We start from the raw sequence: 115,343 nt of genomic DNA, 5'->3' as shown, positions 1-115,343 counted from the left end.
CTGCAGCTTGGTGGCCGACATGCTCAGCCGAATTTGCGTCATCTTGCTGCTCAACCAAAAACATATTGCACTTAGGGCAGCGGCCAGGCTCATGGCTGATCACTTCGGGGTGCATAGGGCAAGTATAGGTTTTGACTTGCTTTAATGGGTTGTTCTTAGATTCATTGGCTGGGCTAGTCGCTGCGGTTTCGGCCTGTGTATTTGCCAGTTGGGCATGACTCAGCCAAGGTGTTCCCATCAGTAAACTGCTCAAAAGCAGCACTGCCTTAGGGGCCTGCTTTTTTACTCGGTTAAATTGGTTCATATGCCTCATCTCCAGCCTAGCTTAGTGGTGCTCGTGCACCTTGTGCGTTGTTCCTTCAGCCGTTTTTGCTTCCGTGGCTTTAGGTTCTAAGTTCATTCCACATTTAGGACAAGTATCGCCTTGAGTGCCTGTGACTTCGGGGTGCATAGGGCAAATGTAGGTTTGAGCTTGCTGCTGTGGGTTGGCGTTGTTGTGGTGATGCTCATGGGGTGTTGCCGTAGCAAACACGCTGGTGCTGGTCATTAAAAATGCCACTAAGGCAAGATTAGTTAAGGTTTTCATATTGTTCACTCCATCGGATTGGTGGCCGAATATGAGTGCATCAACGCTGCTGAGCGTATCCCTCGGTATTCAAAACGAAAGGACAATCGATGCAAAGTGCATACGGGCTCAGTAGTCGGTTTTTGCTTAACTCTGGGTGCTTAAGATGTAGGCGCACCACAATAAACGGCGAAATAAATAATTAGCTTTGTTAGCCCTGAAAGGGCACGGCGAGGCTAGGCTATCGGAGGCTTGAGGGCCGAAGATAACGAGATAGAGTGGAAATGAGGCATAGGAGTGGCCATTGCGGTATCGCTCATGCTCACACTTGGCCAAAGGTGTGGGCTAAATAGAGTGCCAGCCACCGAGATCGTCAGACAATGACCACAATCATTTGAACATGATGTGGCGCCATCACAGCAATGCTGCTTCGCGCCGGGAAGCTTTTTATCGTTACAGCAATCCGTGTCGGCCATTGAATGGGAGTCAGCAGGGGTCTCTGTGTTCATCTGCATCATTGCCGCATGATCCATCCCTTGGGTGGAATCATGATGCGCCATCGCGCTCATATCCTGCGGCATTGCACTCATATCCATAGTGTGCGGCACCATGGCGTGACCATTAGACACGACACTTTGCCCGACGAGTGCGAGTAAAGTGAAGATGACTAAAAAGTAACGACCGAGTGTTTGATGCATAAGTATTCCAAATAATGAACGGCTCGATTCTAGCATAGAGTCATTATGCTGCAATGAGTTAACTCACATTTCAGTGAGTGGCATTCATTTCCCCTTGGCGCCAATCTCGTTATATAGATCAAATAATGAAATAAAACGCCGCTGCAGTCACATTTCTGTATTCTAAAAATGATTTTATTACGGCGGATTCTTAATGGGGCTCTTAATCGTGAAAATCGATAACTTGCGATTATGTGATGATTGCATTAGCTTTAGTTGAAGTGCTTTATGGCTTCTATGTCGTTGGTTTTAGCTAATTGTCGTCTTTATAGTTAGAGCTAGGTCTCATTTTGCGCTTTTAAGTTTAATTTAATCGGTAGATTTAGGCTTAAAATCAAATTTCTAATAAATGAAAGAACATAAACTAGTCTTATAAAAACTAATTTTGGCAATTTTTGGAGATAGAGTAATGAACTGGCGTGCACTATTTAAACCTAGCGCAAAATATTCAATCCTGGCGCTACTGGTCGTCGGTATTGTTATCGGTGTTGTGGGCTACTTTGCAACCCAAACAACCTTACATGCAACGAGCACAGACGCATTCTGTATGAGCTGCCACAGCCAGCACTCATTGAAAGATGAAGTTATGGCCTCAGCCCATGGTAATAACCGTGCTGGTATCGTAGTTCAGTGTCAGCAATGCCATATTGCGCAGGAACCATTCCAATACCTGAAGAAAAAGATCATCGTTTCTAAGGACGTGATTGGCTTCTTAACGATCGATGGCTTTAACACTCAAGCTTGGTTAGATGAAAACCGTAAAGAACAAGCTGAATTAGCTCGTGATTATTTACGTGCTATCGATTCTTCAACCTGCCAAAACTGCCATAACCGTATTTACGAAAACCAATCAGAAAATATGAGCAAAATGGCCGTGAGAATGCACAGCAATAACTTCAAGAAAGCCCCAGAAGACAGAAAAACCTGTATTGACTGTCATAAAGGTATCGCTCACCCATATCCAAAGGGATAAGGTTTAGCGATTAACTCTGGTTATTGTTAGCCAATCGATTAAGAAAGTATAAAGCCCTCGACAGAGGGCTTTTTGTTGTCTCGAAAACCGAAAGTTTACCACTCTGTGCTGTTGATGAGTGTCACTCGGCGGGAGAGCGCACTCAGGGCAATGAGGTGCACCATTTGACTTGGGGCCGCACAGGCATCAGCTATAACACTGACTGCATAAGCCTCTGCCGATTTAGAGATAGCGGTATGGGTGACGCAATTTTGCGTCATGATCCCACATAGCAGCACGTCAGTAATGTGTCGCTCCCGTAGGATATCGGCCAGTGGAGTGTTATCAAAACTATCGGCAAAATGTTTAGTGATGATAGGTGCATCAGGCGCCGCCTTGAGCAGCGCCGGATGGATTTCAACGCCTAAGGTGCCAGGGTTAAAAAACGGGGCGTCACCTTGGCTATTGTCGGCCAAGTGTTGCACTAAGATCACTGGGATAGACTGCAACTTAGCCTTTTCAACACAAAGCAATGTTTGTGCTAACGCCTCATCTATCTGCCATTGGGGATAGGCTCCATTCGCGAAATAGTCATTCTGCACATCGATGACAATTAAAGCCGTTTGCCTCGTAGACTTGTTGGTCGTCATGGGTTCTCTCCTATAAACAATGTCGGTGAAATAAATTCGTAATGGCGGTAGTTTGCGTTAGATTAAGCAACATTAAGAGTGGCAGAAATGACATCTTTGGTGCCTAAAATGACAAATCCAATCACCTTCTCTGCATTAAAAGTGGCCATCCTTGCGCTACCCGGTTGTTTAACTTCTGCAGTATTTGGTTTAGATGAGATGCTGCAATTGGCGAATAAGTTTATGCAAGACAAGGTAAAAGAGTCGCAGAACTTGCAGCGCTTTGATGTGGAACAGTTGGCCATTACTGAGATTGGGGCCGATCAAAACTATGGGCTGGTGATAATACCGCCGAGTATCGATACGCAGTTTTACCTCAGTGACAACCCAGAGCTACAGGCGTGGCTGAAACGTCAGCATGGCCAAGGTGCCATTATTTGTTCTGCTTGTGCGGGGGCATTTATTTTGGCGGCGGCGGGTTTGCTTGACCATAGACGGGCGACGACACACTGGGGATTAGTGGATGAGTTTAAACATCAACACCCCAGAGTAAAACTCGATATCGATAAAATCATGGTTAACGATGGCGACATTATTACCGCAGCGGGCATGATGTCGTGGGTGGACTTAGGGCTAGAGTTAGTTGCACAGTTTTGCCATGTCAGCATAATGCGCCAATTAGGAAAGCATTTGGTTATCGATACTGGTAGCCGTGAACAGCGCTATTATCAGCAGTTTTTACCGAAACGAGACCATGGCGATCAGCCGATCCTTAATATTCAGAACCGATTACAGACCGATTATGGCCAGCCGATCAGCGTGGTAGGGCTAGCGCAGGAGGCTTGTATGGGAGAGCGGACACTACTGCGGCGGTTTGTGAAAGCGACAGGGCTCAAGCCAAATGAATACCTACAAAAACTTCGCATTCAAAAGGCATGTGATCTGCTCGAAAGTACATCCCTTAGCTTTGATGCTATCGCCCATAGTGTGGGTTATGAAGATGTCAGCGCCTGTCGTAAGGCGTTTACTCGGATAACGGGACTTAGCCCAAGCGCCTTCAAAAAAAGGTTTATTTAGCTTGTTTGACCCTCGTTTTGCCGCTCGTTGGCCCCCATCACCCGTTGCCGATAAGCTAAAAGGCTAAAAATGCCGAAGATAAACACTTGCAGATAATCCTGCTTAGTTAATGGCAGCAAGGTTTTAAACAGCATGTGAAAGATAGCGACTTGAAAGCAATGCATCATGCAGGTAATGGCAAACAGAATATTCAAAATAATCGCCACCTTGCCTTCAAATGGTATCGCCAAATTGTAGGCCATCATCAGCCAAGCGATCAGGGTAATGGCTTTGCCTAAGTTAATCAGCAAGGGCATGGTTTTCATCTTCGATAGGCTCGGCGGTGTTTTCGGGTTGATATTGATATAGACGATAGCTCACTTGGCCAGCGGTCTTCTCTTTTAAGGCTTTCCAGCTAGAGGGAATAGTCAGCGTGGTTAATTCAGACTCTATTTCGACATAGATCAGCGCGCCATCATTGAGCCAAGCTTGGCTATCTAGCAGTTGAATTGTCTTTTCTGCCAATCCCTTACGAAATGGCGGGTCGATAAACACTACATCGAAACCTTGATCGCAGCCCCTTTGCAGCACCACTAAGGTATCGGTATTGAGCACTTCAGCCTTATCGCATTTAAGGGTGTTTAGATTGTCTTTCAATTGCAGGGCGGCGGAGCGTTGCAATTCGATAATCTTGGCATAGGCGGCGTATCGAGACAGGGCCTCGAGGGCTAGGGCGCCGCTACCAGCGAAACAGTCGAGCACCCGGGCATTGACTATATCGTTGGCGAGCCAGTTAAACAGGGTTTCACGTACTCTGTCTGTCGTCGGGCGCAAACCATCAAGATCATGAATAGGTAAACGACGCGAACGCCATTGCCCAGCGATAATCCGCACTTGGCCAGTCCCCATTTTGGTTTTAGCCGCTGGATTTTTGCTCGCCGGTTGCTTGGCTGCACTCTGATTGCTCGCTCGGTTCTTAATCAAAGCTCCCCCGTGATTTTGCCTGAAGAAAGAAAGTGGTAGACTATGCCACCTTAATAAAGGCCACTATTTTATATCAAAGTCCCACTAAAAGGTGAGATGGCTTAACAAGCTTAGTTAATTGCCGACTTTTTGGACGTAATTGCTAAGGCAATCTGGTATAACGTCAGGGTCTTATTTTACATTCAACACTGAAGTAGAGCGCTGGGATCACACATGGCAAAGAAAGGTTTTTTCTCTTGGTTTCGTAAAGATAAATCGCAGGATGAGGTCGGTGCTGAAACTCCAGTTGTTACTCCAACACAAGACACTGCGCCTCTAGCGGCAGAACAATTAGCAACCGAGCAGGCTCAAGCTAAGGCGCAGGCCGAACGCTTCGCCCAAGAACAAGCACAAATCGAAGCCCAGCGTTTAGCCGAGCAACAGGCCGAAGCGGCACGTCTTACGGCAGAACAATTAGCTGCCGAGCAAGCCCAAGCTAAGGCAGAGGCTGAACGCTTCGCCCAAGAACAAGCACAAATCGAAGCCCAGCGTTTAGCCGAGCAACAGGCCGAAGCGGCACGTCTTACGGCAGAACAATTAGCAGCCGAGCAAGCTCAAGCTAAGGCAGAAGCCGAACGCTTCGCCCAAGAACAAGCACAAATCGAAGCCCAGCGTTTAGCCGAGCAACAGGCCGAAGCGGCACGTCTTACGGCAGAACAATTAGCAGCCGAGCAAGCTCAAGCTAAGGCTGAGGCCGAACGCTTCGCCCAGGAACAAGCACAAATTGAAGCCCAGCGTTTAGCCGAGCAACAGGCCGAAGCGGCACGTCTTGCGGCAGAACAATTAGCAGCCGAGCAAGCTCAAGCTAAGGCAGAGCAAGATGTTCCCACCGCAGAGGTTCAGCCGGAACCACAGGCAAGGCCAGTGAAAGAAGGCTTATTTGCGCGCCTTAAACGTGGTTTGATGCGTACCAGCGAAAATATCGGCAGTGGTTTTATTGGCCTATTTCGCGGTAAAAAAATCGATGACGATCTATTTGAAGAACTCGAAGAACAGTTGTTAATCGCCGATGTCGGCGTCGAAACGACAACGCGTTTGATTAAAAACCTGACCGAGCATGCGTCACGTAAACAGCTTAAAGATGCCGAGGCACTATACGAATTACTGCGGGATGAATTGCAAAAAACACTCGATCCCGTGGCTATTCCCCTAGTGCCTGAAAATGCGAATGGCCCCTTTGTGATCCTGATGGTAGGTGTCAATGGAGTGGGGAAAACCACCACTATCGGTAAGTTGGCCAAACAGTATCAAGCCCAGGGCAAGTCGGTGATGTTGGCAGCGGGCGATACCTTCCGCGCTGCCGCCGTAGAGCAATTACAGGTTTGGGGCCAACGTAATAATATTCCCGTGGTGGCCCAGCATACGGGGGCCGACAGCGCCTCGGTACTCTTCGATGCGCTGCAAGCGGCAAAGGCCCGTAAGATAGACGTATTGATTGCCGATACCGCGGGTCGCCTGCAAAACAAATCTCATTTGATGGAAGAGTTAAAGAAAGTCGTGCGGGTGATGAAGAAACTCGACCCAGAGGCACCCCATGAGGTGATGTTGACTCTAGATGCCAGCACAGGTCAAAACGCCATTAGCCAAGCGCAATTATTCCAAGAAGCCGTTGGTGTCACAGGGTTGACTGTTAGTAAGTTAGATGGCACCGCTAAGGGCGGCGTAGTGTTTGCGATTGCGGACAAATTTAAAATACCGATCCGCTATATTGGTGTCGGCGAGCAAATTGATGATCTACGTACCTTTAATTCGAAAGAATTTATCGATGCCCTCTTCACACAAGAAAAAGCGGATAGCTAAGTTATGATTGATTTTCAGCAGGTGAGTAAGATTTATCCTGGCGGCCAAATGGCGCTGGAAGATGTGAATTTTCACCTGCAGCAAGGTGAAATGGCATTTTTAACCGGTCATTCGGGTGCGGGTAAGAGTACGCTGTTGAAATTGATCACTGTTATCGAACGGGCGACGACGGGGCGGGTTGCCATTAACGGCCACGATATTGCTAAAATCAGTGCTAAGCACGTGCCCTATTTAAGACGCAATATTGGCATGATCTTCCAAAGCCACCATTTATTGATGGACCGCAGTGTATTCGATAATGTCGCCTTGCCATTAGTGATTGAAGGTTTTTCCCACGGTGAGATCCGCAAGCGGGTTGCGGGTGCGCTCGATATGGTGGGTTTATATGGTAAAGAACGCCATAACCCCATTATGTTATCTGGAGGGGAACAGCAGCGTGTGGGCATCGCCCGTGCGATTGTGAACAAACCGCCCTTGCTGCTCGCCGACGAACCCACGGGTAACTTAGATCCTAAATTGTCGATGGATATTTTGCGCCTGTTTGAAACTTTCAACGATGCAGGCACCAGCGTGCTGATTGCGACCCACGATTTGGGGTTGATTGCGCGAATGAAATATCGCACTTTTACCTTAAAACAAGGCCGCATGATAGGTTCCCAAGAACTACATCAAGGCGTGCACACTAGGCCCGCAGCGCCGAGGGAGGGTCTATGAGTGACAATGCTAAGCTAACCCGCAGTAAATTACCCATTTCGGGCCGAATCGTGATGTTCTTTATTCGCCATGTGCAGCAGGCGATGGCGAGTATGGGTGAGTTATGGCGTAACCCCGTTTCATCCGTGATGACCATGGCCGTATTGGGGGTCAGTTTAAGTTTGCCGGCTGCATTGCAGGTCTTAGTCAAAAATGCCGAGACTATTACCAGTTCGTGGAATAGCGCCGCTGAGATTTCATTATTTATCGATGAAAACCGCAGCGACCAGACTATCCAGAGCCTGCTGACACGCATTCGCACCTATGCCGAAGTGGATAAAGTGCAGTATATCGACCGTAACCAGGCCCTAGAGGAGTTTCAGCGTTTATCGGGATTTGGTGAAGCCTTGGCTTACCTCGATAAAAATCCATTACCTGCGGTGATCACTGTGACACCGACACCAAGATACTCCACGCCCGTAGGTGCCCGCGAATTATTGACTAAGTTAGAGCGCGAGCCCGAGATTAGCTTTGGCCGCTTGGATATTGAATGGCTTGAGCGTTTGCAGGCCGTGGTGCGCTTATTGGAACGTACTGTAATGGCCATTGCCGCATTATTGGTCTTGGCTGTGGTATTGGTGATAGGTAATACGATTCGCCTCGCGATTATGAACCGTCGCACCGAGATCGAAGTGATGAAATTAGTGGGGGCAACCGAATCCTTTATCCAGCGCCCCTTTCTATATACAGGGATTTGGTATGGAGTAATAGGCGGCATATTGGCTTGGGTTATCATCAACTTACTTGTTTGGTATCTCGACTCCGCCCTTGCCGAGCTATTGGGGCTATACGGTAGTCAGCTTGAAATGAAGTCACTCACCTTTATTGAGCTGCTACAATTAGTCGGCCTAGCCTCTTTTTTGGGGTGGCTGGGTTCTTATCTATCCGTAAGACAACATCTCAGGGCGATAGAGCCCTCTTAGATATCATGCGGTTAAGCTAAAAATAATGGGATAAAATCCTCAGCCGATGAACTTTTGTTCACTTGCAATGTCTATTCAATCGGGCTAAAAGTAATGCCTTAAATGAGTAAAAGTAACCCCCTAGACGAGTGAAGGTTGACATACTCTGTCAATTAGCCGATAGTTCGTCAGCTCATTCTAGAGGTGGTTTAGTATCATTCTGGAATGCAATCGACTTATATTTGATAAGTAATTAGTAAGAAAGTAGGAGCGCGAATGACCTTTCAAACGCAATCAATGGCACTGACAGTCCCACAGGGCAGTAGTAGTCTAGAAGCTTATATCCATTCAGTGACTAGCATTAGCATGCTGGACGCTGAGGCTGAGTATGAGTTAGCCAAGCGTTTGCAGGAAACGGGTGATCTGCAAGCAGCAAAGCAACTGATTATGTCGCACTTACGCTTTGTCGTGCATGTTGCTAAGGGCTACTCAGGTTACGGTCTGCCGCAGGCGGATTTGATCCAAGAAGGCAACATTGGTCTGATGAAAGCGGTAAAACGCTTCGATCCCGATGTTGGCGTACGTCTAGTATCCTTTGCGGTGCATTGGATTAAAGCCGAAATACATGAATATGTGCTGAAAAATTGGCGCATTGTTAAAGTCGCCACCACTAAAGCACAGCGCAAACTGTTCTTTAACATCCGTAAAGCGAAAACACGCTTAGGTTGGTTTAGCGATGAAGAAGTCACTATGGTGGCTCAAAATCTAGGGGTCTCTAAGGCTGACGTGACCGAAATGGAATCACGTATGGCGGCTCAAGATCCCGCATTTGACTTGACCAATGATAACGATGATGAACAGGACTTCGCACCTGTGCATTATCTCGAAGATCATTCGTCGGACTTAGCCGAAAACATCGAAAACGATAACTGGGAATCCAATGCCCAAGGTCGTTTATTATCGGCCATCAAAACCTTAGACGAACGTAGCCAGCACATCCTGCGCGCCCGTTGGTTAGATGACGATAAAACCACACTGCAGGAATTGGCAGAGACTTACCAAGTGTCGGCTGAGCGTATTCGCCAACTTGAAAAAAATGCCATGAACAAACTTAAGGCTTGCATGGAAGCCTAATTAGCATCTCGCTTTAATCTAAAGTGAGTTAGCCATAAAAAAACCTGCAGCGGCAGGTTTTTTTATGGGTCAAATAACTATTTCGCACCAACTCTTAAAATGCATTTTGCTATTAGCGGCCAATCATCTCCAAACGTACGATACTATGGCTGATTTCACTATATCACATCAGATTTATCCTACATTTGTGACTGCGATTAATATGTATCATTACACTAACTTTTGAGCCTCAATTCGAAAGTTATTTTCGATACTGAGTATCGATCCCTGTTGTTCCTCCGCATCGTGAGTATGGACTTAAGTAATATTGATAAGGATATTGAGCAAGGAAGGTTTGGTGGATTGCAAAGGCTTGCATTGATATGGATAGCAATTTGTACTAAAGGATTTTACCAGCTTACGAGAGTTGCTCACTTTGCGGCTTTTTATAACTTAAAAGGCGAATAGTTATGTCATCAATGATCACTAGGTTAGCGCTCTCGTCTGAGCCTGGGTGGGGGACGGCATTTCGAATAAACGGTGCAGTTCAAGTGTATCAACAGAGCTTATTTTGGTTGTTGTGTAAGGGGATGCCCTATAAAAAGGCAGATTTGGAGTTGGACTACTTCATTGGCTCAGATGTCATATCTTGTCAATTTTCAACCTTAGCTCTGACTAGATTATTAGATTTGATGCAAGTTAATTACTTTGTGGATGATGCTCAAATCAGGTGGTTACTTCCCCATAATGTTTCTATTATTTTTTATGCCCAGTGGAAAAATCGTGTTGTCTCTGAGATTACTCCTGAATTGAGTCATACGAGTGGAGAATTCTGTTTTTCATAACTTATAACTAAGATTCCATTTTTATATTTTACTCTGTTTTTATTGCTTTCTATAGAGGATTTATTTGTTTAAAATGAAATATTCAGTGATCTAAAAGGCAATAGCATAAGGTATGATGTTGCGAGCATAAATTATGCCGTTTTCTTCAATGAAATAAACTTAAGTTCATCTATTTCTGGTCGATAATTAGGACGTGTCCTACAAACCAGAACGGGTGATAATATGCTAAAGGTAACATCAAGTGTTGTGTCTGCTATCGGTGCTATTTTGAGTGTGAGTTTAAGTTTCGGTTCAGCAGCTAAGAGTGAATTTAATACTCTCACTTTTCAAGGCGAGATTGCTGAACCCGGTTGTTACTCAAACTTTTCTAGTATTTCCTGTTATGATCAAAACCTCCATCAATTTACCACACTAGCCATACAGACCAGATTGTTAACTACGACCATGAGTGTCGGTGATAGATCTGCAATACTGACAGACTTTGAGCAAATTAATTATTCAACTCTTGATAAAGTCGAAGAAGGTCAAGTATTACTCTCACTTAATTATAATTAATAGGCACAATAGAAGAGCGGCTTATGTATATTTATAGTTGCTGCTCTTTACCCTATCAAACTCCAACTACCCAACTGATTGTCCAGTCACAAGCGATACAATCCTCTGATTATCAAAAATGGCTTTCTCTAGCCATATAAACTTCTGATGTAATACATCGTGTGATTAAGATAAAGGCACAAATAGTTGAAGGATTATTTGTTCAGATGATTAACTTATCGGAAATATCCTACACGCCAACAGGTTTAACCCTATACAACGCCAAGAGTGGCAGTTGTAGTATGAGGCCAGCTTATCTGATGAGCCACAACCTGATGTTTAACAAGCGAAGTAGGAAATCTAATGAGAAAATTAACACTATCTATTCTAGTTTCAGGCGCATTATTTGGTGCTAATGCTCAAGCTAATAACACCATCACTTTTATCGGTGAAGTATCTGACCAAACCTGTGACGTGACAATTAATGGTAATGCTTCAAATCCAACAGTATTGCTACCAACAGTGTCTACAGCTGATCTCGCTAGCGCAGGAGCAACAGCAGGCGAAACCGCTTTTACTATCGCAGTGAGTGGTTGTACTGCCGCCGCTCAAGCGTTACCTATTAACACTGTTTTCGTTGGTAACAGCGTGACTGGGGCAGGTAATTTAGGCAACACCGGGACAGCTACAAACGTTGCTTTACAACTTTTGGATGGTGTAGGTGGTACTGGTATTAACCTAACTGGTGGTGCAACTGTCGCTGGTTTAAATCTGGATGCTGCTGCGACTTCTGCTTCTTATGATTTTGCTGTGCAGTATATCACTGAAACTGGTACTGCCACTTCAGGTAGCGTGACGGGCTCTGTTCAATACGCTGTTTCTTACCAGTAATTTTTTGATGTTTGGCTCACTTATGTTATGAGTGAGCCCCTAGTTACTGCTACTTTACGGAATAATAATGTCTCTATTTTCTACATACCTGCGTTCATTGCTGTTTCTTTCTCTACTGGTATATGGATGTTCCGTAGATGCTAGTGTAGTTATGACTAATACCCGCGTGATTTATCCGAGTGATGCTAAAGAGCGTACTGTCCAGCTAACAAATAATGACACATTCCCTAATGTTGTTCAGATTTGGACGGATATTAATAATCCTGAGTCAACGCCAGATAATGCCGATGGACCATTCGTCACCTTGCCGGCAATCTTTAAAATGGAACCCAAGCGAGGACAGCTAGTTCGATTAATTTACAGTGGTGATGAATTACCAAATGATCGAGAGAGTATTTTTTATCTAAATTTTCTGCAAATACCCCCAGTATCTAAGGATAATTTGGGCGAAAACCAAATGCTTGTAATGTTAAAGCATAGAGTTAAAGTTTTTTATCGACCAACAGAATTGACTACTCATTCAGCCGATATACATAAACATATGCATTTCGATGTTGAATATGCTGACAATGGCATCTTTGTTGACATTGATAATCGTTCGGCATTTTTTGCCTCGTTTGTGGATATGAAAATCACGGCGGGTAATCAAGAGTTAAAAATACCTATAAATATGGTTGATCCTAAATCAAAGCAGACAGTGAAAGTTAAGAATCAACAGTTTGTTTTGAAATACCCTATTAAAGTAGAGTTCACTCTTGTGAATGATTATGGGGGGGCGGTTAAAAATGAATATATGATCGAGGCGAAACCTAGACGGTAGTAGTAAAACCTATGAATAATTCTAAGTCAGCAAAAAATAAATTTTTTTGTGTATTCGTGTTTCTCTCTAATATAATACTGTGTTTTTCATCGAGTTTGTTAGCAAATGAATTGCTTGATGATAATCAAACTCTCCAAGAGTTTATTTTTGATGACAAATTTTTATTTGGTGGTTATGGGGGTGATTATATATCACGTTTTAATAACACTTCAAGTGTGTTACCTGGTAAGTATCAGATAGATATATATGTAAATGGTAGTTTTTTAAACCGGAAAACTATAGATTTTAAATTGAGCGATGCTGAAAAAATATTCCCATGTCTGGATTTAAATTTCTGGAAGGAATCAAATGTTATTTCAGAATATATTAATGAAGTTGAATTGATCAATTCTGAATGTGCATTGCCGAGTGCGGTCGTCGCAGGGGTGACTACCCAGTTTGACTCTGAAAAATTAAGACTAGAAATTACTGTACCACAAGCTTATTTACAGCGGACACCAAGGGGATTTGTTGATTCTTCATCATGGGATGCGGGTGAAACTGCAGGGTTTGTAAACTATAACAGTAATTTTTATCAAACGAATAGTCGTGATACTGGCAGTGATATGCGCGCGTTTTACACTGGACTAAATTCGGGCGTGAATCTTGGTTTATGGCGTCTGAGAAACCAGTCGAGTTACCATTATAGTGAGGCGGATCAAAGTTCACAGGAGAGCTTTAATTCGATTCGGACCTATGCCATACGTGCCCTATCTGATACGCAGAGTGAGTTGTTGCTCGGTGACGCTTATACCCGTGGCAGTACTTTCAGTAGCTTGGGTTTTACGGGGGTGCAATTACAGACTGATAACCGTATGTTGCCAGATTCACAGCGTGGCTATGCACCTGTTGTACGAGGGCTTGCAAATTCAACAGCTAAGGTAGTGATCAAACAGAATGGTATCAGTATTTACCAAACAACGGTTGCAGCGGGACCATTTATTATTAATGACCTATACCCAACCAGTTATGAGGGAGATCTTCTTGTCGAAGTGACAGAAGCTGATGGCAAACTATCAAACTTTACTGTGCCATTTAGTGCAGTACCAGGTTCCTTACGTGAAGGCCATTCCCAATATGCACTTTCGGTGGGTGAAGTTGATTATATAGGCTCAGGTGATTATTTTGCTGACTTGGTCTATGAATATGGTCTGAGCAATACGTTAACCTTTAACAGTGGTGGACGTATAGCGGATGACTATTTAGCTTTGAGTCTTGGTACCGTCCTTGGTACTGAATGGGGAGCTTTTGGCTTAACGACAGTGCATTCAAGTTCTCGGATTTCTAATGAGTTTGGTCTCGATGACTGGAAAAATGGCTGGCGTCTAGGCCTCAATTATAGTCATTCATTTGGTTCAGGAACATCAGTCTCACTTGCTGGTTACCATTATTCTACGGAGTCATATCGGGAACTGAGCGATATTTTAGGGATTAGAAAGGCACTCGAGAATGACAATTTTTTTGAATCAGAAACCTATAAACAACGAACAGAAATGACCTTGAGCTTAAATCAGAGCTTAGATGAGTTTGGTTTTATTTATGTGAGTGGTTCTAAACGCCAATACCGTGACGGTCGTGACGATGATGATCAATTGCAACTGGGATATTCTGTTGGTTTAGGTTCTTGGAACTTAGGCTTAACGTTTTCACGCCAATATATGAGCCAATTACCAATACAAAGTGGGTTTGTGAATTACCCATTTGATGACACAAATGGTGGTGATGTTGGTAGAACAAAAGAGGACTTAGTGAGTTTAACTTTATCTATTCCACTAGGGAGTCGTCAGTCAAATATGCTTAACACTGGGTATAGTCACTCATCCCAGGGGGGGCATAATTATAATATTGGGTCATCTGGAATAGTTTCAAATGATAAGACTTGGACATATGGTCTAAACGCTGCTTTTCAGCGAGAAGATGATTCCAGTAAAAGCATTAGTGTCAATACCCAGAAGCGTCTTAGCCAAGCCACTTTATCGGGGAGTTATTCTATTGCTGACTCATACCAACAAGCTAGCGCAGGGATTAGTGGAGCCGTTGTTATACACTCTGGAGGTGCGACCTTGAGCCAGAATTTAACGGACACCTTTGCGATAGTTGAAGCAGATGGGGCACAAGGAGCAAGTATTACTAATCATTGGGGCACTGAAATTGATGGTAAGGGCTATGCTATTGTTCCTTCACTTACACCATATAGGTCAAATCGGATCACACTCGATAATGGTTCAATGTTGAGTAGTACAGAACTCCTTGATACACAGCAACTTATTGCGCCCTATGCCGGGGCTATCGTTAAAATGAAATTCGAGACTCGACACGGGATAGCCGTCGTCTTTATGACTCAGCAAGTCAATGGCGATGTTATCCCTATTGGTGCCGAAGTCGTGGACGAAGATGGCCTAGTATTGGGCATGGTTGGACAGGCTGGTATGGCTTATATCAGAGCGTCTAAACCGAGTGGTCAGTTGACTGTAAATTGGGGAAATAAGCCCGATCAACAATGTCACTTTGATTATGTCCTCGATAGCAGTCGTGATAGCACTTTATTAAGAATGCCAGCGCTATGTGAGCGGATTAATTGAGATAAAAACTATGATTAAGTTCAATCTAGGTCGGCTATTAGCTGTGGGATCTATTGTGTTTGCCACTTTTATTAGCGATCACGCTATGGCAACGTGCTACCGTATATCGACGACCACAACAAATCCGGCAGATTTTTATTATGTCGCCCCTGAGTATGGTAAAACAGCATTATGGCATGGAGCGTTTGATGCCAATCGAGGAATGCTGAATTTACCAGTGATTAATATTACAGATGAAAGCTTCCAGCCCAATGGCACTTTATTGGGTGCGAGTATTGTCCCTTTTACCACTTATGGGCAAGAAGGTGGATATAATCCTGAACAAGTGCTCTTTCGGTGTGATTCTGCGGATGAATATAGTCTTTATGAAATCTATTCAGTCAATGCGGATGACGCTTTTAGCGGAATGTATGAAGATGGTGCTGCTTATGGAATTGAGAGGGGTTATGGTACCTATGTGAAAAACCTTGTCACTAGGGTTAAAAATAACTCAACGGGTCAGTATTTTTCTCGACGATGGCAGTATAACCCGCTACGGGGACTAGATCGTGATGCCCAAGGCCGAATACTCGTAAAGGCAAAAAATTTTAGTGATATAACGGTAGAGCTATTTCGAATAGGCGATGTGAGGGGATATACCCAAACCACGGCTTATAGTTATAACCAACCCGCGGCCTATATTGCCTTTGGAGGGCCTGGTCTTGCCTATCCTACGGAAGGGGTTGATCATATTAGTCATTATCCTGGTTGGTATGCTAATTGGCCAGGGAATATTAGTTTATATAAACAATTATATACCAGAAGGGCTGGAGGTTGTGCCGTCACCAGTGTCACACCTTATGTGTTATTCCCGACAATCACTATTGATGAATTAAATCGTGGAATTGCACGCGAAGCGGAGATACAGATACATTACCGTTGCCAAGCGAGCGCTAATATGAATGGACCAGCGGTAAATGCTAATGCAATAGCATTCAAAATTGATACAACTAATTATCAAGCGGCGCGATCACTGGGTTTATCGAGTGCAGATGCAGTAACCTATTTGGTGAGCAATGGTTATGGTGAAGCTAATATTGCAAAAGGAGTAGGTGTCAAGTTGGAACGTGCCGATAGTGTCGAACAACCATTTTTAAATTTTGAAAATAGAACTAGCTTAGAAGAAAACTATCAGGCTTGGAAGGATGGTTGGCGACCATTAATTGGAAATCGTATTAGCGATACAGGCAATAGTTACCAATATCTAGATAGCTATCATGTTGTTTTTGGCAAGCTACCTGGGATAAACCCTACGGCTGGAAAATATTATGCAAAAGCGGAAGTACTTATTCGGGTTCAGTAGCTTATTCCTCGGTTATTTTATGATGTCGGTTGCAATGGCTGGCGTAGTTGCGGATAAGAGTCGAATCATTTTTATGGCATCAGACAGGGAGCAGGGATTGTCATTGGTAAATGTTAATGAATACCCTGTGATGGTGCAACTGTGGGTGGATGACGGCGATCCAGACTCTGGCCCTGAAGTGGCAAACGCGCCAATTTTACCCAACCCAGGCCTGCTGAAATTGGCTAAAAATGAAAGTAAGCATATAAGTTTACTTAACATTTCAGAGCATGCTGTAGAAAATCAAGAACAACTCTATTGGCTAAATTTGTATGAAGTGCCTCCTTCACCATTGAAGCAAATGAACGACTCAGCAGGGCAGCTATTAGTCGTCGCTCTACGGACTCAAATGAAAGTGTTTATTAGGCCGGATGGTCTAAATGAGACCGTTGACAGGATCCCAAGTTTGCAGCAGTTTTTTTATCAGAGTGGGATGATAAAGGTAAAAAATAATTCTCCCTATTTTGTGACTTATCAAAATATAAGAGCAACTATAAATGGGAAAGAACATTCTATTTACAGTGGTATGTTAGCACCATTTTCCGCAACGGAAGTGGATATGCCTGATAATGCTAAATTAGCTTCTGATATTGTGTTTATAACAGCAGAGTATGTTGATGATGATGGTAACATTCAACTGTTCTCAGCAAAGATAGAGTGAGTTTATGGCCCTAAATCGTATATCTAAATAGGGCCATACTCTTATGAATATAGCTTAGTTAAATAGGTCGTTACTTCTTCCTCAAGGGCGAATATATCCGCTTCTAATTGTGCTATGTGTGCACTTAAATCCCCATAGAGATGGGGATGCTCAAGTTTTTCACAAATAGCAACTAATCTCTTGGCATCAATAATTCTTGCTGCCCCTTTAATTTTATGGGCAAGCTCCTTCACTGAGTTAAGATCTTGAGTTTTAAAAGCTCTATATAAGGCAGCTAAGTCAGCTTGGTTGCTTTTCAGTAACTCGCGGAGTAATTTATCCACTAATTCAGTATTATTTCCTGTTAATTTTTCTACCGATGTCGCTTCAAAATGGGGTGCTGCCATGATTTCTTTCTCTGGTGAAAAATGTCTGAGCATTTTCTCAAGTTCAGCAAGACTAATAGGTTTGAAAAGACAGTCATTCATCCCTGCATTTAAGCATGCTTCTTTAGCATCCTTTTGAGCATTGGCCGTATAACCAATAATTACTGGGCTATATAAAAAGTTTTTTTCTATTATTCTGATTTTTCTACATAATTCGTAGCCATCCATTTCTGGCATATTGCAGTCGGTAACAATCATTTGATATTGCTTATCCTCAAATTTTACTAACGCCATTACCCCATTTTCAGCCTCGTCCACTTTATGGCCAAGATAAGTGAGTTGTTGTGCTAGCAGTAAGCGGTTGGCGGGATGATCGTCAACAATGAGAATATCCAGAGGTATCATGGGAGACATATCTATAGGAGTGTGCATTGTTGCGGTTGAAGCGTCTTCCTCAAATTGGATTAAGGTGAGTCGCATGCTAATTTTAGTCCCTTGATTAGGATAGCTTTCAAGGGTTATTTTTCCTCCCATCATTTCGCAAAGAGAATGGCATATCATCAGTCCGAGACCAGTTCCACCATATGTATTAGTTGTGCCATGGGCTTGACTAAAAGGAGTAAATAGCTTCTGTTGATCTTTTTCGGAAATGCCAATGCCGGTATCAGTTACAGTAAATAGAATGCTCCTTTTTGTATTAATTAAGCTTTCCGATTGGATTTTTATCGTAACGAGACCACTGTCAGTAAACTTGATCGCATTGCCAATTAAGTTAGAAAGGATTTGTTTTATCCTCATAGGATCGACTAGCACATCCTTATTGATATCGGGATCGAAGTCTAACTCTAAATTGATCCCCTTTTGCTTTGCTAAACCATCAAAAACCCGTACGACAGAAGTCACTATGGTTTTCAGATTTGCACGAATGGGTGAAAGAGTCAGTTGGCCTGCTTCAATGCGTGCTATATCCAGAATATCACCAATAAGCTCGAGTAGCCCATTGGCTGAATCATAGGCAACTTTAATTGAATTGAAATCAAACTGCTGCGTATTAGCACGTTTTAATGCCAGTTCCAGCATACCGATAATAGCATTCATAGGTGTACGAATTTCATGGCTCATAATGGCTAAGAAAGTGCTTTTTGCCTGGCTTGCACTATCTGCAACTTCCTTCGCGTGCTCTAATTCCTTAATCAGTCTGACTCGATCGCTGACATCTATCCAGCCCCCAATAATACCTTCAACATTTCCCGTCTCATCCCCGTAAGATTTAAACCAGTGATAAATATTGTATTTTTTACCATTTATATGGAGCTCCCTATCCTTAAATACAGCAATGCCATCCTCTAAGGCTTGCATATATTCTCTATCGACTTCGGGAGCCTCTTGGGAACGGTTTATGCCCTCCACTGTAGTTTTATGCAGCAACTCTTCTCGCGTTGCCTCAAAAGCGGCTAAGTAGCTTTCATTGCACATAGTGAGTTCACGTCTTTTATTTCTGACATAAATAGGGTGAGGGATCGCATCTACAATGGATTGCATAAATTGCAGTTGTTGATTAAGTTCTTTTTTTGCTAATAGACGTTTACGATAATGGGTATGAGTGTATAGCGCCCATATGATTGAAATTAAGATCATAATTGCAGAAGCAATTATGATTGTCGAAATAGTATATTTATAATCTTTCCAACTCTGACGCGCAGGTAACGCATTACGACGCCAACGGTTTTCTGCCATTTGTAGCTCATCAGGTGGAATGACGGCTAATGTTTTGTTAAGAATACTTTTTAATAGAGGATTTGAGCTAGCTATTGCAAAACTGACTAAGGCCTCGGGTATTTCATCTATGATTTTACTCACTTCTAAAACATCGCTAAAATAACTGTTTACGTAAAAATCCGCTAATACCATAGGCGCAATTGTTGTGTTAGCTGAACCTGTAGCGATATTGTTTAATGCTTCTAAATAGTTATCAGTAATTATGATATCTGCATTAGGGAAGTTTTTTCTGAGAATGTTGATATTTAAAACACCATCTGGAATTACGATGATATCATTTTCAATATTTTTAGCCTGCTTGTGAGTTACCAAAACATAGGGTGAATTTGAGAAATCTCTAGTGAAACTAATCCTCTTGTTCATGTCCTCATCGGGTGAAAATATTGCTATCATTGCTTTATGATTCAGAATAGAAGTCAGTTGCTCTGAAAATCGATTATTCACTATGTAGTCGAAGGTTAATCCAGAATAGATTTGTATTAACTCTAACACTTCAATGCCATATCCTTCGGCATTATCGGCATCATCTAGGTAGGTTACTGGGGCTGCATATTTATTAATGGCAATGGTTACTTTCGGATTTTTTTCTAACCAAGCGAGTTCATCTGCGGTAAATATGGGTAACTCTGAGGGAAATGGAATCGTACTTCCACCGCCACTCCAGCGCTTTCTGATCAGTTTTCGCTGTTCTAACGAGATATTACTGATAGCGTTATTAATAATATCTATTAATGCTTCATTAGCTGCAGAGGAAGCAAATGCGTTACCATATGAATTTAATGGTAAGTGAGTGTCTAATCGCAGTTTTCCTGAATAAATGTTGTTTATTAAGTAGTTAGCTGATACTTGGTCAATAATCACCGCATCAACCTGCCCAAGTGCGGCGGCGGCAATAGCGGCTTGTCGAGATGGAAATTTGATTAATTTCCGCTCGGGGTAAATTTTTGTTATTGCCTCATCTGGCAAATACTCATAGGCCATAGACATAGATTTAATCGTCTCATTTTCGCCTAAATGAATATTTCTAAATACCGATGGTTTGTCAATAACATATGGCGTACTTAATATCAAACCATGTAGTTGTTCATATTTATTGGCAGTAGTAATTAAATCAACATCGCCATTGAGTGCAGCGGTAATTAATTTGTCTCGAGACAGATAACGTTTAATATTGACTTTTACATTTAGCACTTTAGCTATGATCGCTAAGTAATCAGCACTGATCCCCTTATAGGATTCTTGTTCACCATTGGCTGTCATATCGAATGGTGGGTAGTCAGGAGCAGATATTCCAATATTTAATGTTTGGTAATTATTGAGATTTTTTTGATCTTCAGATGATAACTGAATAGGTAGGTTCGTGTTATTAGGGTAATTGGATAATTGATAGTTTTTATGTGTGTTCTCATGTGAAAATGAATAACTCGTTATAAAGCTCAATATTAAAATGTACATAACATTCTTCATATTAAGCTATTCCTTTTAGCAATTTCAATAAGATCAACTATTGTTTTGGCGTTTAGTTTTTCTAAGAGCCGGGTTTTATAGGTGCTAATAGTCTTATTACTCAATAGCATACGCTCAGCTATCTCTTTATTGGACAACCCGATGGCTAGCTGCTGTAGCACAACCATCTCGCGAGTTGAAAGCTTTTTTACGAGTTCAGCCTCATCCAGGTTTGATCTTGCTATCACATTGCTATTACTTAGGAGAGGGAAATAAGAATGGCCTGAAAGTATGGCTCGCAGTGCGCCAGTGACTTCGGTCATATCTTTCTGTTTAGAGACAAAACCAGAGGCTCCCGCCTGAATACATCGGGAGACAAAATGCTCAGATGGCTGAGCCGTGAGCACTAATATTGGCGATTTTTGGGGTAACTTTCTTGACCTTTCGATGACTTCTAGTCCATCTAGTTGGGGTATGCCAATATCTAAAATCACCGCATCAGGAGACAAAGTTTTTATTAATTTAAGCGCATCGACACCATTATTGGTTTCTGCAACTACCTCAAACCCATTTTGCTCTAGAATAATTTTTAGTGCTAAAACTACAACTGGATGATCATCAACTATTAATATTTTACTCTTCATTCATCTAACTCCATAACTGTTGAGTACAGATTTTATCCTTTGTAATCCATTAGAGTGAAATAAAACCTAGGGATTGGGATTTTTCCTACATATTAATCAGCAATTTCTTTTTAACAATTATCGTAAAATAATAGAAATGAGACTGATTTAATCATAGATGTTCTCATTTTCTTTTATTAGTTAACATTTGTTTGCAGTTTGTATCGTAGGCATGAGTGCTTTGGCGCTCTATATTATAGTTGACTATCTGTAACTTGGAGTTGCAGTAATGCAGTCGCAAGGACACGTATGGCATTTTTGTTCTGATATATTGAAATTTTTAAAGGATATTTAATGGGTAAGGTTCGAGTGATTGTTTTAGAAGATCATCCCTTTCAGCGTGCGGTTCTTGAGCATAATCTTGCATCTTTTCTTGATGTTGAGGTATACGCTTTCGGTACTGCACGGGATGCACTTGCTTGGCTCGATGTACACCATAGTGCCGACATTGTGGTATGTGATCTGATGATGGCTGGTATTGATGGGCTATCATTTTTGCGTAAGGCTAAGGCTAAATACAACATTGCTTCTGTCGCCTTATTTAGTTGTATAGATATGGAACTGAGACGGGCTGTATCACAGATGATAAAGATGCTCAATTTTGAATATCTTGGAGATTTGGGTAAGTGTCCTTCAGTCGATAATCTACAACGAATACTAGATAAGTTTATTTTTAGCCGGTCTCAGAAAAAGAAAGCGATGATCCCACCCACAGTTGCAGGTTCAACTAGAGATTTTGAACTTGATGATTTTATATCCGCACTAGATCAGCGGCAGTTTATTGGCTTCTATCAACCTAAATTTGATGTCACAGGATTTAGTCTAAAGGGGGCAGAGATGCTGGCTCGTTGGGATCATCCTCAATTGGGGATATTAAGCCCAGCAGTATTTATTGAACCGCTGATAACTTATGGTTTACTGGATGAGCTTTTCTTACAATTGTTTGAGCAAGGCTGTCATTTGCAGCAGCGCCTGCAGCAGAACAATAGTCAGATGTCTCTGGCTTATAACCTCGATATATCTCAACTCAATTCTACCAAGCTTGTTTATCGAATTGTCGATATGGTCAAGAGGTTTAATATTCATCCCCAATTCATTACTCTTGAAATCACTGAGACGGGTCTGCTTGCCGCCCCAGCCGTTAATATGGAAAACTTAATCCGTTTGCGAATGCAGGGGTTTGAGTTAGCTATTGATGATTTTGGTGCTGCACATTCTTCATTAGCGCGTTTATGTGAATTACCTTTCTCACAAATCAAGCTGGATAGCTGTTTTGTGCGTGAGCTTAGTATTGAACCAAGATGTCAGGCTGCAATTTCCAGTGTGATTGCTTTATCTCAGGCGCTGAATATGGAGTTAGTGATAGAAGGCATTGAAACAAATTCTCAACTGATATTATTACAACAGCTCGGTTGTACAACGGGACAGGGTTTTTGTTTTTCTCGTCCTATTGATGAGCAGACATTTATTGAACGCTTCTTGCCTGCCAAGCTAGACATTGAACTTTTACAATAACCTAGACTCGACTTTTAGTATTTTAACCTGTGCAACTAGGGCTTTTCTGTTCACCTTAAGCCCTGTTTGTTCGGCATTTTCTGGCCAAGAGTAATACTGTCTTGGGCGTTTAAAGCGGGCGATTTTAGTGGCGAGAAATGGTTCGAGTTCAGTTTCGATTGTGGTCATATCTCCGATGATTTTTCCGCGTACAATCGCGGCGGGGAGATTGCCAAATTTGGGGTCGGGCTGTGCGAAGACGATGGCATCATCAATGTCGGGATGCTGTTTTAGGGCTGCTTCTATTTCTTCTGGTTGGATATTTTCACCACCGCAGATAAACATATTGTCGATGCGGCCGAGGATGTGCAGATTGCCATTTTCGTCCAATCTGCCCCTGTCTTTGGTATAAAACCAACCTTCGGGGTCAACACTTTCTTTTATGCCGCTGGCTGTCAGATAACCCATAAACAGGCATGCGCCGCGAACCCAAATAACCCCATCTGTAATTTTCAGCTCACGATTTGGGAGTAATTTGCCACTGCTACCGTCATTTAAAGCGGTGCCAGTGGTGATTTGCGAGCCCATTTCTGTCATGCCGTAACTTGTGTAGCTCGCAATCTTACGTTGCTTAAGCTGTTCGAGTAAGTCTATCGAGACTGCGCCGCCACCGAGCAATAGGGCTTTGATACTGTTAAGTTGGCTGTTCGTATCGGCTAATAACGTGCTCAGTTGTGCTGGCACCAAAGACATGTGGGTCAGTTTATCTTGGTCAATCTGCTGGCTAAGATTGAGCGATTGATCTGGCATTACAACACAGGCGCCAACTAAGGCGCAGCGGTTCAATATCGCAAGGCCGCCGATATGGAATAAAGGCAGGGAGAGCAGCCAAGCGTCGCCCTGTTCGAGTGGAATTAAGCTGCGGGCGCCTTCGGCATTGGCAATATGGTTGGCTAAACAATGCACCGCCGCCTTTGGAAAGCCACTCGAACCTGAAGTTAAAATCACATTGGCGGGGCGGTTAATATCAAAGGGTTTAACTTGATGATGGCGGGTTGTCGTTTGACTCAGCTCATTAATGGTAAGGATTAACTCATGGGCATTTGCCACCTTTGCGTTCTGCTCGCTCCAATAATACGGGATCTTGTGGGTATCGATTAAGCCTTGAACCTGAGCGATGGGGAAGCGGGGCGAGATGGGAAAAAAGATTGCTCCGATATCGACACAGGCCCAATAGAGGCAAATCATGGTCAGGTTATTGGTCGAGATACATGCCACTGCATCGCCCTCGTCAATACCCGCGGCGGTCAAGTGTTCACTCAGGGCGATAATGTGTTGGCTTAGGGTGTGGTAGTTGATATCCAGCCCGGCAAGCTTAATGGCGGTTTGTTGTGGAAAGTCAATCGCAGCCTGGTGAACTGGGGAGATCGCATTTGATTTAGGGGCATGGACAAATGACACGTTAGGCTTCCTGTGTAGTTGCAAACTCGCTATGGCTTTCCATTACTATTGTGTATCAATGGCTTACATTATCAATATTGTGTTGAGCAATGAGTTCAAGCTGCGACAGTGTGAGGCAGTGTTTTTTGCCCGAGGATACCAACAAATCTTGGCTAAAGGCGCTTAAGGTATCTAGCCCCGGAATTTCATCGGGGGTTAGTATTGCCGCTAACAGCGCGAGATCCTGGATGCCTAAACTGCTCTCAAGGCTTGAACTTAAGATGCAACGCACGCCATAGCTTTGCGCCGTATCGATTAAATCGGCGAGTTTTTCTATGGTGCCGAGCAGCATAGGTTTGATCACGAGCGCAGCTAGGCCATTTTGTATTGCAAACCGATAATCTGGATCGTTGAGGGATTCATCTAGGGCGTATGGCATGCCAATCGCTTGATAAAATTGCAGATTATCCTGTGGGTTTTGACAAGGTTCTTCAATATATTCGATGGCGTCTAGGGGCAGGCTTGCGGCAAATGTGATGGCTTGCTCTAAGGTAAAGCCCCGATTGGCATCTAGACGCAGTTTAAGATCGGGCCGAGTGCTTAAAATCCCATAGATCAGACGCAGTTCATCTTCGATGGAGGTCTGGGCGACTTTGACTTTTACCGAATGTATGTCCATTGTGAGTGCGGCGATTTTGCTATCGAGCAGGCTCTTAGGCGCATCTGTCGGCTGATAAATTAGCGGAATTTGGGCGGTAACTGGGCGGATAGCGTCGAGTTTGCCCATTAACTTGGCATGCAACAGGCTTAAACCAAAAGCGACTGATGGGTAGGGGCTATTGTCGGCGTATTCCAGTAGCTTATCTATGTTTTGCCCACTGAGTTTTGGCAGTAACGCGCTTAAATCGCTTTGTACCTCGGCTAAGGTTTCGCGGCTAAATCCCACTAAGGCTTGTTGGTCGATATCGATGCCCGATAGGGGAGCGATTTCGACCTGGGCTTGGTGTCGCTTGCCTTCAACACTGCAGCTTGCCTGTAATATTAATCCCGCTCGGCTGTCGATACGTTGCTTACCCACGGGGAGTAAGACATCAAGTGGTAGTCGATATTGATATAGGCTAAGCGAAGTTAAGATCATATCTTTCCTAGAGATTTATGTGGCAGTGATGGGAGGCTCAGGGGTGAGTAATGCCAAGAGCGTTGCGACTAATTTTGCCGGTGCGCTTTGATGTATGTTGTGCCCAGCACCGAGAATGCAATGCACTAGGATAGGTGAGTGCAACTGCCACTCCTGTGCGAGGGTGTAAAACTTGCTATCTTGGCTACCGGCAAAGAAATGGCATTCGCAGGACAGCATGGCGGGTACATCCCACATGGGGGCTTGGCGTGCGAGTGATGTGGCTAAGTACATCTCCTTAAGTGCCTGTTTAGGATGTTTATCTAGCATATTGGCACGCATGGCTATGGTGTTTTCCCGGCAACTTTGGCTCATCTGCGCAAATACCGCCTGCTGATACCACAAATGTAAAAAGTCCCTGCTATTGAGCTTGAGTAAACGCTCTGCCCAAAGGGCATCATTTTTGGCTCGTGCGGTTTTTTCCTGCGGATCTTTAAGCCCCGGATGGCAGGATTCAAGCAGTAAACTCAGTAATCGCTGGGGATGGGCCTTCGCAAGGTGCAAAGCAATACGGCCACCGAGGGAATAGCCATAGAGATGGAACTGGCTAATGTTAAGTCTATCGAGCCTAGCGATAATATCTTGGACACAAAAACTAAAACCGTCCTCCATTTCTGGCGCGGGCAGGCTAGGTTGATTATCCCCATGGCCCAGCAGATCCAAGCACACACAATGGAAGTGCTGGCTGAGCTTAGGCATTAGCGGCAACCAATCGGCCTTAGTGCCTAAAAAGCCGTGGAGCAACACTAAGGTCGGCAGGGTTGTTTCACCGTAACGGGCTAAGGTTGGCATTAGCTTTGTTTCACCCACAGGTTGAGCGCAGCAATTTGGTCGCTGGCTTGGGTTTGACTCACACTGACTTCAATGATCGAAGCGCCTTGAAAATCCAGCGCTTCATTATAGCTATCCTGAAAATCCGCCAGATTATCCACTTGATTATAGGGAAGGTTAAACATCGCCGCCGCATAACCAAATTCTAAGCCGTGGCTTAAGCGGTAATAATCATTGCGCACTTGCTCGTTGGGTACCGGCAATAGGTTGAAAATATTGCCGCCATCATTATTGAGGATAACGATCACCAGCGGGCTGGTTAGGCTCTTGGCGATGGCCAGCGAATTAAGATCGTGTAATTGGGATAAATCACCAATGATCAAACTGGTTGGCTTGCCCTCGTGGGCGGCAATACCGCAGGCCGTCGCGAGTAGGCCATCTATACCAGAGGCACCGCGATTGGTAAAAGTAGTGGCAGTGCAACAGCTGATAGGCGCATACATATCATATAAGCGCACTGGCAGGCTGTTGCCGATAAAAAGCTGTTGCTCCAATGGGCGACTGTTGGCGATGGCGCGCACTACCTGGGCTTCACCAAATTCCCCTTGATCGATATTGCGGATAAATAAATTATGCAATTCATCGTTATAGGTGATTAACGTATTCGCCCAGTTTGCCGAGGAAGAGCGATACCAATTCAATGCGGCAAATTGCGCCACATTGGCGTGCCAAATATGTTTCGCATTGTGGCTCGGATCTAGCCTGTCCTGCTCGGGTAACACTTGCCAGTAACTGTGCCAATTTTGCTCGGCGAGGTAGCTAATCAAGCGCTTAGACAGCAAGCGGCCACCGAATACCAGCACGCGATCCGCTTCCTGCAATAAATTGCGCGCCTTAGGGTGCTGCAGCAATTGATCGATATTACCTATTACTGCAGGATGTTGTCGCAGTTGGGATTGTGCATCGGTTAGCAATGGCCAACCAATTTTTTGCGATAGGGCAATGAGTTGCTGCGGATCTTGCTCTGGAGTGAGCGTGCCCGCGATGATCACTCCTTTACCGTGGACAAAACGCATAATAGCATCATCACTCGGGCTACTGACTTGGCTGCACTTGCCATATTGAGTGTAAGGACGCGCCAGTTGTAGCCAAGTGTGTAATGGCCTGAGATAGGGCGAGTCAGCATCGAGAATGGTGGCATTTAGCTCACTCGGATACAAAGGTTCACGGTACATGCAGTTAAAGTGCACCGGGCGAGTTTGATTCGCGACGGCTTCATCCACAGTCGTTAATAGGGCCTGTGGCGCAATATGGGCATCCGGTGTGGGCAAATTCACTTGCTTGGCGTAATTGGCGAAAATACCCGGTTGGACTATGGCCTGATTTGCTCCGCAATCCAGTAATTCGGGCGGCCGATCGCCACTTAAGACGATTAAAGGCACATGGGTCAGCCAAGCTTCAACAATCGCGGGATACAGGTTTGCCACCGCAGTGCCAGAGGTGGTAATGATGGCGACTGGTGCACGGCTGGCCTTTGCCAGACCTAAAGCCATAAAGGCGAGTCCACGTTCATCGAAATGTAAATGGCGTTTAAGCTTGGTTTGGTTTGCCGCCGCTAGGGTTAACGGTGTTGAGCGCGAGCCGGGCGCCATGCAGACATGTTGCACCCCAAGCCGTGCCAGTTCCTCAAGAATAAGTGCGCCCCAAATAAGATTGAGAGTGGCGGTATTTTCGGTTCGCATAGCTAAATCTATCAGGATAAAGATGGGCTTAGTGTAACGCGTTTATGCCCTAAGATGTATGCCCGGCTTAACAAATCTCAGGCACATAGGATGGGAGGTGGAGCCTAAGCTAAGGCAGGGGATGCCTGTCACCTCGAGTGTAAAGGGTCGCGATAATCTAAGTTTTAGCTAGATGATGTTATCGACAATTTTCTTAATTTGCCCAGTTAACCACGCCAGATCATCATTGTTCTTGTTGGGCAGGTTCTTTTGGACGAGGAAAATAGTCGGCACCTCTGTGCTGGCGTATAAGCGTTCTGCCTCGAGTTGCGACAATTGGCAGGTGTGCAATTCAGGTATGTCACTCACCATTTCGTAGATAACCCTATAGGGCAATAGGGATATCGTTTGGCTTTCCCCTAGGTATTCAAACAAACTTGAAATACTGGTAATGGTAATTTCAGTATTGAGTTTTATGCCATTATTGATACAAAACTCTTGGTATGGGCTGAGATTGGTGCTCGGGTTGCCAAAATCGGTATTCACATAGGGATATTCAGCAATGGTCTCTAGGGTAATTTCCCGTTTAAAAATCGGGTGATTACGACTAGCGATAAGATAAACCTTATCCATTTGATGCAAAGTGGTCGTCTGCAGTTTATCGCCAAAGGCGGCAACGTCGGCGGTGCTCTTATTACAGCAGATACCTAAGGTAGTATCGCCATTGATAATGTCCTGGGTGGTATGCATTGACCAAGGGGTAATGTTGATATGCATCTGTTTTTGTTCTTCTTTAATCGCCTGCATCAGGGCTTTAGGGAAGGCATAGGCGATTAATCCCGGTGCGGCAATTTCAACATGGGTTTTTACATGGCTGGTATTAGCGGCGTGTGCTTTTTGAAATTTATCGGTGCACTGAATGGTCTCTTTGGCAATAGGATATAAATGAGTTGCAAACTCATTTGGGAATAAACCATATTTGCGCCGAATAAATAATTCATCACCAAAAACTTCTCGCAGATTTTTAAGGCTGCGACTTATTTTGGGGGCGGGGATATCAAGTGCCTTAGATACATAGGTTGCAGATTTGTTTTCATATAATGAAACAAGTATTTTCAAACTCAAAATATCGAGGCAATCCATGTTGCTAATATGCATTTTTTATATTCCTTAATATTGAATGAATACGTTAATTTGCAACTAAGTATAGTGCCAAATAATCAATGGAATGTGAATCACATCCCAAGTTTAGGATCTTATATTATTCTAGCCTATAATCGGGTGCGTAAATTCTATTTTTTATATTTAAAAAGTTATTTTTAAGGCAATTTGAAATTTCATTTTTTAATATTTAGCTATATGAATTTCATTCTTTTGATTAACTAATATCAATATGTGAATTTAAGATTTGCGTTAAGTAGTAATGTGTGGCATGTCTTAACTTGTTGTTTATGTTTAAATTGCTATTTGCAAGTGTGACATAAGTCAAAAAAACAAAAGTGATTACCGATAATACTGAAGTTGCTTTAAAGGAGATAACAAAAATATAAATTAGTTTTTGGAGGCGTATATGAATACTTCAGTCATTCTCAGCTATGCGTTTATGTACTTCGTACTATTCGTTGCTGTACCTTTCGTGTTTGTTATGTTTGTCATGACTTGCATTAAGTTTTTTAGAGCAGATCCTGATGAGGCACATCATGAAATGAAACTTAAACCAGTGTTATTTGATAAACAGAGTTTCAACTTTTTTAAATCACTAAAAACCGTAGTCGAAGGCAAATACGATGTTTGCTGTAATGTCCCATTAGACACTGTATTTGACATGGACCAGCATGATGCTGATTTAAACCATGAATGTAGACTCGACTATGTGTTGATCGACCATGACTCATCAGAAGTGAAAATGGTGATCAGTGATTTTGGTAAGGAGACCAACTCTCCACTGAAGAAACTGTTTAGCAAATTCAATATTGGCTTTATTGAAATGAATCAGCATAAACAGTGGGATCCTCAAAGTCTAAAGCAAGCGTTAGCCGTCTGAACGTGACCGTCGGGTTCGGAGGATTCCGAACCCTGACTCTCCCCTCTCTCTTCCCCCATAGACAAATGTGAGGACTTCCTATGTCTACAAGACAATGGCTGTGGTCGTTACGCTTAGGTCTTGCAGCATTACTATTGAGTTTTGCCGCAACGAGTGCTGAGCCAGCCAATCAAATCAACAGTGATGCTTGTATGAAGTGTCATAAGCGTAACGGTCAAATGTTAGGGCATCACGGCCAAGATGCGATGAAAATGACCTGTTCGAGCTGCCATGGAGAAAAGGGTGACCACCCTAAAAAACCGAATGACCTCGTGGTCTTTGGTGCGCAGGAGGGGTCAGAACTCTCTGTACAGCTTAGAGTATGTCAAAAATGTCATACCAAGAAAAAACTCAGTGATGCAGATTGGACACATAATGTACACGCTAAAAAGGTGCCCTGTGCTGCCTGCCATAAACTACATAGTCCAACTGAACCTATGGCCGATATGACGCCAAAAGTTCGCAGTGAGCTGTGCCGCAATTGCCATACAGGCCAGCAGGAGTAAGGTTATGGAAAATTCAAAAAGAAGATTTCTCAAAGGTACTTGTGCCTTACTCGCCGGCGCTTCTGGTGCAACACTGCTCGCCACAGTGAATGCCACCGGTGAAGTGAAGGCTGAGCCAAGTGTGAAATACGCACTCATCCACGATGAAACTAAGTGTATTGGTTGCCAAGCCTGTGAGGTGGCATGCCGAGAAACTAACCATGTGCCAGAGGGCGTTTCACGACTCAAGATAGAGCAAACCGGCCCCTATGGTGAATACCCTGATCAGTTTTACCATTTTAGCCGTACATCCTGCCAACACTGTGAAGATGCGCCCTGCGTCAATGTGTGCCCGACCGGTGCCGCCTTTATCGATAAGGAAACGGGGATTGTCTCGGTGGACTCATGGAAATGTGTGGGTTGCCAATATTGTATCGCGGCCTGCCCATACAAAGTTCGCTTTATCAATCCTGTTACCCATGCTGCGGATAAGTGCGACTTCTGCCGTGAGACCAATCTCGCCCAGGGTAAACAACCCGCCTGCGTAGCAGCCTGTCCGACAAAGGCATTAGTGTTCGGCAATCTAAAAGACCCGACCTCTGAGGTGGTGCAAGTGCTTAAGGCCAATCCGACCCAACGCGCTAAGGTTGATCTCGGCACTCGGCCTAAGTTATTCCGAATCGTGGCTAAATCAGGGGAGGTGGCAATATGAGCGCCCTACATTTTGATACCTTAGTCTGGCATTGGCCGATTGCGATTTACCTGTTTTTAGCAGGTGCATCCGCAGGTGCCATGTTCTTTGCGGTATTACTCAAACATTTTGTGCTTAAACATAATGCCTATCAGTCGGGCTTTGTGCAGGCAGCCTGTATTGTTGCTCCCGTGGCGGTGATGGCTGGGCTTGGCATTCTCGTGCTTGATTTGACTAAGCCATTCGATTTCTGGAAGATTTTGGTGTTTTATAATCCAACGTCTGTGATGTCGATGGGTGTGCTTATTCTACTTATTTACCAAGTGTTTATGTTTATGTGGATAGGCCTTATTTTCCGCAAACCTATCGATGCTTGGTGTGAGAATCGCTTCCCAATAGTGCTTAAGCTAACGGCGTTTTTAGCCCGCTTTGAGGCAACCATAACAGGCTTATTGGTGATCTTCTCCCTCGCGTTAGGGGCGTATACGGGATTCCTGTTATCGGCCCTTCCTGGTTACCCTATGTTGAAAAATCCTGTGTTGCCACTGCTGTTTTTGGCATCGGGACTGTCTTCGGGGGCGGCATCATCCCTACTGGGCGGTGTGCTACTCAATGGTAACCCCAACGCTAAGGAAGTCCACTTTATCCATAGAGTAGAAATCCCGCTGATTTTGGTAGAAATAGTGCTGATTTTCACCTTCTTTATGGGGCTAGTGCTATCCGGCGGTCAAAGTAAACTGGCGACCTTCAATGCCATAGGATATGGCTTCTGGGGCTGGATATTCTGGATAGGCATAGTGGGTCTTGGTTTGTCTGGGCCGCTTGCGATGAACTTGTTTATGACGGCAACCTCGAAGCGTAAATGGGCCTATGTGGCGGGAACTGCGTGCTTGAGTCTGATAGGTGTTTTACTTTTACGGAACTTTATCCTCTACACCGGCCAGATGACGGTCGCCTAAAAAAGAGGAAAAGTGTTTACAAGCAAATGAATACGAGTGTGTAGGATATCGGTGGATAGTGAAAAGCAGTGTCTAAGGAAACGCTGTGAGATAGCACTCCCAATAGCACTGGCTGAGTTATTGAGGGTTGATTATCTTGTCACTGTCCGCTGTAACAGGGAGGTCGCTGGGAAAGGAGGCCATATTTGACACTTAGGTATTTTGCCCTGCCTCCACAAGGGCCTCGCCACCTTTATTCCTTAGGGGTGGCGTTTCTTGTTATTACTCCCCCAAATTATTGATCCACTCGCTCATCACCACATGGGTTTTTATCTTGATGATATCCGTATGGGTATCGATATATTCACGGATCTCGTGCAAACGTCGCATCGAAGGCGCGTGTACATAGACGAGCAAATCCATCTCCCCAGAAATTCCACGGCAGGTGATCACCTCTGGAATGGCCTGAAATACGGGCACCACATCGGCGCAACGCGGGCATTGGTGCTGGATCTCAAAATAGGCCGACACTCCCTCTTTTTGAGATTCACTGAGTAATACTTGGTAGCCCCGTATCACCCCCGTTTGCTCCAGTTTTTTGATCCGCTCGGCAACTGCGCTGCGGGACAGATTGACTTGTTCGGCAATGCGCGACACGCTTTGGCGTGCATCTTGACGTAAGCTGTTAATAATCGCGGTATCGAACTTATCCAAGTTGGGCTCCTAGGGTGGCGAGGGCGTAGGCTAACATCTTAAAATCCATAGGGTTATAAAGTCAGAGTATTGGCTAATTCTGCGGAGTTTTTAAGCGTTGCCGTCAATATGACGGAAATATGCTAATTATCCGGCATTTTGCCTGTATTGAATGCCAAGAACACTGAAAATGACGGCAGATTGTGGGACAAAATTTCACTATACTGACGGCTCAAAAACCACAGAATATTAGCAGATGAATCCAAATAGCGGAACTATAGGTCGTTGGCAAGGTGCGGGCCTAATGGCCACCACTTTGCTGGGCACAGGGGTGTTTATTTTACCGCAGATGACTATCGAGAAGGCACACTCGGGTGCGCTTGTCGCATGGTTGTTGCTGACCTTAGCCATCATTCCCGTCGCCCTAGTGTTTGGGCGCTTAGCCAGTGTGTTTCCCCACGCCGCCGGGCCTGCCTACTTTGTCGAAAAAGCCTTTGGCCGCACCGCGGGTCGCACCATAGGCTTAATTTTTTTACTTGTGGTTCCTATGGGGGCTCCGGCCGCCATTTTGATGACATTTCAATTTGTTAATGCACTTATCCCCCTCGAAGGTTGGTCCCAGGTCGGTGCCGAAATTCTAGTGATACTAGGGCTGTTTCTGCTTAATCTACGTGGGATCCAAGTGTCGGCTAAGCTGCAGTTTGGGTTAACTCTCTGTATCGTTGCCGTGGTGGTAATATTGTTTGGCGCGAGCAGTTTCCAGCAGGGACTACTCACCTCAATTACCCGCCATGGCATGCCAGAAATGCCAACTGTGATGATTGCTGCGGGTATCGCTTTTTGGAGTTTTCTCGGTATAGAAGCCATGACACACCTTGCCGATGATTTTCGTCGTCCGCAGCAGGATATGATCCCCGCTATGATGATGGGCACAGTGTTAGTGGGGGTGATTTATGTCGCTTGTACATTACTACTCTTGCTCGTGCCGACCGAGAAGAGTGTCGCCATGATCGGCGTATTCGATGCGTTATTAGGGGGATACGGCGCCCAAGTGATAGGTGTTTTAGGTATTGCGAGTGGCCTGGCGACGGTCAACGTCTATGCGGCAAGTGCGGCACGCTTGGTCTGGAGCTTTAGCCGTGAAGGTATTTTACCCCGCTGTTTTGCCGTTAAAAATGCCCATGGAGTGCCGATCCGGGCCCTAGCGGCATTACTGAGTGTAATGGCGAGCGTGATAGTGCTGACCTATCTAACGGGACAGGAATTAGAGCATTTGATCGCTTGGAGCAATGGGGTTTTTGTGATCATCTATTTAATGGCGATGTTAGCCGCGGCAAAATTATTACCAAGGCAGAATTTGCCATTAGTTGTGCTGGGGTGTGGCTTTTGTTTAGCGCTGGGTATTGCCCTCGGTGCGAGTATGGCCTATGTGTTTGTGCTGATATTGCTGGTGGCCCCTTTCCTCTGGTGGCAGAAGAGCCATCTTAGCCGTAAACAAAGCTTAGTCATGCCCGAATAGATTGATCTATGAAGAACATAAATAGCCCAGTATTGCGGTTTATACTGGGCTTTTGGGTGGTTGCTCTGGCTGGTGCGATGCCGCTATTGCCTGATTGCGCATTTGGATTAGCTCGCTGTGTTTGAGGTACAACAAATCCGCAGTGCGACGAATAATTTGGTCTTCGTAGTGGGATAGCTGTCCATCGGCATAGGCCAGTTGCCACATGGCGAGTAAAAGTTTTTGTTTTTGCTCTAGGTTAAATTCGGTATTAATCGCATTAGTAAATTCAAACAATGATGTTGCATTGCCTTGCACACGCTTGGCTTCATCGATCAACGCCTTAGCATCTTGCTCTGACATCGAAAGTGTTTCGGTGAGCAGTTTTGGTAATAGCGCTGTCTCTTCAGGTGCCAAGGTCTCATCGGCAAACACCACTTCTAACAACATACTCGCCGCAGCTAGCTTCAGTTGATGTGCCTTGTCTTCGGGCGTTATCGCCTGAGTGTGTGATTGAATAAATCGTCTTAATTTCGCGATCATATTTGGCGGTTCTCATACTGAGGGAATATAAAGTAGAGTCGATTAGGCGGGGAAAGTTCACCCTAAACCTTGTATCGTTTAGGGTGAGTTAAGACTGAATTACAGCAGTGAATTTAAGCCTTTCATTAATAGATCTGAGGTGCCTTCAGCGCCATTGGTTTCAAGGTAGGACTTAGCAATATCGATCATCGGCATCGCCAGTTCTTTTGAAATGCCAAGTTTTTCAAAGGCATCTAATACCATGGCTCCGCCTTGTAATGATGAGCCCAGATCGCCCGCCTTAGATAACAGGCCTGATACGCCTGAGTTGCCATCCAGCTTAGGGGCGGCAGCCAAGAGACTATCGGCATTTGGAATACTGGCGGCTAATTTTGAGTAATCACTCGTGCCTAAGCTAGATTGGGCTAAGCCCAATAAACTGCCTAATCCCCCTTCCGCCTGGGTTTGATTTAAGCCTAACTGTGACATCACAGTGCCGACCAGCTCATTGGATTGAGTGGCTGTGCTGGTGGCTGCTGCCTGGGTTTTTGTTTGAGAACCAGTAAGATTATCTAACCATCCGGCACTCGTTGGCGCGGCTAAAATGCAACTGCTAAGCAGCAGTGAGAGGGTGAGAGTCTGTTTCATATGAGGGCGTCCTTTGGGGTTTTGCGCGCAATAAGGGAGACAGTTTAACGGGTTTGCCACTTTTGTTGCAGTAGTTTTCTGTGATTTAAGGGCCACACTAGTGATTTCTTCTGTGCATTGGTAAGGGATTTTGGGTATTCTTAGCGGCAATTCACAGTGTTAATTTATTTCAATTATTTTGGAAAGTCGCATGTCACTATCCGCAATTTTGACCGAAGCCTATAATTTTTTCCGTAATCACCTCGTGCAGCTTGCCATGCTGACGGTGCCCTTGCTGCTGATCCAAGTTGGGATCCAGTTATGGTTAGGCGTCGAGATGAGCAAAGTCGATCTGGAAAATCCGCAATTTGGCGCGCCGCATATGATAGCTATGATGCTGCTATTGCTGACGTTTTCAGTGCTAATTGCCGCCTTAACCCTATACCTCGAGCTGCGTTCCCAGGGCCATAATCCTTCGGCGGGCTTAGTGTTAAAGGCGAGTTTACCTTTTGTGCCACCGCTCTTGCTGGCTGGGGTATTTTCGGGGCTCGCAATTTTAGCGCCGGTAATGTTGTTCGCGGCCTTTGGCCCTATGTGGCTGGTGGGGTTAGTGATCAGCTTTTACCTCTTCGCCCGTTTAGCCTATGTGAACTTTATGGTCGTGGTCGAACGCTTAACGCCCCTAGAGGCCATTAAGGCGAGTTTTAGTTTTAGCGGCCCTATCGTACTGAAAACAATCGCATTACTGATGTTGTATTTACCGCTTTCTGTGATTGGTAGCCAACTCTCTGGGGTTGCAGCCTTAGGCGGTTTACCTGTGCAAATGTTGGCGGATACCTTCATGTCTTTCATTGGCTTATTCGTCAATTTGGCATTATTTCGCCTGTATATGGTGTCTAAAAAGCCCCTCGCAGAATGATACGGATCTAATACATCGGATTGAGGTAAACATGTATGGGGACTCAGGTTGTGATATTGGATAGTGAGTTTATCCAAGGTTTTTCGGCCCCTCTCCTAGATGATTACCTCAGTGCGAAAAATTATGTGCGGGATGTGCCAACTCAGTCACTGCTGCATATTCGTAGTTTTACCCATAAGCTCACCGAACTGCTTAGGCAGGGTAAGGAAGTTTCTTTTACCAGCCCAAATCTCTATGACCGCATAGAGCAGTTAAACCAAAAACGCCTTATCGATGTTAAAACGACCCGTGCTTTGCATCGCCTGCGCGCCGATGGCAACCGTGGTGCCCACCCTGAAAAATACCATCTTACCCAAGAGCAATTACTCGCCTTAGCCCAAAAAGCCATTAAGGACGTGTTGGCCTTGGTGGAGCACTTGTATCCTAAGGTGACTGGCCGTGAAGCGCCGGAGTATCGGTATGAGGTCAGTGATTCTGTCACCGTAAAAGAACTCTGCTACCGCGCTGTGATGGAGGATGATCCCAAGGCGCAGTATCTTGTGGGGATTTCTTTTAAAACTAAAGCATTAATGCTTAAGGAACAAGAGCTTGCCCTCGTCGAACAGTACTATGGTACTGAAAACGATGACTCAGCTGTGAAGGACGTTGCCCAAAAAGCCAGTGATACCTTTGCAAAGGCTGCCTATTGGTTTGCCCTTGCTGCCCCAACACATATGGAAGCCCTCTATGAGCATGGGGTGAGTTTAATCCATGGCTATCAGGGTGAAGCCGATACGATTAAAGGTGAAGCTGCGATAGCCGCAGCGGCCGCAGCGGGTGTCGTCAATGCGATGGCATTGCTTGGCTATTTTTATCTGGTCGGCAGTGAGTCATTTAAGCCAGATTTGGCCCAAGCGAAACACTTTTTACAGCTGGCGGCGGATGGCGAACAAACCGAGGCGATGGCCAATTTAGGCGTGCTGCATTATCAGCAAAATGATCTTGCCCAAGCCTATCATTTTATTAGTAAAGCGGCGCAGGCAGGTTACCCCCATGCCCAATACCATTTAGCGCTTATGCTGGCCAATGGTGAGGGATGTCAACGGGATCCTATCGCCAGTGAGCATTGGATGGCCGAGGCCGCCGAGCAGGGACAATTGGATGCTATGTTCTCCCGCGCCCAGCATATGCTCCACGATGATAACGCTTTCGATAGCGATCTTACCCAAGCGGAGCATTATTTACGTGAGGTGATCAAATATGGTCACAGTGTGCCCGCGATGATTGAGCTGAGCATGGCCCTCGCCGATGGTATTTTAGGTCGTATAGATGTGGTGGGTGCGGCAGCCTTGCTCAATTTGGCTCGGCGCCATGCCAATCAAAAAGAGGCGGATATTATCCAGCCTCTGTGGCAATCATTGGCATTGCAGATTGATAAAGTACTCGACGTGACGCGTGATAGCGCAGAGATCCACAGCCTGAAACGCGCCAAGGACCTGCTTACCCTCACTTAATGCTAGCACTTAGCACTTAGCACTTAGCACTTAGCACTTAGCACTTAGCACTTAGCACTAGCGCTTAACGCTCATCCTCTTGATGCTCAAAAGTGCGACCCCGATAATGCGCGGCATGGGGTTCACGCACTAACTGTATCGAATCATCATGTTGTGTTCCTGCCGTTTGGGCTGCCCTTGCTTGGGCTGCTCGATTCAATTGGGCTAAGTGGCGCGCCACATAAATGCGGCTAAACAACACTATACAGCCTAGGGTAATAGCCCCAAATAACAGTACAAATGGCAATAAAAACAGTGATAAGCAAATAAGGCTGACACTGACAGCCATGGCTAACCAGGCCCGTGGGCCAGAAATTCGGGTTTGCAGTGGGCTCTGTTGGAACTGTTGATAAATCATAAGAACTCCTTATTAAGGGCGGTTTGATGTTTCAGCTACGACAGCGACTGTATGTTGAATGTCGCTCTATAAGTGTCCGTCAAGCGGCGCTAGTATCAGCGTGAAACGTCAACACGACCCAAGCAATGGAAAATCAGTGTGCAATAAATAAACGGATTCGGTCACGTTAATATTGGTTAATTTACGTTCTTTTACATCAATCGAGACTTTTTGTTGTGATAGCAGTATGAATGTAAATTTAAGGTGATCTCTGTGTTTATCTTGCGAGTTTGTAAGTTAATATTCTGTTTTTGTGTAATTATTTATTATCTTGGTTATCGGCATTGCTTTGTTTGTTATATAAAATGTGCGAAAATTTGACCAATTTTTTGATGGGTTTTCGTTAGTAATGTAAGTTTATTACCATTAACTGCCGAGGCTCAGCAATCTATACCACCATCCTTGATTTTGTGCTTTGTTAACAATAGACGCCCATATGAATTCATACTCGCTTAAACAAAAGATCCTGATTTCAGTCGTGATAGCCCTTTCACTCGTGATTGGTTTGTTGTCATGGCAAAGCTACTCCAGCCAAAAAGCGTTATTGCTGCAAAACAGCTTAGAGCAAGTTCAGCGTCTAGGGGATCAACAGGCACAGCGTATTCAGGATTGGTTAGCCGGACGTCAGGACATAGTCGAAGCGCTGGCCAACAAAATCGAAGGCGATAGCTTGAGCGCATTACAACAGGCGCAGGCTTCTGGGCGTTTTCAACTGACCTATTATGGTATGCAAACCGGGCAAATGTTGGATTCGGATCCGAGCATTGATCGCACGGGTTATGATCCACGAACCCGCCCTTGGTACAAACAGGCCATGAATGAAGGCAGCCTTATCCTCACTAAGCCCTATATGGATGTGGCCTATAACATCTTAGTCGTCACTATGGCTAAGGCGACTTCGCAGGGGGTTGTCGGTGGTGATTTATCGATAGCAAGCCTAGTGGAAAGCGTGAATCGCATGACGCTCCCCGCTAACGGTTACGCCATTATGATGCACAAAGATGGCACAGTTATCGCTTATAAAGATCATGCTAAGTCAATGAGATCTATAGGCGAAATAGATAATGAGCTCAATCGAAGCTTGCCAGAACAGAGCCGTAGGACGGGCGCATTGTTGCCTATGTATTTTGAGAATGAAGGCCGCGACAAGCTCGTCTGGAGTGTCGATATTCCCAATACGGATTGGGAATTGGTCCTAGTGCTCGATAGGGAAACCCTTGAAGCGCCACTGACTAACCTGCTACTCACCCAACTTGGGCTCTCGGCACTGGTGTTGTTGCTGAGTGTATTAGCCATTTCCTGGTTAGTGGGTATGTTACTCGGACCATTGAGCCGAGTATCACAAGCCCTCGCCCGTATTGCCGATGGTAACGGTGATTTAACGCAACGCATTGAAATTGATAGCCAAGATGAGGTGGGTGTGCTGGCCGACAGCTTTAATCGGTTTGTGGGCAGTCAGCATCAACTGATCAGCCATATTCGTCATTTAGCCGCCGAGTTAGATGCCGATGCCGAGCGCAGCCTAGCGACGACACAAACATCGGTTGCCGAGTTGCAACGCCAGCAACAGGAAGTGGCTATGGTCGCTACGGCGGTAACGGAAATGGCGAGTGCCACCAATGAAATTGCCGCCAATGCCGAAAACACGGCGACGGCGGCGCAGCAATCCGCCGCGAGCAGCTTACAGGGGAAAGAGTTAGTCAATAAGACCCGTAGCTCTATTAATTCCCTTGCGGATGAGGTCGCTCAAGCGACGGATGTGATTGAAGATTTAAGCCGTCACGCCCAGTCTATTTCCAGCATTTTAGCGACTATTCAAGGGATTGCCGAACAGACAAACCTGTTAGCTCTCAATGCCGCAATTGAAGCTGCCCGTGCGGGTGAGCAAGGGCGTGGTTTTGCGGTGGTGGCCGATGAGGTGCGGGTATTGTCGCGCCGTACTCAAGATTCGACCCAAGAAGTGCATACCACAATTGAAACCCTGCAACGCACGACCGCCAGAGCTGTCAGTCTGATGGAAAGCAGCCAAGCGTTAGCGGGTCACAGCGTTGAAGATGCCAACGCCGCGGCGAAGGCATTAGAAGAAATTACCCAAGCGGTGAATGTGATTTCCGATATGGCGGGCCAAATAGCCACAGCCGCAGAAGAACAAACACAGGTCACCGGGGAGATCACGCAAAATACCGTAGCGATTAAAGATGTGACCGATGAGATCACTGAGTCTGCCATGGCGGATTTAGCCCAGGCGAGGGGGCTAAAAGAGCGTGCCAATGATCTGAATGCCCAAGTGGCGACCTTTATTCTATAGGATTTTTGAGTCGTGTTAGCCCGGCAAAGCTTTGCTTTGCTGGGCTTTTTTATGCTTACACTTTTTATGTCCACACTTTTTTATGCTTACACTTAAGCCTAGATTTAAGCCATTTCACTGGGGTGAAAAAGTGTAGACACACTCTGGCAAATGGTTTCTCTAATCCACTTATGGCCTTGGTCTTCATCATTACGTTGGTGCCATAACAACACATAGGCCATAGGCATAAACTCGAAGGGTAAGGGCAGTAGCTTGAGTGGATAAAGCTGACAGGCGTGGCGTGCAAAACTCGAGGGTAAGGTAAAAATCAAATCGCTGTGGGCGCACACACTGGCCGCGCCGTAAAAGTCGGGCACTGTGGTGCTGATTTTGCGCCTGTGGCCAAGGTCGGCGAGAAAGTAATCCAAGGCCCACCAATCGCTGCCCTCACAACGTACTTGTACATGGGCCATATCGAGGTAAAGGGGGAGGTTCCATTGGGCTGAGGTGAATGCGGCCATCAGCGGATGATCTTCACGCACTAAACACACTTGTTCGTCGGTGAATAATGTCTGGCAGGCAAGGCCTTCGGGCAATTTGTCCATCCGTGGATCGGCAAGCGGGTGTAAGTCTCTGCCGGAAATACCAAAGTCAATTTGCCCTTGTTGTAAATCCTGCATGGATTTCTCAGTCCAAACATAGGAATCCAACTTAATGTTGGGTGCACTACTGAGTAATGGCCCAATAAAGTAGGGGATTAAGGTCTCATAGGCGCTTTCCACCATAGCAAAAGAAAACTGTCGATTGCTGCTGGCAGGGTTAAAAGTGGGCGGCTGGGTTAATTGATACAGATCCTGCAAAATATTAGGCAGTTTTTGCCCCAGATTAAGGGCGTGCGCCGTGGGTTTTAAGCCGTGCGCCGTGCGTTGGAAAAGGGGATCATCTAAGGTTTCCCGTAAGCGATTCAAACTCTTACTCAAAGCAGACTGGCTGATATGTAAGCGGCTGGCCGCGCGAGTCACGCTTTGCTCTTCGAGCAGCACTTTCAGTATGACCAGCAAGTTTAGATCGATTCTGGCTAAGTTATCGAGATTCATAGATATTCCTCAGGGGAAATTCACTTTGGAAATTATACCATTTCTATTCATACCTTGAGTTATTTAAAATAGCGCCCACTGAAATAGCCTTCCTGTTTAACTGAGAATATTTATGCGGCGCAATCTGTTACCTATCCTGATGTCTATGGTGCTGTTAAGTCCATTAGCCATTGATATCTACTTACCTTCTATGCCAACCATGGCGACAGAATTTGCCGTATCAGCCAGTGAAGTACAGTCAACGCTAGTATTGTTTTTATTTGCTATGGGTTTAGGCCAAGTGCTGATTGGCCCTCTGGCGGACCGTTACGGACGCCGTCCCGTCGCCCTGTTTGGGGTGTTACTCTACGGTACAAGTAGCTTATTGGCCGCCGCTGCCATTGAATTTCATTGGTTGCAAATTGCCCGTGTGCTGCAAGGTCTAGCGGCCTGCTCCACTTCGATAGTGGTATTTAGCGCGGTGCGTGACTGTTATTCTCAAAAGGAAGGCGCCAAGATTTACAGTTACTTAAATGGTGCCATCTGCGTGATCCCCGCACTTGCCCCTACCTTAGGTGGACTATTAGCCATGCAATTTGGCTGGCGCTCAACCTTCGTCTTTATGACCCTTTACGCCATTTTAATGATGTTAGTCGTTGGTTATCGCCTACCCGAGACTCGCCCTGCTAATACAGTGACGACTGGGCCTTTGTATCGCTGGGGGCGCTATAAGCCAGTGCTGAGTAACACGCATTTTCTGTTTTATGCCTTTGCCTGTATGTCAGCTATGGCGGCGATTTTAAGCTATGTGTCCTACTCACCCGTGTGGCTGATTGGCCATTTAGGGGTGTCTGAGCTGGCATTTAGTGGCCTGTTTGGTCTGAACGCTGTCGTCAATATTGTGGCCTGTTTTGCGGCGCCCGTGGTGATCCGTAAGTTAGGTAATCGCCCAACCGCGATCCTCGCATTATGGTTATTGGTGCTCTCGGCGGCATTGATTATTGCCGCTCAGCTGCTTGGCCCTAGTACTGGCATGGCTGCCGCCTTTGCCTTTATGTTGCCTATGATGTTGTTATGTATTGGTTTTGCATTCTTACTCGGCCCCGCGACTAGCATGGCATTGTCGGCTTTCGGTGAGCGTGCGGGCACTGCTGCGGCCATGTTAGGTTTTATTCAGATGAGTGGCGCTTCTATTCTCGCAGGACTGGTACAACAGACGGATTTAACTGCGCCCTATGCGGTGGCGTTAGTGATGGGGGTTTTCTCTATTGGATTGCTTTCCATGATGGCGTTAAGCCGATTCGATCACTGGCATCAAGAACAGTTAGCCGCGGAGCATTAGTCGTTCGGCTAATCCTACAGGGCTAACTGTACATCACCTAACTGCTTAATCGTAGACACCCTTTGCCCGTAGCTTATTTGACCTTAGCTACGGGCATTTTTTTAGAAGCGTCCGTTGATGCCTAGGGCTATGAAGACATCATCTGCATCTGAATCAATGAATTTTGAGATACTTGTCTGAGCGGAGATAAAATCAGTAATACGCCAGTAATAAGAAGTATAAATGGTTGAGGGATCATCCTCATCTTGGATTGTATGACTTGCTCCCACGGCCCAAGATTTGTTGATAAACCAACGTGCGCCGAGGTTCAAAGATGTGTCATTACTCGTATAATGGTAATCGCTGCCAAAGTCGAAAGTTGATGAACTCTCACGGTTCGAATAGCCTAAGTCTGCGTACAGGTCAACGCCTGCTGTTGATTCTAATGGAATAAAACTACGAATACCAAGGCCCACAGTGTCGACGTCAATTTCACCTTTATAATATGTCCCATAGGCAAGATCAGTATTATCAGTAGAATATTTCAGGTAAACGGCCGAATTGGCGTTAAAGTAATAACCGAGTTTGGCACCGTAGTTATTTGTCTCCTGATAATCACTATCCATCATTCCATAACTTAGCCCAATAAACCATTTTGAATCAAAAACATACTCTCCATTAATGAGATAGAAATCGGAATGTTCACTAACGTTATAACCAACACTGATATTAGATGATTGCGCTAAAAAACCACTGAGTGCATAGGGCGCTGAATCTTGGCTAACTGGGGTGAAGTAATAGCGATAATCCGCATTCCATGTGCCCTCACTGAATTCGTCGGTTGAGGCAGAATATGTGATACCAGCATCATGTTGATATGGACTATCTGTGGCGGCGAAGGCGCTTGAACTGGTAAGTGCGAATAAGAGGGCGATATGAAGTCGATTAACGAGCATTGCTGTTCCTTTAGTAATGTTGACTGAAACTAACCCTCATAGTCATTAAAACGGCTCATCGCTCTTATGGGTTATTTATATCAGTCGTTGCGTCCTAGAACGTGAAAGATACACTTTGTTAACAAAATGTCAATAATGCTTTTGATTCAACGGGTAAAGGGAACATTATTCAGTTCATTGCAAGCTGCTATACTGCTTCTTAAATGTTTTATTGAGAAGCCGCCTTGACCCGCCACTATTGCTCCACTTGCCGTTATCCACTCAATACTTGCCTGTGCGCCCATGTGCAACCTATCTATCCACAGACTCAACTTTTGATATTGCAGCATCCCTCTGAGGTGGAACATAAAAAGAATAGCGTTAGGGTATTAAGCCTAGTGATACCCAATACACGGGTTTATGTTGGTGAAACACATGACGATTTTGCCGTATTGCGAAGTGAACTGGCTCTATGTGATAAGCCGATTTACCTTGTTTACCCCTCGCCGCAGAGTGTGAGCGTTGAAACTCAAGTGATTCCCGCCGATTGTGTGTTGTTATTAATCGATGGTACCTGGCGTAAGGCATTTAAAATATTGCAGTTAAACCCTTGGTTGGCTCAATATCCGGCGGTGCATTTAGCCGAGGGCTATGAGTCGCGCTATCGGATCCGCAAATCGAGTCGCAGCGATAGTCTATCTACCCTAGAGGCGAGTGCTTATATGCTTAGTGCCTTGGATGCAGAACTCGACATTCGACCCCTGATTGAGGTGTTTGAGTTGATGGTGGATTTACGGATTAAGGCAATGCCGCCCGATGTGCAACTGCGCTACCTAAAATCAACATAGGCAAGTGGTTTTCACGCCTCACATTTTTGGCATTCCATGCGAATTAAAATAGTTAAAATCTTATTCAGATCACGCTAACTTAGGACAAAACACGGTTTAATAGTTGCGATTCATTTGCAGTGCAAATGATGAGATAGCTTTGCCAGCCAATTGCTTTGCAGGGGAGTAATTCCATATTTTATGGTGTGCTGGCAAGGCTATCGAGACTATGTGTTAGTCTATGTATTAGTTGACGTATGAGTCGATTTATTAGGGTGTTAGGCGATATGTTTTTCAGCCAAAAACGTTTGGGTGAATTGCTCCACTGAGGTGGGATAGCCGAATAAAAAGCCCTGTGCGCAGCCTTGTCCCATATCGGTGACAATATCTTTTTGTCTTTGTGTTTCAATCCCTTCTGCTACAAAATTAATGCCGAGTGCTTGGGCAAGTTGCACTATGGCATGGCAGAGTCTTTGCCCTGAAATATCACTTAATCTGAGTGCAAATTCGGCATCAATTTTCACGCTATCGATAGGTAACGTCCCTAGGCGGCTGAGAGAGGATAAGCCGGTTCCAAAATCATCGATGGCAATACTGACGCCTAAATCTTTGATGCGTTTTAGGGTGTGCCGTGCCAATTCGGGTTGGCGTAGCAGTGCCGATTCGGTGATTTCTAAGATGAGTGCATTGGCGGGTAACGCCGACATTTCTAGGGCCGTGGTCACTTGGCCCACAAAATCCACATGTTCTAACTGCAGTGGCGAGACGTTGACTGAAATTCTAAAATCGGACTGATACTGGGCGCGCCACAACGCCGCCTGCTGGCAGGCTTCTTCGAGTGCCCATTGGCCTATGCCTACAATCAAGCCCGTTTCTTCTAACAGTGGTACAAATTCTGCGGCATCAAAATGTTCGGTCGGTGATTTTTGCCAGCGCAGCAGGGCCTCGGCCCCCACGGGTAGGTTTGTATGCAAATCGACTATGGCCTGATAGGCGAGTGTGAATTGTTTTAAGCTATGAGCGTGCCTTAAGTTGTTGATGAGTTTTAATTTTAACTCAGCAGCTTGGCTCATGGCCTTATCATAAAACACTAAGTGTGGCTGGCTCTTTTTGGCGCAGTACATGGCCGTATCGGCGAGGCTGATCAGTTGTCCCGCTTGGTCACTGTGGGTCGGAAACAGCGCAATCCCTATGCTAGTACCAAGGAAAAACTTTTGGCCTTCAATTTCGAAGGGGCTGTCAAATAAACTCAAAATTTGCTCTGCAAACAGTTGGATTTCATCCTTACAACTGCAATCCTGCAGCACTAAGGTGAACTCGTCGCCACCCATGCGAGCGATATCGGCCTTGTCAATGCAACCCGCCTCGAGCCTAGCTGCCACTAACTGTAGCACCCTATCCCCCATAGAATGGCCAAAGCTGTCATTGATATTCTTAAAACCATTAAGGTCTAAAAACATCAACGCCCCTAAGGAGAGGGGATCTTTCTTGAGATTTTCAAGGGCGCCATTGAGGATCTGTTTCAGATGAAACCGATTCGGTAGCCCAGTCAAAGTGTCATACATGGCACGGGTGGTGAGTTGGGTCTCCAATAGCTTTTTAGTGCTGATATCACTAAAAATATTAACGTGGAACCGTGCTCCATCATCCGTCACTATTTTTCGGCTGCTCTGCCATGCCGGGAAAGCGCTCCCATCGGAACGTCTTTTTAAGGTTTCACCTTGCCATGATCCCCTCTGTTTTAAGGCGATTTGGCACTCGGTTTCTTCCCCTACATTTAGGCTACGTGCCTCTAAAAAATCCGGTGTTTTATTAATCAGTTGTTCCGCGCTATAACCGCAGATACGGCACATGGCTTTATTTACGGCGAGAACCTTATTGTCCGCATCAGTGATATAAACCGCTTCCGCACTTTCTTCTAATGTGGTCGATAGAATTTCTTTGGGAATATGGGCAAAACCATCGGAGATGGATTCCCGAATTTGATTTCGGCGATTAAGTGCCTGTAACTCAACGAGGATCACGGGTTGTTGTTGCAGGTAGCAGCGATACAGATTGATCCTCGTTGGCAGCTCATTACCCTGTTGATTCAGGTGCAGCCAGTTAAATTCCACATGATTGCCTGCAATGGCTTCGAGGATCATTTCCCTTGCCGATTCAACGCTGTTACGGCCAGATGATTGGATCCTAGGTGAAAAATCATAGGGAGTTGCGTTCACAAAGGCATCATACTCGGTGCCAAAATACGTGAGTGTCGCGCGATTGGCGCTAATAAAACTAAAGCCTTGAATAAGGGCTAGAGGCTCTTGATGGGGATGTGTGCGCCAAAAAGATAGCCTTTCTTGCAATACGGGATCATCAGTACTGAGTTTATCGAGCAAGTTTTGCCATCTAATCATTTAGGATACTCCCTGGTGACGCAAATAAGGTCACATCCCACTTCCCTAGGTCTTTCGTTCATATCGAAATTAACCCAAATAGTACACCATTCGAGCGGGGTTAAAAATAAACCGAATCGTGGTTTCACTCAAATATAAAAATAAATAACGAAAGTTTAAGATTTATTCCTTCTGTTATTTCTAATGCAAATCATGCTGAGCAACCCTAGTTTTATAAAATTTTATGCTATGTTTGACCCATTGTTAGCCCTGATACGATCTAGGACAAGGAGCAAGGAAATGGGACATCTGTTTAAAATAGTCGCTTTTATCGCATTGTGCTTTGGTGCCATCACTCCCATTGCGAGTGCGGCAGATGCACAAAAACCGCGGTTAACCTTAGAGCAAAAGGCCGATAAGGCGCGCACAGACTCCCAACAACTAGAGCAAGCCCAATTAGAAAAGGCCCGCCAAGCCGCTAAAGAGACAAACGAGCGAGAAGAGAAAATTAAACAAAAATCATCGAAAACAACGGATTGGGAAGAAAAGCAAAAGCTGAAGGCGCAAAAACAGTTCGACGAAAGGGAAACACGTGAGCAAAAATATTTACGTGAGGCGAAAGAAGCCGCCGCAAAAGAGCGTAAAATCCCTAAACCTGAGTGATAGCCTCGGCCACTGCTCCGCCGTTTAATGGGAACTTGTTTGGCGGTTGTTTGCGTGACTACTCTTACCTCTAGGATTACCACTAGGAATTGTTGTTGAATATTTGCCCCTTATGCCACGGCGCTGACTTAGTTGTTTATCATCACGATAAAAAGCGCCGCTACCACCAATGCCAGACTTGTCAGTTGGTTAGCGTGCCTGCCGAATATTATCTTTCGGCCGAGGCTGAAAAGGCCGAATACGATAAGCATGAAAATCATCCCCATGATCTTGGCTATCAAACATTTTTAAACCGCACTCTCGAGCCGCTACTGAGTCGTGTTAGCCCATCGGCTGTGGGCCTTGACTTTGGTTGCGGCGAAGGTAAAGCACTGAGCTTGATGGCCAAGGCGCGTGGCTATCGGATTGAGAACTACGACCTTTATTACGCCAATCACCCCGAAACCTTAGCCCGCCAATACGACTTTATTACCTTAACCGAAGTGATAGAGCACGTAAGCAATGCCGCAGATTTGCTTGCCCAACTCGATAGCCTATTAAAACCCAAGGGCATTTTGGCCGTGATGACCAAGCGCGTACAAAATCAAACCGCATTTGCCAGTTGGCACTATAAAAATGACCCTACTCATATCAATTTTTACGCCGAAGCGACCTTCCAATGGCTCGCCCAGCACTATGGCTGGCGATTAGAAATCATCGATAAAGACGTCGTATTTTTTTATAAAGAAATGTATAAAGAAACCCATAAAGCGCCCTAATTTATGTGGCTAATTCGATTAAATAAATTCCCATAAATGCATATGCGAGCGCTATAGAGCAAACGGATTAACACTGCTGCTAAGTGTCAGGATGAAGGAGTAAATACAATGGACGTTAAGACCTATCTACAGGCATTGAGCGCTCTCTACGCCAACGTGAATCAAACACTCGCATTGAATCATGGTTTATCCAACTCAGCCTTAGATGAAGCTGAAAAACAATTAGGTTTTAAACTTGTTTCCCCGCTCAGGGAGCTTTGGGGATATGCCAATGGTGGCAACGAGTGGATCACGGTATTTGCCCGAAAAGACTACTTCTGCCGGTATGATTTTTTGTCATTAGCTTCGTCACTTAAATATCGTGACCGAATGAAAAAACAGGCTCAGCACTATGTGGATTACCACGAGCCAGAAGTTCGGGATCCTAAAATCCAATCCGGATGGTATCAAGAAGGTTGGTTGCCCTTCGCTCAATTTGGGGGTGGCACATTGCTCTTGATTGCGGATCATTCACCCTCGGCACTAGGCCGAATGGGGCAAGTGATCGCATACACCCATGACCCCGATATGATGGACTTTATTAGCACAGATCTAAGCCAATTGTTTGAACAATCCCTAGCGCAAATCGCGTTATATCCAGATGAATTAATTGAGGATTAAGGATAACGAAAATGAACGTTTATTACTCTATAGGCCGAGTAAACCTATGATTGAAGTTGAACTTCAGGGCAAGATGAAGTGAGGTATGATGTGAAAAGCTATCCTAAAAAAGACAGAGACCAAGCACTAAACGCATTGCAGAGACTGGCAGAAAATGACGAGCAATCAACTGAGCCTCAAGTCGTCAAACTCGCTATCCTACAGCAGCGCGTAAAAGAGAGTCGCCATCTCGCCGCTAACGAATGGATTCATCGCATCAGCTACATAGAAAATGATTTAACCCAATTAGCCATAATCCAGCGGGTGGCCTTTAATAACTTTGATGAATTTATAAACGGCCTGACATTAGCGGGGCGCTTTGGTTGTTTAACGCGATTAGTGCGGGGTGGGGATCATTCGGGGACTGATAGCCTACACATTTGGCCCCTGTTGGCGGCACTAGCCATCCATGATTTACCTACTATTACAGCCTATAAACAGCGATTTGTGCCGCCTTTTTTAACGGGACATAAGGTGACACTCTTGGCTTGTAATGCCGTATATGCCATTTTAGGTGTCACAGCCGTGACAGATAAGTTACGCCATCAACTCATAAACCTAAAAGACTCGAAATACAGCATGGCGATGCTGCGCAGCCTAGCCGCCATAATCAATCAGGATATGACCTCGTTTATCGATAATATCGCCATTATGGTGAAGTCTAATCGTCTGCAGCAGGAGTTCTCGCCACTGGAAAAATGTTACTGTGTTAACGCCCATGGTTTAGTTAATCTGTGGCGGTTCCATACGGCCAATGCACCACTCCCCCCACTTGATTTTCCCCTACCATGGCAGCATGAATTACACGGATTTTTTACCACGGGTCACGAGTCTATCGCGATTTCTTTCGATCCGTTAGCTGAGCGAGAATTAAATGATCTGCCCATTGACCAAAATACGCTGACGCTAATCCATTCATTAACTGCACATTCCCGCAGAGATTGTCATGAATAATCCAAGCATAATTAACTGGGTGGGTAGAAAACGTCTAGGGCAAGATTTAAATATGTGCTCGTAAAATCTGGAACTAGGCTTACCTAGTCTGGTTTACGCGCAGAACTCAGCTATAGATATCAACTAATTAGCCATAAAACTGCATAAAATACCGCTACCGCAAAAAAGCAAATTCCTATAGCATCATTCATACCCATTTATATGGATGTGGTAGCGGCCATATTTGATATTTAGTAAACAAGCGATTAATGCACTGTAAACAGGACAGTGCATTAATACTAAGAGATTGGGCAATATGGTGAACATGAACATGAACATGAACATGAACATGAACATGAACATGAGCATGAACATAAATATATGTGAAGCTAAAATTAAAAACGCCGCAGAAATATCAAGGTTAACTACAGAGCTTGGCTATGTTGCAGATGAAGCTATGTCCAAAGAATGGTTGAGTTATTTGTTAAACTCAGAAAATCACCACGTACTTGTAGTCTTAAGCGCTTCAAAAAATGTTGTTGGCTGGCTTGTAATAGAAAAACGAATATCTTTAGAAACTGGCTTTAAATCAGAAATTACAGGGTTGATTGTCGGTGAAAAATATCGTCGTCTTGGCTTAGGCCAAAAATTAGTATTCGCAGCGTTAAACTGGGCTAGGAATTTGGGGCTTAAAAAAGTGGTTGTTCGCTCCAACATTCAAAGAGAGAAGTCCCATGATTTCTATCATAGTATTGGTTTTTCCTTTAAGAAAACAGCCCATAATTATGAAGCAGAACTTTAGCATAATCGTGTAGCCGGAGGTATCTAGCATCCACTTCCAATGCATGCGGCTCCGCACAAGGAGGTTCATCTATGCGACTACAGGCTGAGTGTCACTGGAGGGGCGGTTTAATCGCAAAGGCAGAATGAAGCTCCTTTTTTAATCGAGAACTGCCAGCCCAATGCTTCCAAATGACTACCAATAAAAATGATCGAACTGATAATTTTAATGATAAATCAATGCGATGGTGATGTGATTTTGTCAACAAGCGATTTATGCCCTGCAAACAACGCAGGGCATAAATGCTAAGACGTTAGGTGTTTTAGTGGGGAATTTAGTTCGTGTTTAGTGCAGCGGATCACAGTTTCATGGTTGATAGCATGAAGATAGTTGTTGACTCAATTGAGTCGAAGTTTAATGAACCTTTCTTTGCCGAGTTCAAAGACATTGCGATTGAGGCAATATCTAAATACATCGCCGCAATCAAGAAATTTGAAGCATCAGGGACGAAGCATTATTTGTTTCCCAGCCAAGACAATGAGGCTGAAGAATTTATACGTTCGCACTTCTGCGAACTTGTCGACAAAATAGACGACAACAATGTGATTCAGGTCTTTGATGCGCTGCGACACTCGTTTTCGTGTTATGCGTACAATGGACTCCATCAGCTTTATACTCGCCAAGAAAATGAATGCTGGCACCCTAAAATAAAGCTTACAGAAGTCTTGTTCCCAAATGACATTGAATCACTTGATAAAGAGCTAACCCTTTATCGTGGTTGCGATATTAGTGAGATCGAGAACAATTCTTTCGGTCAGGCTTGGACCACCTCATTACAGGTAGCCAGAGACTTTGCGTACACTCACTATCAACACCAAATCTGGTTTGCAGGAAATCGTAGGATCGTTTTAGAAGCAACATGCGCGAGGGATCAAGTCCTGTTTTCAGAACAATCAATTGAGTATGAAGTAGTAGTTGATGCGAGCAAGTTGATTAATGTGCGAAAACACGCCTAATACTACAGCCGAGAGGGACAGCTTCTCCTAACTTCCACGTTATAAAACAAAGGTGATTCTTGAAATTATATAAATATCTACATCCTGATCGCATAGATGTTTTGAAGAATAGGGCTATTCGTTTTTCTCCTCCTATTGCGTTCAACGACCCGTTTGAATTCAAACCAGTTATAAGTAGTATTGCGTCTGATGAGTATGTAAATGCTTATGTGGTAGAGAACTTAGAGAGTTTAGTTGACTCCGAGTTGTCTAAAGTGCCGGAAGATGTTCTAAATTTAATCCCAAGATCTAAAGTTCAAGAGTTCGCCGTTTCATATTTTAAGAATAACCCGCTACTGTTTAGCTTCCTTATGAATAAGGCAAAAGAGCAGTTATCTACGATATTGTCTGAAAAGTCTAATGAGCTTATTGGCGTATTGAGTTTAACTGAAAAGCCAGATAATTTGCTCATGTGGTCTCACTATGCCGAATCGCATCGTGGATACTGCATAGGTTTTAACTCCAATCATTCATTTTTCAATCGAAAGCGTTCTGAAAAGGACGAGTTCTATCATTTGAGGAAAGTAAAATATTTGGCTCATCGGCCATCGAAGTCACTGGTTGATATGAATGGGACGGATATGTTTTTGCTAAAATCAAATGTCTGGGAGTACGAGCAAGAATGGAGAATGTGCGCTGTTTTACCTGACGCAGATACGACTATTAACTTTACTGCTCCTGCTGTTCATTTGTTTAATTTTCCCGCTGATGCAATAGAGGAAATAATCGTAGGGGTTAACGCAGACTCTTCGTTAACTGAAAGCATCAAAAATATTATTGACCGTACGGAATTTAGTCACGTAAAGGTTAAGCAAGCTAGTGTCTCTGAAAAGGAATTCACTTTGTGTTTTATAGATTTATAACAAATAAAGATAGGCCGCGTGTAGCCGCGACCCATTTTTATGACGCTTGGCAAGTGTTGAACAAGCCCGATGCTGGTTGTTGACACTTTATTATGCAAATGGTTGGTTGAGAATTTGAGGGTCTAAAGGTCGTATTTTGAAAGTGACTTTTGTGCAGACATGACTAGCCCTTAGCGAGCGAGCCAGTATTTTTGTAAATTTAGCGAGTCACCCAAAGTTAAAGCTGGTCTAGGGGTAAAGCTTATGCATGGCCGGAAAATGCGGGCTTTCAGATATACGCCAGAATTAACGGCATTAAGCACTGTCATGGAGGTGACCGTCCGCCCCATGGACGGGGCGGTCGAGCATCCATGGACGGGCTGGCTGCGTGTCACTGTAATGGCAGTGCTTAATCGCTGAGACAGAATTATGTTTTATAAAGAAGTAATATCGCATGTTCTTCTTCAACATAGAGCTACCAGCCCCATTCTTGATGAACAGGTATGGGATGGGTATTTTAATGTATGCCCTGATTTATTTTTCTAGTTGTTAAGATCACATTTATTTTTGTAGTCAATGGAAATTGTTAATGTTACGTTGCGTAACTTGTTTTTGAGCATACATTTTACAATACAAAAATTAATACGTTACGGAGATATCATGGGAAAGTGTTTGACTATATGTTTGGTCATGACCTTAGCGGGATGTGTATCAGTCCCTAAGTCTGTTGATGAAATTAAAGCGGCCGGAAAGGCTAAGCATTCGTTTTGTTCTGACAAAAGCCATCAAGAAACCGTTGCAATTATAGAGCAACAATTGAATCGCTGTTTTGCTCATGGAGTGCAAGAAATTGTTGGTGGAACAAGTAATACATTTATTGAGAAACTAGATACTGGAAAAAATACAGTCACACTAGCCTCGGTAGTACATGCCAACTGGAATCGCTTCTATCAAATGCGTGTTGATATCAGTGCACTCAGTACTTGTCCATCCTTTGTCGAAGCTTATGGTATGTCAGACAGTTGGTCTGATACCACTAAACTTATTCAGAGCTGGGTTAAAGGTGAAAGTATGGATAAATGCTGAGTCTGTTGAGCGACAAGTAGCTAATCTGTTTTACCTTTTTCCTAGGGCTGGCTCTACTCTACGTTGGATTCCCGCTCTACGTTGGATTCCCGCTCAGAAGCATTGCGGGAATGACGACTTATTATGGCCTCTAATGAAGCATCATTAGGATTTGGCCCTTTAACTGTGTTATTTGCCTTTATCATTAAATCTATTAACAATTCCTCTTTGTCCGTGTAGTTTAGGTAGCTTATAAAAACAACAATAGGCTATCGCTATGACTGTACCTTCAGTATCACCAGCTGTATCACTTTTTGTATCAAAACTGTCTATCTCAAAACTATCTATCTCAAAATTAGCTATCGCAAAATTAGCTATCTCAACATCCGCGATCCAAAAAACATTCGGCTTTAAATCTGCTGCAAACCAATCCCGTCTTCCCAAGACCTTGCTCGCTTCGGCTTTAGCTTTGAGCTTTATGGGCGCGGGTTTGAGTTCGGCGCAAGCGGCGACCAGTGCTATGCCGGATGCGGCTAAGTTGGCGGCGGGGGTGGAGCAAAAGGTGATCGACTGGCGCCGCGATTTACATCAACACCCTGAGTTGTCTAATCGTGAGTTTCGTACCAGCAAGATTATTGAAAAGCATCTGAAATCCTTAGGTTTAGAAGTTCAAACGGGCATTGCCCATACAGGGGTTGTCGGCATCTTAAAGGGCGGTAAACCCGGGCCATTGATTGCGATCCGCGCCGATATGGATGCACTGCCTGTAACTGAAGTGGTCGATTTGCCCTTTGCCTCAAAGGCGACCGATACCTATCGCGATCAAAAGGTGGGGGTGATGCATGCCTGTGGCCACGATACCCATGTGGCAATGTTGATGGGCGTGGCTGAAAGCCTAGCCAAAGTGAAAGACAGCCTCGCGGGCGATGTGATGTTTATCTTCCAACCCGCCGAAGAAGGTGCGCCAGAGGGGGAAGAGGGTGGCGCAGAGTTAATGCTAAAAGAAGGATTATTTGCGAAACGTAATCCTGATCAAGTGTTTGGTATGCATGTGACCTCGAGCATGCCGAGTGGCATGATTGGCCTGCGCAGTGGCCCGGCGATGGCGAGTGAAGATTCTTTTACCATCAAAGTCAAAGGTCGCCAAACCCATGGCTCGCGCCCTTGGAATGGGGTCGATCCTATCGTCGCTGCGGCGCAAATTATCACTAACGTGCAAACGATCGTCAGCCGTCAGGTGGATATCACTAAAGCGCCGGCGGTGGTGAGTTTTGGTGCGGTTAATGGTGGTATTCGCTCTAACATTATTCCCGATGAAGTCGAGCTGATTGGCACGATTCGCACCTTCGACCAGCCCATGCGCGCCGATATCAAACTGCGTTTAGCTGAAATGGCCGAGCTGTCGGCGAAAACCCTTGGCGCAACCGCGACTACTGAGATCCATCCTGGTTATCCCGTGGTGGTTAATAATCCCGAGTTAGTCGCCAGTATGCGGCCTGTGCTTGCCGGTGTTGTGGGCGATAAGATGCTGATTGAACCGGGGTTAATCACAGGTGCTGAAGACTTTTCTTATTACGCCTTAGAAACGCCGGGGATGTTTTTCTTCCTTGGGGTGACGCCAAAGGGCACTGATCCAGAAGCCGCGGCCAGCAACCATTCACCGGCATTTTATGTGGATGAAAGTGCGCTAAAAGTCGGGGTTGAGGCCATGACTAAAGTGGCTTTGACTGCACTTAATGGCCAATAAACTTAAGCTGCGTTATTCCGTCGGCTTTTCGGTATAACTTGAGCTTACAAAAAATCGGTGCGGGATAAGCATCCCGCGCTTGATTTGTTAAGCAATATGCTCTCTTATGTGAATTTTTACAGCAAGGAGCGAACAAGATGAAGCGCACGCTATCGGCTCTGGTGTTGGCCATGGGACTTTTTAATCCCCTAAGCCAAGCACAGGCCACCACGGCAGAAGACATTAAGAGTTTCACGCTAGAAAATGGCATGAAAATCATGGTGCTAGAAGATGCCTCAATTCCCAATGCCAATATGTATCTCTTTTGGAAAGTGGGTTCCCGTAACGAAGTCCCCGGTATTACCGGTATTTCGCACTTTTTCGAACATATGATGTTTAACGGTTCGAAAAAGTACGGCCCAAAAATGTTCGACCGCACTATGGAGGCCGCAGGTGGCGCGAACAATGCCTATACCACTGAAGACATGACGGTTTATACCGATTGGTTCCCCGCCAATGCGCTCGAAACTATGTTCGACCTCGAGGCCGACCGTATCGCTAACTTAGATATCAATCCCGAAATGGTGGAAAGCGAGCGTGGCGTAGTGCAGTCGGAGCGCTCCACTGGCTTAGAAAACTCTAATTGGAATGCCCTCGAAGGCGAAATCAAAGGTGTGGCCTTTTTAGCCCATCCTTATTCTTGGTCGGTGATCGGTCACGAGTCGGATATCGCCGCTTGGTCGTTGGAAGATTTAGTTCAGTACCATAAAACCTATTACGCACCGAACAATGCCGTGGTCGTGATTGCCGGTGATGTGAAGCTTGCCCAAGTAAAAGCCTTGGCAGACAAGTATTTTGCGCCGATCCCAGCGCAAACGCCGCCTAAAGCAATCCGTACCGTTGAGCCTGAGCAAAAGGGTGAGCGCCGTACCTTTGTGCAAAAGGCTTCGGTCAGCACACCTAATGTGATGTTGGCGTACCATATTCCGGCGGCGACCCACGCGGATTTTTATGCGCTGGATTTATTAAGCTCGATTTTAAGCCAAGGTAATAGCTCGCGTTTATATCAATCATTGGTTGATAAACAAGTGGCGCTAGAAGCGCAAACCTATATGCCTATGTCGGTCGATCCTAACCTTTTCTATGTGATGGGCGTTGCCACACCTGAGGTGAAAGCCTCGACGTTGGAGCGCGCGTTGATTGAGCAAATCGATGCGATTGCGACGAGTGGCGTGACCCAGCAAGAATTGGATAAAGTCAAAAATATCAAGTTGATGGATTTTTATCGTGCGATGGAAACCATAAATGGCAAGGCCAACACCATAGGCACCTATGAGATGTATTTTGGCAGTTACGACAAGCTATTTAATGCGCCAGAAGCCTATAACAAGGTGACGAGCGCAGATATTCAACGAGTTGCCCAAACCTATTTACGTAAATCGAATCGCACTGTGGCTGTGCTGGCGGCAACCGAGGAGTCCTCTCAATGAAATCGATGGCAATGAAATCAACCGCAGCGAAATCAACAGTAGTGAAATCAGCTGCAATGAAATCACTTATGGCGGTATCACTCGGAAAACCGTCTAAGTTAATGGCTGCATTAGCATTAGGCACAAGTTTAGTTTTTGCGGGCTGCGCGTCAACTTCGGCGCCCAAACGTGTTGAGACTGGCAGCTTTGTGATGCCAAGTTACGACAAGTTTGTGTTAGATAACGGTTTAACTCTGTACTTAATGCCCCAGCGCGAAGTGCCGTTAATTACCTTAAATGCCGTGGTACGTGCCGGCGCAGTCAATGACACTACCGCAGGCGTGGCGCAGATGACGGCTGCAGGTTTGCTCCTCGGTGCGGGTGGTAAATCTAAGGCGGATATCGAGCAGCAAGTGGATTTTCTCGGCGCAAGTTTAGGTGCCGAAGCCGATAAAGAAGGCAGTTATCTTGCCGCCGATTTTATGGCGAAAGATACCGATGTGATGCTGGGTTTATTTAGCGCCGCTATGTTAACCCCAGACTTTGATGCCGCCGAGTTTGATAAACTCAAGCAACGCTCGATTGCAGGGCTGCAGCAAGATAAAGAAAGCCCACGGGCGGTGATTGGTCGTTACTTCGATAAGCTGGTATTTGGTGCCCATCCTTATGGTAATGCGGCTTCGGGTAACAGCGATTCGCTTGAACAGGTGACTGTGTCGCAACTGCGCGCTTTCCATAAGAGTTACTACCAACCGGCCAATACGGCTATTACCGTTGTAGGTGATTTTGATGTCGCGGCGATGAAGGCCAAGTTGACGCAAACCTTTGGTAGTTGGCAGGGCAGCGAAAAGTTAGTGCAGCCTGACTTAAACCAAGGTTTACCTCAGTTGACCGAGGCCAAAGTCCTGCTGGTGGATAAACCCGATGCCATCGAGACCACCTTTGTTATCGGCGGTTTAGGCATTAGTCGTGACAATCCAGACTATGTCGGTTTAACAGTAGTGAACACTATTTTAGGTGGTCGTTTTACCTCTTGGCTGAACGACGAGCTGCGGGTAAACGCGGGCTTAACCTATGGCGCACGCTCAGGTTTTAGCCCTTATACCGACTCGGGTGTGTTCACTATCAGCACTTTCACTAAGACGGAAACCACCCAAGAGGCGATAGATCTAGCCTTAAAAACCTATGCTCGTTTATGGGAGAAAGGCGTAGATCAAACCACTTTAGATTCGGCTAAAGCCTATGTGAAGGGTCAGTTCCCACCTAAGTTTGAAACCTCAGGCCAATTGGCGGGATTATTGTCTGGCATGTATCTGTACGGCTTCGATGATAAGTTTATCAATGAGTTCCAGGCAAAAGTGGATGGCTTAACCTTAGAAGAAACCCAAAGGTTAGTGAAAACTTACTTCCCGCAGAAGGACTTGCAATTTGTGCTGATTGGCAATGCGAGCAAGGTTGCGCCAATCGCCGCTAAGTATGGCAAAGTGCAAACCGTCGATATTAAAGCGACGGGATTTGGCCTGTAACTATTGTTATTGATCCAATTAAAAAGGTCTGCATAGTGCAGACCTTTTGCTTTTCTGTTTTAGGTGCTATTGCGCGCCGGGCTTGGCGTAGTGAGCCATCCAATCTTTCACTTGGTTATACCAATAGATGGAGTTGTTTGGCTTCATAATCCAGTGGTTTTCATCGGGGAAATAAATCATCCGCGATTCCACATTACGGGTTTGCAGGGTGCGGAACAGCTCAAAACCTTGGCCTACGGGCACGCGATAATCGAGTTGGCCATGGCTGACTAAGGTTGGGGTATTAAAGTTAGCCGCAAAGTAATGGGGCGAAATGGCTTTATACAGCTCAGGATTATCCCAGTAATTGCCAAAGCGAGTGCTGTGCACGGCAAAATCCGCCGACATTTGCGAATACATGTCGTATACAGCCGCATGGATCAGCAGGGCTTTGAAGGGATGCGGCTGGCCTAAAATAATCGAGGTTAAGTAGCCACCATAGCTAGCGCCGCCGGCGACCATACGATCGCTATCGATCCAGCTTTGTTGCTTAAACCAGTCTGCCGCTTTGAGCACGTCTTCGAGGGATTTGTTTTTCCAATCTGGGTTAATGGCATCGGCAAAGTCTTGTCCGAAACCACTAGAGCCGTGGAAGTTTGGCCATGCGGTGACATAACCCCAAGATGCGAAGGTTTGCGCGTTCCAGCGGTAGTGAAAACCATCGCTAATGGCGTTGTGCGGGCCGCCGTGGACCAACATAAACAGCGGATACTTTTTGCTGCGGTCGAACCCCGGTGGATAGTGCACCCACATTTGAATGTCTTGGCCTTGGTAACCTTTGTAGGTGACCGACTCATAGGTGCCTAAATCGACATCCTTTAAAATATCGTCGTTAAACTGCTCTAAACGCTCGGTTTTACCATTGCGTGGGTTGATGCTGACTAAACGCGCGGGATACAAAAAGCTCTGATTAGTCGCAATCAACTGGCCATCTTTCGCGATAGCGGGTTGGCTAAAATCGGTGGCTTGGGTGATGGCCTTGGCTTTGCCGCTCTTAGCATCGATATGGTAAATACGGTTAGTGGCGGCATCTTCTATGCTGGCATAGAAGCCCTTGCTATCGGGTGTCCATTCGAATTGAGAAATTGAGCGATCCCAATCGGCAGTGAGTGTGGTGAGTTTGCGACTACTTACATCCAGCAGCATCAGCCTTGCGGTATCGGCATAAAATCCAGGGATTTTTTGGCGAGTAAAGGCCAGGGTTTTGCCGTTAGGGCTAAAGGTTGGATTCAGATCCGGCGCGGGGTTTTCAGGGGTGATATTGTCGGCTTTATTGCTGCCAATAGTGGCGAGGAACAAATCTAACTTAGGGTTGACTCTATTGTCCGAACCATAGGCGCTAAAGGCGATTAAGCTTTCATCGGGTGAGATATCATAGCTTGAACTGCTTTGGCTAGAACGCGGCAGCTCATGGCCTAAAGGCTGAGTTACGGCTTCGACCGCGCCGCCCGTCGCTGGGATCCTAAACACATGGGCCTGACGGCGTTCATCCAACCAATGATCGAACTGCGAATAGGGCAGCGCGTTCCATTGGCGGGCGGAGACTTTGTTGTCTTTATCTGTCTTGAGCTGGGTTTTCATTTGCTCCCAATTCTGCTCAGGGAAGATATTGCTGACAAAATACAAATGCTTGCCAACCCACTTGATACCATTAACGCCGGTGGGGATATCCGTAAGTTTACTGGCTTCACCCGGGCCATCCATAGGTAACAGGTAAATTTGGCCCGCGTCGTCATCGTTACGTTCGCTGATAAAGGCTAAGGTTTTGCCGTCTGGTGAAAATACGGGCTCGCTGACTTTTAAGCCTTTGGCGGTAATCGCGCGATTATTTTTACCTTCGGCGTCGAAGCGCCACAGTTGGGTTGAGCCTTTATCTTCCTTTAGATCGTATTCAGTTACAGGCGCAATAATGTGCTCGCCCGTGGATGACACTACTGGGCTGCCTATGCGTTTGAGTTGCCAAAGTAATTCGACTGAGAGTGGTTTGCTTGCTTCTGCAAATGCCGTGCTGAGGGGTATTAGCAGACTAAGCAGTAATATTCCGGCCTTCTTCACTAGGTGTCTCCTTATCATTCAGAGCGTTATTGTTATTTTTAGCTATTAAACCCCAAAGTATAGAAACTGAGCATGAAATCAAACTGAGTCTGTGAAGGACAAGGCTTACTTTTATGTAAGTAACTGTAACTACAGCCTGCATTTGCATGGTTTAGCATGCTCACCGAGCTGCAAAGTGCGAGATGGATATTTGTGGCTAAGGTGTTTTAACGCTAATGTATTGGGAGGTTTGAGATAGGACTTGAGTATGGCGTTAATTATCCCGCGAAGCTTTAGCAAGTTATTGATAAAAAATGTATTGATACTCGCTTTGGGCAGCTTGGCTATCTTTCCTGCTCAAGCCGCTAAGGTAAGCTTTAAGGCGTTTTGCCCGCAAATGGTGGGACAATGGCAAGGTAATGCGGCTAAGACGGGGGAAATCCCTAGGCAAGTGACTGTGAGCGGATTCTGCTCCCATGATCAGCGGCAGCTGATTTTATCTGTGAGTGTGGGAACGCGTGCGCCCTACAGCGAAACCTGGTGGTTTAGGGAGCAAGGTGAGCAAGTGTTGTTGACCTATTACGACGGTGTCTCGCAGGAAAAGCAGCAAGTCTTTAGTTTATATCAACAAAATGGCGATTATTCCTTGCTGGGCGAGGGAGTCGTGAATGCTCGCGCCGCTTTAATCCAACTGTTATTCGAGGCCAAATCGCCCCAAGGCGCATGGCAGTGGACGCAAAATATTCAATATTTAGATGATGATATTGACCGCTATCAGTTATTTCGTGGGATAGAAATGACGCCTGTCGCACCATCTCATTAAGCCTACATTAAATCTGGCCACCCATTATAAATCAACAACATAATGCATTTTTGTTTGTCTACAACTTGTCCGAGTTAAAATGGCTTAAATAAGAACCATCAACAGTCGCTGGGACAGCATTTGGGGGAATAAATTGAGCTAATTCCTCCAAAAATTGTGTATTTCAGACGAGGTATATTGTCCCTTAGTGCTTGGGATGTGTTCTGGAAGGGGCGCTTTCGAAGTGATGTAAGTCGCTGTCAGTGGCTGTTAAAGTACTGGCAGCATTTAGTTAAATCTGGCCACCCATTATAAATCAACAACATAATGCACTTTCGGTTTGTCTACAACTTGTCCGAGTTAAATGGCTTAAATAAGAACCATCAACAGTCGCTGGGACAGCATTTGGGGGAATAAATTGAGCTAATTCCTCCAAAAATTGTGTATTTCAGACGAGGTATATTGTCCCTTAGTGCTTGGGATGTGTTCTGGAAGGGTCGCTTTCTAAGTGATGTAAGTCGCTGTCAGTTGCTGTGAAAGTACTGGCAGCATTTAGCAAAGTGCCGTCGTCGCTTTTCGAGATGTTCGCAGTAATCAGTCAGTTCTTGCAGCGTACCCACTGGACCATGAAATAATTTGCCAAACTCGGTAGTGAGCTTAAGCCAATTGTCATGGGGGATATTTAATCTGGTCAGTAACTTGGCACTATTTTCACTGATAGCACCTCGTTTATCACTGCGGATAATTCGACCCGTATCATCCACCAATTCGAGGTAATCTGTTAAGGCAAATGCAATTCCCTTGGGCTGGTTGTCACACTCGTTATCAATAAAAGGCAGTAGATTTTTGGGCTGCTCACCTTTTAGCGCCGCCCTAATACGCAACTGGATACTGGTATGGTCGGATTGCTCTGGCGTATCAGCCAGTTGAGCCCTAATCGGATTTAAATCAACGTAGGCCATACAAGCTAAAACGGCAGCTTCATCGAGTAAGGCTTGCGATTTAAACCGCCCCTCCCAGAACCTGCCTGTGCAGTTATCTTCTTGATTTGCTTGTCTTGCTATCGGTTCATTGAGGCAGCGCATAAACCAGCTAATATCACATAATCGGCTGCGATAAATGGCGATTGAATGCCTTAATCTGTTGACCTCATGAGCCTCAACCAACTCACCTTTAACGAACTTTTGCGTTAATTCATCACCTTTAAACAACTTATGCCATTGCTCAAGCACTTCGCGGTCATTCCAGCGATTGGCACTGTCGATATCGACTCGCAGCACTAGATGCAGATGATTGGACATCACCGCAAAGGCCGCCACATCAATAGCAAAAACCGCTTCAAGTTCAAATAGTAGCGATTCTACCCAAGCGCGGCGATGGTCATAATTTTTACCCGAATAGGTATCATCGCCACATAAAAATGCACGGCGAACAACGCGGCTACAGCAATGGTAATAGGGCGTGTCTTCAAGGCTTATCTGAGTTCTGCGAGGGCGCGGCATACAAACCTCCTTGTTTAATGCTTAAACAAAGCATAGTCGGAGGTTAACTAGGGCGCCATTAAGGCTGGGTGTCCAAAATTAAAAAGTATTCCTAGGTATTAAATCGCGCCTTCAAACCCGAGCTGACGCCAGGCTTCGTAGCTGATAATTGCTACTGCATTGGAGAGGTTAAGGCTACGACTGGTGGCCGCCATGGGGATGCGTAATCGCTGCTCGGTTGGGATCGACTCGATAATCGACATAGGTAAGCCACGGGTCTCTGGGCCAAATAACAGCACGTCATCCTTAGCAAAACTCAGCTCAGTATGTGGGCGGCTACCTTTGGTGGTACAGGCCATAATGCGTTTTCCTGCCATGGCTTCCAGGAAGGCATCGAAGTTTTTATGGCGAGTCACATTGGTTAAATCGGCATAGTCTAGCCCAGCACGGCGCAGTTTTTTCTCTTCAAAATCAAACCCAAGTGGCTCAATCAAATGAAGTTGGCTGCCGTTGTTTGCGCAAAGGCGAATGATATTACCCGTGTTGGGTGCGATTTCTGGTTCATAGAGTGCGATATGGAACATGCTTGCCCGCCTATAAAAAATGACGCCCGATTATACGGTAAACAACGCCTAAGCGCAGCTCTGCGTGGCGCATATCTAAAGCTGCATCTACGCCTGTCCATTTTTCTTTTCTCCCTATTAACCTTATCTCAGCACTTGCCTGTTTTATTCTCTCAAAGTAATATATCTCAATATCAAGATACTTTTTGAGAAGTCATTATGCCCTTTGTGATTGCGTTACTCGCCCCGGTGTTTTGGGGGACCACCTATGCCCTGGTGAGTCTTTACTTACAGGATATGTCGCCCTACTGGGTGGCTGTGTGGCGCGCGCTTCCAGCGGGGATTTTGCTGCTGATGCTGCGCCCGCGCTTGCCGACTCTGGCGTGGTCTAAATTAGGCTTGCTGGCCTTTTGTAATATTGGTGCCTTCTTTGCGTTGCTGTTTATCGGTGCTTATCGGCTGCCCGGTGCCGTCGCGGGTACGCTGGGTGCGACGTTGCCATTAATCTTTTTGATCCTCGCTTGGCTGATTGATAAAAAACGCCCGGGGATGAAGTGGTTACTGCTCGGTTTGATGGGGCTCGGCGGGGTGATTTTATTGCTGAATCCCTCGGCGGATCTCGACCCGATTGGAGTCCTGTGTATGCTGAGTGCGACGACTTTGATTGCCTTTTCTTCCCGCTGGATGCAGCGCTGGGATGTGGGTGACTTTTTAGTGCTCACTGCTTGGCAATTATTCTTAGGGGGATTGATGTTGATCCCGCTGGCTTGGTTTATGGCGGGGCCGCCGCAGGTGCCGAGTATGGATGTGGTTCCTTCGCTTATCTGGCTTGTTATCGCCAATACAGCGGTGGCTTATTGGGCTTGGCTGTGGTCGATGCGAAATTTAGGACCAGAAATCATGGGTATGGTGGCTTTAGTCAATCCCGTGGTTGCTGTGTCATTGGGCGTATTGATTGTGGGGGAAACCTTAGATATGCGCCAATGGGCAGGGATTTTAGTGATTTTACTGTCTCTGTTGCTGATGAAATTACCGCAAAACCTGAGGTGGAATCCCTTAAAAGCGAGGGATTAAATGCTAAAACACTTATGTTAAAACGCTTGGGCTTAAACTTACTGCCTTTACAGGAATCCTCCTCACGGAGCAGAGTGTGACAGCCGCTGGCGGCGCGGCTGCATTTAAGTCATAAATGGTGATGGGAGCTGATTATTAACCAACGTCGGCGTCTCATTCCCCAACATCAACCCCAGTGCTTAGCCAAGCCTGTAACTTAGGCAAAATTGCCTGTCCATCGGCCAGCCCTTGGTGATACACGGCGGTTACTTTATCGATATTGCGGTCAAGCCGCGAAAGATTAAGCGATGCAGCAGGCCGGATCACAAAGGTATTGCCACTGGCAACACTTTGGGTGAGTTCCTCAAGGGATTGGTTGTAGCTTTGGTGGCGAACCTTTAGCGCGGCGGCCACGGCGGGATAAGTTTGATAACGCTTGCGAGCTAACCAGTTGAACTTCATCGGCGATTTTCGATAGTTTGCGTCCTGAGTCAGGATCACTACTTGGCGTTTATAGCCGTCTTGCAGCGCCTTAGCTATCGGAATGGGCGCGGCGATACCACCGTCGAGGTAAGTTTGGCGGTTGATACTATAGGGATTGGCCATAAAAGGCAGGCTAGAGGAGGCGATAAGCACGTCGAGCAATTTATCGTGCTCCTGAAAATCCGCCATGCCAAAGTAATCGGTTTGCCCTGTTTGGCAGTTAAATGCCCCGACCTTAAACTCGGTACCGCTAGTTAAAAATGTCTTAAAATCAAAAGGCAGTAACTCATAGGCCATACGCTTATAGGTAAAGTCGGTATTGACGTAGTTACCCGTGGCTAACAAATAACGAAGCCCCATGTAGCGTTTATCCCGCAGGTATTGCTGCTGGATTTTTAAATTGCGGCCAAACTGGCGTGAGACATAAGAGGCGGGATAAATTGCCCCCGCCGACACGCCAATCACATAGGGAAAGTACAGTTGCTGCTGCAAAAAAGCATCTAATACGCCGGCGGTATAAATTGCCCTCAGGCCGCCGCCCTCTAACACTAAGGCCACATCTTGCATTGAGTTACTACTGTTTAATCGAATGAATAGAACAGCATACTCTAGCTCGAGGGAGAAATGAATGCGGTATAGGTGATGCACAACTTCAACTAAGATTGTGCAAACTAGCTGCACCGAATCTCATCCTGTCAGGAAGCCATACTCTTAGTGCCCACTGCGGTAGCACTCAAGATCACTTAGTAATCCGGTTTACGGATAAAGAGGATGCTGAGATCTTGCTTTGGCGTGAACTGCTGTTGCTGGAACTCAAAGGTGAGTGGATCGGTTCTTTTAAGTTCACCATCAAAACATAGGCTAATCAAATCTGTAGGCTGGGATTTTTTCAGGGTGAGTTTGAAGTCCTTAATTGCCCCCTGCCAGTTATTGGCCGTGACCAAAATATAGCTAAGGTGGCTCCACTCAACGCCAATCTCCTGAGCTTCTCCGTCTTGTTTGACGATGAGATTGCGCTTCTTAATACCTTGTTTGGCGCTTTCATCTAAACAGGCAAGCTCAGTGTAGGTATTGATAATACTACTGGCGGTATCGGGAATACCCGTTGAAATGCTCGGGGTGTAGCTGTGGCTGATGGCGACAGATTGGCCCGTGGGAAAAGTCTGCTCCCACACAAAGTAGTCACTTAGGGTAAAGGCGATTTGTTGGTTTTCATCCAACCATTGCTTGGGGAGCGCGGGTTTGTCCTTGGGAGCTACGCCATATTCGGCAAAGTAAGCCACTTCATCCACACTCCAGCCAAGTTGCTTAAACTCGGCTGAAATATCGGTTTTATCGGCAAGTTTGGCGACGAGCCTGTGCTCAGTCGGCTGGGTTTTGCCATTCACTTGGAGGGTGAAGTTATCAATGCTGCTGTGATCCGCGGAGCCAAAAAACATCGGTGGCATGGGGAAGGCGATGGGGACGATAAGATCCTGCGAACTGGTGTTGGTAAACACATAATCGACCCTGACTTCGGTCTCGCTGATGAACAGGGACTCTTTATCCATACTGATATGCGGCTGATATTGAAGGGTGATTGAACCATTGGCATCACCGAAACTGCTGTCGTTGGCAAAGGCAGATGTGCTAAATAGCAGTGCGGTTACACAGCAAACTAAGATGCGAAAATAAGATGGCATAGGTATCTCAACGAGTTGGAAATAATAGAATTACTGGCGACGGGCAAGCTCAATGGCCGCGGCGATGGCACTGCGTGCCTGGGGGCTATTTTTCCAGCAGGTAGTGCGTAGCATGCTGGCGACTAGGTTGGCGATATCCTCGACTTCATGCTCGGCTAACTGGGCGAGTGAGCTGATGCCGATTTCTTCAAAGCGTTTAATCACTGTGGAGCCAACGCCCTTCACGGCGAGTAGGGCTAATCTTTCTTGTTCATTAAAACCCATAACGAATACTCCTTTATTACTGGGTGATTGGCTCATGCATGAGTTGTGGCAAGAATAGCTTGAAATGGCGCTAACAAAAAGGCCCATCATGGGCCTTTAGTGGTTTAACTTATGCTTACATATCACAGGGTTTGAGTGGTTTACGTAACTGGGCACGCACGTTGTCCATACCGGCGTAAAACTCTTTCATCATCAACAGGCCCATCATCTTGCCGTTATCGGTCACGATCAAATTGTCGGGATCGGTTGGGTCGTTTTTAATGGCGCCAATCAGCTTCATCGAAGTCATTTCCTTGAATAGTGCGGTATCTAAGTTTACGCCAAAGGTTTCGCGGAAATATTTGCGCGACAGGCGACCGGAGAACATCCCCAGCAGGAAGCGATATTGCATCACATCCTTTTTGTTGTAGTTCTTTTGTTGCTCAACGCCCATCTTGCCCGCGGCGATCCGCTCTTGGTATTTACGTAGCGAGAAAGTGTTCACATAAAGCGTGTCATTTAGGAAGCTAAATGAACCTGATCCGACCCCTAAATACTCATCGTAGTCGATCACATACTCGTCGAAGCCTTCATCGTTTGCTTTGCCAAATGCCCATGCAGATAACTGATTATATTGACCATTTAAGCTGTTTAAAATCTGGCGATATTGGTTTGCCATATCCGCCTGTGGCGCTGCAAGTTTACCTTTAACACTCTTACGGGTTTGATGAGTAATCATCAGTGGATAGGTAGTGATCTGCCTTGGGTCGAGGCGTGAAGCCATATCTAAATCGTGCTGGATCACTTCATCGGTTTGACCGCGAAAGCCAAAAATCAAATCGACGTTGATAATGGGGAACAGTTCTTTGGCCGCCATGATCTTGTCGAAGGTTTGCTGGCCGGTGCCGAATTTGTCGAGGCGGTCGGTCATTTTTAAAATATCGTCGTTAAAGCTCTGTACGCCGATAGACATGCGATCCACTAAGCCTTTGAGTTGCTTAAAGCCTGGGCTGTCTAAATGCTGTGGATCGGACTCGCAGGAGACTTCTTTAATACTAGGGAATAAGGTTTTGGCGTGTTCTATGGTACGAGCCAGTTCGTCCTCTAATACCGTAGTGGTGCCGCCGCCAATGTACATAGATTCAAAGTCATAGCCTAAGGCTTTGACCATTTCCATCTCTTTACGCAGGGAGATGAAATAGGCGCGCGCCTTGTCTTCTTTGAACATAAAACGGTGGAAGGTGCAGTAGGAGCAGAGTGTATGGCAGAAAGGCACATGGGCATACAACATGTACTTTTTGCCTTCGACCGGGGCTGGCATCATTTCTGCGGAAAGCGTATCGAGGCGAAGATTCTTATCGACATAATATTGCATGACCCGTTCCATCGAGCCGAGCATCCAGTTAGGGACGGTAATATTCGCTTGATAAGGCGTTGCGATCGCGCCGCTGAGCGTTTGAATAACTGAAGACATAACGATTCCTATCTGAGAGTGCTAACCGTAAACACCGTAATTGCTTTAGGTAATTCACGACCACCTAGCGCAATTAGATTATCTCGTATGCTAAAAACAAAACGTGAACTGGTTATAAGTTACGGTTTCCTAACAAGGAAATCACGGTCTTTTTGTTAAGCAGATCATGTTTTAGTGATTGCGGATGGATTTTGATAAGGTAATTTTATGATCTAATTCACTGAATGCTTTGGGAGTTTTGCTTCGTTTAATTTTACAACTGTGTATCAGTTTGACATATATCACACAATATAAATACCAATGTAAATGATAACGATTCTTAATTGATGTTAAGGTTGTTTTAATATAAATTGGCGGCACTTTTAATTAACACCTTTCTATCAATCACAGCGAGTTCGAGGACTTTCATGGAACACAGGGCGTTTAAAAAAAATGCAATTGCCGCAATTATTTCGAGTTTAGCTATTTCATCGGCCTATGCCGCAGTGGATGCTGAATCGAGCGAACCAATTGAAAGAGTTACTGTTTATGGTGAAAAAATTGAGCGCAGTTTAAAGGATACTACCTCCTCGGTATCTGTGATTGATAAGGATGCACTCGATAGCGGCCAGTACCACTCTACCTCGGATGCCCTATCTGAAGTCCCTAACGTGGTCGTGCTCTCGGGTTCTGTACCCGATATTCGGGGTGTTTCAGGCAATGGTTCAGCATCGGGATTTAACTCTTTTACTGGCGGTGCTCGAGCGCGGGTGTCTACGCTGGTGGATGGTGTTGCCGAGCCTTTTGTTGCCGATCTCACCGGTGACACAGGCCTATGGGACATTCAACAAATTGAGGTGTTCCGTGGTCCGCAGTCCACCATCAATGGCCGTAATAGCATTGGTGGTACTGTGTTTATTAAAACAGAAGATCCGACCTTCGATTGGCAAGGAGCCGCCCGTGTCGGTTATCGCGATCAAGATAACTTTATCGACAGTGCTGTGATGCTCTCAGGCCCCATACTGGACGATGAATTGGCATTCAGGGTGAGTGGGCAAAATGTCACGGGCGAGACCTACAATAAAGGGTTCGAATACGAGACTAATCCCGCCACGTTTGACCAAAATGAACTCATCACCAATCGTTGGCGCGGCAAATTCCTGTGGCAACCAAGCGCGATTGAAGACCTAAAAGTGCTCTACAGCTTTTCATACAATGATGAGAAAGGTGACTCAGGGCGTAACTATTTTACCGGTGACGATCCATGGGCCTACAAGCCTATTTTCCAGCGCTATATCGAAACTAAATCGACAACCCACTCGGTTAAAGCGGATTATGACTTAGGGGAAGGGCGAGCCTTAGATCTGATCGTGGCTTATATGGATTATGATTGGGGCTTTGAATCCTATGAGGCGCTCGTCACTGCCCAGCAATATGTGGATATGAAGGACGAGAGTTATACGGTTGATGGTAAATACAGTTTTGGGTTAAACGATAAAGATTTCAACGGTTTTGTTGGGTTAGCCTATTTCAAGCGTAGCCAAGATTTTGGGAGTACCGGTAGCTCAGTCTACAGTGGTGATGATAGCAGTAAGTCAATGTCGGTATACGGTGAGATGACCTATGGCCTCGCCGAGTCACTTTGGCTCACCGTGGGCGGCCGCGTGATGCGTGAAGAGCAGTTGCGTAATTTCACTATGCTATACCGAGGCAGCCAGCTTGAAGAGAAACTCGATGACGCTAGCACAGTGACCTTGCCGAAATTGGTTTTACAATATGCTCTCAATGAGAATACGACCTTAGCGGCCAGCGTGCGTCGTGGTTATAACTCGGGTGGTGGTGCACTGTCGTTAGCCGAAAGTGAGTATTACTACTACGACGAAGAATACGTAAATACCTATGAACTCAGTAGTCGCAGTTCATTTGCCAATGGCGATGTTAACTTAAGTGCTAACCTCTTCTATAACGATTTTGATGGTTATCAAGCGTCTAACAGCGCACGCAAAATCACTAATATCGATAAAGCTATCACCTACGGTATCGAAGCCGAATTGAGCGCTATGATCAGTGAGAACTGGCAGTTTATTTCCGGTGTGGGTTTATTGGAAAGCGAAATCAAAGAGGCGGATCCCAGTTACGGTGATATTGTGGGTAATCAGCTGAACTCAGCGCCACACCTTACCGCAAATGCAGGATTAAAGTACTGGATAGGCGATGCATTTTCCTTAGGTTTTTCAGGCAACTATGTAGGTGAATATTTTGCCGATATCAATAATACTGAATCGAGAGTGGCGGGTGATTATGTGGTTGCTCGTTTGAGTGTCGATTATCAAACCGATACCTGGAGAGTCAGTGGTTTTGTGAATAACCTATTTGATGAACAAGCCATGACAGTGAATGAACCCCCAAGCAGTACTTACACCGATGGCTATGCGTCGATTATTGACCCAAGAAATATCGGCGTATCCGTGATGTATCGCTTTTAAGCCATTGGTTTAGTTAGCAGTCACAATATCGACCCATAAAAAAACCTCCACAGCATGCTGTGGAGGCTTTATGTTTTTAGTGTCTTTTACTCTTTATATTTCAAAGTGCCATTAGCTTTGATTTCATCAAACCAAAGGTTGTGGTGTTGGGTTGCCCAGTTTTCATCACAGTAACCAGACACCATACACTCCATACCACCTTCAGACATAACCGTTGCCATGAAGATGTGCACGATAGAGAAGGCGCAGATCACGATAGCGCTCACTGAGTGCAGTACCAGTGCTATCAAGCTTAAGGTGCGGCTTGGCTCGAAAAGATTTGGGAAGAGTAACAGCATACCCGATGCTGAAATCACTAATCCGAACAGGGCAAAGGCCCAGAACCACATTTTCTCACCGGCGTTCGCAAATCCTGCGTCTGGGTGCTTACCTTTGAACGGGCCAAAGTTAATGTAACCACCTACAACTAGGAACCACTTCACGTCGTACATTTTTGGCAGCTGGTTCTTCGCCCATAACACTGTCATCAAAGCCCAGCCGATCATGAAGGGGATCGCCATCACATCGTGGATTTGCTTAGCGCCATAGACAATGGCTTCCCAGATGCCTTCGCTGAGCCAAGGTTGGAAGAAGAAGCGACCCGCTAACAAAGTTAAACCCGTTAAAATCAACAATAGGCAAGGAATAGCGCCTAACCAGTGGATTGAAACGTCAAACTTAGACCAGCGATGCACTAGCTTGCCTGAAAAACCATGGTGCAGCTTGGAGATGCCGTTCACCTTGATAAATAAGACAAAGATAATGATCATGCCGAACAGTGCCGCCATTAATGCCGGCGCTAACCAGTCGCTGCGCAGTTCCAGTACCCGCAGATCATAGGTATTGATCGGCTGAGCGTGGAACTCGCTTTGGGAGGTAGTGTATCCCGTGGCGCCATCCTTCAGCTGTGCCCAAATTTGGGCATCAGAGGCTTGAGGTTGGAGCGCTTGTTCATCACCACCATTGGCTAGACACACGGCACTAAAGAGCAGTGCTATGGCTAAGCCTATGTGTTTGAACCATTTGTTCATCATATATCCTCTCTCCCTTAGTGGCGCCCGCAAGCAGGCGCCAAGCTAAGTCTGTGGACAGATCCTGTGACCTGAATTAATTCCAAGCCGCGTTTTTAGCACCACGGTAAGCCACACGCTCACGGAAGATGCTAGAAACGACTTCAGCATCACCCGCTAACAGGGCTTTAGTGGCACACAGTTCTGCACACATAGGCAGTTTGCCTTCGGCAATACGGTTTGAGCCGTACTTCTGGCGCTCTGCATCTGAGTGGTTTTCTTCTGGGCCGCCGGCACAGAAGGTACATTTATCCATCTTACCGCGGCTACCGAAGGCACCTTTTTTCGGGAACTGTGGTGCGCCAAATGGGCAGGCGTACAGGCAGTAACCGCAACCAATACAGGCATCTTTGTCGTGTAGCACTATGCCATCTTCGGTCTTGTAGAAGCAGTTTGCTGGGCAAACCGCCATACAAGGTGCGTCTGAGCAATGCATACAGGCGACAGAGATTGACGCCTCGCCGGGTTGACCATCGTTGATGGTGACTACGCGGCGACGTTGGATACCCCACTCGAGGGCGGAGTCGTTTTCGTTTTTACAGGCGGTGACACAACCGTTACATTCGATGCAGCGCTTGGTATCACACAAAAATTTCATTGTAGCCATAATGGCAATTCTCCTAGCTTAAGCTGCACTTACGCTTTAACGATCTGACAGAGTGATGCCTTGGTTTCCTGCATTTGTGTCACAGGATCATAACCATAGGTCAGTGCCGTGTTACAGGATTCACCGATAACATAAGGTACTGTGCCCTCAGGATAGTTAGGCGCTAAACTCTCACCGTGCATCACACCCGCAAAGTGGTATGGCATAAAGGTTACGCCGGGTTTAACCCTTGGTGTTACCAAGGCTTGCACCTTAATACGGCCACCTTCGGCGCCTTCTAACCACACAAACTCACCGTTGCGAATACCGCGATCGGCTGCATCGCCTGGGTTGATTTCAACAAACATTTCCTGTTGAAGTTCAGCCAGCCAAGGGTTAGAGCGAGACTCTTCACCACCACCTTCGTATTCAACCAGACGACCTGAGGTCAGTACCAGTGGGTACTTGCCGCTCATGTCCTTGTCTTGGATAGACTTGTACAGTGTTGGCAGGCGGTGTACTTGCATGTCGGCATAGGTTGGGTATTTCGCCACTAAATCACGACGTGCCGTGTATAACGGTTCGCGGTGTACTGGCACTTGGTCTGGGAAAGTCCAAACAATACAACGGGCTTTCGCGTTACCAAAGGGGATACAACCGTGTTTGATCGCCACGCGCACAATGCCGCCTGACAAATCTGTCTTCCAGTTTTTACCTTCAGCTTCCGCTTTTTCTTCGGCCGTTAGATCATCCCACCAACCCAATTGTTTGAGCATATCGGCGGTAAACTCTGGGTAACCGTCTTGAATTTCCGCACCCTTAGAATAAGTACCATCGGCTAAAATGCTTTGGCCTTTGTATTCAACACCGTAACGGGCGCGGAAGTTACCGCCGCCGTCTTTAACGTGTTTGGATTGGTTATACAGAATTTGCGTGCCAGGGTGTTTCGCCTCTGGCGTGCCCCAACATGGCCAAGGTAAACCGTAGGTTTCGCCTTTTGCTGGGCCGCCTGCGGCTTCGAGCGTCTTGTTGCTGAAAGTGCCCCAGTTTTGAGTGTGCAGCTTGATACGCTCAGGGCTTTGACCTGTCATACCGATAGTCCACATACCGCGGTTGATTTCGCGGGTAATGTCTTCAATCACGGGTAAGCCATTTTCTTTGGCGATGCGCTTAGTGTACTGCTCGTCAATGCCGAGTTTTTGCGCTAAACGGTACATGATCTCGATGTCAGTTTTTGACTCGAACAATGGCTCGATCACTTGCTCACGCCACTGGATTGAACGGCCTGAGTTAGATACTGAACCGTGAGTCTCAAACTGTGTTGCCGCAGGGAGCAGATACACGCCATTCTTACGACGGTGCATAACACCCGCCATGGTTGGGAATGGGTCGACAACCACAACTGTGTCCATCTTGTCTAAGGCATCACGCACTTCGCGTTGACGGGTTTCAGTGTTGACCGATTGGCCCCAGAAAAACGCCATACGGATATTGTCTTTCTGTGCCAGTTTGCTCTTATCTTCTAACACGCCATCGTGCCAGCGAGAACAAGGAATACCGGGCGTGGTCATTGGATCTTTACCTAGGTAGGCGTTTTGATCGAAACGGCCTTTCACCCATTTCATATCCAGATCCCATACATGGGTCCAGTGGGTCCATGCACCTGTCGTCAAGCCGTAGTAACCCGGTAAGTTATCGAATAACAGGCCTAAGTCAGTCGCGCCCTGTACGTTATCGTGACCACGGAAAATGTTAGTACCGCCGCCTGATACGCCCATATTACCTAGGGCTAATTGCAGAATACAGTATGCGCGGGTGTTAGCGTTACCCACGTGGTGCTGCGTACCACCCATACACCAAATGACGGTACCTGGACGGTTATCGGCCATCAGTTTAGCGGCTTGATAAACCACTTCTTCACTCACGCCAGTGATATCCGCCACTTCTTTAGGTGGGAATTTTTTCGCTTCAGCGCGGATGCTTTCCATTTCGAATACACGTTGTTTGATAAAGGTTTTATCTTCCCAACCGTTTTCGAAAATGTGCCATAACATACCGTAGATAAACGGAATGTCGGTACCTGGGCGGATCGCGCAGTGCAGATCTGAGTGAGCTGCAGTGCGGGAGAAACGTGGATCAACAACGATGATTTTCGCGTTGTTTTGCTCTTTAGCGATCAGAATGTGTTGCATAGAAACTGGATGCGCTTCCGCTGGGTTTGCCCCGATCAGGAAGATAGCATTAGCATTCTGAATATCGTTGAAAGAGTTCGTTTGCGCACCGTAACCCCAAGTGTTAGCAACACCGGCTACCGTGGTAGAGTGACAAATACGAGCCGAGTGGTCGACGTTGTTTGTGCCCCACATGGCCGCCAGTTTGCGGTACATATAGCAGCCTTCGTTAGAAAACTTAGCGCTACCCATGAAGTACACTGAGTCTGGACCCGATTCTTTACGAATGTTGAGCATTTGGTCGCCCACTTCGTTAATCGCATCTTCCCAAGAGATTTTTTTCCACTTGCCATCAACCAATTTCATTGGATATTTCAGGCGTTTTTCACCGTGACCATGTTCACGCAGTGCAGCACCTTTAGCACAGTGACCGCCGGCATTGAATGGGTGATCGAATGCGGGTTCTTGGCCCGTCCACACGCCATTTTGTACTTCAGCATACAGACCACAACCTACGGCGCAGGCACTACAAATAGTACGTTTAACTTCGATTGGCGCATCGTGCGGCACTTCTTTGGCTTCGACGCGGCGCATCATGCCTGTGCCCATCAGAGATGCTGCGGCAATACCACCAGTAGCAATACCTGCGTGCTTCATAAATTGACGACGGCTAATGCCTAACGCCGGTTTGTCTGCCACTGTGGCAACATTGGACTTGCGAGTTAACTTCATCGCTGACTTCTCCTAGATTAGCTGCGCAGGCTATCGTAATAGCTGCTGATATGCGCAGTTTCGTGGTAACCCTTTGACTCTTTAGTGGTTACCTTGCTGCTCTCGCTGGCCTGTGCCACGCTCATGCCGGTTGCGGCAATGGTGGCACCCGCTACGCTGCCGACGGTGAGCGCTTTGAGCAAAGATCGGCGAGATAAATCGCTGGGTTGCTGCTTCATGCTGACTCCTGAATTAGGGGTAATGTTGGTTGGAATAACGCGGCTTTTCGAGGGATATAACTTGTTATCAAAAAGTGACGATTTGAGGTGAAAAAGATAATGAAATCATCCTGTTTGCCATCAATCATCGCGCGTGCCGGCAATATAGTAGGAAAGGGTTGAGTCGGAATTGATCTAGAACAGTTTGCGGCCCTGAAATCACGGTCTGTTGTTCAAAAGCGTTAACTTGCTCATAGTTTGTATGGCGCTATGGGCGCAGGGAATGGCGGGGTGAATTGTACTGATGTTAATTCTTTGTTTCGATTGATATTGTCCCATAAAAAAACACCCCGCTGAGCGAGGTGTTTTAGGGGCTAAAAAACGCGAGTTAGTTAGTCTTTATACTTTAAACTACCGTTCTCTTTGATTTCGTCATACCAGAGATTGTGGTGTTGGATTGCCCAGTTTTCATCACAATAGCCTGACTTCATACATTCCATACCGCCTTCGCTGAGTACCGTCGCCATCCAAATATGCACTATGGTAAAGGCAATTAGGATAACGGCACTGATCGCGTGGATCAGTAGGGCTGCCATCGAGGCTTCACGGGGTAAGTCTAAGCCGGGTAAGACTAACATGATGCCAGAGACACTGATAAATAGCCCGAATAGGGTCAGTGTCCAGAACCACATTTTTTCACCGGCGTTAGCAAAGCCGCTATCGGGGTGCTTACCTTTGAAGGGACCAAAGTTAATATAGCCCCCGACCACTAAAAACCATTTTAGATCGTACATCTTAAAGGTTTGTAGCGGCATCCATTTCACTACACAGGCAATCCAAGCCAAGATAAAGATGGGGCCTGCCCAATCGTGGATGGTTTTGCTGCCGTAGATCAATGGCGCCCAAAGATCAGGCCCGAGCAGCTCTTGCACTACATGTTTACCGAGCATAATGGTTAAGCCAGTAAACATCAGTGCTAGGCAGCTGATTGCCATAACCCAGTGGATCCACAGATCCGCCTTTGACCAACGAGCGACCATCTTGCCCGAGAAGCCGTGGCTGAGTTTTGAGGGACCATTCACCAGATAAAACAATAAGAAAGCACCAAAAACGCCCGTAACGGCTAAGGCCATAATCGGGGTGATATATTGATTTCTCAGTTCTTTACCTTGGTTACTGGCAACATTAATCAACACCCCAGTTTCTACGCCTTTGGCCGTGGTATAGCCGGCATCGCCTGCTTTTACCGCGCGCCAAAGATCGGCGTCACTGGTTTGCGCTTTCGCCTGTTGTTGACTCGATTGCTGATCGCTTGCGTACACTGGGCTTGCGCTCATCGCTGAACCTAGACCCAATCCCATCACGAGTACCATCAGAGCAAACAGACTGCGCAGTGATTTGTTGAACTGTTTGTTTAACATTGTCACTCCTTGCCAGAGGTTAGGGATCACTCCCTAACCCTCGCTCTGCTTAGTTAATCTCACCTGTTTTGGGGTTGTAGCCCCAAATCACGTTAGGATTGCCTCGAGAGGCCATACGTTGACGGTAAATGTTTGATACCACTTCCGCATCACCCGCAAGCAGTGCTTTGGTTGCGCAAAGCTCCGCACACATAGGTAACTTACCTTCGGCAATACGGTTGGCACCGTATTTTTTATGCTCGGCTTCGGAGAAGGTTTCTTCTGGGCCACCGGCACAGAAAGTACACTTATCCATTTTGCCGCGACTACCAAAGGCGGTCTTTTTCGGAAATTGTGGTGCGCCAAACGGGCAAGCATAGAAGCAATAACCACAACCGATACAGGTATCTTTGTTGTGCAGCACTATGCCATCGTCGGTGCGGTAGAAACAATCTGCCGGACATACGGCCATGCAAGGAGCATCGGTACAGTGCATACATGCCACTGAAATCGAGGCTTCACCGGGTTGACCATCGTTAATCGTCACCACGCGGCGACGTTGGATACCCCACTCGAGAGCGGAGTCGTTTTCGTTTTTACATGCAGTGACGCAACCGTTACACTCGATGCAGCGTTTGGTGTCACATAGAAATTTCATGACTGCCATAATGGCTTATCTCCTCATCAAGTAGGTTAGGCTTTGCTGATTTGGCAGAGGCTGGACTTAGTTTCTTGCATCTGAGTCACAACATCATAACCGTAGGTAAGAACTGTGTTTGCTGACTCGCCTATCACATAAGGCACTGTGCCTTCTGGATAGTTTTTCGCGAGACTTTCACCTTCAAACACCCCAGCAAAGTGGTATGGCATAAAACATTCACCGGCAATAACGCGTGGTGTCACCATAGCCTTAACCGTGATTTTGGCGCCCTCAGGGCCATGAACAAAGACATTGTCACCGTCACGAATACCGCGATCAGCCGCATCTGCAGGGTTCATTTCGATGAACATTTCCTGTTGTAGTTCAGCTAACCAAGGGTTCGAACGGGATTCTTCACCACCGCCTTCATATTCCACTAAGCGGCCCGATGTGAGCGCCAGTGGGAAGTCTTTAGCAAAGTCCTTGTCCTGAATTGACTTATACAGTGTCGGTAAACGCGCAACCATACGATCTTCGTAGGTTGGGTATTTAGCAACTAAGTCACGACGAGGCGTGTAAAGGGGTTCGCGGTGGCGTGGAATATCGTCTGGGAAGGTCCATACAATACAACGAGCTTTAGCGTTGCCGTAAGGGATACAGCCGTGTTTGATCGCAACACGTTGGATACCGCCGGAAATGTCAGTTTTCCAGTTTTTGCCTTCGGCGTGTTTTTTCTCGTCTTCGGTCAGGTCATCCCACCAACCTAATTGCTTGAGCATATCGGCGGTAAATTCAGGATAGCCATCTTGGATCTCGCTGCCCTTGGAGTAAGTACCTTCGGCAAGAATATTATTGCCTTCGTGTTCCACACCATAGCGAGCACGGAAGTTACCACCACCGTCTTTAACATGTTTGGCTTCGTTATACAGAATCTGCGAGCCAGGATGTTTCATCTCTGGTGTGCCCCAACAAGGCCAAGGTAAGCCGTAGGTTTCGCCTTTGGCTGGACCGCCGGGGGCTTCTAGGCTGTCAGCATCAAAAGTACCCCAGTTTTCCTGGTGCATTTTTAAACGCTCTGGGCTTTGTCCGGTATAACCGATAGTCCACATACCTTTGTTAAATTCGCGGGTAATATCTTCAATCAAAGGCTCATCGCCATTGACTTTGATATGTTTAAACAGCTCTTTATCTATCCCAACCTTTTTAGCGAGTTTGCACATGATCACATGATCAGGCAGGGATTCGAACAGAGGTTCTATCACTTTCGAGCGCCACTGAACTGAGCGGTTGGTGGCAGAGATTGAACCGTAGGTTTCAAACTGGGTAGCCGCAGGCAACAAATACACCCCATCTTGACGTTGGTGCATCACACCCGCCATGGTTGGGAAAGGATCGACAACGACGACGGTATCCATTTTGTTTAACGCTTCACGCACTTCGCGGCCACGGGTTTCAGTGTTGACCGATTGTCCCCAGAAGAACGCCAGACGAATATTGTCTTTTTGCGCTATCTTGGTTTTATCTTCTAACACGCCATCGTGCCAACGAGAGCATGGAATACCCGTTGAAGTTTGTGGTTTTTGACCTAAGTATTCACCTTGATCGAAGCGACTCGCAACCCATTTTGGATCTAAGTCCCATACGTTTGACCAGTGTGCCCAGGCGCCGGAGGTTAAGCCGTAGTAACCGGGTAAGTTGTCGAATAGCAGACCAAAGTCGGTTGCGCCTTGCACGTTATCGTGGCCACGGAAAATGTTAGTGCCGCCGCCAGGTACGCCCATATTGCCTAGTGCCAACTGTAAAATACAGTAAGAACGGGTGTTAGCGTTACCCACGTGGTGCTGAGTACCACCCATACACCAAATAATAGTGCCAGGTTTGGTTTCAGCCATCATTTTGGCAACACGATACATTTGTGCCTTAGGTACACCGACTACCAGTTCAACTTCTTCTGGGGTGTACTTTTTCACTTCTTCGCGGATGCGATCCATGCCATAGACGCGGCGCTGGATAAACTCTTTATCTTCCCAGCCGTTTTCAAAAATGTGCCATAACAGGCCATAAATGAAGGGGATATCTGTGCCAGGACGGATATGCACGTACTCGTCAGATTTCGCTGCAGTACGGGTGAAACGGGGATCAACAACGATGATTTTGGCACCGCGTTCTTTACCAATCAAAATATGTTGCATGGCAACTGGGTGGGCTTCACTGGGGTTTGACCCAATAAACATGATGCACTTTGAGTTGCGAATATCGTTGATTGAGTTGGTTTGCGCACCGTAGCCCCAAGTGTTAGCAACACCGGCTACCGTGGTAGAGTGACAAATACGGGCTGAGTGGTCGACGTTGTTCGTGCCCCACAGTGCCGCAAATTTGCGATATAAATAAGCTTGTTCGTTAGAGAACTTGGCGCTACCCATAAAGTAAACTGAATCTGGGCCTGACTCTTGACGAATGGAAGCCATCTTATCGCCAACTTCAGTAATCGCTTGATCCCAAGAGATCTTTTTCCATTTTCCGCCTTCTAACTTCATCGGGTATTTCAGGCGTTTTTCACCATGGCCATGCTCACGCAGTGCAGCACCTTTCGCGCAGTGTCCACCTTGGTTGAAGGGATGATCGAATGCGGGTTCTTGTCCTGTCCACACGCCGTTTTGCACTTCAGCATAGATACCACAGCCCACAGCGCAGTGGGAGCAAATGGTACGTTTGACTTCAGTTGGGGCATTGTGGGGGATATCTTTCGCTTCTGCTTTACGCATCATGCCTGTGCCCAGCATAGATGCTGCGGCGATACCACCGGTGGCAAGACCTGCGGATTTTAAGAATTGGCGACGATTAAGACCTAGGGCGGGCGCTTTAGGCTCAACAACCTGGTCTGTTTTGCGGGTTAATCGCATCACATACTCTCCTCTGGTTAGTTTTTAAGCGACGCATAGTAACTACGAATATGGTCGGTTTCGCGATAGTTCTCGCTCTTAGGTTCGGTAGGGGCAACCGTGGGCGTTGAGGCTAATGCCTGACTGCTCACAGTGGCTACCGCCCCCGCCGCACTGCCCAGTGCCAATGCTTTAAGCAGTTGGCGACGGCCCATGTCGGAAGCTTGCTTCTTCATAGTGTCTCCTTGTGTTACTAGATAAAGTGGTACAAGTGTGACCACCTCGGTTATTGCGAAAGCCTAGGCTTTCTTTCTTCTGTTAAAGGTGAATTTACTCACCTTAATACAAAAACATGGCAAGTGGAGTCAAAGCGCTAATTGACTAATTCCACTTGTTTTTCTAAATCACTTGCGGCCGGTTGTAAGTCGGCACTGCCCGGGCAATTGACGGGGATATCTAAGCTCAATTGCTCAAACGCGCTGGCTTCCATCTCGAAAAAGGCCTTTGCCAGATGGGCAACGGTTGCGTAAAACGCCGCACTTGGCGCCTTGGCTAAATTGTCACAGAAACGGCCGATCCAACTGCCGATATGGCGTTGGTAGAACGCCAGTTGACGATAACTAGGCGCTTCTAAAATCAGGGTTCCCATGACTTCACACAGGGCGGCAACATGATCTTCGGGTTCTTTCACGTTTTCTTCGCGCTCAAACCCCAGCTGCATTAAGTCTTGGCGCAGCAGTGCTAATGGTTTATCCATTAATGAGCCAGTCATAAACCAACTGCCATAGGGCAGGATCTCACCACAACCTACGCCGAGGAATAGGGCAAAATATTCGTCCTCTAGCTGTTCACTGCTGAACTGTTGGGCAGCCAGTTGTAGAGATAACCAAGCCTTAGTCATCTCGTTGTCTTCATTGGCATCGATTTCAAGATTAGCCAAAAAGTGCAGTAATTCCGGGCTGGGATGACGGCGTAATAGGGCGGCCAACAGTTGATAGATATCGGCTCTCAACTGATCGTTTTCTGAAACTTGTCTTACTGATTCGGTCATAGCGGATCTCTTATCGCAGTTGCTTTTCAGGATCTTGAAGAATGTCTTCAAACATGTCTTTTACCCGGCAGTCGCCACACATCTTCAAGCGCTCAATATTGGCTGAAAATGCGCTGTGTGCACCGACCATATCCAGCATCCGATGCACCATAGATTGGGTCGCAAAAGGAGCGCCGCAGCGAATACATTCGAAGGGAGCTTCTTCTTTCAGGGTGTGTTGTTGCTGACGGGCAGCTTTATCAAAATTAATTTGCGGAGTCAGGCTAATCACTTTCTCAGGACAGGCCGCCTCACATAAACCGCATTGCACACAGTTTTGTTCAATGAAGTGTAGCGCAGGTTTGTCGCCACCATCCTGTAATGCCATGGTTGGACAAATTGCCACACAGGACATACAGAGAGTGCATTTCTCGACATTGACGCTGACTTTGCCAAAGGGGATGTTGCTGAGCCCCAGACAAGTCTCGATTTCACCCGCTTGGCTATTGAGGTGGTCTATCGCCTCAAATAGTGTGTTGCGTTTCGTGGTCGAGGCAAAGGCGGCGGGCACTATTACCGGCCAATCTAAGCTGATATCGAGCATCGAATGTAAATTGTTAAGCATGCTCGGATCGATAAGGCTGATACGTTGCGGCTGGCCCATCTCATCTAAAATACTGTTGGCTAAGGACAGTTCACCCTTAAGCATTTGCGTTAGGGTTGGTGCAGTCGCGTCGGTGTTGAGGATGAGCACTTGGCGCGCCCCCCAAGCGAGGACCGACAACCAATGATCTAGGCTAGCAACGGTAATTTCTTCGAGGGCAACGGGAATGATGTCTCCGGCTAAGTCATCGGTGATCAAGTCTGCACCGACGGCATTATCGTGGAACAAAATTACCGGCGCGGTTTGGGCCTGCTCGCGAAAGCGACTCACGATTTTATTCAGGTATGAATGCAAAGCCTGGGGCGTAGGTAAGTCGTAACTGATTGCACCCGTTGGGCAAGCGCTGGTACAACTGCCTGCGCCGTGGCAAAGATATGGGTCGATTTCAATTTTCTTCGCGACACTGCTGATCGCATCGGCTGGACAGAAGTTAAGGCAACGATTACAACCATTAATGCCATTGCGATCGTGGGCACATAGATCGGCATTGATTTTCACGTAGCGCGGTTTATCAAATTGGCCGACTAATTCAGGAATTTGTGCAAGCGCATCTTCGAGTTTCGCGGCGTCTTGGCCTACGTAGAAATAACCGGGTGGCAGCATTTCTAAGTTCAAGCAAGCTGTGCTGCTTAAATCGAGCACTATATCGAAATGGGGTTTGCGAATGGCAACTAAACTGAGTTCAGCCGCCCCATCTTGATGTTCAACACTGACTTGGAATTGACCTAAAAAGCCTTTTACGCCAATGAGTTTGTTGTAGTAGCTTTCAACATCAGTTGCCGCCGCCATCACGCGCTCAAGGTGGGCTTCATCCTGACTGGTAATTGCTTCGTTAGCCAAAATCACTCGACTTGCCATAGTGGACAATTTGTCCGCAGCTAGGCGTGCAAGATCCTCTGGACCGATAATGAGCACAGTTCCTTCGGTGGTGTAACTCACCGTAGGAGGGATCAGATTCTGTAAAATCTGTGTCTGTGCTAAGACATGTTGCCGCACTTGTTTGAGTGCGTCTTGGTTTTGATTGGTTATCAAATGAGTGCTCACATTGCGTTCCTGAACAGTACTTTGGCTGTTCCTTTAGCTGTATCGCTGCAGATTTAGGCGGCAGGTTTTAAGTAAGTCATTGCCTTTTCTGCTTTTATCTAAGTTTTTATCCCTTAGTACAGCAATTCACATACCAAAGTTGTGGACATAAAAATTAGCTAAACTGACATTAAACAACTGGCTTTTGCACTTGAACTAAGGGCTCTGGTGCATTTTGGGGTAGGTCATCAGTCTCCCCATCCAAATTGTCCGCTATCTGTGCTGTTGCTAATTCGGTTTCGACATCACTGTTTTTTGATTCCATTACATTTTCTGGGACGTTAGGCTCTACACCTTCGGCTAAGAGCGACTCTTCGTCTGATTCATTGCTGTCTTTGGTGATATAACGAAATACCTTTTTCGCCAATTCGGCTGAAACTTCGGGGCTGAGCTTAGGCTGATTGCTATAGTCGAGCGCATACTCTATAAGTCCATCTATCTCATTGAAATGTGGTTGTTTCCACAGTGCGCGCAGGGCTGCTGTTTTTGCGGCAGGGTCAACATTGGCGCCCATAAAGCTGGCAAAGCTACCGCCAATTTCAATCTCTTCAGGATTAGGCAGATCTTCAGCCGTCAGAATGCGGTTTGGCTCCTCCGATTGCGGTTCTTGTGGTTCAGCAACTGTGTCTGTGGTGATGCCAGCTCCGACGTCGGACTCAGACTCAACGGGAGGATCTGCAAGGATTGCCTGGGATTGTTTGAGCGAGAGTGCAGCCTCCTCAGCGGCAACTTGTTCACGGCGCTGACTCCAACGACCAAAAAAACCACTGGCTTTAGGTGCTGTGTCTGTCATGTATCACTCCGCAAAGGGTCGCGACTCGGGCCTTGATTGTTGCGTCCATCGACGTGCTTACGGCGATAGGCCGCAATTTCGACCTCGCCATATTGAGTGATAAAAGCTTCTATCCAACAGGCTATCGCCTTTGGCATCAGCATATTAATCACGGGAGTGTTGCCCTCGAGGCAACCCGCCGCGACATTTTGATCCGCCGAGAGCATGGCAGGCACCCAAGTGCCATCGGCCATTTCATCGCAGACTAAGTAGAGCATGGCATTATCCATGTCGAGATTGATGCGATAGCTAGCACGCTCATCCTTGTGCAACTCAAGTAACACTAAGGTCGCATCTTTGGGAGCCTCGTGGGTAGCTGGGAGTAAGTGTTCAATTTCCCACTGTACTGAAGTCCAGCGGCCGGTCTGTTTCTCTACTTTTCGGAGTGAAACGTACATAGGCCAAACACTCGTTGTATGTTGCATTGTGTCTCCGTTTCAACTGAGTTGGAGGGCGCTCCATGAAATTGCGGATCGTTTTCACCAACAAACTAGGATAAAAGGTCACTGCAATATTGATGCCAGTAAACATGGGGTATTAGTTTGAAGTAGATCATCAAAATAGGCATAGGTTTGGGACATTTTGTCTAGCTGGTCATTTTGTCTGGGACATAAACGTCCAAGTCTTTCGCTTGAATTGCGGCAGATCACGCATTTAACCCCTAGTTTTATACCTAGGTACAAATATTGCTATGCTCTGGCCATCATTCGTTAAGCGGTAGCAGTATGAATTCTGATAACAGCACTAGTATAGACAAGCAGTTACAAGCCGATAATGGCCATTCACCAGCAAGGCGTCAGTTTACTTTTGTGAAAACCCAGGCTGAAGTGCCATTAACCATTGCCGTAAAAGCCGTCGATGAAACTGGGGAAATACTGGATAAGTTTGTCGCCTGTGAGCGACCTCTTACGGTTTATTTAAACTGGCGCCCGATAGTCACCCTGATGACCTTAGGTGCAAAACCTGAGTCACTGGCCTTAGGTTATCTGAAGAACCAAGGCTTTATTTCGGATGTGAGCCTGCTGGACTCTGTCATTGTCGATTGGGATGTTAATTCTGCGGCAGTGATCACCCGTGAGCAAACCACCGATCTTGATGAAAAACTTTCTGAAAAAACGGTGACCTCAGGTTGTGGTCAAGGCACAGTCTACGGCAGTTTTATGCAAGACTTGGATGATGTTAGCTTGCCCACTCCAAGCCTTAAGCAAAGTACACTCTACAGTCTGCTGAAAAATATCAATGAATATAATGAAACCTATAAAAATGCGGGTGCTGTGCACGGTTGCGGCTTATGCGAAGCGGACCAAATTATGGCATTTGTAGAGGATGTCGGGCGCCATAATGCGGTGGATACCCTCGCAGGCGATATGTGGTTAGCGCAGGATCGCGGTGATAACAAAATTTTCTACACGACGGGGCGCTTAACCTCAGAGATGGTGATTAAAGTCGCCAAGATGGGGATTCCTGTCTTGCTATCGCGCAGCGGAGTCACCCAAATGGGATTAGAACTCGCGCAGAAATTAGGGATTACCATTATCGCCCGTGCCAAAGGACGACATTTTTTAGTCTACCATGGCAGTGAGAATCTTGAGTTTGATGTAAATACCTGTTCAACAAACTGATCTGCAATAGTAGGTATTGAACTAACAGTGAATAGAAGGATAAGGACACAAGATGACTTCTGCCAGTGAATTGGTCTATATGAGTGCGAAGCAGGTGGCCGAGTATTTAGATCTAAATGAAAAGAAAGTCTATGCCATGGCAAACGACAGGATCCTGCCCGCCACTAAAATCACAGGTAAATGGCTATTTCCCAAGGTGTTAATCGACCGTTGGGTTATGGATTCATGCCATAGTGGCATGCTCACCGACCGTTTATTGATCACCGGCAGTGATGATCCACTCTTATCTATGCTAGTTGCACGTTTAATGGCTCAGGTCGGTAGCCGAGAACTGATTAGCTACAGTGCTACGGGCTCGCGTCTCGGTTTAGAATTGCTAGCAAAGGGATATGCCGATGTGTGCACTTTACATTGGGGCAGTATGGAAGATCGAAATATTCGCCATCCCGCATTGCTTAAAGGTTATAACAACCACCAACAGTGGATCATGGTGCACGGTTATTCCCGTCAGCAAGGATTAATCATGCGTGCAGATATGCACCACAGATGCCAAGAGGAAGATAAAGTGGCGAGCATGCCTTGGCGTTGGGTGAGCCGTCAGGGAGGGGCTGGGAGTCAGCAACATCTAGAGCATTGGCTATTAAAGCAGGGTGCGCGTTTAGATCAACTCAATGTCGTGCTCACCGCCTATAGTGAACGTGAACTCGCGGGTTATATTGCCAGAGGGGATGCGGATATCGGTTTTGGTTGTCAATCGGTGGCTTTGGAAAGTGGCTTAAGCTTCGTGCCACTCATAAAAGAGTCATTCGATTTCGTTATGCCGCAAAGCATTTACTTTCGCCGTCAGCTACAACAACTCTTTACTATGTTAGCGGGTGGACATGCAAGGCAAATGGCTGCGCTACTCGGCGGCTATGATCTTACCGACTGCGGGCAGCTACTCTGGAGTGCAAGTTAAGCTCTTTGCTCAATTCTTCCGAATTTCTCCTATTATAAGCAAGCATCATGGACAGCCTCTTACCTTATATAGGCATATATAAGGTAAGAGGCTAGATTACAAAATCGGTTTTGTACCTTGGGGGAAAATCCACAGGACAATAGTCATCTTCAACCTTGTTATACCGATATCAACACGTCTCCTCATATCGCAAACCATGCTTTACTGCATGTATTAGGCATATAAAAGTAATCAGCAACGCCTTAAAAATTAGCTTTTGTGGATAAGTCTGGGGGTAACAAGTGGGTATGATGTGGCTAGTTTGGATAATCAGAATTAAATACAAAAATTCTTAAAAAAGCCCTTGCACAAAATCTTCTGCTCCCTATAATGCGCATCCACTGAGACGGCAGACGGCGCTAAGCAGCTGATGTGACAGTTCATCAATGAGTTTACTGATTGATGAGCGAAAAGAAAGTTTGCAAAAACTCCTTGACGCGAAACGGGAAATGCGTAAAATGCACGACCCTGAGCTGATGAAGCATCAGCCCGACCCGCCTAAACGGTATGTGGTCAACGTTCTTTAACAAGATAAAACAAGAAATCTGTGTGGACACTCACAGGTGTTGAGTTAATCGAAACTGCTTAGCCTTAGGGTTGGCAGTCAAAGAATTAAATCAATGATGAAGAGTGTTCATAGCAATATGTACAGTTTGTTGCTGTGAAAGCAGTAACAAAAAAATCAGAATTCATTGAGCCGCTGAAGTCGCAAGACGGAAGCAACAAAACTTTAATTGAAGAGTTTGATCATGGCTCAGATTGAACGCTGGCGGCAGGCCTAACACATGCAAGTCGAGCGGCAGCACAAGGGAGTTTACTTCTGAGGTGGCGAGCGGCGGACGGGTGAGTAATGCCTAGGGATCTGCCCAGTCGAGGGGGATAACAGTTGGAAACGACTGCTAATACCGCATACGCCCTACGGGGGAAAGGAGGGGACCTTCGGGCCTTCCGCGATTGGATGAACCTAGGTGGGATTAGCTAGTTGGTGAGGTAATGGCTCACCAAGGCGACGATCCCTAGCTGTTCTGAGAGGATGATCAGCCACACTGGGACTGAGACACGGCCCAGACTCCTACGGGAGGCAGCAGTGGGGAATATTGCACAATGGGGGAAACCCTGATGCAGCCATGCCGCGTGTGTGAAGAAGGCCTTCGGGTTGTAAAGCACTTTCAGTAGGGAGGAAAGGTTGCAGTTTAATAAACTGTAGCTGTGACGTTACCTACAGAAGAAGGACCGGCTAACTCCGTGCCAGCAGCCGCGGTAATACGGAGGGTCCGAGCGTTAATCGGAATTACTGGGCGTAAAGCGTGCGCAGGCGGTTTGTTAAGCGAGATGTGAAAGCCCTGGGCTCAACCTAGGAATAGCATTTCGAACTGGCGAACTAGAGTCTTGTAGAGGGGGGTAGAATTCCAGGTGTAGCGGTGAAATGCGTAGAGATCTGGAGGAATACCGGTGGCGAAGGCGGCCCCCTGGACAAAGACTGACGCTCATGCACGAAAGCGTGGGGAGCAAACAGGATTAGATACCCTGGTAGTCCACGCCGTAAACGATGTCTACTCGGAGTTTGGTGTCTTGAACACTGGGCTCTCAAGCTAACGCATTAAGTAGACCGCCTGGGGAGTACGGCCGCAAGGTTAAAACTCAAATGAATTGACGGGGGCCCGCACAAGCGGTGGAGCATGTGGTTTAATTCGATGCAACGCGAAGAACCTTACCTACTCTTGACATCCACGGAAGACTGCAGAGATGCGGTTGTGCCTTCGGGAACCGTGAGACAGGTGCTGCATGGCTGTCGTCAGCTCGTGTTGTGAAATGTTGGGTTAAGTCCCGCAACGAGCGCAACCCCTATCCTTATTTGCCAGCACGTAATGGTGGGAACTCTAGGGAGACTGCCGGTGATAAACCGGAGGAAGGTGGGGACGACGTCAAGTCATCATGGCCCTTACGAGTAGGGCTACACACGTGCTACAATGGCGAGTACAGAGGGTTGCAAAGCCGCGAGGTGGAGCTAATCTCACAAAGCTCGTCGTAGTCCGGATTGGAGTCTGCAACTCGACTCCATGAAGTCGGAATCGCTAGTAATCGTGGATCAGAATGCCACGGTGAATACGTTCCCGGGCCTTGTACACACCGCCCGTCACACCATGGGAGTGGGCTGCAAAAGAAGTGGGTAGCTTAACCTTCGGGGGGGCGCTCACCACTTTGTGGTTCATGACTGGGGTGAAGTCGTAACAAGGTAGCCCTAGGGGAACCTGGGGCTGGATCACCTCCTTACCTATACGACTAACTTACGCTTGTTGGGTCGACAACATGGCATCCGTGCCGAGTCGACACAAAAACATCCGTGTTTTTGAGTGTTCACACAGATAACTTGTTCTTGTAGAGCGAGTGGCACGTCTTAACGACGATGCTTGTTCTTTAACAATTTGGAAAGCTGATAGTATTAAACACAATGATGTCTGTCGTTGTGTTGATACGAAAAAAGTTTAATGCGTAAGCATTGAACATTGAGTTCTCAAACACTTTATTAAGTGTCTTGAATATTCAAGTCTAAGGCGAGTCCATCTTCTTGGTCGAAGATGAGACAAGTAAAACCAAGCTGGTCGCAATGCGACTCAGAGTATTTCTTATCTTGTGTGAACGAGATAAGCGCAGTCAGACGAAACGATGTCTAAGCCGTGAAGCGAATGAGGAAGGAGTGTAGCAGCGCTACATGACTGACGAATGAGGTTCACAATAACGACAGCGTAAGGCCTGACAAGCGAAAAGAAACCTATCTGGGTTGTATGGTTAAGCGACTAAGCGTATACGGTGGATGCCTTGGCAGTCAGAGGCGATGAAGGACGTAGTAACTTGCGAAAAGCGTTGGCGAGCTAGTAACAAGCATTTGAGCTAACGATGTCCGAATGGGGGAACCCGGCCGCATAAGCGGTCATCATGTGGTGAATACATAGCTACATGAGGCGAACGAGGGGAACTGAAACATCTAAGTACCCTTAGGAAAAGAAATCAACCGAGATTCCCCTAGTAGCGGCGAGCGAACGGGGATTAGCCCTTAAGTCAGTGGGGTGTTAGTGGAATGCGTTGGGAAGCGCAGCGGCACAGGGTGATAGCCCCGTACACGAAAACTAACCATTGATGAAAACGAGTAAGGCGGGACACGTGACATCCTGTTTGAATATGGGGGGACCATCCTCCAAGGCTAAATACTCCTGACTGACCGATAGTGAACCAGTACCGTGAGGGAAAGGCGAAAAGAACCCCTGTGAGGGGAGTGAAATAGAACCTGAAACCGTATACGTACAAGCAGTGGGAGCGGTTCTTGAGACCGTGACTGCGTACCTTTTGTATAATGGGTCAGCGACTTACATTTTGTAGCAAGGTTAAGCGAATAGCGGAGCCGTAGGGAAACCGAGTGTTAACTGCGCGTTGAGTTGCAAGGTGTAGACCCGAAACCCGGTGATCTAGCCATGGGCAGGTTGAAGGTTGAGTAACATCAACTGGAGGACCGAACCGACTAATGTTGAAAAATTAGCGGATGACTTGTGGCTGGGGGTGAAAGGCCAATCAAACCGGGAGATATCTGGTTCTCCTCGAAAGCTATTTAGGTAGCGCCTCGAGCGAATACCATTGGGGGTAGAGCACTGTTAAGGCTAGGGGGTCATCCCGACTTACCAACCCTTTGCAAACTCCGAATACCAATGAGTACTACTCGGGAGACAGACGGCGGGTGCTAACGTCCGTCGTCAAAAGGGAAACAACCCAGACCGTCAGCTAAGGTCCCAAAGTGTATGTTAAGTGGGAAACGATGTGGGAAGGCTTAGACAGCTAGGATGTTGGCTTAGAAGCAGCCATCATTTAAAGAAAGCGTAATAGCTCACTAGTCGAGTCGGCCTGCGCGGAAGATGTAACGGGGCTAAACATACCACCGAAGCTACGGGTGCAGCCCATTAGGGTTGCGCGGTAGAGGAGCGTTCTGTAAGCCGATGAAGGTGAAGGGGTAACCCACGCTGGAGGTATCAGAAGTGCGAATGCTGACATGAGTAACGATAAAGGGGGTGAAAAACCCCCTCGCCGAAAGACCAAGGGTTCCTGTCCAACGTTAATCGGGGCAGGGTGAGTCGACCCCTAAGGTGAGGCCGAAAGGCGTAATCGATGGGAAACAGATTAATATTTCTGTACTTCCGCTAACTGCGATGGAGAGACGGAGAAGGCTAGGCTAGCGCGGCGTTGGTAGTCCGCGTTTAAGGTGGTAGGCTGATTTCTTAGGCAAATCCGGGAAATCTTAAGGCCGAGAGCTGATGACGAGGTCCTACGGGACTGAAGTAGTTGATGCCATGCTTCCAGGAAAATCTTCTAAGCTTCAGGTTAGCGGGAATCGTACCCCAAACCGACACAGGTGGTCGGGTAGAGAATACCAAGGCGCTTGAGAGAACTCGGCTGAAGGAACTAGGCAAAATGGTACCGTAACTTCGGGAGAAGGTACGCTCTTGTTGGTGATGAGACTTGCTCTCTAAGCTGACGGGAGTCGCAGATACCAGGTGGCTGCAACTGTTTATCAAAAACACAGCACTGTGCAAACTCGCAAGAGGAAGTATACGGTGTGACGCCTGCCCGGTGCCGGAAGGTTAATTGATTGGGTTATCGCAAGAGAAGCTCATGATCGAAGCCCCGGTAAACGGCGGCCGTAACTATAACGGTCCTAAGGTAGCGAAATTCCTTGTCGGGTAAGTTCCGACCTGCACGAATGGCGTAATGATGGCCACGCTGTCTCCAGCCGAGACTCAGTGAAGTTGAAATTGCGGTGAAGATGCCGTATACCCGCGGCTAGACGGAAAGACCCCGTGAACCTTTACTATAGCTTGGCACTGAACATTGAACCTACATGTGTAGGATAGGTGGGAGACTTTGAAGTTGGAACGCTAGTTCTGATGGAGTCGTCCTTGAAATACCACCCTTGTAGTTTTGATGTTCTAACCTAGACCCCTAATCGGGGTTAGGGACAGTGCCTGGTGGGTAGTTTGACTGGGGCGGTCTCCTCCCAAAGAGTAACGGAGGAGCACGAAGGTTGGCTAAGTACGGTCGGACATCGTACGGTTAGTGCAATGGCATAAGCCAGCTTAACTGCGAGACAGACACGTCGAGCAGGTACGAAAGTAGGTCATAGTGATCCGGTGGTTCTGAATGGAAGGGCCATCGCTCAACGGATAAAAGGTACTCCGGGGATAACAGGCTGATACCGCCCAAGAGTTCATATCGACGGCGGTGTTTGGCACCTCGATGTCGGCTCATCACATCCTGGGGCTGAAGTCGGTCCCAAGGGTATGGCTGTTCGCCATTTAAAGTGGTACGCGAGCTGGGTTCAGAACGTCGTGAGACAGTTCGGTCCCTATCTGCCGTGGGCGTTGGATGATTGAGGGGAGTTGCTCCTAGTACGAGAGGACCGGAGTGAACGAACCGCTGGTGTTCGGGTTGTCATGCCAATGGCATTGCCCGGTAGCTACGTTCGGAATCGATAACCGCTGAAAGCATCTAAGCGGGAAGCGAGCCCCAAGATGAGTCATCCCTAGGTCTATAAGACCTCTAAAGAGCCGTTCGAGACTAGGACGTTGATAGGCATGGTGTGTAAGCGTTGTGAGGCGTTGAGCTAACATGTACTAATGACTCGAGAGGCTTAACCATACAACCCAGATGGGTTTTGCTAAGCGAACTTAGACAGAATATATGCACTTAATGAAGTGTTGACTCAAAAAACAAACAGCTTTCCGAATTATTAAATAAGATAAGAGCAGATTTTAGTTCCTAGAATCTAGCAGCACGCAGTGCGCTCTCGAGTCTTGTTTAAAACGAATTTGCTTGGTGACAATAGCATTGTGGTCCCACCTGATCCCATCCCGAACTCAGAAGTGAAACGCAATCGCGCCGATGGTAGTGTGGGGTCTCCCCATGTGAGAGTAGGTCATCGCCAAGCGCCTAATTTAGGTTAACGTGTAAACGTTAGTCTAAAGGAGCGGTAGTTCAGTTGGTTAGAATACCGGCCTGTCACGCCGGGGGTCGCGGGTTCGAGTCCCGTCCGCTCCGCCAACATTAAGAGATAAGCCTCATCGAAAGATGAGGCTTTTTTCGTTATGGCGTCGCGGATAATTCGTGTCAGTGACGCACATGCTTCGGGCTCGAAGCACATGGTTATCGTCATACCCAGCCATCCCAATTCCTACGAGTGTACGTTATTGTTATTCGCATCAGTCCGAGAGAATTTTAATCTCATCCCTACTGGTAACGTCTATCTTTTTCTCGCCTTAATTGACTTAATATCGTTTATATTGAAGTGTTTATTATTAAGCAGATACTTAAATTTCAAGAATGATTGAAATTGAGTTATTTGCCCCAAGATAGTCTTAAGTGCTGCAGTTTTGTAGCGTCCATCAATGAGGTCTATGCCATGCTTTATGATTTAACGGTTGTACAATTTAGCAAGATGCTGAAAAATTTAAGCGTTATTCTTGAAAAGGGCGAATGCTTCGCAAACCTCAAGAAAGTCGATATGGCGGTGCTATTAAACTCACGTTTAGCGCCGGATCAATTTAACCTTATTCGCCAAGTCCAAATTGCCTGCGATACTGCCAAAATTGGCGTGGCACGTTTGACCGATAACTTAGATACAGTGCCAAAGCATGATGATAGCGAGACGACGCTGGCTGAGTTGCAAGCGCGTATTAGTTCGATTTTGGATTACTTAGCGACGTTCAAAGAGGCTGATTTTGCTCATGCGGCTACTATCCATGTCTCACAACCACGCTGGGAAGGAAAATATCTTACAGGTTATGAGTTTGCGATTGAGCATGCGATTCCGAACTTATACTTCCATATAACAACAGCCTACGCGATTTTGCGCCACAACGGTGTTGAAATTGGCAAGAAAGATTACCTCGGCGCTATGCCATATAAGTCGTAAATTTAGGCTAGATGTAGTACTGTTGCGCAGCCTAATTGTTGCGCAACAGCGTTTTGCCGCTCGAGCTTACCAACCTTTCTGCATGATTACCTGTTCTTTTTCTACCTTTGTTATGTCGCTTTATCGCCGGAAAATTTAGGACTCGTTAGGGTTCTGTTGTGTCGATGAAGTCAATCAATACTCAGTTTTTCATTTCGACCTCATGTCTCGACCATCTTCACCCTATCAGCAGTGATCTAATCTTGTTGATTTAGGTCGGTTATATGGATTGTAAGTTTATGAGTCGCCAAATGCGCTGTTACTTAAAGTGAATGGCGAATGAACTCATTAAAGATGACCTGTTTGTTCGTTTTGAGCAGGGATTTACTGGAAGAGCCTATTTATGGTTCTCATTAAAGGAGTTAGCTATGTCTATCGAATCTCAAGCCATCGAGAGTCCCACGGATGCAACGGCAACTGATTTGCCGATGAAGAGCAAGAAAGCCAAAAAAGCCGCCATTACCAGTGGTTTGCGCCTCAAAGACAAGTTAACCCAAGACACTCGCCGCCGAATTGAAATTCTTCACGAGCAACGCCAACTATCCAATCGTTTCGGTGTGGATATAGAAATTGACTAAAGCCATTGGCTTGTCGCTAAGTATTGGATATCACATTTAGATATTTAGCCCGCATGTACAGCTTCACGACGGACGTCGTGAAGCTTGCTCTCTTACCTAGCCACTTTGCTGACTCAATTCATACTCCATTATCGTGACCATCTCGCCCTTATAATCTTCCTGTGAAATCCTTGACCAACCCAGCGCTCGATAAAAATCGGCTTTATCTGCAGTAAACAAATAGATTTTCTGTAAACCAATCGCTCTAGCATGCTCAACGACGGCATTGACGAGCAACTTACCTAATCCTTTATTTCGATGGGCTGCATTCACATACACATTGGCGAGCCAAGGACTTAAGTCGGTTCGGCTGTCCATATCTGCGACGATTAATGACGATGACCCCATTACTTGATTTGCCTGTTCACAGATAAACATTGTAGGCATAGCAGCGTCAGTTAAATACTCGTTCATTTCCTCAATCAGCGTAGTGACTGAAGCATCCGCAGAACTTAAATGTGCCCATGCTTGATTATGCCACTCCGCCAATTGAGGAATGTGTTGCGGGGCAGATTTTAGGTCGATAACTTTCATATAAATCTCTAGATTGATTACGGAAAGGAGGGGAATGAGCAAATTATCCCCTCTATTGACTTGGATGAACTCAGTGGGCACAGGCCGAGTGAGTATACCGTTTAATTCGGGATCGGCAGAAATACGCTGGCTTTAAGTCCACCTTGTTGCGCGTGGCTAAAGCTGAGTTTGCCTTGATAACTGTCGACGATATCTTTGCAGATAGACAATCCTAAGCCATGGCCTTGGATGCTTTCATCTAGCCGAATGCCGCGCTCAATGATGATTGATAGTGCGGTATCGGAGACGCCTTCGCCATCATCACTCACTTCTATCCTATAGCCTATGGTTGGCACGTTTTGCTGACTGATATGGATCTCAATGTTTTTGCGGCTATGTTTGCAGGCGTTATCCAGTAAATTACCTAAGAGTTCGAGTAAGTCATCGCGGTCAAACGGCATGACTAAGCCGCTAGCGTAATCGCTGTGAATAATGCGGTCTGGGTAAATACGCTGCATTACTTTGATTAGCGGCGCAAGATCGTCATCGAGCACGGTATAACGCCCCGGAGTGGACAGGCCGACAATCTTAGTGCGCTTAAGCTCTCTATCAATGATGTGGTGCAGGTTTGCGAGCACCTTGCTGCCCTCACTCCTCTGTTCTGGTGGAAGGCTTTCTAGGTAGGACTGCAGCCCTTGTAGTGGACGTTTCATTTCGTGGGCTAAGTTACCCAAGGCATTGCGGGAGCGTTGTACTCGCTGGCCCAATTGATTGACTAAGCGATCTATCTCTTCGATCAGTGGGACTATCTCGCTCGGCACTTGGTCAGGATTGATTTCTTGCCCTTGGATGCGCATCTGCCGGATAGCTTCTGGCATCTGCTCTAAGGGTTTAAAACCGCGTTTAAGTAATTGATATTGCGCTAGTAATAAAATGACAATCGTGAGTAACACCGCCGCACTGGCAAAGGCTAAAAAGTGGATTTGGGTTTGTTCAAGCGAGCTAATATCTTCCGTCACCCACAGGGTAACTAACTGATCTTCTTTGATAACGGCTTGACTGAACATCAACCAATGTTCTTTACCAACAAATTCAGTGGCTTGGTGGTGCTCACCCGCTGCCAGTTTAGGCATGTTCACGTTATGGTCGAATAGAGAGCGTGAACGCAGGGTTTGCTCGCCGATTTGAATCGCAAAATAATGTCCAGAATTAACCCTGTGGTACACATTGGGTAAACGGTCGGTGGTGAGTGCCCATGTGCCATCGGGATTGTGATTCAGGGCGGAGATCAGGCTGTCGGCATCGTGTTGTAGACGCGAGGCAACAAAGTCTTGGGTTAAGATTTGGATACCTTGGTGCAGAAAATACAATAACAGCACCATGGCAAAGGTGAGCGTGATCAACAAATTGCGCGTCAGATAACCCTTGAGTGAATACACGCCTTTACTCCTTGAGTCGATAACCTTGGCCGCGGCGGGTTTCGATATAATCCTTGCCTAAGCGTTGGCGCAGGCGGTTGACGTACACTTCGATGACATTGCTGTCTTTGATTTGATCTTCTTCGTAAATGCGTTCACTGAGCTCTGACTTAGAGACGATTTTGCTGGGATTGACCATTAAGTAATGCAGCAGCCGATATTCAATCTTAGTCAGTTCTATCACTTCACCGTCGACATTGGTGACGGCTTGTTTGTCGACATCGAGGGAGACGCCTGCATGCTGCAACACATTGTCGGCACGGCCAAAGTGGCGGCGGATCAACACTTCGAGCCTTGCGAGTAGTTCTTCAATGTGAAAAGGCTTGCCGAGGTAATCATCGGCCCCCGCCTTGAGACCGTCGACCCGTTCGTGCCACGCATCACGGGCGGTGAGAATAAGCACTGGCATAGCCAAGCCCTTTTGTCGCCATTGGCCAAGGACTTGTAAACCGGGTTTGCCAGGCAAGCCGAGATCGAGGATAACGGCTTCGAAGTTTTCTTCTTCGCCTAAAAAGGCGCCGTCGATACCGTTATCGGCGTGCTCGACGGTATAACCCGCCTTGTTAAGGGCGGGAATGAGGCGTGCGACCAGATCGGTATCATCTTCAATCAATAGCAAACGCATCAGTCGACCTTTTCCTTTAGCCACTCGCCGGTTTTGGCGTCAATCTTAATTTCATACACTATGCCATCGTCGCGGAGGATCTCGAGCTCGTAGATGATACGGCCATGTTTCTGCTCGACTTCTAAGTCCAACAGTCGCCCCTGCAGGCGTGATTCGTAGCGTTGCATTATGGTGTCGAAGGGCAAAACCTTGCCCTCCTTAACCCACTCGACCACCTTGTTGGAAAGATCATCGTCGTGGGCATCAGTGCTTGGACTGCTAATCATCCCAACGGCCAAAGCCAGGAATATTAACGGTATCTTCATCGAATATGCCCTTCTCTGCGAGGTTGTGACAATTGCTGCATTGGCTGAATGAGCCGACCTTAGCGTTATCTTGCACCATACGCCTTGGGATCTCATCGTGTTCGTGGATAAAAAATGCCTGTTCTGTGATCTTCTGCGGCCCTGCGCCTGCGAGCAGCGGCGTGCTGTTTTTCATCACCTTACCATTTTGCGCCGCATGTTGAACCAGATATTCCTCAATTCTGGCAGTGACTTGAGGATCTAGGCTGGCGTTGTCACCAAAGTGGTTCTCAAGATTTGCGGTAATGGCGCGCCACTTGTCGGCGGGGAGTAAATTGGCTGGATAGGCCATGTGGCAGCTGCCACATTCTGCCGTGTATTCCGCATTCTGTGGAATGGCGCGGTTGAGTTCATGGCCGTCGTCCGCATAGCCTGTACCGGTTAAGGTTAGGCTTATGCCGATAACGCCAATGGCTAATGCCGCGGCTGTGAGTGATGAACCTAAGAACCAGCTAATAGGGTGTGCTTGTTGAGTCATAATATCTTCCTTATTTGTACCGTTACCTTCTATGGAAGGTATTGAAATTAATCGCTCTAATTAAATGAGTTATTGCAGGCTTAACCAGAGTAAGGCATCGCCTTTTTCCTGGGGTGTGCAGTCGCGCTTAAAGGTCCAGTTACAGTTACGGCTAAACCATTTCTCGATTTTGGCTGAGTCGGTTAACCGATCTGCGGTAATCGACGGCGCCATAGGGTCAATGGGTTTACGGGTATTTTGGTGCATGCCCATGTCGGTGACTTTGGCGGTATGGCAACTGGCACAGCTGCGACCGTCTATGTCCTGTAGCCAAAGCTTTTGTCCTGCGGCGGCGGTAAAGGGTCCAGCGCCTTGGGCTTGATAGCTTTGCAGTTGCGTGCCGATGCGCTCGGCGCTCAGTGGCAGGCTTTGCACTTTACTGTTGGCGGCACTAACGCTAAGGCTAGTCAGCAGCAAGGTGGAAATTGCGACAATGGCAAGGCGACTTTTATTCGTGTGTCTGGTTAATCTGTTCATAGGGCATTCCTTTTGGGCTGGATATCTTATTGCTAAGCAAAATGGCTAACGGATTAATCTTCTTGTTCCACTGGGCGTTGTTTCTTGCCCGTGACCATGGCTCTGACTAAGTTTTCTTTGTGTAACAGGCTGCTGACGATGACGCCGCCAACATGGATAACCACAAGGAACACGGTGAAGTTGGCAAAGAATTCATGGACTTCTTTTATGGCGCCTTCGGGCCAAGTGGCGAAAAAGCTCGTGGCTAATGGGCCGTGTCCGTCGGTGGCGTATAGAGCCATGCCTGAGAATCCCGTGATGGCTATGCTGGCAATCAAGGCCACTATCATCATTGCCCCAGCGGGGTTATGGCCTATGTAGTCTTTGGCTTTGCCTGTGATGAGTCCTTTGAGGTACACCAGCACTTCTTTAGGGCGAGTGATAAAGTTGCTAAAGCGCGCATTGTGGGTACCCATCACGCCCCAGAGCAGACGAAACACCAGTAAAATTAAGATGCTATAACCTGCGTAACTGTGGATGGTCATCCACTCGTCTTCGCCTTCAGTGAGGTAGGCTAAGGTGAAAAAGCCGACGAGTGACCAATGGAATATGCGGATCAACAGGTCCCAGACTTTGATGGTTTGCAGTGTGTTTGATGACATGATGTGACGCTCCTAAGTGGGTTTAGGTGTAGGCTACTTAACCCAAACTTAAACCTCGCTTAAATTTTGAGGCGCGAACATTCAGTGAGTTGGTGGGTCTGAGTGGCGCGCTTTCCTAGGTGGGGAGCCTTAAATGTCAACGAAAACTCGCTTGTTAACCTCTTGGTATTACGGTAGATTCTGCCACCTCGACCGAGTGAAGGGATTAACATATCTATGTCTACCGCCGTTATTCGCGCTTTCATCAGCCGCAATCCGAGTCGTAAATCCTTTTGTATTTATGCGGTTTTATTATTTTTGACTGAAGTCTTAATTGCCTTATATGCGCCTGCGGGTTTTATTCGTGGTTTTGTGGGCGATGTATTGGTGGTGATCTTGCTGTTTTGTATGGTGCGGGCTGTCGTTCCTATTGCCAATCCGGTAGAAAAAGTCGCAGTAAAAAACACCGGCGATGGCATTAAGCGTTTTTTTCAAACTCCTTTGCTGGCGTTTACGGTATTGCTGTTTGCCTTTGCCATCGAGTTTGGCCAGTATTGGGGTTTAGTCGACAAGCTAGGCTTAGGCGGAAATCGCTTGGCGCGGATAGTGATAGGTAGCCATTTTGATCCACTCGATCTCGTAGCATATTTTGTCGGTTACTTGATCTTAGTGGGCTGTTATTGTAAAAGCCGCCAGCCCTAGTATTGAATCCGCAAGAGCCGCGTGACGTGTATTTTCGCGGATAGGCGAGATAGGTAGTCGAAATAGATAGGCGAGATAAGTGGGGTAAGGGGATGCAGCCGATAACGGGTTTTTCACTACTAACAGAGCATGCTTATGGACTTGAGCCTAATTCACTAAAAATGCCCCTGTATTTCAATGGCCAATCTACTCACACTTTTATTGCAGGTCGAGTGATTGAAGGCCAATACCGCTGCGTTTTACCCAATAAAACCTCGGGGTATTTAGTCATCACTTCTTTCGATTGTCCCTTCGAAGAATCGACCGAGTTTAGTCTACTTGATGAAGAGTTTAAGATCATTGCGACAACCTCTTTGGCGCAACTGTACGATTCTTTTCTGCTTTATGCCCATTGGCCCATGGCGGATAACCGACTGAGGTTGCACTATTACGGTCAGTTTGTGCTGGATTTAGTCATTACTGCGAGCAGCTCTTGGTTACCTTTTCAGCCGAAACTTAAGCTGATTGAAGTTGTTGCTCCTCAAAGCGATCCGCAAACAGCCTCCTCTCTTGCTGAATTAGCCCAGCGTTTAGCGCGGATTGATAATATAAACTGAGTGAGGTTTGAATTAAATTAAGTTAAAAAAAGAAAGGGCTACTCGCCCTTTCATGTTCATCATTTATATCTATTACTCATGCGGAAAGTTTTATAAGCCTGCTTGCAAAGACGTTTAAAAACCTAATAAAAGCTTCCTCACATCAGCTTATTTGACTCCCAAAAATCTTAGAAGAAACCTAAAGGATTCACATCGTAACTCACCAAGAGATTCTTGGTATTTTGATAATGGTTGAGCATCATCTTATGGGTTTCGCGGCCAATACCAGATTTTTTGTATCCACCAAAGGCGGCATGGGCAGGATAGGCGTGGTAACAGTTAATCCACACGCGGCCCGCTTGAATACCGCGTCCCATACGTTGAGCCGTGTTCATGTCCCGCGTCCACACGCCAGCGCCTAGGCCGTACTCAGTATCGTTGGCGATCGCTAAGGCTTCGGCTTCATCTTTAAAGGTGGTGACCGAAATCACTGGGCCGAAGATCTCCTCTTGGAAGATCCGCATCTTATTATGGCCTTTCATAATCGTCGGGCTGATGTAATAACCTTCGCTTTGGCCGCCATCGAGTTGGCAAAGTGTGCCGCCCAGTAGCACTTCTGCACCTTCAGCCTTACCTATGGCTAAGTAGCTTAAGATTTTATCGAACTGTTCTTTGGAGGCTTGAGCGCCAACTTGAGTGTCGGTATCTAAGGGATCGCCTTGCTTAATGGTTTGCGCGCGGGCGAGCACTTTCTCGATAAAGCGATCAAAAATCGACTCTTGGATTAACACCCGTGATGGGCAAGTACAGACTTCACCTTGGTTAAAGAAGGCCAGCAACATACCTTCGACGGCCTTATTTAAATATTCGTCTTCATGGTCCATCACATCGGCAAAAAACACGTTGGGCGACTTGCCGCCAAGCTCAACGGTCGATGGAATTAAGGATTCGGCGGCGCATTTTAAAATGTGATAGCCAATTTCGGTGGAGCCCGTAAATGCAAGCTTAGCGATGCGTTTGCTGGTGGCCAGTGCTTGTCCCGCCTCCGCGCCAAAGCCGTTGACTACGTTAAGAATGCCCGCAGGTAATAGGTCTTCAATCAGCTCGAGCAAGACCAGAATCGAGACTGGTGTTTGCTCCGCAGGTTTGAGTACCACACAGTTACCCGCCGCAAGCGCAGGGGCGATTTTCCATGCCGCCATCAAGAGCGGGAAGTTCCAAGGAATAATCTGGCCGACCACGCCCAAAGGTTCTGGGAAGTGATAGCTGACTGTGTTGCCGTCGATATCGGCAGCGCTGCCTTCCTGTGCGCGGATGCAACCGGCAAAGTAGCGGAAGTGATCGACGAATAAGGGCAAGTCGGCGTTTAAGGTTTCACGCACAGCTTTACCGTTTTCCCAGGTTTCGGCGACGGCTAAATATTCGAGGTTTTGTTCGACCCGATCGGCAATGCGCAACAACAGGTTTGAGCGCTCGGTGACTGAGGTCTTACCCCATGCTTCTTTGGCTGCGTGGGCGGCATCTAATGCTAATTCAATATCTTGGGCATCGGAGCGTGGGATTTGGCAAAAGTTTTGGCCATTTACGGGTGAGCGATTGTCAAAGTATTTACCATTGACCGGGGCGACCCATTTACCACCGATAAAGTTGGCATATTTTTCTTTGAAGTTAACGATTGCGCCTGCGGTTCCGGGTTGAGCATAAATCATAGAATCATTCCTTCTTGTTGATTAGCTTAGTGTTCTCTAACGTAACACTTGAGACTTGCATACCTAAGGTGCATCGCAAGGAGGGTGCCAAACTGGCAAGAGTTGTACACTTGTTGTGCTAACAGTATGATGAAAAGCTAATTTTGCAGATTTGAAAAAGTATGGGCACTCAGGGAGTGAGGTGTGTCCTGTGGTCACTTTGTCATCGATCGGCGCACTCAAGTGTGCCGAAACGGAACACAGCTCGGGGGAGCACGGCTATGACAGTTAAACCGCATTTACCATCGACACAGGCGTGGTTGGCCGATTCGTGGCAGCGCAGCATTGGCGCTGGCTTGTCCGAGTTTCAGTTACCCCAAGAGCTTAGGCTCGATGCCAGCGAACTAAAGCAGAAACATGAGCAATATCAAATGCTCATCGCATTAGTGCAATCCCATGCTTTGCCCTTGTTCAATCAGTTGATGGCGCATTCTAATAGCCGACTCTTGCTCTCCGATGCCGAGGGTTATGTGCTTAGGCACTGGGGCGTGAGCCGCTACTCCACAAAACTGGCGGACGTGGCTTTGGATATCGGGGTGAATTGGCTCGAGCAGCACAAAGGCACCAATGCAATAGGGACGGCACTCACAGCCAAACAAGCCGTATCTGTAGTGGGTGAGCAGCATTTTATTCGCCAGAATCGTTTTATGAGTTGCACCGCCTGCCCAATATTTTCCCCCCAAGGTGAGATGCTCGGGGTGATTGATATCACCAGCGAGCAGCAAAGACACACTCAGCAGACGCTGATGTTAGTGTCCAGTTTGGCGCAGCAGGTCGAGACCGCGCTCTTGTGCCATCTGCCCGATAGCCATTATCGAATCGATTTAGCGGCGCAGCCCAATCTGCTCAGTTCGGGTTGGCAGGGCATAGTGATTGCCGACAGCGATGGCCGTATCGTGGGTTATAATCCCATGGCGAAACAATTGCTTAATCAAGCCAAGGTGGGTGATAGCGTTGAGCAGTACCTAGGTGATAATTGGAACCGTGCGGGCGGTTTTAATCCACATTTAGCTTTGCATTTACAGACTCAGCCCTTAAATATTCCCAGCGCTAAGGAGCGAGTTGCGATTAGCAATAAATCGCTCACTCAACTGGGCGTGCGGTTTCGCGATCCTCAACTTGAGCGCGCATGGCAACATGCCAATAAGGTGATCACCAAGCAAATTCCGCTGTTAGTGCTCGGTGAAACCGGCGTCGGTAAAGAGCAGTTTGTTAAAAAGCTCCATGCCCAAAGCGCGCGTCGCAGCGAGCCCTTAGTGGCGGTGAACTGCGCGGCATTGCCCGCTGAATTAGTCGAATCTGAACTCTTTGGTTATCAGGCGGGCGCTTTTACTGGGGCAAACCGCACTGGATTTATCGGCAAAATTCGCCAAGCCCACGGTGGTTTTTTGTTTTTAGATGAGATCGGCGAAATGCCGCTGGCGGCCCAGAGTCGTTTACTCAGAGTATTGCAAGAGCGCGAAGTGGTACCCGTCGGCAGTAATCAAAGCTTTAAAGTCGATATCCAAATCATTGCCGCAACCCATATGGATTTAGAAAAGCAGGTGATTCAAGGGCTGTTTCGACAGGATTTATTCTATAGGCTTAATGGTTTGCAAGTACGTTTACCTGCGCTGCGTGAGCGGCTGGATATCGAGCGCATTATCCATAAATTGCACCGTAAACATCGTATCGCCGCGCAGGATATCTGCCCCGAACTGCTAGTGCAAATGATGCAACACGATTGGCCGGGTAATTTGCGTGAGCTCGATAACCTTATGCAAGTCGCTTGCTTGATGGCTGAAGGCGATGACACTTTAACTTGGCAGCACTTACCCGATTATCTTGCGGCCAAGTTAATGCGCGAGCCGTTAAATGCCAAGCCGTTATGTGAAGAGGCTCAAACCTGCCAAGACGCTGCATCACACCCGCTAAGTAGTACTATAGCGGTCCAACCCAATGCTCAGTTGTTAACTGCAGGGACTGCAGAGATTAATTCTCTCCATGGAGCGATTTATAGCAATGTACTGCAGGCATTTCAGGCCTGTAATGGTAATGTGAGCCAATGTGCCAAGCGCTTAGGAATTAGCCGTAATGCCTTGTATCGTAAGCTGAAACAGTTTGGTATTAAGGAATGATAATAGAACGATGGCAAATGCCGATAATCCCTTCCACCTTTAGCTAAAGGGCTTAGCAGCAGAGGTTATTTGGGTAAACTCATATATACCTTAAGACCATGGGGAATGCGATTTTCGGCTTTAATTTTACCCTTATGGGCGCTAATGGCAGCCTCGGTAATCGCAAGACCCAAGCCCCAGCCGCCACTTTCCCTTTGTCTTGCCGAGTCTGGACGATAGAAAGGTTTAAAAATCGCATCGAGTTCGGCGGGATCTATCCCCGGGCCATCATCTTCAATGGTAATGTGCACGTGATTTTCCGATTGAGCCGCATGGATATGAATATCACTCTGGGCGTAGCGAATCGCATTGCGCAGCAGGTTTTCGATGGCGCGGGAAAGGGATTTTGGAAATTGAGCTAATTCGATATCTTCATCTATTTCTATCGTGATTTTTTTGCCCTGTTGCTCGGCTTCAAATTCAGCATCATCCAATACTTGGCTTAAGGATTCGGCTAGGCCTAACTTAACCTTAGTCTCGTTAGTGCTGAGTTTAACCCGTGACAACTCGAGTAACTCGGCGATCAGTTTCTCTAACTGCTCGGCCTCGTAGGCGATGCGGTCTGTCTCCGTGGTTTGCTGTCCCTTTTTACGGGCGAGGGCTAAGGATAGTTGTAGGCGCGTCAAGGGGGTGCGCAGTTCATGGGAAATGTCGCCCATCAACCGCTGTTGGTTGTTCACCATAGCTTCAATGGAATCCGCCATGCTGTTAAAAGCCGTGGCGAGTTGGCCTATTTCATCATTACGTTGGGTTGTTGCCCTATCGACGCGGTTGCTTAAGTCACCTTCTGCGAGGGCATTGGCACTCTTTTTAAGTGAATTTAATGCTTTGCCTAGGTGCCATGCGAGCAGGGCACAGAGTAATCCCGAGAGTACAATCGCTAGACTTAGAGTTAATAGCTTGTTTTCAATGAAGAAGAAAAACCAAGGACGCGGATGGATATCCGGTAGGCGGCCATAGATAAAATAGGTTTCACCTTCTAAGGTGAATTGGTGGGGACCGAAAACCAATTCGTCTTTAAATTGATGGCTAATAGGTTGTTTTTCTTCATCGGTCATCAACATAAAACTGCGAACACCGCGGCTTATCCTATTGGTGTTAAGCACTTGTCCTTGGCTGTTTACTAAGTACAGCCGCAGTGGTTTACCTTCTATATCCCTGTGTCTTTCCCAGCGGCGCAGAAAATCTGATTTGAGCAGAGTCGGATTTTCTTGGATGCGCAATGCGACAGTGGCGAGCATTTTTTCAAGGTGCGGTGGAATGGGCGCCCTATCGTGATTTTGTTGTAGCAATGGCAATAGGCCAACCAAAGCAATGATCAGCGAGCTACAGAGCCAAAATCCGAGTAATAATTTGATAAATAAGCGATTAGGCACAGTCAACTCCGCCGTTTAGGGTAACCAAATATAGCCTTTGCCACGGATAGTTTTCACCCTCGGCCTGCCATCGCTACGCTCGGGAAGCTTTTTCCGTAAATTGGACAGGTGCATATCTAGACTGCGATCGAAGGGCATCAGTTTTTTACCGAGCACAATTTCGTTTAATTCTTCCTTATTCATTAACTCGCCAGCGTGCAGCGCCAGGGTATGCAGCAGGGTAAATTCTGTGCCAGTGAGTATGATCAACTGCTCGTTACAGTAAGCCTCTTGGCGGGAAGGATCTAAACGCAGATCGCCAAATTCCTGTGCTGGAGTCGCATGAATTTCTTGGGCCGTTAAATGGGAGCGGCGGATAATGGCGCGAATTCGGGCGATAAGCTCTCTGTCGTTAAAGGGCTTAGGCAAATAGTCGTCGGCCCCGATTTCAAGGCCAACAACGCGGTCGATTTCATCACCGCGGGCGGTCAGCATTAACACTGGGGTTTGCTTATGTTGTCGTAGGGCGCGTAGCACTTCGAAACCATTTAACTTAGGTAACATCACATCGAGTAAGATCAAATCGTAATCCGTCGCCAAGGCCAACTCTAGGCCCTGTTTGCCATCGTAGGCCAAGGTTAACTTAAACCCTTCTAGCTCGAGTAATTGCCCGAGGAGTTCTGATAGACCGAGATCGTCATCGATTAATAATATCCGACTCATACTGTTCCTTAATCTCTGTAATATGGCCTTTTGCGCCCGATCATCTCGGGGACTTTAGTGCTTTGGCTGAGTATACCCGTTTTGATGTCAATTGCTGTGTAGCAATGTAAGCCAAAGTAAAGAATAGGGAATCTGTGATATCCAAGTTACCTCAATATACGAGTTTCAGCATATTAAGGTTGTTTGGGCAGAGTTATTGTCGCAACTTTACAGTGATTTACTCAGGCAACGCCCTCACTTACATATAGCCCTTTAGACTGTAATGGTCGAAAGTGATTCGGCTTTTAAAAGGGTCGTCACTGTGTCTTATCTTTACAACATAAAGTTGAACTATTGAGGTTAACATGATGAAAACATTATCTCCTTTAAAAGCAGGGCTATTTGCCTTATTCGCAAGCTCAGCGGTATTAGCGACAACGGTCAATGCCGAACCGACTCAAGGTTGTGACCATTCAATGGGTGAGTTCCATAAAAAAGGCGATAGGATGGCCCATGACGGTATGCACAGAATGTTTGAAGGGCTCGATTTAACCGATGCGCAGAAGGCCGACATTAAAAAACTGTTTGCTGAGCAACGTGCCGCTCGCAGTGAAAATCGACCCACGAAAGAAGCACGTTTAGCCCATCGCAATGAGCTGCAAGCCTTAATTACTTCAGCAAGCTTCGATGAAACCCAGGCGAAGGCGTTGCTCAGCGCGCAGCAAGAAAGGCGTCAAGAGCATGCTATCGAGCGTATGAAGATGCAGAACCAAATTTACAATCTGCTGACGCCAGAGCAGCAGGCTAAATTTAAAGCGCGATTTGAAGCACAAGTTGTTAAAGAACCTCGCGGTTAAGCAACTTAGCTGATATACAATAGAGTCATAGCTTCCCGATATAAATCCCAATGACTCAAACTTCCCAATACGATTTTTGGGTCAAACTGGCTAGCCGCGCTTCCGTGGCTACCGCTTTGACCCTTATTACTATCAAGCTATTGGCTTGGTTATACTCAGGTTCTGCCAGTATGTTGGCGTCCCTGACGGATTCCTTTGCCGACGCACTCGCTTCTATTATCAATTTTATTGCCATTCGCTACGCGTTAGTGCCTGCCGATCATGACCATAGGTATGGTCACGGAAAAGCAGAACCCTTAGCGTCTCTCGCCCAGTCAGCCTTTATTATGGGCTCCGCTTTTTTGCTGCTGTTTTACGGTGGGGAGCGCCTTATTACCCCTGCACCTGTGGAGAATGCTACCCTAGGGGTAGTCGTTTCTGTGGTTGCGATAGTGTTGACACTGGCACTGGTGATGTTGCAAAAACGGGCGCTCGCCGCAACCAATAGCACTGTGGTAGAAGCCGATTCCTTACACTATAAGTCCGACTTATTCCTTAATGCTGCTGTGTTATTGGCATTAGTCCTATCCCAATATGGCTGGTGGTGGGCAGATGGATTATTTGCGGTAATGATTGCCTTTTATATTGGTCATCAAGCCTTTGGCCTAGGTTATCGCTCAATTCAGGCTCTGTTAGACCGAGAGTTAGATGAAGAAACCCGTCAGCGGATCAAGCAAATTGCGAAGGAAGACCCTCGGGTGCAAGGGCTGCATGATTTACGGACGCGGCAGGCGGGTAAAACGGTTTTTATTCAATTCCATTTAGAGCTAGATGGCAATTTAAGTTTAAATGAAGCCCACAGTATCGCCGATACTACGGGCCTTAGAGTCAAGGCCGCATTTGAAGATGCCGAGGTGATTATTCACCAAGATCCGGTAAAACTGGAGCCGAGTCTCAATCCGTAAGTTTAGGATGAGATGCCGATAAAGCGGTTCATACAAGTCTACGACTGTTAGCGGTTCTTTTTGAGCCGCTTATTTAAAGCTGAATCAATCCTGTATAGAGTGTATTTAATTTTTGTCACCGGTAACTCTTTTTATCGGTTTGTTGTAATATCCGCAGCGTTTAGTTATCAGCATAAATCATTAGGGAAGTATGATGAAAAAATTATCTTTAGTTACCATTTCTTTATTATCAGTATTAGCGACAGCCCAAGTTTCTGCGGCCACCGACACAACAGGATTTTATGTAGGTGGTGCATTGAATAAAGTCACAATCGATGGTGATGATTTTACTGACTCTCAGTCAGGTACTGGTATTGGTGCTTACGGCGGTTATAACTTCAACGACTGGTTTGGTTTAGAAGCTAACCTGTTTGCCACTGGCGATCTAGGCGATAGGGATGTGGATGTTAGCGCTGGCGCATTAAGCTTTACACCTAAATTTACCGCACAAATCAATGATATTTTCTCAGTTTACGGTAAGGTGGGTATCGCCTCTATGGCGATAGTGCTCGATGGCAATGGTTTTGATGAAGACTTGACCGGTTTTGGTTGGACCTACGGTGTAGGTGTGAATGCTGCCGTGACCGAGCACCTCAACATTCGAGTCAGTTATGATGTCACTACGGGTGAGTTGGATGCTGATAATAACCGTTTAGGATTAAATGATATCGACACAGATATTAAGCAATTTGCTGTCGGTGTACATTATCAATTCTAATTTGTCGGTATTTAGCGCGTTTAATTGTCGCTAGCCGCAATAGAAATCTATAAAAAAGGGATATGAATATATCCCTTTTTGTTGTCTATAAATAAACCTATATCGCTATTATTAGCGGGTAACGCTTAATCTATAGACAACTCTTTTAATTTTCGCGTTAGCGTATTTCGTCCCCAACCTAAACGTTTCGCCGCTTCTTGTTTATGGCCTTGAGTATGCCGCAGCGCAGTTTCTAGCAGAATACGCTCGAAAGCGGGCTGCACCTCGGTCAATAGATCGCTATTTCCCTCCGAGAGTTTTTGATCTATCCACTCAGTCAGTGCTGATTGCCAATCTTGGCTGCCTTTTGCCGCGTGGGCCACACTCACAGGCTCTTTGAGCAGTTCAGGCGGTAAATCCTGGGGTAAAATTTCCTGTCCAGAAGCCATCACAGTGAGCCAGCGGCAAGTGTTTTCGAGCTGTCTTACGTTACCCGGCCAGGGGAGCTGCGAGAGCTTAGCCGCAGTTTCCTTGGTCATTATCTTAGTTTCGACGCCGATTTCCTTTGCCGCCGAAGCCAGAAAATGGGTAGCGAGCTGGGGGATGTCCTCACGGCGTTGTGATAGTGGTGGTAAGTGCACGCGGATCACGTTGAGGCGATGGAATAAATCTTCCCTAAAGCCGCCTTTTTGCACTAATAATTCAAGATCTTGGTGAGTTGCCGCTATGATACGCACATCCACTTGCACCGCATTATGACCACCGACGCGGTAGAACTGGCCATCGGCGAGGACCCGTAACAGTCGTGTTTGCACATCCAGCGGCATGTCGCCGATTTCATCTAAAAAGAGTGTGCCACCATTGGCTTGTTCGAAGCGACCTTGGCGCACATTGGCGGCGCCGGTGAAGGCACCTTTTTCGTGGCCGAAGAGTTCAGACTCGATCAAATCCTTAGGGATCGCCGCCATATTTAAGGCGATAAAGGGTTTGTCTTTGCGGGGACTGTGTTTGTGCAATGCGCCAGCGACCAGTTCTTTGCCCGTCCCCGACTGGCCATTAATGAGCACGCTAATGGATGAGCGTGAAAGCCTGCCTATGGCGCGAAATACCTCCTGCATCGCCGGCGCTTCACCTATGATTTCGGGGGTTTTTACCTGGGCTTCCTGCGCGGGGGCCGGGCTCTGCTCCGTGGCATGGGTGAGGGCTCGCTCGACGAGGGAGATGGCTTCATCGATGTCGAAGGGTTTGGGTAGATACTCAAATGCGCCCGCTTGATAGGCACTTACGGCACTGTCTAAGTCCGAGTGCGCCGTCATAATGATCACGGGAATATGGGGATAATGGATTTGCAGCCTTTCGAGTAGGCTGAGTCCATCTGTCCCCGGCATGCGGATATCCGACACTATTACCCTAGGTTGGGAGATCTCTAATGCCTGCCATAGGGACTCAGCCGCGGCAAAGCTGGCGGTGCTGAGTTTGGCACCTTGGAGTGCTTTTTCTAGCACCCAACGTATCGAGCTATCATCGTCGAGGATCCACACTTGTTCACTCATTCGCATCTTGCTTCCTCATACGGTATGGGTTGGTGCTGTCGCAATTATTTGGCGCTTAAAATCGGTAAAGAAATAATAAATTCGGTATGCCCTGCGCTGGAAAGACAATCGATTCTGCCCGAATGTAATCGGGCAATATTATGGGCAATTGACAAACCTAGCCCTGAACCTTGCTCGCGGCTGGTGACCATAGGGTAAAACAGCGTATCCATTAACTCGGTCGGTATGCCAGGGCCATTGTCGATAATCGATAATGTCAGTACCAGCTTGTGTCGCTGTGAGCCTATTGTCACTTGGTGCTGGGTGCGAGTGCGGATCAAAATCTCGCCGCCCGTATGTTCAAGTGCTTGGACTGCGTTTTGCAAAATGTTGAGCACAGCTTGCTGCATTTGATCTGGGTCCATCTCGATATCGGGGATGGACGGATCGTAGTCTCGCTTAAGCTGGATGTTCGCGGGCAGCGTCATTTCAACCAGTTTGTACACCTTCTGCACCACTTGATGAATGTTATGCAGACTGTGTTGTGTCGGCCTTTGGGGGCCGAGCAGACGGTCGACTAAGTTACGCAGGCGATCGGCTTGCTCTATGATTAGGCTGGTAAATTCCTTTTGTGCCGGGTCCTCGAGTTCCCGGGATAATAGCTGCGCCGCACCGCGCAGACCGCCGAGGGGATTTTTGATCTCGTGGGCTAAGTTACGCACTAAAAACTGCGCCGCTTGCTGTTGTGCATCTTGGCTCAGTTGCTGGTGGATACGTCTCTGTTGGTCGACTTGGCGCAGCTCGAGCAGGCTCAGTTGTGTTTCATCTTCGAGGGGGATCAGTGTGAGATCCACAGTGTGATGTTGTCCATCGAGGGTGACGAGTGTGGCGGTGTTTACCGTTAATCCTTGGCTGGCTTGTACTGCATCACTCAGCAATTGAGCCTGGACACCAAGAATTTGATAATGCTCCGGCAAGGCTTGCTCTATCAGTCTATGGCTACCCACGCCTAATAATTGCTCTGCCGCCGCATTGGCATAGCAAGGTTTGAGATCCTTATCTATGACAAGTACCGCAGTGACTAAATGATTAAGCAGAGTCTCTTTATCCATCGACCATTCCTGAAAATAAAGTTGCACCACTATGGTGCACCAATCTGGTGCAAGCTGCAACTCGACTTCATCAAACGGTCTAATTTATCCTGAACAACCTAACACATTGTTATTAAATGTCTTAATTGGATTTTGGTTGTTTCTTTGGGGGTGGAGTCATCGCCGCTTGATGAAGAAATATCTTTCTTGGTGAACTAGATGCAAAGACTTTGCCGCTTTGAGTCATAGCGTCAACAACAAGGGTATGTTCGCCCCTATCTATGTTGGTGAGTTTAAATATGCCGCCCACTTGGGGTTGGCCAATGACTTGTCCATCGAGTTTTAATGCCATCAGATATCGGCCCTTAATTTCGGGAGTCACTGTGGCCATCACTTCAAAATCGCCATTATTATCCCTGACGGTCGCCTCTTCTTCAGGCGAAGTGATATTGACTTGATAAGCCATGTTTTCAATCACTTGATCGTTAGCGCTCGAATCGAGTTGGGCTGGAGGTAAGGCGATTTGGTTCAAGGTTTTTTCTTTTAACTCAACTACTTCTGCATTGGGATGTGGTTCATCAGAGTAATGAACTTTCCCATCCTTATCGACCCATTTATACACAGTTGCCTGTGCCAGCGTGCTAAGCAGCAATAGGCCTATGAGTGTGAATGTGCGCATGCAAAAGCCCTTTTATCAGTGAGGGGGAGTTAATCAAGATTAGTCTCTTTTGCATCAAAAATCATGGTGTTTGTCATGCGGCGTCGCTATATAGAAGGTGTAAAGCTGGCAGGAAAAGGGAGGCAAAAGCGGACTGGGTTGAATGGGCTTAAATTCGGGCACACTCATGTACCCGAACTCGAGTTGTAAATTACAGGCTTGCGTCGAGTTGTTTCTCGATCTCACTCGCTTTAACCCAAGCTGCATGTTGGGATAATTGAGTGGCATAGCGTTGAATGTGTTCAAATTTTGCGAGATCGCCACTGTTAGCCAGTAGTTCGACCACGAAGGACATCATAATATCCGCGCCTGTGAGCTTGTCTGCAACCAAGTAGGTTTTATCGGCTAACCTATCATTAAAGTAGTGGCTTATCTTACTGACTTCTATCGCCGCATAATCTTCAAGGAAGTTGGTTTTACAACCGTCCTTTTGCACGAACATACGCAGTAATAAAGGCAGCATGGCCGAACTTTCGGCAAAGTGTAGCCATTGCAGATAACTGACATAATCAGCGCTGTCTTTGGCGGGCGCTAAGGTGTCATCCGCATGTTTTTCAATCAGATACTCAGTGATCGCGCCCGACTCGGCTATCACTTGCCCGTCCATTTCGATAACGGGTGATTTGCCTAACGGATGAATTTGCTTAAGTGCGGGTGGCGCGAGAAAAGTCTGGCTATCACGCTGATAACTCTTAATTTGATAAGGTTGGCCGAGTTCCTCTAGCAACCAGATGATACGTTTAGAGCGTGATTTATTGAGATGGTGCAAGGTGATCATTGGCTTCCCTTTCGACTGTGAGAGTATATTTTTAGCTATCGCACCATTATGGTGCGATAGCTCTTTTTTAACGCATTTAGCACACTCGCGCCTGTCTTTGTTCATTTCAAGCTGAGTGTGTTACGTCTTTATCGCTTAGCCTCTCGCGTTCAGTTGCTCGACTATGGCCTGCGCAACGGCTTCCGATGACCCTGGATTTTGACCTGTGATCAAATGGCCATCTGCGACGACAAAGCTTGTCCAATCATCACCTTTGACATAAGTGCCACCCTTTTTCTGCAGCATGTCTTCAACCAAAAATGGCACGACATGGGTGAGTTGCACGGCTTCTTCTTCAGAATTACTGAAACCGGTAACACGCTTGCCGCTGACCAATGGCTTACCATCACTGGCTTTAGGGTGCAGCAATGCAGCAGGCGCATGGCAGACAAGCCCTAGGGGTTTGTTGGTTTGATAAAACTGTTCAATCAAGGCGATAGAATGTTTATCTTCGGCAAGATCCCACAGTGGGCCGTGGCCGCCTGGATAGAAAACCGCATCGTAATCGGCTGCATTGATTTCACTTAAGCGAGTCGTATTTGCTAGCAGTGCTTGCGCCTCAGGATCTTTGCTAAAGCGCGCAGTGGCTTCGGTCTGAAAGTCTGGCTCATCACTTTTTGGATCGAGTGGTGGTTGACCGCCCTGTGGCGAGGCTAAGGTAATGTCAAAACCTTTATCTTTAAAAACATAAAAAGGTGAGGCGAATTCCTCTAGCCAAAAGCCGGTTTTTAAACCGGTATCACCGAGTTTATCGTGTGACGTAAGTACCATTAATATATTCATTTTCATACCTTTACCTAAGTTGCTCACATTAATACGTGTGAGCTTTGGGTTTAGTTCATTTGACGTTAGAGGGCTAAGGTCAAAATCTCACGACTCATGGCTGGGTCAATATTACCGTGTTCGCCAAGCGCCACCATGCCGTGCAGTTCAAGCTGTTTCACGACAGTATCAACATGGCTGGCATCGAGATCATAGGCAGATAAATGTGTCGCTATGCCCATGGCTTCGAAGAAAGCCTTAGTTTTTGCGATAGCGGCATCGATGCGTTCGTCATCAGTACCTGTGTTGATGTGCCACACTCGGTCGGCGTATTGGAGTAACTTTTCGCGTTTAGCCTCTTTTGTGCACTGCAGCAGGGCAGGCAGCACGATTGCCAATGTGCGCGCATGGTCGATATCGTAAAGCGCAGTTAGTTCATGGCCTATCATATGAGTTGCCCAGTCATGCGGCACGCCGACGCCAATAGTGCCGTTGAGTGCCATAGTGGCGACCCACATTAAATTAGCGCGAATGTCATAGTCTTGGGGTTGCACTAGTACCTGTGGACCAAGCTCAATCAAGGTTTGTAGCAGACCTTCGGCAAATCTGTCCTGCACGGCAGCGTTAACTGGGTAAGTTAAGTATTGCTCTGTGATATGTACAAAAGCATCGACCACACCGTTGGCCACTTGGCGCTCTGGTAGGGTGAAGGTTTTAGTCGGATCGAGTATTGAGAATTGTGGATAAACCAAATCATTACGGAATGGCAGTTTAGCCTGCAGCGATTTACGGGTCACTACGCTGGCGTTGTTCATTTCGGAACCCGTCGCAGGCAAGGTTAATACAGAGCCAAAGGGCATAGCTTGAGTTACTTTTGCGCCCCAGCTAGTGAGGATGTCCCAAGGTTCGCCTTCAAATACCGCTGCAGCGGCCACAAATTTAGTGCCATCGATAACCGAACCACCGCCAACCGCTAGGAGGAAGTCGATCTTTTGCTCACGCACTTGTGCGACGGCTTTCATTAAGGTTTCATAGGTTGGGTTTGGCTCAATGCCATCGAACTCGACGACGAAACGATTGCCCAATGATTGTTTTACTTCGTCTAGCGTGCCTGTTTTTCTGGCGCTGCTGCCGCCAAAGAGGAGCATGACTTTAGCATCGCTCGGTACTAAGGCATCAATTTCGGCGATAGTGTTTTTACCGAAACGGATGCGGGTCGGGTTGTAATAGTTAAAATTTAGCATGGACAATTTATCCTACGATTTCATTAATAAGTGGCCCTTAAATTAGTAGACCAGTCGTCTAATTATGGGG

The 115,343-nt window shown here is 46.6% G+C and carries 105 protein-coding genes, 1 tRNA gene and 3 rRNA genes (1 of these 109 only partly in view); 53 read left to right on the top strand and 56 right to left on the bottom strand.

Annotated features, from left to right (window positions below; genetic code table 11):
• From JFT56_RS18770 to JFT56_RS18760, 3 genes are all read right to left on the bottom strand, one after another.
• Nucleotides 1-304, bottom strand: the beginning of a protein-coding gene (locus JFT56_RS18770; RefSeq protein WP_198781475.1) for an efflux RND transporter periplasmic adaptor subunit. Its footprint begins 1,226 nt before the window's first position; the window shows 304 of its 1,530 coding nt (coding positions 1-304); the start codon lies at nucleotides 302-304; its stop codon lies off the left edge, out of view.
• Between the two features lie 21 nt (nucleotides 305-325).
• Complete coding sequence (locus JFT56_RS18765; protein WP_198781474.1) at nucleotides 326-586, bottom strand: heavy metal-binding domain-containing protein; 261 nt, start codon at nucleotides 584-586, stop codon at nucleotides 326-328.
• A gap of 215 nt (nucleotides 587-801) precedes the next feature.
• Nucleotides 802-1,263, bottom strand: a complete 462-nt coding sequence (locus JFT56_RS18760) for a hypothetical protein (protein WP_233095547.1) — start codon at nucleotides 1,261-1,263, stop codon at nucleotides 802-804.
• Between the two features lie 448 nt (nucleotides 1,264-1,711).
• Here JFT56_RS18760 and JFT56_RS18755 point away from each other — a divergent pair, with 448 nt between their 5' ends.
• Nucleotides 1,712-2,275: a NapC/NirT family cytochrome c gene (locus JFT56_RS18755; protein WP_198781473.1), complete on the top strand. Its 564-nt coding sequence runs from the start codon at nucleotides 1,712-1,714 to the stop codon at nucleotides 2,273-2,275.
• A gap of 95 nt (nucleotides 2,276-2,370) precedes the next feature.
• Here the strand turns inward: JFT56_RS18755 and JFT56_RS18750 are convergent, their stop codons facing one another.
• Complete coding sequence (locus tag JFT56_RS18750; protein ID WP_198781472.1) at nucleotides 2,371-2,904, bottom strand: cysteine hydrolase family protein; 534 nt, start codon at nucleotides 2,902-2,904, stop codon at nucleotides 2,371-2,373.
• Nucleotides 2,905-3,012: 108 nt separating this feature from the next.
• Between JFT56_RS18750 and JFT56_RS18745 the strand changes: the two genes are divergently transcribed.
• Nucleotides 3,013-3,960, top strand: coding sequence for a GlxA family transcriptional regulator (locus JFT56_RS18745; protein ID WP_233095546.1), 948 nt, complete (start codon nucleotides 3,013-3,015; stop codon nucleotides 3,958-3,960).
• Here the strand turns inward: JFT56_RS18745 and JFT56_RS18740 are convergent.
• Together JFT56_RS18740 and rsmD are read right to left on the bottom strand one after the other, a co-directional pair.
• On the bottom strand, nucleotides 3,957-4,265 hold the full coding sequence (locus JFT56_RS18740) for a DUF1145 domain-containing protein (protein ID WP_198781470.1): 309 nt from the start codon (nucleotides 4,263-4,265) through the stop codon (nucleotides 3,957-3,959). The two genes, JFT56_RS18745 and JFT56_RS18740, sit on opposite strands and share 4 nt — an antisense overlap.
• Nucleotides 4,240-4,848, bottom strand: coding sequence for a 16S rRNA (guanine(966)-N(2))-methyltransferase RsmD (gene rsmD, locus JFT56_RS18735; RefSeq protein WP_198783644.1), 609 nt, complete (start codon nucleotides 4,846-4,848; stop codon nucleotides 4,240-4,242). The genes JFT56_RS18740 and rsmD overlap by 26 nt, the downstream gene beginning before the upstream one ends.
• 288 nt (nucleotides 4,849-5,136) lie before the next feature.
• Between rsmD and ftsY the strand changes: the two genes are divergently transcribed.
• From ftsY to JFT56_RS18680, 11 genes are all read left to right on the top strand, one after another.
• Nucleotides 5,137-6,762 carry a signal recognition particle-docking protein FtsY gene (gene ftsY, locus JFT56_RS18730; RefSeq protein ID WP_198781469.1) on the top strand — a complete coding sequence of 542 codons (1,626 nt, stop codon included), beginning with the start codon at nucleotides 5,137-5,139 and terminating at the stop codon, nucleotides 6,760-6,762.
• Nucleotides 6,763-6,765: 3 nt separating this feature from the next.
• Nucleotides 6,766-7,476: a cell division ATP-binding protein FtsE gene (gene ftsE / locus JFT56_RS18725; protein ID WP_198781468.1), complete on the top strand. Its 711-nt coding sequence runs from the start codon at nucleotides 6,766-6,768 to the stop codon at nucleotides 7,474-7,476.
• Nucleotides 7,473-8,438, top strand: coding sequence for a permease-like cell division protein FtsX (gene ftsX, locus JFT56_RS18720; protein WP_198781467.1), 966 nt, complete (start codon nucleotides 7,473-7,475; stop codon nucleotides 8,436-8,438). Before ftsE ends, ftsX begins: the two co-directional genes overlap by 4 nt.
• 255 nt (nucleotides 8,439-8,693) lie before the next feature.
• On the top strand, nucleotides 8,694-9,551 hold the full coding sequence (rpoH, locus tag JFT56_RS18715) for an RNA polymerase sigma factor RpoH (RefSeq protein WP_198781466.1): 858 nt from the start codon (nucleotides 8,694-8,696) through the stop codon (nucleotides 9,549-9,551).
• Nucleotides 9,552-10,000: 449 nt separating this feature from the next.
• Nucleotides 10,001-10,375: a hypothetical protein gene (locus JFT56_RS18710; protein ID WP_198781465.1), complete on the top strand. Its 375-nt coding sequence runs from the start codon at nucleotides 10,001-10,003 to the stop codon at nucleotides 10,373-10,375.
• A gap of 222 nt (nucleotides 10,376-10,597) precedes the next feature.
• Complete coding sequence (locus JFT56_RS18705) at nucleotides 10,598-10,930, top strand: hypothetical protein (RefSeq protein WP_198781464.1); 333 nt, start codon at nucleotides 10,598-10,600, stop codon at nucleotides 10,928-10,930.
• Between the two features lie 342 nt (nucleotides 10,931-11,272).
• Nucleotides 11,273-11,800 carry a fimbrial protein gene (locus JFT56_RS18700; protein ID WP_198781463.1) on the top strand — a complete coding sequence of 176 codons (528 nt, stop codon included), beginning with the start codon at nucleotides 11,273-11,275 and terminating at the stop codon, nucleotides 11,798-11,800.
• 67 nt (nucleotides 11,801-11,867) lie between these two features.
• A complete protein-coding gene (locus JFT56_RS18695; protein ID WP_198781462.1) occupies nucleotides 11,868-12,620 on the top strand; it encodes a molecular chaperone in 753 nt (250 codons plus the stop codon).
• Between the two features lie 11 nt (nucleotides 12,621-12,631).
• The gene (locus tag JFT56_RS18690) at nucleotides 12,632-15,241 is read left to right on the top strand and encodes a fimbria/pilus outer membrane usher protein (protein WP_198781461.1); all 2,610 of its coding nucleotides are present in this window, start codon (nucleotides 12,632-12,634) and stop codon (nucleotides 15,239-15,241) included.
• Nucleotides 15,242-15,251: 10 nt separating this feature from the next.
• Nucleotides 15,252-16,583, top strand: a complete 1,332-nt coding sequence (locus tag JFT56_RS18685; protein WP_198781460.1) for a fimbrial protein — start codon at nucleotides 15,252-15,254, stop codon at nucleotides 16,581-16,583.
• A complete protein-coding gene (locus JFT56_RS18680) occupies nucleotides 16,549-17,283 on the top strand; it encodes a molecular chaperone (RefSeq protein ID WP_198781459.1) in 735 nt (244 codons plus the stop codon). The genes JFT56_RS18685 and JFT56_RS18680 overlap by 35 nt, the downstream gene beginning before the upstream one ends.
• Before the next feature lie 41 nt (nucleotides 17,284-17,324).
• Here JFT56_RS18680 and JFT56_RS18675 read toward each other — a convergent pair whose 3' ends face one another.
• The gene (locus JFT56_RS18675) at nucleotides 17,325-20,894 is read right to left on the bottom strand and encodes an ATP-binding protein (RefSeq protein WP_198781458.1); all 3,570 of its coding nucleotides are present in this window, start codon (nucleotides 20,892-20,894) and stop codon (nucleotides 17,325-17,327) included.
• Entirely contained in the window at nucleotides 20,891-21,517 is a 627-nt protein-coding gene (locus tag JFT56_RS18670) for a response regulator transcription factor (protein ID WP_198781457.1), read from the bottom strand. Before JFT56_RS18670 ends, JFT56_RS18675 begins: the two co-directional genes overlap by 4 nt.
• A gap of 333 nt (nucleotides 21,518-21,850) precedes the next feature.
• On the opposite strand from JFT56_RS18670, the gene JFT56_RS18665 reads away from it, so the two are divergent.
• Nucleotides 21,851-23,071 (top strand): EAL domain-containing protein, encoded by a 1,221-nt coding sequence (locus JFT56_RS18665; protein ID WP_198781456.1) that lies wholly within the window; start codon nucleotides 21,851-21,853, stop codon nucleotides 23,069-23,071.
• Here the strand turns inward: JFT56_RS18665 and menE are convergent.
• From menE to JFT56_RS18640, 5 genes are all read right to left on the bottom strand, one after another.
• On the bottom strand, nucleotides 23,063-24,511 hold the full coding sequence (gene menE, locus JFT56_RS18660) for an o-succinylbenzoate--CoA ligase (protein WP_198781455.1): 1,449 nt from the start codon (nucleotides 24,509-24,511) through the stop codon (nucleotides 23,063-23,065). The two genes, JFT56_RS18665 and menE, sit on opposite strands and share 9 nt — an antisense overlap.
• Before the next feature lie 55 nt (nucleotides 24,512-24,566).
• Nucleotides 24,567-25,628, bottom strand: coding sequence for an o-succinylbenzoate synthase (gene menC, locus JFT56_RS18655; RefSeq protein ID WP_198781454.1), 1,062 nt, complete (start codon nucleotides 25,626-25,628; stop codon nucleotides 24,567-24,569).
• A 15-nt stretch (nucleotides 25,629-25,643) separates the two neighbouring features.
• Nucleotides 25,644-26,459, bottom strand: coding sequence for a 2-succinyl-6-hydroxy-2,4-cyclohexadiene-1-carboxylate synthase (menH, locus tag JFT56_RS18650; RefSeq protein WP_198781453.1), 816 nt, complete (start codon nucleotides 26,457-26,459; stop codon nucleotides 25,644-25,646).
• Nucleotides 26,459-28,180 (bottom strand): 2-succinyl-5-enolpyruvyl-6-hydroxy-3-cyclohexene-1-carboxylic-acid synthase, encoded by a 1,722-nt coding sequence (gene menD, locus JFT56_RS18645; protein WP_198781452.1) that lies wholly within the window; start codon nucleotides 28,178-28,180, stop codon nucleotides 26,459-26,461. Before menD ends, menH begins: the two co-directional genes overlap by 1 nt.
• A 168-nt stretch (nucleotides 28,181-28,348) precedes the next feature.
• Nucleotides 28,349-29,317 (bottom strand): LysR family transcriptional regulator, encoded by a 969-nt coding sequence (locus JFT56_RS18640; RefSeq protein WP_198781451.1) that lies wholly within the window; start codon nucleotides 29,315-29,317, stop codon nucleotides 28,349-28,351.
• 412 nt (nucleotides 29,318-29,729) lie between these two features.
• On the opposite strand from JFT56_RS18640, the gene JFT56_RS18635 reads away from it, so the two are divergent.
• From JFT56_RS18635 to nrfD, 4 genes are all read left to right on the top strand, one after another.
• Entirely contained in the window at nucleotides 29,730-30,203 is a 474-nt protein-coding gene (locus JFT56_RS18635) for a hypothetical protein (RefSeq protein ID WP_198781450.1), read from the top strand.
• 80 nt (nucleotides 30,204-30,283) lie between these two features.
• Nucleotides 30,284-30,748: a cytochrome c3 family protein gene (locus JFT56_RS18630; RefSeq protein ID WP_198781449.1), complete on the top strand. Its 465-nt coding sequence runs from the start codon at nucleotides 30,284-30,286 to the stop codon at nucleotides 30,746-30,748.
• Nucleotides 30,749-30,752: 4 nt separating this feature from the next.
• Entirely contained in the window at nucleotides 30,753-31,439 is a 687-nt protein-coding gene (locus JFT56_RS18625) for a 4Fe-4S dicluster domain-containing protein (protein ID WP_198781448.1), read from the top strand.
• Entirely contained in the window at nucleotides 31,436-32,377 is a 942-nt protein-coding gene (gene nrfD, locus JFT56_RS18620; protein ID WP_198781447.1) for a cytochrome c nitrite reductase subunit NrfD, read from the top strand. Before JFT56_RS18625 ends, nrfD begins: the two co-directional genes overlap by 4 nt.
• Before the next feature lie 261 nt (nucleotides 32,378-32,638).
• Here nrfD and JFT56_RS18615 read toward each other — a convergent pair whose 3' ends face one another.
• Complete coding sequence (locus JFT56_RS18615) at nucleotides 32,639-33,070, bottom strand: Lrp/AsnC family transcriptional regulator (RefSeq protein ID WP_198781446.1); 432 nt, start codon at nucleotides 33,068-33,070, stop codon at nucleotides 32,639-32,641.
• A gap of 235 nt (nucleotides 33,071-33,305) precedes the next feature.
• Between JFT56_RS18615 and yjeH the strand changes: the two genes are divergently transcribed.
• Nucleotides 33,306-34,568, top strand: coding sequence for an L-methionine/branched-chain amino acid transporter (gene yjeH / locus JFT56_RS18610; protein WP_198781445.1), 1,263 nt, complete (start codon nucleotides 33,306-33,308; stop codon nucleotides 34,566-34,568).
• Between the two features lie 39 nt (nucleotides 34,569-34,607).
• Here the strand turns inward: yjeH and JFT56_RS18605 are convergent, their stop codons facing one another.
• Complete coding sequence (locus JFT56_RS18605; RefSeq protein WP_198781444.1) at nucleotides 34,608-35,090, bottom strand: TerB family tellurite resistance protein; 483 nt, start codon at nucleotides 35,088-35,090, stop codon at nucleotides 34,608-34,610.
• Between the two features lie 99 nt (nucleotides 35,091-35,189).
• Nucleotides 35,190-35,717 carry a DUF2780 domain-containing protein gene (locus JFT56_RS18600; RefSeq protein ID WP_198781443.1) on the bottom strand — a complete coding sequence of 176 codons (528 nt, stop codon included), beginning with the start codon at nucleotides 35,715-35,717 and terminating at the stop codon, nucleotides 35,190-35,192.
• A 190-nt stretch (nucleotides 35,718-35,907) separates the two neighbouring features.
• Here JFT56_RS18600 and JFT56_RS18595 point away from each other — a divergent pair, with 190 nt between their 5' ends.
• Nucleotides 35,908-36,615 carry a hypothetical protein gene (locus JFT56_RS18595; protein ID WP_198781442.1) on the top strand — a complete coding sequence of 236 codons (708 nt, stop codon included), beginning with the start codon at nucleotides 35,908-35,910 and terminating at the stop codon, nucleotides 36,613-36,615.
• Between the two features lie 35 nt (nucleotides 36,616-36,650).
• A complete protein-coding gene (locus JFT56_RS18590; protein ID WP_198781441.1) occupies nucleotides 36,651-38,108 on the top strand; it encodes a DUF4145 domain-containing protein in 1,458 nt (485 codons plus the stop codon).
• A 64-nt stretch (nucleotides 38,109-38,172) separates the two neighbouring features.
• On the opposite strand, the gene JFT56_RS18585 is transcribed toward JFT56_RS18590, so the two are convergent.
• Complete coding sequence (locus JFT56_RS18585) at nucleotides 38,173-38,505, bottom strand: hypothetical protein (protein WP_198781440.1); 333 nt, start codon at nucleotides 38,503-38,505, stop codon at nucleotides 38,173-38,175.
• A gap of 475 nt (nucleotides 38,506-38,980) precedes the next feature.
• Between JFT56_RS18585 and JFT56_RS18580 the strand changes: the two genes are divergently transcribed.
• Nucleotides 38,981-40,852 carry a methyl-accepting chemotaxis protein gene (locus tag JFT56_RS18580; RefSeq protein ID WP_198781439.1) on the top strand — a complete coding sequence of 624 codons (1,872 nt, stop codon included), beginning with the start codon at nucleotides 38,981-38,983 and terminating at the stop codon, nucleotides 40,850-40,852.
• Nucleotides 40,853-40,956: 104 nt separating this feature from the next.
• Here JFT56_RS18580 and JFT56_RS18575 read toward each other — a convergent pair whose 3' ends face one another.
• Nucleotides 40,957-41,928 (bottom strand): LysR family transcriptional regulator, encoded by a 972-nt coding sequence (locus tag JFT56_RS18575; protein ID WP_198781438.1) that lies wholly within the window; start codon nucleotides 41,926-41,928, stop codon nucleotides 40,957-40,959.
• A gap of 112 nt (nucleotides 41,929-42,040) precedes the next feature.
• Here JFT56_RS18575 and JFT56_RS18570 point away from each other — a divergent pair, with 112 nt between their 5' ends.
• Entirely contained in the window at nucleotides 42,041-43,249 is a 1,209-nt protein-coding gene (locus JFT56_RS18570) for a multidrug effflux MFS transporter (protein WP_198781437.1), read from the top strand.
• A gap of 101 nt (nucleotides 43,250-43,350) precedes the next feature.
• Here the strand turns inward: JFT56_RS18570 and JFT56_RS18565 are convergent, their stop codons facing one another.
• Nucleotides 43,351-44,184, bottom strand: a complete 834-nt coding sequence (locus tag JFT56_RS18565; RefSeq protein WP_198781436.1) for a putative porin — start codon at nucleotides 44,182-44,184, stop codon at nucleotides 43,351-43,353.
• Between the two features lie 224 nt (nucleotides 44,185-44,408).
• On the opposite strand from JFT56_RS18565, the gene JFT56_RS18560 reads away from it, so the two are divergent.
• The gene (locus JFT56_RS18560) at nucleotides 44,409-45,011 is read left to right on the top strand and encodes a tRNA-uridine aminocarboxypropyltransferase (RefSeq protein ID WP_198781435.1); all 603 of its coding nucleotides are present in this window, start codon (nucleotides 44,409-44,411) and stop codon (nucleotides 45,009-45,011) included.
• Between the two features lie 257 nt (nucleotides 45,012-45,268).
• On the opposite strand, the gene JFT56_RS18555 is transcribed toward JFT56_RS18560, so the two are convergent.
• Entirely contained in the window at nucleotides 45,269-47,389 is a 2,121-nt protein-coding gene (locus JFT56_RS18555) for a putative bifunctional diguanylate cyclase/phosphodiesterase (RefSeq protein WP_198781434.1), read from the bottom strand.
• Between the two features lie 279 nt (nucleotides 47,390-47,668).
• Between JFT56_RS18555 and JFT56_RS18550 the strand changes: the two genes are divergently transcribed.
• From JFT56_RS18550 to JFT56_RS18515, 8 genes are all read left to right on the top strand, one after another.
• Nucleotides 47,669-48,031 (top strand): hypothetical protein, encoded by a 363-nt coding sequence (locus JFT56_RS18550; RefSeq protein WP_198781433.1) that lies wholly within the window; start codon nucleotides 47,669-47,671, stop codon nucleotides 48,029-48,031.
• Nucleotides 48,032-48,126: 95 nt separating this feature from the next.
• Entirely contained in the window at nucleotides 48,127-48,789 is a 663-nt protein-coding gene (locus tag JFT56_RS18545) for a class I SAM-dependent methyltransferase (protein ID WP_198781432.1), read from the top strand.
• A 108-nt stretch (nucleotides 48,790-48,897) separates the two neighbouring features.
• Nucleotides 48,898-49,449, top strand: a complete 552-nt coding sequence (locus JFT56_RS18540) for an SMI1/KNR4 family protein (protein WP_198781431.1) — start codon at nucleotides 48,898-48,900, stop codon at nucleotides 49,447-49,449.
• Between the two features lie 90 nt (nucleotides 49,450-49,539).
• Nucleotides 49,540-50,442 (top strand): hypothetical protein, encoded by a 903-nt coding sequence (locus JFT56_RS18535; RefSeq protein WP_198781430.1) that lies wholly within the window; start codon nucleotides 49,540-49,542, stop codon nucleotides 50,440-50,442.
• Nucleotides 50,443-50,788: 346 nt separating this feature from the next.
• Nucleotides 50,789-51,223 carry a GNAT family N-acetyltransferase gene (locus JFT56_RS18530; protein WP_198781429.1) on the top strand — a complete coding sequence of 145 codons (435 nt, stop codon included), beginning with the start codon at nucleotides 50,789-50,791 and terminating at the stop codon, nucleotides 51,221-51,223.
• Nucleotides 51,224-51,582: 359 nt separating this feature from the next.
• Complete coding sequence (locus JFT56_RS18525) at nucleotides 51,583-52,218, top strand: hypothetical protein (RefSeq protein WP_198781428.1); 636 nt, start codon at nucleotides 51,583-51,585, stop codon at nucleotides 52,216-52,218.
• Between the two features lie 59 nt (nucleotides 52,219-52,277).
• On the top strand, nucleotides 52,278-53,120 hold the full coding sequence (locus JFT56_RS18520) for a DUF2971 domain-containing protein (RefSeq protein WP_233095544.1): 843 nt from the start codon (nucleotides 52,278-52,280) through the stop codon (nucleotides 53,118-53,120).
• 555 nt (nucleotides 53,121-53,675) lie between these two features.
• The gene (locus JFT56_RS18515) at nucleotides 53,676-54,185 is read left to right on the top strand and encodes a hypothetical protein (RefSeq protein WP_198781427.1); all 510 of its coding nucleotides are present in this window, start codon (nucleotides 53,676-53,678) and stop codon (nucleotides 54,183-54,185) included.
• 168 nt (nucleotides 54,186-54,353) lie between these two features.
• Here the strand turns inward: JFT56_RS18515 and JFT56_RS18510 are convergent, their stop codons facing one another.
• Entirely contained in the window at nucleotides 54,354-54,608 is a 255-nt protein-coding gene (locus tag JFT56_RS18510; protein WP_198783660.1) for a hypothetical protein, read from the bottom strand.
• Between the two features lie 34 nt (nucleotides 54,609-54,642).
• On the opposite strand from JFT56_RS18510, the gene JFT56_RS18505 reads away from it, so the two are divergent.
• The 3 genes from JFT56_RS18505 to JFT56_RS18495 all read left to right on the top strand — a co-directional run bounded on the left by JFT56_RS18505 (nucleotide 54,643) and on the right by JFT56_RS18495 (nucleotide 58,885).
• The gene (locus JFT56_RS18505; RefSeq protein ID WP_420136006.1) at nucleotides 54,643-55,911 is read left to right on the top strand and encodes an amidohydrolase; all 1,269 of its coding nucleotides are present in this window, start codon (nucleotides 54,643-54,645) and stop codon (nucleotides 55,909-55,911) included.
• Between the two features lie 137 nt (nucleotides 55,912-56,048).
• The gene (locus tag JFT56_RS18500; protein WP_198781426.1) at nucleotides 56,049-57,380 is read left to right on the top strand and encodes a M16 family metallopeptidase; all 1,332 of its coding nucleotides are present in this window, start codon (nucleotides 56,049-56,051) and stop codon (nucleotides 57,378-57,380) included.
• Between the two features lie 11 nt (nucleotides 57,381-57,391).
• Nucleotides 57,392-58,885, top strand: a complete 1,494-nt coding sequence (locus tag JFT56_RS18495; RefSeq protein ID WP_198783641.1) for a M16 family metallopeptidase — start codon at nucleotides 57,392-57,394, stop codon at nucleotides 58,883-58,885.
• Between the two features lie 66 nt (nucleotides 58,886-58,951).
• Here the strand turns inward: JFT56_RS18495 and JFT56_RS18490 are convergent, their stop codons facing one another.
• Entirely contained in the window at nucleotides 58,952-60,979 is a 2,028-nt protein-coding gene (locus JFT56_RS18490) for an alpha/beta hydrolase family protein (RefSeq protein ID WP_198781425.1), read from the bottom strand.
• A gap of 247 nt (nucleotides 60,980-61,226) precedes the next feature.
• Here JFT56_RS18490 and JFT56_RS18485 point away from each other — a divergent pair, with 247 nt between their 5' ends.
• A complete protein-coding gene (locus tag JFT56_RS18485; RefSeq protein ID WP_198781424.1) occupies nucleotides 61,227-61,781 on the top strand; it encodes a hypothetical protein in 555 nt (184 codons plus the stop codon).
• 503 nt (nucleotides 61,782-62,284) lie between these two features.
• On the opposite strand, the gene JFT56_RS18480 is transcribed toward JFT56_RS18485, so the two are convergent.
• Nucleotides 62,285-63,262, bottom strand: a complete 978-nt coding sequence (locus JFT56_RS18480; protein WP_198781423.1) for a transposase — start codon at nucleotides 63,260-63,262, stop codon at nucleotides 62,285-62,287.
• A 98-nt stretch (nucleotides 63,263-63,360) separates the two neighbouring features.
• Entirely contained in the window at nucleotides 63,361-63,825 is a 465-nt protein-coding gene (gene trmL / locus JFT56_RS18475) for a tRNA (uridine(34)/cytosine(34)/5-carboxymethylaminomethyluridine(34)-2'-O)-methyltransferase TrmL (protein WP_088212461.1), read from the bottom strand.
• A gap of 198 nt (nucleotides 63,826-64,023) precedes the next feature.
• Between trmL and JFT56_RS18470 the strand changes: the two genes are divergently transcribed.
• Nucleotides 64,024-64,878 (top strand): DMT family transporter, encoded by an 855-nt coding sequence (locus tag JFT56_RS18470; protein ID WP_198781422.1) that lies wholly within the window; start codon nucleotides 64,024-64,026, stop codon nucleotides 64,876-64,878.
• A 153-nt stretch (nucleotides 64,879-65,031) separates the two neighbouring features.
• Here JFT56_RS18470 and JFT56_RS18465 read toward each other — a convergent pair whose 3' ends face one another.
• From JFT56_RS18465 to JFT56_RS18450, 4 genes are all read right to left on the bottom strand, one after another.
• A complete protein-coding gene (locus tag JFT56_RS18465) occupies nucleotides 65,032-65,907 on the bottom strand; it encodes a patatin-like phospholipase family protein (RefSeq protein ID WP_198781421.1) in 876 nt (291 codons plus the stop codon).
• A 176-nt stretch (nucleotides 65,908-66,083) separates the two neighbouring features.
• The gene (locus JFT56_RS18460; RefSeq protein ID WP_198781420.1) at nucleotides 66,084-67,022 is read right to left on the bottom strand and encodes a DUF4424 domain-containing protein; all 939 of its coding nucleotides are present in this window, start codon (nucleotides 67,020-67,022) and stop codon (nucleotides 66,084-66,086) included.
• 30 nt (nucleotides 67,023-67,052) lie between these two features.
• Entirely contained in the window at nucleotides 67,053-67,286 is a 234-nt protein-coding gene (locus JFT56_RS18455) for a helix-hairpin-helix domain-containing protein (protein WP_198781419.1), read from the bottom strand.
• A 115-nt stretch (nucleotides 67,287-67,401) separates the two neighbouring features.
• A complete protein-coding gene (locus JFT56_RS18450; protein WP_198781418.1) occupies nucleotides 67,402-68,739 on the bottom strand; it encodes a coproporphyrinogen III oxidase family protein in 1,338 nt (445 codons plus the stop codon).
• A 407-nt stretch (nucleotides 68,740-69,146) separates the two neighbouring features.
• Here JFT56_RS18450 and JFT56_RS18445 point away from each other — a divergent pair, with 407 nt between their 5' ends.
• Nucleotides 69,147-71,204: a TonB-dependent receptor gene (locus tag JFT56_RS18445; protein WP_198781417.1), complete on the top strand. Its 2,058-nt coding sequence runs from the start codon at nucleotides 69,147-69,149 to the stop codon at nucleotides 71,202-71,204.
• 86 nt (nucleotides 71,205-71,290) lie between these two features.
• On the opposite strand, the gene JFT56_RS18440 is transcribed toward JFT56_RS18445, so the two are convergent.
• The 12 genes from JFT56_RS18440 to JFT56_RS18385 all read right to left on the bottom strand — a co-directional run bounded on the left by JFT56_RS18440 (nucleotide 71,291) and on the right by JFT56_RS18385 (nucleotide 84,955).
• Nucleotides 71,291-72,274: a formate dehydrogenase subunit gamma gene (locus JFT56_RS18440; protein WP_198783640.1), complete on the bottom strand. Its 984-nt coding sequence runs from the start codon at nucleotides 72,272-72,274 to the stop codon at nucleotides 71,291-71,293.
• Between the two features lie 76 nt (nucleotides 72,275-72,350).
• Nucleotides 72,351-72,920 carry a formate dehydrogenase FDH3 subunit beta gene (gene fdh3B / locus JFT56_RS18435; protein WP_198781416.1) on the bottom strand — a complete coding sequence of 190 codons (570 nt, stop codon included), beginning with the start codon at nucleotides 72,918-72,920 and terminating at the stop codon, nucleotides 72,351-72,353.
• 29 nt (nucleotides 72,921-72,949) lie between these two features.
• Nucleotides 72,950-75,802, bottom strand: coding sequence for a molybdopterin-dependent oxidoreductase (locus tag JFT56_RS18430; protein WP_198781415.1), 2,853 nt, complete (start codon nucleotides 75,800-75,802; stop codon nucleotides 72,950-72,952).
• A 17-nt stretch (nucleotides 75,803-75,819) separates the two neighbouring features.
• Complete coding sequence (locus tag JFT56_RS18425; protein WP_198781414.1) at nucleotides 75,820-76,020, bottom strand: twin-arginine translocation signal domain-containing protein; 201 nt, start codon at nucleotides 76,018-76,020, stop codon at nucleotides 75,820-75,822.
• Nucleotides 76,021-76,391: 371 nt separating this feature from the next.
• Nucleotides 76,392-77,420, bottom strand: coding sequence for a formate dehydrogenase subunit gamma (locus tag JFT56_RS18420; RefSeq protein WP_198781413.1), 1,029 nt, complete (start codon nucleotides 77,418-77,420; stop codon nucleotides 76,392-76,394).
• A 49-nt stretch (nucleotides 77,421-77,469) separates the two neighbouring features.
• On the bottom strand, nucleotides 77,470-78,066 hold the full coding sequence (fdh3B, locus tag JFT56_RS18415) for a formate dehydrogenase FDH3 subunit beta (protein ID WP_011074129.1): 597 nt from the start codon (nucleotides 78,064-78,066) through the stop codon (nucleotides 77,470-77,472).
• Between the two features lie 26 nt (nucleotides 78,067-78,092).
• On the bottom strand, nucleotides 78,093-80,942 hold the full coding sequence (locus JFT56_RS18410; RefSeq protein ID WP_198783639.1) for a molybdopterin-dependent oxidoreductase: 2,850 nt from the start codon (nucleotides 80,940-80,942) through the stop codon (nucleotides 78,093-78,095).
• A gap of 17 nt (nucleotides 80,943-80,959) precedes the next feature.
• Nucleotides 80,960-81,157, bottom strand: coding sequence for a twin-arginine translocation signal domain-containing protein (locus JFT56_RS18405; protein ID WP_198781412.1), 198 nt, complete (start codon nucleotides 81,155-81,157; stop codon nucleotides 80,960-80,962).
• A gap of 137 nt (nucleotides 81,158-81,294) precedes the next feature.
• Entirely contained in the window at nucleotides 81,295-81,972 is a 678-nt protein-coding gene (locus tag JFT56_RS18400; RefSeq protein WP_198781411.1) for a TorD/DmsD family molecular chaperone, read from the bottom strand.
• A 10-nt stretch (nucleotides 81,973-81,982) separates the two neighbouring features.
• Nucleotides 81,983-83,644, bottom strand: coding sequence for a 4Fe-4S binding protein (locus tag JFT56_RS18395; protein WP_198783638.1), 1,662 nt, complete (start codon nucleotides 83,642-83,644; stop codon nucleotides 81,983-81,985).
• Between the two features lie 184 nt (nucleotides 83,645-83,828).
• On the bottom strand, nucleotides 83,829-84,491 hold the full coding sequence (locus tag JFT56_RS18390; protein WP_198781410.1) for a DUF3306 domain-containing protein: 663 nt from the start codon (nucleotides 84,489-84,491) through the stop codon (nucleotides 83,829-83,831).
• Entirely contained in the window at nucleotides 84,488-84,955 is a 468-nt protein-coding gene (locus JFT56_RS18385) for a DUF3305 domain-containing protein (protein WP_198781409.1), read from the bottom strand. The genes JFT56_RS18390 and JFT56_RS18385 overlap by 4 nt, the downstream gene beginning before the upstream one ends.
• 300 nt (nucleotides 84,956-85,255) lie before the next feature.
• Between JFT56_RS18385 and JFT56_RS18380 the strand changes: the two genes are divergently transcribed.
• The 9 genes from JFT56_RS18380 to JFT56_RS18340 all read left to right on the top strand — a co-directional run bounded on the left by JFT56_RS18380 (nucleotide 85,256) and on the right by JFT56_RS18340 (nucleotide 94,721).
• Nucleotides 85,256-86,152: a formate dehydrogenase accessory sulfurtransferase FdhD gene (locus tag JFT56_RS18380; RefSeq protein ID WP_198781408.1), complete on the top strand. Its 897-nt coding sequence runs from the start codon at nucleotides 85,256-85,258 to the stop codon at nucleotides 86,150-86,152.
• A 52-nt stretch (nucleotides 86,153-86,204) separates the two neighbouring features.
• Nucleotides 86,205-87,110, top strand: a complete 906-nt coding sequence (locus JFT56_RS18375; RefSeq protein WP_198781407.1) for a helix-turn-helix transcriptional regulator — start codon at nucleotides 86,205-86,207, stop codon at nucleotides 87,108-87,110.
• 425 nt (nucleotides 87,111-87,535) lie between these two features.
• On the top strand, nucleotides 87,536-87,676 hold the full coding sequence (locus tag JFT56_RS18370; RefSeq protein WP_198781406.1) for a hypothetical protein: 141 nt from the start codon (nucleotides 87,536-87,538) through the stop codon (nucleotides 87,674-87,676).
• Nucleotides 87,677-87,880: 204 nt separating this feature from the next.
• Nucleotides 87,881-89,423, top strand: a 16S ribosomal RNA gene (locus tag JFT56_RS18365).
• A 514-nt stretch (nucleotides 89,424-89,937) separates the two neighbouring features.
• A 23S ribosomal RNA gene (locus JFT56_RS18360) occupies nucleotides 89,938-92,831 on the top strand.
• A gap of 173 nt (nucleotides 92,832-93,004) precedes the next feature.
• Nucleotides 93,005-93,120: ribosomal RNA gene (gene rrf / locus JFT56_RS18355) — 5S ribosomal RNA — on the top strand.
• Together the 16S, 23S and 5S rRNA genes with 1 tRNA gene alongside form the textbook arrangement of a ribosomal RNA operon.
• A 36-nt stretch (nucleotides 93,121-93,156) precedes the next feature.
• A tRNA-Asp gene (locus JFT56_RS18350) sits at nucleotides 93,157-93,233 on the top strand.
• A gap of 358 nt (nucleotides 93,234-93,591) precedes the next feature.
• Nucleotides 93,592-94,104, top strand: a complete 513-nt coding sequence (locus JFT56_RS18345) for a DUF1993 domain-containing protein (RefSeq protein ID WP_198781405.1) — start codon at nucleotides 93,592-93,594, stop codon at nucleotides 94,102-94,104.
• Between the two features lie 407 nt (nucleotides 94,105-94,511).
• Nucleotides 94,512-94,721, top strand: coding sequence for a hypothetical protein (locus tag JFT56_RS18340; protein ID WP_198781404.1), 210 nt, complete (start codon nucleotides 94,512-94,514; stop codon nucleotides 94,719-94,721).
• A gap of 96 nt (nucleotides 94,722-94,817) precedes the next feature.
• Here the strand turns inward: JFT56_RS18340 and JFT56_RS18335 are convergent, their stop codons facing one another.
• From JFT56_RS18335 to JFT56_RS18305, 7 genes are all read right to left on the bottom strand, one after another.
• Nucleotides 94,818-95,294 carry a GNAT family N-acetyltransferase gene (locus JFT56_RS18335; RefSeq protein ID WP_198781403.1) on the bottom strand — a complete coding sequence of 159 codons (477 nt, stop codon included), beginning with the start codon at nucleotides 95,292-95,294 and terminating at the stop codon, nucleotides 94,818-94,820.
• A gap of 101 nt (nucleotides 95,295-95,395) precedes the next feature.
• Nucleotides 95,396-96,712: a sensor histidine kinase gene (locus JFT56_RS18330; RefSeq protein WP_198781402.1), complete on the bottom strand. Its 1,317-nt coding sequence runs from the start codon at nucleotides 96,710-96,712 to the stop codon at nucleotides 95,396-95,398.
• 4 nt (nucleotides 96,713-96,716) lie between these two features.
• On the bottom strand, nucleotides 96,717-97,376 hold the full coding sequence (locus JFT56_RS18325; RefSeq protein WP_006079718.1) for a response regulator transcription factor: 660 nt from the start codon (nucleotides 97,374-97,376) through the stop codon (nucleotides 96,717-96,719).
• On the bottom strand, nucleotides 97,376-97,642 hold the full coding sequence (locus tag JFT56_RS18320) for a PepSY domain-containing protein (protein WP_198781401.1): 267 nt from the start codon (nucleotides 97,640-97,642) through the stop codon (nucleotides 97,376-97,378). The genes JFT56_RS18325 and JFT56_RS18320 overlap by 1 nt, the downstream gene beginning before the upstream one ends.
• Nucleotides 97,635-98,198, bottom strand: a complete 564-nt coding sequence (locus tag JFT56_RS18315) for a diheme cytochrome c (protein ID WP_198781400.1) — start codon at nucleotides 98,196-98,198, stop codon at nucleotides 97,635-97,637. The genes JFT56_RS18320 and JFT56_RS18315 overlap by 8 nt, the downstream gene beginning before the upstream one ends.
• 69 nt (nucleotides 98,199-98,267) lie before the next feature.
• Nucleotides 98,268-98,714, bottom strand: coding sequence for a DUF1924 domain-containing protein (locus JFT56_RS18310; RefSeq protein WP_198781399.1), 447 nt, complete (start codon nucleotides 98,712-98,714; stop codon nucleotides 98,268-98,270).
• A gap of 53 nt (nucleotides 98,715-98,767) precedes the next feature.
• The gene (locus tag JFT56_RS18305) at nucleotides 98,768-99,355 is read right to left on the bottom strand and encodes a cytochrome b/b6 domain-containing protein (RefSeq protein ID WP_198781398.1); all 588 of its coding nucleotides are present in this window, start codon (nucleotides 99,353-99,355) and stop codon (nucleotides 98,768-98,770) included.
• Nucleotides 99,356-99,571: 216 nt separating this feature from the next.
• Here JFT56_RS18305 and JFT56_RS18300 point away from each other — a divergent pair, with 216 nt between their 5' ends.
• Both JFT56_RS18300 and JFT56_RS18295 read left to right on the top strand, forming a co-directional pair.
• On the top strand, nucleotides 99,572-100,036 hold the full coding sequence (locus tag JFT56_RS18300; protein WP_198781397.1) for a DUF2809 domain-containing protein: 465 nt from the start codon (nucleotides 99,572-99,574) through the stop codon (nucleotides 100,034-100,036).
• Between the two features lie 92 nt (nucleotides 100,037-100,128).
• The gene (locus JFT56_RS18295) at nucleotides 100,129-100,632 is read left to right on the top strand and encodes a hypothetical protein (RefSeq protein WP_198781396.1); all 504 of its coding nucleotides are present in this window, start codon (nucleotides 100,129-100,131) and stop codon (nucleotides 100,630-100,632) included.
• A gap of 167 nt (nucleotides 100,633-100,799) precedes the next feature.
• Here JFT56_RS18295 and JFT56_RS18290 read toward each other — a convergent pair whose 3' ends face one another.
• Nucleotides 100,800-102,320, bottom strand: coding sequence for an aldehyde dehydrogenase family protein (locus JFT56_RS18290; RefSeq protein ID WP_198781395.1), 1,521 nt, complete (start codon nucleotides 102,318-102,320; stop codon nucleotides 100,800-100,802).
• Nucleotides 102,321-102,580: 260 nt separating this feature from the next.
• Between JFT56_RS18290 and JFT56_RS18285 the strand changes: the two genes are divergently transcribed.
• Entirely contained in the window at nucleotides 102,581-104,476 is a 1,896-nt protein-coding gene (locus JFT56_RS18285; protein WP_198781394.1) for a sigma-54-dependent Fis family transcriptional regulator, read from the top strand.
• 65 nt (nucleotides 104,477-104,541) lie between these two features.
• Here the strand turns inward: JFT56_RS18285 and JFT56_RS18280 are convergent, their stop codons facing one another.
• Both JFT56_RS18280 and JFT56_RS18275 read right to left on the bottom strand, forming a co-directional pair.
• Entirely contained in the window at nucleotides 104,542-105,891 is a 1,350-nt protein-coding gene (locus JFT56_RS18280; RefSeq protein ID WP_198781393.1) for an ATP-binding protein, read from the bottom strand.
• A 15-nt stretch (nucleotides 105,892-105,906) separates the two neighbouring features.
• Nucleotides 105,907-106,593 carry a response regulator gene (locus tag JFT56_RS18275; protein ID WP_011074105.1) on the bottom strand — a complete coding sequence of 229 codons (687 nt, stop codon included), beginning with the start codon at nucleotides 106,591-106,593 and terminating at the stop codon, nucleotides 105,907-105,909.
• Nucleotides 106,594-106,940: 347 nt separating this feature from the next.
• Between JFT56_RS18275 and JFT56_RS18270 the strand changes: the two genes are divergently transcribed.
• The 3 genes from JFT56_RS18270 (at nucleotide 106,941) to JFT56_RS18260 (ending at nucleotide 109,130) form a co-directional block, all read left to right on the top strand.
• Nucleotides 106,941-107,429: a Spy/CpxP family protein refolding chaperone gene (locus JFT56_RS18270; protein ID WP_198783637.1), complete on the top strand. Its 489-nt coding sequence runs from the start codon at nucleotides 106,941-106,943 to the stop codon at nucleotides 107,427-107,429.
• A 50-nt stretch (nucleotides 107,430-107,479) separates the two neighbouring features.
• Nucleotides 107,480-108,373, top strand: coding sequence for a cation diffusion facilitator family transporter (locus JFT56_RS18265; protein WP_198781392.1), 894 nt, complete (start codon nucleotides 107,480-107,482; stop codon nucleotides 108,371-108,373).
• Between the two features lie 193 nt (nucleotides 108,374-108,566).
• Nucleotides 108,567-109,130: a porin family protein gene (locus tag JFT56_RS18260; RefSeq protein ID WP_198781391.1), complete on the top strand. Its 564-nt coding sequence runs from the start codon at nucleotides 108,567-108,569 to the stop codon at nucleotides 109,128-109,130.
• Between the two features lie 125 nt (nucleotides 109,131-109,255).
• On the opposite strand, the gene glnG is transcribed toward JFT56_RS18260, so the two are convergent.
• From glnG to JFT56_RS18230, 6 genes are all read right to left on the bottom strand, one after another.
• Entirely contained in the window at nucleotides 109,256-110,668 is a 1,413-nt protein-coding gene (gene glnG, locus JFT56_RS18255; RefSeq protein WP_198781390.1) for a nitrogen regulation protein NR(I), read from the bottom strand.
• A gap of 38 nt (nucleotides 110,669-110,706) precedes the next feature.
• Nucleotides 110,707-111,753 carry a nitrogen regulation protein NR(II) gene (gene glnL, locus JFT56_RS18250; RefSeq protein WP_198781389.1) on the bottom strand — a complete coding sequence of 349 codons (1,047 nt, stop codon included), beginning with the start codon at nucleotides 111,751-111,753 and terminating at the stop codon, nucleotides 110,707-110,709.
• A gap of 121 nt (nucleotides 111,754-111,874) precedes the next feature.
• Nucleotides 111,875-112,411, bottom strand: coding sequence for a DUF4124 domain-containing protein (locus tag JFT56_RS18245; RefSeq protein WP_198781388.1), 537 nt, complete (start codon nucleotides 112,409-112,411; stop codon nucleotides 111,875-111,877).
• 190 nt (nucleotides 112,412-112,601) lie between these two features.
• Complete coding sequence (locus tag JFT56_RS18240; protein WP_198781387.1) at nucleotides 112,602-113,228, bottom strand: glutathione S-transferase family protein; 627 nt, start codon at nucleotides 113,226-113,228, stop codon at nucleotides 112,602-112,604.
• Nucleotides 113,229-113,363: 135 nt separating this feature from the next.
• Nucleotides 113,364-114,056 (bottom strand): type 1 glutamine amidotransferase domain-containing protein, encoded by a 693-nt coding sequence (locus JFT56_RS18235; RefSeq protein ID WP_198781386.1) that lies wholly within the window; start codon nucleotides 114,054-114,056, stop codon nucleotides 113,364-113,366.
• Between the two features lie 59 nt (nucleotides 114,057-114,115).
• Nucleotides 114,116-115,273 (bottom strand): iron-containing alcohol dehydrogenase, encoded by a 1,158-nt coding sequence (locus tag JFT56_RS18230; protein WP_198781385.1) that lies wholly within the window; start codon nucleotides 115,271-115,273, stop codon nucleotides 114,116-114,118.
• Nucleotides 115,274-115,343 lie beyond the last annotated feature (70 nt).

This window comes from Shewanella putrefaciens (genome assembly GCF_016406305.1).
GTDB classification, from domain to species: Bacteria; Pseudomonadota; Gammaproteobacteria; order Enterobacterales; family Shewanellaceae; genus Shewanella; species Shewanella putrefaciens_C.
The sequence above is the reverse complement of the archived record's forward strand: the minus strand, read 5'-3'. Positions and strand labels throughout refer to the sequence as shown.

Coding starts and splice junctions, on each gene's coding strand:
- JFT56_RS18765 (WP_198781474.1), bottom strand. CDS start 586: ATGAAAACCTTAACTAATCTTGCCTTAGTGGCATTTTTAATGACCAGC.
- JFT56_RS18760 (WP_233095547.1), bottom strand. CDS start 1,263: ATGCATCAAACACTCGGTCGTTACTTTTTAGTCATCTTCACTTTACTC.
- JFT56_RS18755 (WP_198781473.1), top strand. CDS start 1,712: ATGAACTGGCGTGCACTATTTAAACCTAGCGCAAAATATTCAATCCTG.
- JFT56_RS18750 (WP_198781472.1), bottom strand. CDS start 2,904: ATGACGACCAACAAGTCTACGAGGCAAACGGCTTTAATTGTCATCGAT.
- JFT56_RS18745 (WP_233095546.1), top strand. CDS start 3,013: ATGACAAATCCAATCACCTTCTCTGCATTAAAAGTGGCCATCCTTGCG.
- JFT56_RS18740 (WP_198781470.1), bottom strand. CDS start 4,265: ATGAAAACCATGCCCTTGCTGATTAACTTAGGCAAAGCCATTACCCTG.
- rsmD (WP_198783644.1), bottom strand. CDS start 4,848: ATGGGGACTGGCCAAGTGCGGATTATCGCTGGGCAATGGCGTTCGCGT.
- ftsY (WP_198781469.1), top strand. CDS start 5,137: ATGGCAAAGAAAGGTTTTTTCTCTTGGTTTCGTAAAGATAAATCGCAG.
- ftsE (WP_198781468.1), top strand. CDS start 6,766: ATGATTGATTTTCAGCAGGTGAGTAAGATTTATCCTGGCGGCCAAATG.
- ftsX (WP_198781467.1), top strand. CDS start 7,473: ATGAGTGACAATGCTAAGCTAACCCGCAGTAAATTACCCATTTCGGGC.
- rpoH (WP_198781466.1), top strand. CDS start 8,694: ATGACCTTTCAAACGCAATCAATGGCACTGACAGTCCCACAGGGCAGT.
- JFT56_RS18710 (WP_198781465.1), top strand. CDS start 10,001: ATGTCATCAATGATCACTAGGTTAGCGCTCTCGTCTGAGCCTGGGTGG.
- JFT56_RS18705 (WP_198781464.1), top strand. CDS start 10,598: ATGCTAAAGGTAACATCAAGTGTTGTGTCTGCTATCGGTGCTATTTTG.
- JFT56_RS18700 (WP_198781463.1), top strand. CDS start 11,273: ATGAGAAAATTAACACTATCTATTCTAGTTTCAGGCGCATTATTTGGT.
- JFT56_RS18695 (WP_198781462.1), top strand. CDS start 11,868: ATGTCTCTATTTTCTACATACCTGCGTTCATTGCTGTTTCTTTCTCTA.
- JFT56_RS18690 (WP_198781461.1), top strand. CDS start 12,632: ATGAATAATTCTAAGTCAGCAAAAAATAAATTTTTTTGTGTATTCGTG.
- JFT56_RS18685 (WP_198781460.1), top strand. CDS start 15,252: ATGATTAAGTTCAATCTAGGTCGGCTATTAGCTGTGGGATCTATTGTG.
- JFT56_RS18680 (WP_198781459.1), top strand. CDS start 16,549: ATGCAAAAGCGGAAGTACTTATTCGGGTTCAGTAGCTTATTCCTCGGT.
- JFT56_RS18675 (WP_198781458.1), bottom strand. CDS start 20,894: ATGAAGAATGTTATGTACATTTTAATATTGAGCTTTATAACGAGTTAT.
- JFT56_RS18670 (WP_198781457.1), bottom strand. CDS start 21,517: ATGAAGAGTAAAATATTAATAGTTGATGATCATCCAGTTGTAGTTTTA.
- JFT56_RS18665 (WP_198781456.1), top strand. CDS start 21,851: ATGGGTAAGGTTCGAGTGATTGTTTTAGAAGATCATCCCTTTCAGCGT.
- menC (WP_198781454.1), bottom strand. CDS start 25,628: ATGATCTTAACTTCGCTTAGCCTATATCAATATCGACTACCACTTGAT.
- menH (WP_198781453.1), bottom strand. CDS start 26,459: ATGCCAACCTTAGCCCGTTACGGTGAAACAACCCTGCCGACCTTAGTG.
- menD (WP_198781452.1), bottom strand. CDS start 28,180: ATGCGAACCGAAAATACCGCCACTCTCAATCTTATTTGGGGCGCACTT.
- JFT56_RS18640 (WP_198781451.1), bottom strand. CDS start 29,317: ATGCATATTAGCAACATGGATTGCCTCGATATTTTGAGTTTGAAAATA.
- JFT56_RS18635 (WP_198781450.1), top strand. CDS start 29,730: ATGAATACTTCAGTCATTCTCAGCTATGCGTTTATGTACTTCGTACTA.
- JFT56_RS18630 (WP_198781449.1), top strand. CDS start 30,284: ATGTCTACAAGACAATGGCTGTGGTCGTTACGCTTAGGTCTTGCAGCA.
- JFT56_RS18625 (WP_198781448.1), top strand. CDS start 30,753: ATGGAAAATTCAAAAAGAAGATTTCTCAAAGGTACTTGTGCCTTACTC.
- nrfD (WP_198781447.1), top strand. CDS start 31,436: ATGAGCGCCCTACATTTTGATACCTTAGTCTGGCATTGGCCGATTGCG.
- yjeH (WP_198781445.1), top strand. CDS start 33,306: ATGAATCCAAATAGCGGAACTATAGGTCGTTGGCAAGGTGCGGGCCTA.
- JFT56_RS18605 (WP_198781444.1), bottom strand. CDS start 35,090: ATGATCGCGAAATTAAGACGATTTATTCAATCACACACTCAGGCGATA.
- JFT56_RS18600 (WP_198781443.1), bottom strand. CDS start 35,717: ATGAAACAGACTCTCACCCTCTCACTGCTGCTTAGCAGTTGCATTTTA.
- JFT56_RS18595 (WP_198781442.1), top strand. CDS start 35,908: ATGTCACTATCCGCAATTTTGACCGAAGCCTATAATTTTTTCCGTAAT.
- JFT56_RS18590 (WP_198781441.1), top strand. CDS start 36,651: ATGGGGACTCAGGTTGTGATATTGGATAGTGAGTTTATCCAAGGTTTT.
- JFT56_RS18585 (WP_198781440.1), bottom strand. CDS start 38,505: ATGATTTATCAACAGTTCCAACAGAGCCCACTGCAAACCCGAATTTCT.
- JFT56_RS18580 (WP_198781439.1), top strand. CDS start 38,981: ATGAATTCATACTCGCTTAAACAAAAGATCCTGATTTCAGTCGTGATA.
- JFT56_RS18575 (WP_198781438.1), bottom strand. CDS start 41,928: ATGAATCTCGATAACTTAGCCAGAATCGATCTAAACTTGCTGGTCATA.
- JFT56_RS18570 (WP_198781437.1), top strand. CDS start 42,041: ATGCGGCGCAATCTGTTACCTATCCTGATGTCTATGGTGCTGTTAAGT.
- JFT56_RS18565 (WP_198781436.1), bottom strand. CDS start 44,184: ATGCTCGTTAATCGACTTCATATCGCCCTCTTATTCGCACTTACCAGT.
- JFT56_RS18555 (WP_198781434.1), bottom strand. CDS start 47,389: ATGATTAGATGGCAAAACTTGCTCGATAAACTCAGTACTGATGATCCC.
- JFT56_RS18550 (WP_198781433.1), top strand. CDS start 47,669: ATGGGACATCTGTTTAAAATAGTCGCTTTTATCGCATTGTGCTTTGGT.
- JFT56_RS18540 (WP_198781431.1), top strand. CDS start 48,898: ATGGACGTTAAGACCTATCTACAGGCATTGAGCGCTCTCTACGCCAAC.
- JFT56_RS18530 (WP_198781429.1), top strand. CDS start 50,789: ATGAACATAAATATATGTGAAGCTAAAATTAAAAACGCCGCAGAAATA.
- JFT56_RS18525 (WP_198781428.1), top strand. CDS start 51,583: ATGAAGATAGTTGTTGACTCAATTGAGTCGAAGTTTAATGAACCTTTC.
- JFT56_RS18515 (WP_198781427.1), top strand. CDS start 53,676: ATGGAAATTGTTAATGTTACGTTGCGTAACTTGTTTTTGAGCATACAT.
- JFT56_RS18505 (WP_420136006.1), top strand. CDS start 54,643: ATGGGCGCGGGTTTGAGTTCGGCGCAAGCGGCGACCAGTGCTATGCCG.
- JFT56_RS18500 (WP_198781426.1), top strand. CDS start 56,049: ATGAAGCGCACGCTATCGGCTCTGGTGTTGGCCATGGGACTTTTTAAT.
- JFT56_RS18495 (WP_198783641.1), top strand. CDS start 57,392: ATGAAATCAACCGCAGCGAAATCAACAGTAGTGAAATCAGCTGCAATG.
- JFT56_RS18485 (WP_198781424.1), top strand. CDS start 61,227: ATGGCGTTAATTATCCCGCGAAGCTTTAGCAAGTTATTGATAAAAAAT.
- JFT56_RS18480 (WP_198781423.1), bottom strand. CDS start 63,262: ATGCCGCGCCCTCGCAGAACTCAGATAAGCCTTGAAGACACGCCCTAT.
- trmL (WP_088212461.1), bottom strand. CDS start 63,825: ATGTTCCATATCGCACTCTATGAACCAGAAATCGCACCCAACACGGGT.
- JFT56_RS18470 (WP_198781422.1), top strand. CDS start 64,024: ATGCCCTTTGTGATTGCGTTACTCGCCCCGGTGTTTTGGGGGACCACC.
- JFT56_RS18465 (WP_198781421.1), bottom strand. CDS start 65,907: ATGCAAGATGTGGCCTTAGTGTTAGAGGGCGGCGGCCTGAGGGCAATT.
- JFT56_RS18460 (WP_198781420.1), bottom strand. CDS start 67,022: ATGCCATCTTATTTTCGCATCTTAGTTTGCTGTGTAACCGCACTGCTA.
- JFT56_RS18455 (WP_198781419.1), bottom strand. CDS start 67,286: ATGGGTTTTAATGAACAAGAAAGATTAGCCCTACTCGCCGTGAAGGGC.
- JFT56_RS18450 (WP_198781418.1), bottom strand. CDS start 68,739: ATGTCTTCAGTTATTCAAACGCTCAGCGGCGCGATCGCAACGCCTTAT.
- JFT56_RS18445 (WP_198781417.1), top strand. CDS start 69,147: ATGGAACACAGGGCGTTTAAAAAAAATGCAATTGCCGCAATTATTTCG.
- JFT56_RS18440 (WP_198783640.1), bottom strand. CDS start 72,274: ATGAACAAATGGTTCAAACACATAGGCTTAGCCATAGCACTGCTCTTT.
- fdh3B (WP_198781416.1), bottom strand. CDS start 72,920: ATGGCTACAATGAAATTTTTGTGTGATACCAAGCGCTGCATCGAATGT.
- JFT56_RS18430 (WP_198781415.1), bottom strand. CDS start 75,802: ATGAAGTTAACTCGCAAGTCCAATGTTGCCACAGTGGCAGACAAACCG.
- JFT56_RS18425 (WP_198781414.1), bottom strand. CDS start 76,020: ATGAAGCAGCAACCCAGCGATTTATCTCGCCGATCTTTGCTCAAAGCG.
- JFT56_RS18420 (WP_198781413.1), bottom strand. CDS start 77,420: ATGTTAAACAAACAGTTCAACAAATCACTGCGCAGTCTGTTTGCTCTG.
- fdh3B (WP_011074129.1), bottom strand. CDS start 78,066: ATGGCAGTCATGAAATTTCTATGTGACACCAAACGCTGCATCGAGTGT.
- JFT56_RS18410 (WP_198783639.1), bottom strand. CDS start 80,942: ATGCGATTAACCCGCAAAACAGACCAGGTTGTTGAGCCTAAAGCGCCC.
- JFT56_RS18405 (WP_198781412.1), bottom strand. CDS start 81,157: ATGAAGAAGCAAGCTTCCGACATGGGCCGTCGCCAACTGCTTAAAGCA.
- JFT56_RS18400 (WP_198781411.1), bottom strand. CDS start 81,972: ATGACCGAATCAGTAAGACAAGTTTCAGAAAACGATCAGTTGAGAGCC.
- JFT56_RS18390 (WP_198781410.1), bottom strand. CDS start 84,491: ATGACAGACACAGCACCTAAAGCCAGTGGTTTTTTTGGTCGTTGGAGT.
- JFT56_RS18385 (WP_198781409.1), bottom strand. CDS start 84,955: ATGCAACATACAACGAGTGTTTGGCCTATGTACGTTTCACTCCGAAAA.
- JFT56_RS18380 (WP_198781408.1), top strand. CDS start 85,256: ATGAATTCTGATAACAGCACTAGTATAGACAAGCAGTTACAAGCCGAT.
- JFT56_RS18375 (WP_198781407.1), top strand. CDS start 86,205: ATGACTTCTGCCAGTGAATTGGTCTATATGAGTGCGAAGCAGGTGGCC.
- JFT56_RS18370 (WP_198781406.1), top strand. CDS start 87,536: ATGAGTTTACTGATTGATGAGCGAAAAGAAAGTTTGCAAAAACTCCTT.
- JFT56_RS18345 (WP_198781405.1), top strand. CDS start 93,592: ATGCTTTATGATTTAACGGTTGTACAATTTAGCAAGATGCTGAAAAAT.
- JFT56_RS18340 (WP_198781404.1), top strand. CDS start 94,512: ATGTCTATCGAATCTCAAGCCATCGAGAGTCCCACGGATGCAACGGCA.
- JFT56_RS18335 (WP_198781403.1), bottom strand. CDS start 95,294: ATGAAAGTTATCGACCTAAAATCTGCCCCGCAACACATTCCTCAATTG.
- JFT56_RS18325 (WP_006079718.1), bottom strand. CDS start 97,376: ATGCGTTTGCTATTGATTGAAGATGATACCGATCTGGTCGCACGCCTC.
- JFT56_RS18320 (WP_198781401.1), bottom strand. CDS start 97,642: ATGATTAGCAGTCCAAGCACTGATGCCCACGACGATGATCTTTCCAAC.
- JFT56_RS18315 (WP_198781400.1), bottom strand. CDS start 98,198: ATGACTCAACAAGCACACCCTATTAGCTGGTTCTTAGGTTCATCACTC.
- JFT56_RS18310 (WP_198781399.1), bottom strand. CDS start 98,714: ATGAACAGATTAACCAGACACACGAATAAAAGTCGCCTTGCCATTGTC.
- JFT56_RS18305 (WP_198781398.1), bottom strand. CDS start 99,355: ATGTCATCAAACACACTGCAAACCATCAAAGTCTGGGACCTGTTGATC.
- JFT56_RS18300 (WP_198781397.1), top strand. CDS start 99,572: ATGTCTACCGCCGTTATTCGCGCTTTCATCAGCCGCAATCCGAGTCGT.
- JFT56_RS18295 (WP_198781396.1), top strand. CDS start 100,129: ATGCAGCCGATAACGGGTTTTTCACTACTAACAGAGCATGCTTATGGA.
- JFT56_RS18290 (WP_198781395.1), bottom strand. CDS start 102,320: ATGATTTATGCTCAACCCGGAACCGCAGGCGCAATCGTTAACTTCAAA.
- JFT56_RS18285 (WP_198781394.1), top strand. CDS start 102,581: ATGACAGTTAAACCGCATTTACCATCGACACAGGCGTGGTTGGCCGAT.
- JFT56_RS18275 (WP_011074105.1), bottom strand. CDS start 106,593: ATGAGTCGGATATTATTAATCGATGACGATCTCGGTCTATCAGAACTC.
- JFT56_RS18270 (WP_198783637.1), top strand. CDS start 106,941: ATGAAAACATTATCTCCTTTAAAAGCAGGGCTATTTGCCTTATTCGCA.
- JFT56_RS18265 (WP_198781392.1), top strand. CDS start 107,480: ATGACTCAAACTTCCCAATACGATTTTTGGGTCAAACTGGCTAGCCGC.
- JFT56_RS18260 (WP_198781391.1), top strand. CDS start 108,567: ATGAAAAAATTATCTTTAGTTACCATTTCTTTATTATCAGTATTAGCG.
- glnG (WP_198781390.1), bottom strand. CDS start 110,668: ATGCGAATGAGTGAACAAGTGTGGATCCTCGACGATGATAGCTCGATA.
- glnL (WP_198781389.1), bottom strand. CDS start 111,753: ATGGATAAAGAGACTCTGCTTAATCATTTAGTCACTGCGGTACTTGTC.
- JFT56_RS18245 (WP_198781388.1), bottom strand. CDS start 112,411: ATGCGCACATTCACACTCATAGGCCTATTGCTGCTTAGCACGCTGGCA.
- JFT56_RS18240 (WP_198781387.1), bottom strand. CDS start 113,228: ATGATCACCTTGCACCATCTCAATAAATCACGCTCTAAACGTATCATC.
- JFT56_RS18235 (WP_198781386.1), bottom strand. CDS start 114,056: ATGAAAATGAATATATTAATGGTACTTACGTCACACGATAAACTCGGT.
- JFT56_RS18230 (WP_198781385.1), bottom strand. CDS start 115,273: ATGCTAAATTTTAACTATTACAACCCGACCCGCATCCGTTTCGGTAAA.